Source organism: Runella limosa DSM 17973 (assembly GCF_000482465.1).
Taxonomy (GTDB): domain Bacteria; phylum Bacteroidota; class Bacteroidia; order Cytophagales; family Spirosomataceae; genus Runella; species Runella limosa.
On record NZ_KI519420.1, the window covers coordinates 1 to 115343 of the forward strand.

A 115343-nucleotide genomic window follows, 5' to 3' on the forward strand; every position below is an offset into this window, starting at 1 on the left:
CGTTGATAGGCTGCAAGTGTAAAGGTGGTGACATCAAAGCTGAGCAGTACTAATTGCCCAATAGCTTCTTTGTAAATACAGTTTTTATGAATAATTCTCTGCCAATGTCAATTGCTTATTGGAAAGACGAAAATAGCTAAAGATATTGATGAAGGTTACAGGTTGGGTTCGGAGTCGCGAACGACTTCACCTCTTGTAAATCCGAATCAGAAAGCCTTGATGGTGGTTACAGGGTGGGTGTTCACCTCTTCCCATTCCGAACAGAGAAGTTAAGCCCCACTCCGCCGATGATACTGCAATAAAATGTGGGAAAGTAGGTAGCCGCCACAATATTAATCCGAGAGGAGCTCAGAAACGAGCTCCTCTTTTTTTGTGCTATATTTTACTCACCACCAGTGCCGCGAGTGCCGTTTGGAACGGCTACAGGTGGCACACTCAATGAAGAACCATTGTTGTACTGGTCAGCGCCAATATCTATTTTAGCACCCCGCGCTTTGCCATCATAATCTTTTTCTACCAAACTTTGCAGTATTTTACCCACCCCAATGCACGGGCTACCGTCGGCTAAATGATAGGAATTGTCAAGTTTCGGATTGGTAAGAAAACTGTTACTATCAAATTTACTTTTATTCTTCCAGTTATCGAATCCTACAAACTCTTCGTATTCGTCGTCATTTTTATCTATGCGATACGAAACTTGGCTGGGTTTGTAATAAACATTGTAGCCTAATTCATTTACTCCTTCGGGTAAACCTCGTAAACGCGCCATGTGTCCTTGAGCCGAAGCGGCTTGCACAAAAATATTATTAGCGACTTTGATGTCCTTAGACTTTGGAAATCTATCACCTTTTGGAGTGCCGTATATCTCACCCCGTGCAATCAGTAACGCTGCACTGGCATTTTGTGCTACGTTGATGAATGTGTTATTATATACCTGCGCATTTTGGGCAGCATAAAGCCCCACTCCTTCCCATTTTGTATTCACAACAATGTTATTTCGGATGATTATATTGATACTTTCGTAATAATTAGGGTTACTATCGGTGTCAAACCATTCGGCATCAGTGTCGAGATAACCTGCGATTAAACCTCCTTCGCCGCAATTCATGAGTAAATTTTGCTCAAAAACACAATCTTTGGCGCCTCCTTTGGCATAAAGACCGTTGGTGGCAATATCATGGATGTAGCAATTACGGACGGTCATATTAGAGCCATTAACGTTATCTATTCCTTCTGCATTTTGAGCCGAAATATTGGCGATACCAATTCCCGAGCGATAGATTTCGCAATTAAGAACTTGAATGTATTGGCAGCCTGGCGCAATTTTAATGCAGTCCCGACCTGTGTCGTGGATTTTACAATTCAAGATTTTTACATTTCGTACGCCTCTTCGTTTGGTGAAAGGTACGCTACGGTCGTCGTCCCAATTGCTTTCAAACTTTACCCCATAAAGATAACCACCAACTATTTCGAGATTTTCGATGGTGATATTTTCAGTGGTCGGTTCGCGAAACCACAAACAGCTTGTGATGTCTTCAACGGTCGTGGATGCTTTAATAACGGCCCATTCGCCAGGATAGGAGTGAAGATGAATGTTGGAGGTGCGAAATTTAATTTCTTTGCTTTCGTGCGTTCCACCTCTCAGAACGATTTCTAAGGCTTTGGAAGGATCAGCTTCGTCTGCGGCTTTTTGAATGGTTTTAAACGGCTTATTTTCGCTTCCGTCGTTGGAGTCGTTGCCCGATGGGGAAACGTAAACAATGCCACTAAGTGCGCCACTGCCACCATCACAATTGGGCGGAGCCTGAGAACATCCGCAGGCTGTAGGATCGGTGTCGCATTCATCGGTTTCGATGTTTTCTTTGCTGCATCCAAAAATACCCAGCAACAAAAAAATGGTGATGTAAAAAGAGGGACGATTCATAGAGGTATGAATTAAAATGAGTGTCGATGTATGAAAAATAAAGGCAAAAGCGATCCTAACGAAGCCAAAAACAGCTTCGTAATGGATAAAAAATGTCTTGAAAAAGTGATTACTTGGAAATTCGACTCAGGGTAGTAGTTACTTTTTTAGAATGGCGAGGATCGGAGCTTTTCCAAGTGCTGGAACCGTCGGCGTTATGATACGTAAAAGAAAGCGTTAGGGTCATTTTGTCGTCTTGCCAATGACCTGTTTTAGCCTCTAGCAAGGTAAAATTGGGAAGAACGCGTTTTTTCTCATCTTCGGGACGGAAATTAAAGTGAAGATGATGGAAATCGTCTTTTTCGACGGCGCCATAAATCTCGTATGTTTCGGTACCTAATCGGCTTTTAGCAATGGCCTTGCCGTCAAAAGCACGTTTGTTGTCCCTTCTTCGGCTACTACGTTTACGAGCTGCGTTACGTTCGCGTTCTTCTTCCGTCACGGGTTCATCCACTTCTATTTCGAGCGTTTTTGTTACATTGTTAGGGTCAATAAAGCTCCCTTGCCATTTTCCTACCAACAATTTTGCATTGGCATCGGTACTATAAGCCCAAGGGCGGCTGGAAGTATCGAGCCAGTAACTTGTGTAGTACTTACATTCGTAAACAAGCCAACTCAATAAAACCAAAATTCCAATTACTAACACTCCTTTCTTCATAGTTTAGAGCCTTGCATAGGTATAGACTAATATGTTTTTCTTATAAGGCCCTTGACTGGTAGCATCTACTTTTAGATGCATGATATTGCCAGATGTTTCGATGCTATACGTCAAATCTCCACTTTGTCCCAAGCTTTGAGCGAGCTGTTTTTCTTCATCGCCAATGATTTTTAGCTCTCCCACGTCAATAGAGGTGCCACTGGTACGGGTTACTTTCAGCTCCCAGCGCACCTCTCGGCTTTTACCATCCATGGTAGCAACAAGGCGACCGTCTTTGAAAAACTCCCAAATAATAACAACTCCTTTTGACTTAAACTCAGGCCCCGTACTTAGTTCGGTTCCGTCTTGTTTCGTAATTTCGTAGCGAGCACGTATGGCTTCCCATTTACCGAGGAGCGATGTGAAATTATCGGGTTGGGGGTCTTCGGTTTGTGAGCCACAGCCTGCGGCAGTGTTGATCAGTAAAATAAAACCGAATGAGATATAAATGAGTGATTTTTTCATGATTTTGATTGGTTTTATGGTTTTTTGCTGAATATGTAGGTAAGACCCGAGTAACCTCCCGTTAAAACGGTGCTATAAACCTCACCACTGTTTCGGTAGATATATATGGCACCAGAGCTCAATGCCACTGTTTCTATCTTTTTGATGGCTTGCCTACCTGCATTATTTTCTATGTAACTACCATTGATAGCATCCGTTTTGAAAATGATAAAAATCGTTGAATTTTGGAGGTGCCATTTGACGTTTTCCATTTGGTCAGCCTTATCAAGATTCGATTTTTCAAGGCTTAGGGCTGTCCATTCAGCTGGTGGCCCCGTGATAGATTTGAAAGTGAGGTTTGCGGTAGTGGCATTGTACTCAAATTGAATAACATTTTTGTTGGTTTGGGTTATGGTCAAAATGTTATCATCGCTCAACGTCCAACTTCCGCCCGATTCGCCCAATGCCTCATAAAATTTGAATACACCATTTGGCAAAAATGACATTGCAAAGCACTGACCAAGAGTCTGTTGGGGTATTTGATTGTGTTTGACTGGGCTGTACCTAAAAATCCCTGTCCACATCGTATTGGTCAGCGACGCGGTGGGGGCTATTTCATTTTTTTTGCAACTCGTAGCGATTCCTACAATGAGCAATAATATGAGTAGTGGTTTCATGTACTTATGATTTTATAGTTTTTGATAAACTACTTTCAATGACTTTATCCCTTTGGGTACATACTTGTCTTGTGGACTATACGCGTGCGTAGTGGTCATGGTGTTGCCAGAGATGCTCACTTGGTCAGTATTTGTAAGGTCTTTCATGCTGGTCGTGAGGGTGGAGCCGTTGAGCTTCCAAGTAGAAAGTACAGCGGGGATGGGGCAGCCTTTCGGGACGCGCATACTCAAATTTCCGTTGGCTTCAAAAACATATACAATATCGGCCGTGCAAGGCATTGCTTTGGTAAGTGCTGCCATATCGTCTGTGGTTTTACCGTCCGAGTAGGTGGTGATGATGGCGGTACGTTTCCATGTTCCCACGATACTTTGGGCTGATAGTGAGTGATTTATGGCTAGTATGGCCAGCAGTGTAATTAAACCTTGAGCGAGTAATTTTTTCATGTGTAGGTAGCTTTACTGTTTAACAAGTTGGTAAGTAATTCCTGTAGTAGGGCCTGTGGCAGTGGTATTGTACATTTCGTCGTTGTTTCGATAAATAAACACCCTGCCCGACTGCATAATCACGGTTTGAAACCGCTGTATGGCTTGTTTACCCGTTACAGTTTCAAAATAGCTGTCATTAAAGTTGTCTTTTTTAATGATGATATAACTACCTGCATAGGAGTAACTCCACTTGACATTTTCCATTTTACTGGCTTTAGATACATCCGATTGCTCCATGTTTGATGCCGTCCATTCGTCGGGAGCACCCGTTAGACTTTTAAATGTAAGTGCTTGGTTGGCAGGGTTGTAGTTAAATTTAAGTATGTTTTTGTTGGTTTGAGTAATCGTAATTACGTTGTCTTCGCCCAAAACCCAAGTACCTCCCGATTCGCCCAACGCTTCATAAAACTTAAAAACACCATTGGGCAAAAACGAGACGGCAAAACACTGCGAGAGTACGAACTGCCTGTTGTCGTTTTCTCGAACGGGTTTGTATTTGAAAAAGCCCGTCCAAATACTGTTAGTGAGTTGTTCGGCAGGGGCTATTTCCGCTTTTTTGCAACCCGTCACCGATAAGATGATTATTCCAAAAATGAGTAACTTTTTCATGTTGTTTGGCGGAGATACTTTTTAACCAACGTTTTTTTTCGACGCGACACTTCTACTTGCTGTCCATTATGTAAAACAAGCGACAGGTATTTTCGGGTGTCGGATTTATGAACCGATACCTCGCTGATTCGGATTAAAAAAGAACGATTTACCCTTACAAAAACCTCATTGGGGAGTTCGCGAGCAAAAAGTGCTAGGGTTTTAGAGGTGAGAATACTCTTCCCGTTCCGAAAATGAATGGTGGTGTAATTGCCCACGCCTTCCAGCCACGCAATTTCTTCAATGTAAAAAGGCTGTTTCAATTGTAATTTTGGACAGAGTTCAATGGTTTCTTTCATGGTGTTTTGCGATAAAAGCTCTTTATTTATTTCCGCAGCCATCTAAAAAGGCGCTAAAAACACCCCCTTTTTGCACTTCAAAACCTGCTTTAAGTAGCACATACGTACCAGCATCATACGTGGCTTTTCCCGTAGGAAGTACTTTGTTGGTAGCCGTAATAGCCCCGTTGGTTTCGAAGCGTTGGTTAGTGGCAATAGTAGAGGGTAAATCGGTAGGTGAAATGCTGGATACACAGGGGAGAATGCGTAACCCCGTCCCGATAATTCCTACAGGTGGAGGAACGGTAAGCGAATTTCCACCCCATTCATCCGCTCCTATATCAAGTGGAAACGTACGGTTGGTGCCATCATAATCTAAGTTTACGCTTTGTAGCGACTTCCCTGCATTGATACATACGCTATTGGAGCTGAGGTGGTATTGGGGAGTAAGAGTAGGATTTCCTTCGCTGCTATGGGCATCAAACCCCGAGGTAGTACGCCATTGGGTAAAGGTGAGATTGGATGCTTGAAGATAGGTGTAAGTGGGGGAGGTGGTATTTCGAAAATACCGATTGTAATCTATCTCGTTGTTTGTCCCCGAAATGCCACTCGCTTGGTAATCTTGGTGGAAACGAATGCGCACCATCGGCAAAGTGCTGGCTTCGTTTTCAACAAAAATATTGTTGATGACTTTTACATCAACACAAGGCGATGCAATGGTCGTGGTTTCACTGACCCATACTTCGTTGGGGCCAATGTACAAGGGCGCTAAAGCCTCGCTACCTACGTTGGCAAAAGTATTGTTAAGTACCTGAGGGCGAACCGCTGCGATAAGCCCGACGCCGCCATGTTTGGTATTAGCAACGATGTTGTTGCGAATAATTCCATCGAAGTTTTCGTAATAAAAGGTTTGATTATCGGGGTCAAAAAGGTCGTTGTCGGTGCCTCCTACGCCCAACATGACCCCAAATTCACCACAATTGACAATAAGGTTATTCTCAATAACTGTATTTTTGGCTCCTCCTTTCGCGTAAAGCCCCGTCGTTGCAATGTCGTGAATGCAGCATCCTCGAACGAGCATCTGGTCGCCATTGACGTTGTCAATTCCTTCGGCGTTTTGGGCAGAGACATTGGCAATACCGACACCCGAATGGTGGATTTCACAATTGAGAATAGCTATGTTGTCGCAGTAAGGAACGAGCTTAATACAATCGCGGCCTGTGTGATGAATTTTGCAGTTTCTGACGGTAATGTTGCTCGTGCCGTGTACAATTGGCTCGTCCCAGCCTAAATTATTTTCAAATTTAAGGCCATAATAATAACCACCAATAATTTCTAGGTTTTCTATCATTCCCCCCATAACGCAGGGTTCGCTGTACCAAATCGTACTGCTAATGTCTTCGATATGCGTAGGGGCTTGGACAATGGCCCATTCGCTGGCATACGACCGCAGGGTGAGGTTTGAGGTTCTGATTCTGAGTTCATTGTTAAGGATATACGTACCTCCTCGCAATTCAATTGTATCATTGGGGCGGGCGGTATCAATGGCTTTTTGGATATTTCGAAAAGGCTGTAAAACAGTGCCTGCGTTGGCATCGCTACCATTGGTGGCCACGTACCAAGTCGTAGGAGTTGCGCTAGGCGTTTTATCACATTGCGCCTTGAGCAACGTGGGAAAAACCAATAACAAAAGCCATGTTCTCATACCCTGTGAAAGTTTATTTTCCTGTACCTGTAGGCAAATTTAAAGCTGCTTCAATGGCACTAAGACGGGCTTCCAATTGCTCATTTTTTAGTTTGAGCGACTGCGTAGTACTTGATTGTGCTTCGTTTTTCTCTTGAAGTTCTTTGATAGCTTCCAACAAATGGGGAATCAGACCCGTGTAATTGACGCTCAAAAAGCCTTCTTGGTCGGTTTCGACTAATTCAGGAAAAATTTTCTGGACTTCTTGGGCAATGAACCCCGTTTGGAGTGATGTCTCTGGGTGCTTTTTCCAATGATAGTTAACGCCGTTTAGTGCTTGAATTCTAGTAAGAGAACCTTGAATGGGCGAAATGTCGGTTTTGAGGCGTATATCTGAGCAGTTGGTGATGGTAGAATAGGAGCAAATACTACCGATATTGACGTTAAAGCGCATGAGCCATTGCGCCATACCTTGGCTATAAATACCAAACTCATTGTCGTCACGCATTCCGATAAACGCACGTAGTTGGTTGTTGAGGTTGTTATTGAACCATACTCCTGCGCTGGTTTCGTTGCTTCCACCGCTCCGAAGGCGAGCCCGCCCGCCGACGTCCAGCGTGAAATCTGGAATATTTCCACTGATTCCTATTCCAAGGCGCTCAGAAATAGAGACGTTTCCCAAAAAGGAGCCAGCGAGCCCAACCCCGTAACTAATCCCTTGTACTCCGACCCCGCCCGTATTCGATATGCCAAGTACCCCCGTATGCCCGTCACCATAGACGCCAAAACCGAAAGATTCGCTGGATTTTCCAAAAAGCCCATGTTTGCCAGAACCAAATACGCCAACGTTGTATGCGCCATTTCCACCAAGGGAAGGAGCATTTTTTCCTAGTCCGACCACCCCTATAAATTGATTTTTGGGGTTGCTTGCGTCAGGCGTAATTTCTCCGTGCAGCCCTTCTTGGGAATAAATCCCCGTACCAGATGCCTGTGAAAAAATGGGAATATAAGGAGAGGTGGCATAAAGTGCGTGAAGTGAGGCTTTTGAGGTAATGGCGGTACTGCCCGAAGTGCGTATCTCTACGACGGGGTTTTGGGCGTGCAACATTCCGTAGCCGATTGAACAAAATATTAAAAATAGCTTTTTCATCTGAAAGAAATTGTAGGGTTTATCGTCCTGCGTTGTAAATGCTCATTAACAGCGCCTTGCTGATGCGTTGGCCTGCTTTTTTGCCAATATGCCCTTGGCCATCAGACGTATCCACCCCGTTGACGTCGCTGGGGTCGGCGGACGAGTTGCGGTTGTCGGGGCAAATGCGCCATACGTTGCTTTGTTGGCAGCTACCGTCGTTGGCTTCTAGCGCTTGTAAATCAAAAATGACATCAGTGCCTTTGAATGTATCTTTCATCCATTGACCTACCTTCATTTTGGCGGCATTGCCCTCGTACGAAGAAGTAGAATACACCAATGGCGGGGTTACGTGGACAAAACGTAGCGAAGGAGACTGAGCACGAAGGGCATCAATCATGACTTTGTACTCCGTTTGTACTTTTTCGTAGTTATCGTCCATGATGTCGGCGTAGCCAAACTTAAAAATCATGATTTGGAGTACATCCTTGTTGCGAGTCGCATTTTCGCGAAAGACCCTGATTTTTTCGGAAGGGTTTCCGTTTGGAATACCACCCACATCTACAAAAATTCCGCCTTTGAGTCCTTTACCTGAGGCCGCTCCGTCGGTTTTGTCGCCCTTGCCGTAATAATCAAAAGGATAGCCGTTGGCTTTGCAGCCTTCTTCCAAATCTTGCCCGACAGATTGGTGTAAAAACAGGGCGTTCCAGCCCATGATGCGGCCTTTTTCGGAAGACGAAAGTTTGTCCCAGTCGGCCACGCCTGAGGTACCAACAACGCCAGGCTGTCCTTTGCCCATAGCTCCGTTGGTGACAGGGTTCGTAGTGTCAGGGTCGTTGGGTGTGGGCGAATCTTCCGTGGGTGAGCACCCAATCCACAGAAGGGTTCCTATGAGAAAAAAAGCGAGTCGTTTCATGATTTTGAGAATAGTGTTGTCGAACTACAAAAGTCGAAGTTCGATATGTGTGTTTAATGGTAAAAAACGGACATTCTAATGCCTAAAGTAGGATTTCGTCTTGCCCCTTTGATGAAACCAAAGTTAGAGTAGATGTGAAGAGGCTTCAAGTGCTACTCGACCAACAACAGTTTTAATAGACGGAAGACAAAAAATAGCGGTTTATGAGCGTGCCGAAAAGTAAATAAATCCTGATAGACGCACACTTCTATCCCAAAAGCATCTATCTTTAACTGGTCAAGTGCTACTATTACATGAACCTGGATACTACTTATACCTGTGTTATCATTGACGATAATGAAATCGATCGTCTGACGGCACTGATGTATGCCAAAAAATACCCAATGCTGCGTGTGGTTGGGGTTTTTGAATCGCCCCAAGCGGCTATTCCCGTGTTGCAACAAGGACAAATAGACGTGTTAATCAGTGATATTGACATGCCCGAAACTTCTGGGTTGGAGCTTCGAGCGCAGTTTAGGGCGATTCCTGTGTGCATTTTTATCACGTCCTATCCCGATTATGCCGCCGAGAGTTTTGATGTCGATGCCTTTGATTTTTTGGTAAAACCACTGAAAGCCGACCGTTTTGACCATAGCATGATGCGTTTGCAGAGTTACCTGTCGCTCAAGCGAAAAGCCGAACTTTTTGAATATAGTTTGGGAGGAAATACGGTCTTTATCAAAGATGGTCACCAGCAAGTCAAGTTGAACTTGCACGAGATTTTGTATTTGGAAGCCCTCAAAGACTATACGCGGATTGTGACACCGACCAAAAAATACAGCGTGTTGGCGTCGATTGGGCTGCTACTGCAAGAACAAGCCTTCCAGTCGTTTGTCAGGATTCACCGTAGTTATGCCGTTCAAAAACACTACATTGAGCGGGTATCGGCGCAGCAGGTGCAGGTTCGAGAATATGCGTTGCCCGTGGGGAGAAGTTACAAAGAGGCTTTACTGAACTTAAAATGAAGACGTTAAAAAAGGGGTGCGGGATTATTTTGTTTCTGTTGGGACTAATCAACGCCACAAACGCCCAAAAACAAGGACAGGCCTTGGTTGATTCGTTGGTGAGGGTGTTGCCTACCATTAAAAACGATACCCTAAAAGCCCGAACGTATAAACGTATTGCGGAAGAATACTTCTTTATTAACTCAGATAAAGCCCTTTATTATAGTCAATTGGGATTGAAACACGCGCAAAAAATGCCGTGGAAGCGGGGAATTGGCGTGTTTACGGGTGCAATAGGGCGGGCTTACAGTGATAAAGGGATGTACGATTCTTGCCAATTGTACTTTCAACGGGCCCTGGCGGTGTACCGCGAAATTGATGATAAATGGAACATGACCTCAATTTTGAATAATCTGGGGGCGGCGGAACAAAACATTGCGTCCAATTATCCCAAAGCCATCGACTATTACTTAAAAGCATTAAAAATCTCCGAGGAGCTGGGAGATGCTTACCTGAAAACGGTGGCGTTGGGTAATGTTTCCGCCACATTTTTATCCCAAAAAAACTACGAAAAAGCACTAGCCTATGCGCTTAAAGGGCTACAGGAAGCAAAAAAACAAACCAAGGAGTCGGAAGGCGAAGCCCAACGGGAAGTAGGGCAGTCGATGATGAAGGTGATTGCGGTATATATCGCCAAAGAAGACTATACAAATGCCAAAAAATACCTCTTTCAGGCCATTTCTATCTTTGAAAAAACGGGAAATTTGGAAGGGTTAGCAAATGCGTACGGTAGCTTAGGTACGATTTCGGACAAGGACATAGATAGTAAAATTCACTATAACCTCAAGGCATTTGAGGCGTGGTCGAAAATGAATTCTATGCACTCGGATGCGATTATAAATGTAGGAAATTTAGGAAAAGCCTATATGGAAAAAGCTGAAAAACGGCCAGACGAACAAAAAGAGTTGTTGCAACAAGCCGAAAAATACCTCCAAATAGCCATTAGCCGAAGTAAACAGAAGGGGGAGGTGAGTAATCAATCGTACTGGACGGGAGTTTTGGCAGAATTACAGGCGGAACGAGGAGATTATAAAAACGCATACCTCAATTTCAGGGAGTTTCAGTCGGGGCAAGACTCCATTTACTCCCAAGAAAATAAAAACAAAATAGCCGAAGTAGAAGGCAAACGTGAAATAGAATTGCGCGACAAACAACTTGAAATCAATCGGTTGGAGTTGGAAAATCAGAAGAAACAGCGAGTAGGTTTTGTGATTGGGCTGGTGCTGTTGGGAGTGATTGGGGCGTTGTTATATTGGCAAAACCAGACGAGGAAGCGTACCAATACGACGCTGTTGCACCTCAACAACGAATTGGACGAAGCCAACAAAGTAAAAGCTAAGTTTTTTGCCATTTTGAGCCATGACTTACGAAGCCCTGTGTCGAACCTTATCAGTTTTTTGAACCTCCAAAAAGAAGCCCCCGATTTGCTTTCGCCCGAATTGGCCGCCGCGCACCAGCAACGCATCACGACTGCTGCCGAAGGATTACTCGATACGATGGAGTCGATGCTGTTGTGGAGCAAAAGCCAAATGGAAAACTTTCGGCCACAAGTAAAGGAAGTGGCTGTAAATGAGCTGTTTGAGTATTTGCAAAAATTCTTCTCGGGAAATACGGGAGTAGTGTTTCAGTTTGAAAACCCCAATCATCTAAACGTAGTAACGGACGAAGATTACCTCAAAGTAATCATGCAAAACCTGACGGGCAATGCCTTAAAAGCGCTCAAAAATGTCCCTAATGGCAACATTCGTTGGGAAGCGCGCCAAGAAAAAGGCCAAGTAATTCTTGCCATTACGGACAATGCAGGCGGGGTGTCGGAACAACAACTGGGGGCACTTTATTCGGAAACAGCCCATTTGGGTGGAAAATCGGGTCTTGGCTTGCACCTAATTCGCGACTTAGCCAAAGCGATTTCCTGCAAAATCACAGTGAACCCCACGCCTAACGTTGGGACTGAGTTTCGGTTGGCTTTTGGGTAAGTGAGTGCGACCGATGCGCCCCCAACAACTTCCCTTCCACGGCTTCCCACGTGTAACGATGGCTTATATTTTGGTCAAAAACAAAGGTTTTCTTTCGTGAAATCAACGCTTCTAGCAGCTTTTGAGTATCCGTGACGTAGTATGAATCTGTGACATAGCCCAAATTTTCTTTTTCGACAAACGAAGCGACTTTGATTTCGGCATTGATAATGACGGGCGTTTGTGCCTGAACCGCATCGTAGATTTTGTTGGGACTGGCGTTGAGGTTGTTGTCGTTGATGGGTTCATAGACCGACAAAATATAGTCACATGCTGAGGCTAATCGCATGGTTTCTTGCTGCGTCTTAACCCCCAAAAACGTCACTTGAGGATGTTGACAAAGTTGACGCGTAGGCTCGTCATATACCCAACCAATGGCCCAAACGCGTACTTTGGGAGAAAGCGTCACCAAGTCATTCAGCAGTTGGGTTCCGCGCGTTACGCCCAACGAACCGCTGTACAAAATCAGTAATTCGTCGTCGCTGGCGGCTTTGGGCTGGACGTCAGTAAAGGCATAAGGATAATTTTCTACGACGACTGTTTTCTTTCGAAAGCCCTCGGGTACTAGCTGTAAACGATTATCGTCGGTAACAATGATGGCCGAAGGAAGGCGGTACACCCACGATTGTAACGACCGCACCAAGGCACTACTGGAGCGCAAAAAGATAGAATCAAAAATATCGGCCACCAAGCGGCGGCGACTCCACCACAACAACGGATAAAAAATCACCAAAAGCTGTTCGTTGATGACGTGGATGCTGTCGTATGATTGGGTAAAGTATAATTTCAGAAACGTTCCCACGTACCGAATCAACGTTCCGATGGACTTATGATGGCCTCTGACCAAATGAAACTCGTGGCAAAGTGGTTTCACAAACGATTGAGATTCATCACGACCAATGCCTAGATAAATAATATCAAAGTGTTTCGATAACGTTTTGATTTCTTTGTTGATTCTAGTATCCGAGCCGTCGTTGATACAGAGATAAAGCAAGTAGGGCATTGGTCTGTTTTATAAAAGTGTTTTCATTGCAAACTAAATTCACGTTGCCCTAAATTGCTACTATGTAACAGTTCGTTAATTGATAATTGTCAACGGTTGTTTGTAGTTGATTGATTTGCAGTTGTTTAGGTGTTCTTGTTGAGTCAAAATAATTGAACCTAATGTTAATCAAACACGTGAGACTCTCTAAGTTTTTGAATGGCATTGTTACTTCATCAACGGACAAACCCTGTACGATTTCGGACACTGATTTTTGAAAATAGCCCCAACAAGGGTGGTTTTGGTTGTGGCACGATTATTTCATCTAAAAAATTGTATCTAATCAATGCCCGACCATTTTATGAGAAAAACGATACTGGGAGAACTCGAAGAGCTGGTGCTACTGGTGGTTGCCGCTTGCAATGAAGACGTATATGGAATACCCGTTATGGAGGAGCTTCAGCAACAAACGGGCCGCGACTTTACCATCAGCGCGGTACACACTACGCTGTATCGTTTGGAGGAAAAAGGCTTTTTGTCGTCCTCAGTGGGAGGAGCAACGGCCGAACGAGGGGGGAGGCGCAAGCGATTATTTGCGCTGACTGCCGCAGGTGGGGAAGTATTGCTGGAAATCCAACAAACCCGCACCCGACTTTGGCAGTCGATTCCGCAAGCTAAACTTGAACTCATGGGTTTATCTGCCAATCCGTTTTAAATGCCCGTATGAAAAAGTCAACCAACCCTTTGCCAGACCAACCTCCCCGCTGGGCCGATCAGCTTTTGGAATGGTTTGTTGCACCGCATTTACTGGAATATATTCAGGGTGACCTGCACGAAAACTTTCATAAGCGAGTAGCAAAAGTCGGCATCGCTCGCGCCCGCCGCGAGTACCTGTGGGCTGTATTCCATTGCCTTACTCCATTTTTTACCAAACGACAAACCGTCAAATCCAGTTATTCCAATCAACCCTCTACAGTCATGTTATCCAATTATTTAACCATCGCTTTCCGCAATTTGTGGCGGCAGAAGGCATTTACAGCCATCAACATCGTCGGTTTATCGGTAGGACTCGCTTCTTGCCTGTTGATTGTACTCTATGTTTTGCACGAATTGAGCTACGACAGCTACCATGCGCACGCAGACCGCATCTATCGAATGACCATGCACGCTCGAATGGACAACAAAGACATTAATTTAGCTTACTCAAGTGGCCCTGCGGGGCAGGCGCTCTTGCGCGATTCGCCAGGCGTAGAGGCCGTTACGCGACTGCGGAAAGAAGGGGCTTTTTTGGTCAAACATGGTCAGGACATCATAAAAGAAGAAAAAATTGCCTTTGTTGACTCCAACTTTTTTTCTGTTTTCACCATTCCAATCGTCAAAGGAAATCCCAAAACGGCACTTGTTGAACCCAATACGCTGATCCTTACGAAAACAATTGCTCATAAATATTTTGGTACACAAGATCCGATTGGTCAATCGCTTTCGTTAGGCAATTTAGGGCTTTTTCGAGTAACGGGGGTTTGTGAAGATGTTCCCTCCAACACCCATTTTCACTACGATATGTTTGGTTCGTTTGAATCGGTCAAAACGGGGAATAAATGGCTGGCGAGTGGCGCTTATACGTACGTACGACTTCGGGAAGGACATTCCCTCGCACAGGTGGAAACCATCAGTCGGGGGTTTGTTAGTAAGTACATTGCACCCGAAATCAAAGAGTTTTTTGGCATGGAATTTACCGAATTTCAGAAAAAAGGCAACCGTTTTGGCTTTCAATTTCAACCGATTACGGATATTCATTTACATTCTGATTTGGACGATGAATTAGAAGCCAACAGCGATGCCAAATACGTTTATATCTTTTCGGCCATTGCGTTTTTTATTCTGTTACTGGCCTGCATCAATTTTACCAATTTATCGACGGCAGGTTCGGCCAGTCGCTCCAAAGAAGTCGGAATACGCAAGGTATTGGGCTCGGTACGGACGCAATTGGTTAGTCAGTTTCTGACCGAATCGGTCTTGCTTACTTTTTTTGCTTTGGTGCTGGCACTGGTTTTGGTTTTTTTGCTTTTACCCAGTTTCAATGTGTTATCGGGCAAACAGTTTACCGTTAGCGACTTGGTCAATGGACGCCTTCTGATGGGAGCGGTAGTGTGTTCATTGGTGATTGGTTTGTTGGCGGGAAGTTATCCCGCGTTTGTACTGGCCTCTTTCAAACCCATTACGGTGTTAAAAGGCAAGCTACAAATTGGTGGGCGGAGTGGTTGGTTGCGCAATGCCTTAGTAACCACGCAGTTTGTGGTCTCCATTGGGATGATTGTTGCGACCATCGTGGCCAATCGTCAAATACAATTTATGCAAAACAAAAAAGTGGGATTTGACCGAGAGCAAGTACTGGTGCTGCACGATACGCACGTGTTAGGTACTAAAGCTGAGGCATTTAAAGTCGAACTGGCGAAATTGTCATCGGTTGTGAAAGTGGCATCTGCTGGTTTCTTGCCAGCGGGGCATACCAGCCAAAGCGTGGATGGAATTCAGTTTCGAGACGGAACACGCACAGGAAACCATCGCACAAAAGGTTACTACATCGACGAAGATTACCTACTTACCTTGGGGATTGACTTGGCGCAGGGGCGTAATTTTTCCAAAGCTTTTTCCACCGAAAACTCTTCAGTTTTGCTCAACGAAGCCGCCGTTCGGACTTATGGTTTCAAAAATCCGATTGGTCAGCAAATTTCTACCGTAGGCGACGGCTCAGAGGGCAGTAAACATACCTACACGGTGGTAGGCGTGGTTAAAGATTTTCATTTTGAATCCATGCACCAGCACATCGCTCCCTTGGTTATTTTCTACGGGAAAGACAACGATCAGCTTGCATTACGGATTCAGACCAACGACATTCCGAGGCTTCTCCAAAAGATAGAACAACAATGGAAAGCCACTACCGATAATCCGTTTGCGTATTCGTTCTTAAACGAACGTTTTAGCAAAATGTACCAGTCAGAGCAGCATATCAGCCAGTTATTTGCCGTTTTTGCAGGATTAGCCGTGCTGATTGCCTGTTTGGGATTATTCGGATTGGCGGCCTTCACCACCCACCAACGCACCAAAGAAATTGGGGTTCGCAAAGTACTGGGTTCTTCCGTGACGGGAATTGTGACCTTGTTATTGACCGATTACCTCAAATTAATTCTTGTCGCCACCCTCATTGCATCGCCGATTGCGGGTTATACCATGAGTCAATGGCTACGCGACTTTGCCTACCGAATCGACCTGCCGTGGTGGGCTTTTGCGCTGGCGGGGGTGCTGGCTACGGTCGTAGCAGCCCTGACAGTCAGTTATTTGGCTATTAAGGCGGCTTTGGTAAATCCCGTGAAGAGTTTAAAGGCGGAGTAATAAGGCGATAGACCTTCCAAGTTTCAAAAACTTGGAAGGTCTTTTTTCATCGACGGATAGGCTTTCCAAGTTTGGATGAACTTGGAAAGTCTTTTTTATAGACGGATAGACTTTCCAAGTTTCAAAAACGATAACATCCAAACTTGGAAAGTCTTTGGTCACCAACGGACAATTTCTGTACGATTTCGGACACTGATTTTTGAAAACAGCTCTTTTTGGGGCTGTTTTTTTCATGGCATGGTTATTTGTTTAGCAAATAATAATAAAATACTAAAACACGCTAACATACCCATGGGGCGCTCTTACTTAGGTGAATTTGAAGAATTGGTTTTACTCACAGTTGCGGTGCTGGAAGGAACGGCTTACGGCGTCACGATTGCGGCGGAGTTGAAACAACGCATGAACAACCGCCTCATTAGTTTGAGTGGGGTACACATTGCGTTGTATCGCTTGGAGGAAAAAGGCTTTGTTGTATCTGAGCTGGGGGGAGCTACTTCCGAGCGTGGCGGGCGTCGAAAGCGCTTTTTCCGCATCACGGCCTTGGGTAAACGTACCTTGGCCGAAATGCGACAAGTGCGCAACGAGCTGTGGGACGCTATTCCAAACCCTTCATTTTCTTGAGTGATGGAAAAACAACCCAATCCACCCCGCTGGGCCGACCGATTTTTGGGTTGGCTCCTCCCTGCGGAGCTTTACGAAGAACTGTTGGGGGATTTGCACGAGCAGTTTGCCTTTCAAGCCGAGGTGCTTGGCCTGCAAAAAGCCCGTTGGATGTATTTCTTTGAAGTGTTACGCTTTTGTCGCCCCTATTTTTTGAAACGTCGTTTTCGCGCCGATTCTAAATATTCAACCTCTTACACCTACAGCCCCACTATGATACGCAATTATTTCAAAATCGCTTTTCGTAACCTGTTGAAATACAAAGGTTACTCGTTTATCAATATCTTCGGTTTGGCGACGGGCATGGCCGTGGCGATGCTGATTGGACTTTGGGTGTGGGATGAGTTGTCCTACAACAAATACCATAAAAACTACGACCGCATTGCGAAAGTGATGCAAAGCGGTACATATAACGGTGAGTTCGGCGCAGGAGGCCACATGCCTATTCCGTTGGAAAATGAACTACGCACTGTGTATGGCACTGATTTTACCCACATAATTATGTCCTCTTGGACAAGAGAGCATATCTTGGCGTATGGTGAAAAGAAATTTACCAAATTGGGCAACTACCTAAGCCCCGAAGCGCCCGATATGTTTAGCTTAAAAATGACCAAAGGCGCTCGAAACGGCTTAAAAGACCCCAATTCTATTTTATTGTCTGAATCGGTAGCAGCGGCGCTTTTCGGTGATAACGACCCCCTGGAGAAAATTGTAAAAATCGACAACAGATTAGACGTCAAAGTAACGGGTGTGTATGAAGATTTGCCCTATAATACCGAGTTTAGAGACATGACCTTCATTGCCCCCTGGGATCTCTATGCTTCGACAGAAGGTTGGGTGAAGCGTGCAAAAGACAATGCCGAATGGAATAATAATTCGTGGCAAATGCTGGCTCAGATTGCACCTAATACTGATTTTAAGATGATTACGGAAAAAATCAAAGGCGTGAAAATAAAGCATGTTCCAGAAGTCGCCGTCTTTAAAAATGAAATATTTCTCCATCCCATGAGCCAATGGCATTTATATACGGGTTGGAAAAAAACGGGTGAACCAGACGGGCGCATTCAGTACGTTTGGCTGTTTGGTATCATTGGCGTTTTTGTGCTGTTGTTGGCTTGCATCAACTTTATGAATTTGAGTACGGCTCGTTCTGAAAAGCGGGCCAAAGAAGTGGGGATTCGCAAAGCGGTCGGTTCGGTTCGTTCGCAGTTAATCAGCCAATTTTTCAGTGAGTCGCTGTTGGTAGTGGCCTGTGCTTTTGGTGTCTCTTTGGTATTGGTGCTTTTGCTACTCCCGATTTTTAACGAAGTGGCCGACAAAAAGCTAACGCTTTTATGGACTAATCCTATTTTTTGGTTGTTGGGCATTGGCTTTAGCATCCTGACAGGCTTGATTGCTGGCAGTTATCCTTCATTATATTTGTCTTCTTTCCAACCAGTAAAAGTGCTAAAAGGCACATTCAGAGCAGGGCGTTTTGCTGCCGTACCTCGTAAAGTGTTGGTAGTAATGCAGTTTACGGTGTCGGTGACACTCATTGTTGGGACGACGATTGTACTTCGCCAAATTCAACATGCCAAAAATCGCCCGATTGGATACGACCGCAATGGCCTGATTACGGTGACAATGAATACGCCTGAGTTATACCAAAACTACAATACTCTCCGAGACGCGCTTATAAAAAGTGGTGGAGCGGTCGAAATGTCCACCTCGTCTGCCCCTGCTACGGATTTAAACTCACAAAACGGCGGCTTTGAGTGGGAAGGCAAAGACCCCAACTTTAAGGATAGCTTTGGAACCATTGCGGTAACGCACGATTTTGGAAAAACAGTCGGGTGGCAATTTGTGCAGGGCAGGGATTTTTCTCGAAAATTCTCGACTGATTCGTCGGGTATGGTACTCAACGAAACCGCCGTGCGCTACATGGGACTAAAGAACCCAGTAGGTAAAATTATGAAGTGGAATGGAAAGCCTTTTCAAATTGTGGGCGTTGTGAAGGATATGGTCATGGGTTCTCCTTTTGAACCCGTTTATCAGACTGTTTTTATGATGGACTATAATTGGGCGGGGATTATCAATATCAAGTTAAATCCAGCACTAAGTGCCACCGAATCACTCAAAAGAATAGAAGCTGTATTTCAAAAACTTAATCCAGCTAGTCCATTCGACTATAAATTCTCTGACCAAGAATACGAGCGAAAATTTGCGACCGAAACGCGCATTGGTCAGTTAGCGGGGATTTTTGCGGCATTGGCTATTTTTATTTCCTGTTTGGGGCTATTTGGATTGGCATCGTTTGTGGCCGAGCAACGCACCAAAGAAATCGGTATCCGAAAAGTACTTGGAGCTACTGTTCCCAATCTTTGGGGCTTATTGTCTAAGGATTTTGTCGTGTTGGTGATTATCTCCTGCCTTATTTCTACGCCGATTGCGTGGTATTTCCTCAACGGTTGGCTGCACAAATACGAATATCGCACCGAGATTTCGTGGTGGATTTTTGCGTTGGCCGCAGTTGGTGCTTTGATAATCACCCTACTAACCGTCAGCTTTCAAGCCATCAAAGCGGCGTTGATGAATCCTGTAAAAAGTTTAAAATCAGAATAAACAAGCCAATGCAAGACACCCCACCCGCTTGGCTTGACGCTCTGGTCAAACGATTTCTTCCTGCAGAGCTCTACGAAGAGCTGTTGGGGGATTTGCACGAGCAGTTTGCCTTTCAGGCCGAGGAGTTTGGAGCGAAAAAAGCCCGTTGGATGTATTTCTTTGAAGTGTTACGCTTTTGTCGCCCTTATTTTCTGAAACGCCGTTTTCGCGCCGATTCTAAATATTCAACCTCTTACACCTACAGCCCCACTATGATACGCAATTATTTCAAAATCGCTTTTCGTAACCTGTTGAAATACAAAGGTTATTCGTTTATCAACATCTTCGGTTTAGCGACGGGTATGGCCGTGGCGATGCTGATTGGACTTTGGGTGTGGGATGAATTGAGTTTTGAAAAATATCACCAACATTACGACCGTATTGTACAGGTAATGGAACATACCAATATTGGGGAGGGTATCTCTACAGAATCGGCGCTACCTATACCATTATCGGCTGAACTTCGGAATAAGTTTGGCAATGACTTTGAGAAAGTTGCTTCTACCCTAACCTATGAGCAGGTTATTTCGTTTGATGAGAATGCTTTTACAAAATTAGGTTGCTATGCAGAGTCTCAATTTACCGACATTATCAGCCTCGACATGAAGAAAGGTTCAAAATCAGCCCTAAACCCTAATGAGCTATTAATCAGCGAGTCGCTGGCAAAAGCAATTTTTGGGGATAATGACCCTATTCATAAAATTATAAAATTGAATAACGCTTACAACGTGCAAGTGGCTGGTGTCTATAAGGATTTGCCTAAAAATACACGGTTTTATGACCTGCATTTTATTGCTCCTATTGATTTACTTTTTGGTAACAACAAGGCCAATATCAATAACTGGTATAGTAGCTCTTTTCAAATTTATGCGCTTCTTCCACCCAATAGTAGTACCGAGTTTATTTCCTCTAAAATTAAGACTGTCCTATACGAGCATAATCAAGATGCTGCCAAACCCGTGCTCTTTCTGTATCCAATGGAGAAATGGCATTTGTATCAATTTAAAAATGGAGTAAATGTAGGCGGCAGGCTTGAATTTGTGTGGTTATTCGGGATTATTGGCATTTTTGTCTTGCTGTTGGCTTGTATTAATTTTATGAATCTAAACACAGCTCGCTCTGAAAAACGAGCCAAAGAAGTGGGTATTCGTAAGACAGTCGGTTCGGAAAGGAGGCAATTAATCGGGCAGTTTTTCAGCGAATCTATGTTAGTGGTGACCTTTGCTTTTGGATTGTCTCTACTTTTTGTGCAACTCATCTTGCCGACCTTCAACGAAGTGGCCGCGAAAGAAATGTTTCTTTTGTGGTCCACCCCTCTCTTTTGGTTGTTTAGTCTTGGTTTTACTTTACTTACTGGTCTGATTGCTGGCAGCTACCCAGCACTTTATTTGTCTTCTTTTCAGCCAATTAAAGTGTTGAAAGGGGGTAGCTTTCGAGTGGGGCGCTTAGCATCTTTTCCTCGCAAAGCTTTGGTGGTAGTTCAATTCACGGTATCTATCACCTTGATTATCGGAACCCTAGTTGTATTTCAACAAATCCAATATGCTAAAAATCGCCCGATTGGTTACAATCGTAATGGTATTCTATCCATTCCTTTCAACTCCTCTGAAATCACCAATTACAATGTGTTTCGAGATGAAATTATGCGTACCAACGCTGTAGTTCAGATGACGGCGTCCTCGAACCCAACAACTGGAATTTGGTCTTCTGCCGATAATTTAGATTGGAAGGGTAAAGACCCCAATCGGCAAGAAATATTTGGAACGGTGTTGATTGATCCAAATTTCGGTAATGTAGTGGAATGGAAACTCAAAGAAGGGCGTAGTTTTTCCAATCAATTCTCAACCGATTCGCTGAGTTTTGTCTTCAATGAAGCGGCTATTAAACAAATGGGACTAAAAGAGCCGATTGGTGAAATCGTAAAATGGCATGGTAAAAACTGGAAAATCATCGGTGTTGTAAAAGATATGGTGATGAAATCGCCGTTTGAACCCGCTGTTCCTACAGTATTTATGATGAACGACAAAGAACGGTCATTTAATGTCATCAACTTTAAACTGTCTGCTGCAACTTCCGTTGTTACAGCCATCAAAAAAATAGAAGCGGTCTTTAAAAAATTTGCTCCTAATTCGGCTTTCAACTACCGATTTGCAGACGAAGAATACGCCAAAAAATTTGCAGAAGAAGAGCGTATTGGCAAATTGGCTACCTTCTTTGCTCTTCTCGCTATTTTTATTTCCTGCTTAGGCTTATTTGGTTTGGCGTCGTTTGTGGCGGAACAACGTACCAAAGAAATTGGCGTACGTAAAGTAATGGGAGCAACTGTCATCAATTTGTGGGGATTACTGTCCAAAGACTTCGTTCAGTTAGTCTTTGTCTCTCTTTTTATAGCTTCGCCCATTGCTTATTATTTGATGGAAAATTGGATTCAGAAATACAGCTATCGGACAACTATTTCATGGTGGATTTTTGCGGCAACGGGTGTAGCAACATTGATAATCACCCTGCTAACCGTCAGTTTTCAAGCCATCAAAGCGGCGTTGATGAATCCTGTAAAGAGCTTAAAATCAGAATAAAAACAGCCCCCAAACCCCCGATGGGGGCTTAAAACCAAAGTTCGGAGGTATTTTTTATAACGTTTAAATTCCCCCTTTGGGGGACAGGGGGCTTATGCTACGCAATTATTTCAAAATCGCTTTTCGTAACCTGTTGAAATACAAAGGTTATTCATTTATCAACATCTTCGGTTTGGCGACGGGCATGGCCGTGGCGATGCTCATTGGACTTTGGGTCTGGGATGAGTTGTCCTACAACAAATACCATAAAAACTACGACCGCATTGCTTTGTTGCAGAAAAATCGAAGCTTCAATAACAATATTATTACCGAACAGTCCATGTCACTTCCGCTGGCTGCTAAATTAAGAGAATCGTATGGTAATTATTTTGACGAAGTAGTGGCTTCAAGTTATGGGGGAGAAAAGAGCTTGACATTTGAGGATAAAACCATCATAAAAAGAGGGCTTTTTATGGAACCAGGAGGTGAAGAAATTTTGGATTTAGAGATACTGGGAGGCTCCCCAAAGTTTCCCTTAGCACCATTTGAAATATTGATTTCTGACAAAACAGAAGACGCTTTATTTGGCGACAAAAGCGCGGTAAATAAAACCATTTATTTAGATAAAAATGCACCATTCAAAATCGTAGGGATATTCAAATCTTTGCCGCAAAATGCTACTTACCGTAGTACTTCATTTTATGCATCCATGGACTCTTATTTACAAAAAGAAGATTGGGTCAATGCCAAAACTCTTTGGGACGAAAACTCCTTTCCAATCTATGTGAAATTGGCCAAAAATGTTTCGGCAGAACAGGCTTCTGCATTGATAAAAGATGAAATCTATAAGGTCACCAAAGACCCTTCAAAGCCTTCTTTGTTTTTATACCCGATGGCGACCTGGCACTTATATCCCGAATATAAAGATGGTCTTCCAGTTGCTACAGGGAAAGATACTATTTTAATTTTGGGCTTCATTGGCTTGTTGACTATCGTATTAGCAGCCATTAATTTCATGAATCTAAGTACTGCTCGGTCCGAAAAACGCTCGAAAGAAATCGGGGTTCGTAAAGCAATAGGCTCAAACAGAGGTCAAATTATCGCTCAGTTTTACGCCGAAACGTTTTTAACAATCGTATTAAGTACTTCGTTGGCATTGATTTTAGCTCAACTTGCCTTGCCTTTTTTTAACCAATTGGCCGAAAAACAAATTGAATTTCCTTGGGAAAATCTACTTTTTTGGTTATCGATTGCTTTATTTTCTGGGGCAGCGATAGTTGTTGCAGGAAGCTACCCAGCATTGTATCTCTCTTCTTTTCATCCAGTTAAAGTACTGAAAGGTAAATTGCAAAGCAGCACCTTTGAGTTATTTTCAAGAAAAGGATTAGTGGTTTTTCAGTTTAGTATTTCTATTGCATTGATTATTTCGACAACAATTATCTATAAACAAATCTGGTTTACTAAAAACCGTCCATTGGGTTATGATACCAAAGGATTGGTACAAATACGCAAAAATAATGACGCATTAAGGGGTAATTTTTATGCCATGCGCCAAGATTTACTCAACTCTGGGGCGGTGGTAGAAATGGCTGAAATCAACAGTCCAATCTCTGAGTCTTGGCATTATTCAAGTCATTATAGCTGGCCAGAAAAAAGCGCCAATGCCGAAGATTTAGTTTCGTTACATGTTACCCCTGAATTTGGGAAAACCATTGATTGGAAAATTACAGCAGGGCGAGATTTTTCAAGAAACTTTAGCGACGATTCGACTGCCGTAATTTTGAACGAAGCAGCGGTAAAACTAATGGGTTTGAAAAACCCTGTTAACCAATTGATAAGAAAAGATGGAAAGCCGCTAATGGTTGTAGGTGTAGTGCAAAACATTGTGATGGATTCACCTTTTGAGCCAGTTCGTCCCACGGTTTTTGAAATGATCAAAGCGAATGCACCTTTCATAACCATAAAGTTAAAGCCTGAACTAAGTGCATCAGAATCAGTAGCCAGAATGGAAAAAGTGTTAAAGACATATGACCCGGGAGGCGACTTCAACTACCTTTTTGCCGATAGAGATTTTAATAAAAAGTTTTTTAGAGAGCAAAGAATGTCAAGTTTGATAAGTCTTTTTACCCTCCTTGCCATTTTTATTTCCTGTTTAGGGCTTTTTGGATTAGCCTCTTTTGTAGCGGAACAACGTACCAAAGAAATCGGAATTCGAAAAGTGTTGGGTGCCACAGTCACCAATCTTTGGCAACTGCTCTCCAAAGATTTCGTGGCATTAGTCATTATATCCTGCGTCATTGCCGCGCCGATTGCCTACTATTTTATGAACGAATGGTTGCAAAAATACACCTACCGCACCGAGATTTCGTGGTGGATTTTTGTAGCTGCAAGTGCGGGAGCATTAATAATTACCTTATTAACGGTTAGCTTTCAAGCCATCAAAGCCGCTTTGATGAACCCTGTAAAGAGCTTAAAATCAGAATAAACAAGCCAATGCAAAACACCCCACCCGCTTGGCTTGACGCTCTGGTCAAACGATTTCTCCCTTCAGAACTTTACGAAGAACTGTTGGGGGATTTGTACGAGCAGTTTGCGTTTCAGGTCGAAGAGCTTGGAGCGCAAAAAGCCCGTTGGATGTATTTCTTTGAAGTCATCCGTTTTTGTCGTCCTTATTTTCTGAAACGTCGTTTTCTCGCCGATTCTAAGTATTCAACTTCTTACACCTACAGCCCCGCTATGATACGCAATTATTTCAAAATCGCTTTTCGTAACCTGTTGAAATACAAAGGTTACTCGTTTATCAATATCTTCGGTTTGGCGACGGGTATGGCCGTGGCAATGCTCATTGGGCTTTGGGTGTGGGATGAACTGAGTTTTAATAAAAACTTCAAAAACCACGACCGTATTGGCCGAATAATGGTGCATAATGGCGAAGGGACGTATATGACGAACCCGATTCCGTTGGCCGCCGAGCTGCGCGCTTCGTATGGTTCTGATTTTAAATATATTGCCATGACTACCTCTACGCAGAAGTATGCGATACTCTCGGGAGACAAAAAATTCTTTCAATCAGGCAGTTTTATGCAGCCCGATGCGCCCGAACTGTTTGGGTTGGATATGGTGTATGGAACTCGCGCGGGGCTCAAAGACCCTCATTCGATTTTACTTTCTGAATCGCTCGCTAAAAAGCTTTTTGGTGATGAAAATCCGTTGGATAAAATTGTAAAGATAAAAAATCGGATGGAGGCAAAAGTGGCGGGTGTATATAAGGATTTGCCCAAAAATTCGGAATTTCAAGACCTGACCTTTATCGGGCCGTGGGATTTACTGGCTTCTTTTATGACTTTTATGAAAGAGCAAGAAAACGATTGGAACGATAACTCCTACAAGATTTATGTTCAGCTTGCTCCTAACGTTGATTTTGCGGGTGTTTCGGCCAAAATTAAAGACATAAAACGGAAGCATTTGGATGCAAAACGCGTCGCGTACAATCCCGAATTGTTTGTGCACCCGATGTGCCAATGGCACTTGTATTCCAAGTTTGCCAACCGAAAAAGCGTGATGAGCGACCAACTTGAATTTATTTGGTTGTATGGCATCATTGGGGTGTTTGTGCTGTTGTTGGCTTGCATCAATTTTACGAACCTGAGTACAGCACGTTCCGAAAAGCGCGCCAAAGAAGTCGGGATTCGGAAGTCGATGGGATCGCTTCGCCAACAATTGATTGCACAGTTTTTCGGCGAATCGTTCTTGGTTGTTTTTATTGCATTGGGTTTTGCGTTGCTTTTGGTGCAACTTGCTTTGCCTTTTTTCAATGAGTTGGCCGACAAAGAGATAACGATTTTGTGGTTAAACCCTGTTTTTTGGCTGTCGGTACTGGGCTTTAGCGTATTTACTGGCTTATTGGCAGGGAGTTATCCTGCGTTTTACTTATCTTCTTTTCAGCCAATAAAAGTGCTCAAAGGAATCGGTTTTCCATCGTCGCGTTGGCGGAGAGGAGCCTTTGCACCGACGCCACGAAAAATTTTGGTAGTGATACAGTTTACGGTTTCCATTGTGCTAATCATTGGTACGAGTGTTGTTTATCTCCAAATCCAGCACGCAAAAAACCGAAACGTGGGTTACGATAAAGAAGGGCTAATGGCCGTCTATATGATTACGCCCGACCTTTACCAAAACTACGAAGTGATTAAAAATGAGCTGCTTCAATCGGGCGCAGTAACTAATTTGGCAATCTCTTCTTCTCCCATTACGGATGTGTGGGAAAACCAAAGTGGGTTTGAATGGAAAGGTAAAGCCCCAGGTTTTGAAGATAATTTTGCGACTTTCCGAGTGACGCACGATTACAGTAAAATCGTAGGGTGGCGGTTTCGGGAAGGACGCGATTTTTCCAAAAAGTTTTCAACAGACTCTTCGGCCATTGTCATCAATGAGACGGCCGTAAAGTACATGGGCTTGAAAAACCCCATTAATGAAACGGTAAAGTGGAACGGAAAAAGCTACGAGGTGATTGGTGTCATCAAAGACATTGTGATGGGTTCGCCCTTTGAGCCGATATTACCTACGGTGTTTTTGTTGGATTACAACAACCAATACACGATTAACATCAAACTAAACCAAACAATGGCCACTTCTACCGCCGTTGGCAAAATAGCCGAGGTATTTCAAAAGTACAATCCTGCGGTGCCGTTTGATTACAAATTTGTGGATGAAGAATACGCCAAAAAATTTGCGAATGAAGAACGTTTGGGCAAAATAGCCTCCATTTTTGCCATTTTAGCGATATTCATCAGTTGTTTGGGCTTGTTTGGGTTGGCGTCATTTGTGGCCGAGCAACGTACCAAAGAAATGGGAGTACGCAAGGTACTTGGGGCAACGACTGCCAATTTGTGGGGATTATTGTCGAAAGATTTTGTGGTGTTGGTGGTTCTTTCGTTGTTTATTGCGTCGCCTATTGCGTATTATTTTATGGGTCAATGGCTACAGAAATACACCTATCACACCGAAATTTCGTGGTGGGTTTTTGCCTTGACGGGCGCAGGGGCTTTGCTAATTACCCTTTTGACCGTCAGTTTTCAGACCATCAAAGCGGCGCTGATGAACCCTGTGAAGAGTTTAAAATCAGAGTGATTTTAAAAGCCAGACGTTCCAAGTCTCAACAACTTGGAACGTCTGGCTACTTTGCCTTTTTACTGCGAGGCTTTCACCCGCGTATAAATTTCGCGGAAGTTTTTCGCACTTTCGGCGATTTCGGGGCCGTTGTTTTCCCAGTGGTACTCGTATTCGGCCGAAATCGGGCCTTTGAATTTTTGGCGTTTTAATTCACCAAGTACCGCTTCCACTTTACAATCTCCCGTTCCCCAAATCACGTCGTGGTACTTGCCGTCGGGCGTATCTTTTTTCACATCTTTGAAGTGCATACCAATCACGTGTCCGTTCAATTTTTTCAAACACTCGACGGGGTCAAGTCCTGAACGTACCCAGTGGCCAATATCGGCGCAAGCTCCTACGTATTTACTACCTGCAATGGCCGCAATCACCGTGTCGGGATGCCAGTAGCGTGAAGGTTTTGGGTGGTTGTGCAACGCTACGTTGATTTTGTATTCTTCCGCCAACTTCCGAATCATGGGCATTTGGGCTGCCGAGGGCTCCGAGTTGATATTGAGCACGCCCATGTCTTTGGCAAACTCAAACAAAGTTCTCCATTCTTCTTCTGTTTTGGCACCCACTACCCCGTAGGCCACAATGGTAATGCCCTTGTCTTTGATGAGTTTTTTTACTTGTTGACGCTTGGCCGCATCCATCGTAAAATCCATTTTTCCCTCAATACCGCCCCCAATGGTCTGCCCTGGAAACGCCTCGACGTATTTCAGGCCGCAGCTGTCGATTTTGCGCAGTGCGTCGGCAAAGGAAAACAAACGAAACGAGTACGATTGAGCGCCTAAACGCCAGCCTGCTTTGTCCTCAGGATTTTTTTGTGCTTGAACAGAAAATGCGCCTAGCGAAAGCAACAGTCCGCACAAGAAGTATTTGGCAGTATGTTTCATAAAATCAATGATTTGTTTTTGGACAAAAGTAAGGAGGCAGCCCTCTTTACCCTTTGGGAAGGGGTTTTATCCGTGTTTCCAAAGGAATCTGGGGCATCTGTGTTCCTTCTTGAAGAGTAACAAAGTCAAACATCACTGTCCTAACGCGTACAAACGTGTCCGATTATGGACAAACAAAATAAACTTGTATGTTATTTATATTGTTGAAAATCAAATGATTGTCTCATTTTTTGTTGCTGGCAAGGTATTTTATCAGCAAAAATAGAAATAATCAACATCGAATGAAACGGACGTACTTAGGAGAATTTGAAGAAATCGTTTTACTCGCCGTGGCTGTACTCAACGGCCAAGCCTACGGGGTATTGCTGATGCACGAAATCATTGAACAAACCGACCGCAGCGTTCGCTTGAATCAAGTGCATTCGGCCTTGCAACGGCTCGAAGAAAAAGGAATGGTTCGTTCGGAAATGGGAGAGCCTACCAACGAGCGCGGCGGACGCCGTAAGCGCTTGTTTTCGGTGACGGCCTTCGGTCAGCGAACGCTGCATGAAATCCAAGAGGTAAGAGCGAGTTTTTGGCAGCGTCTAACGCCCACGCTCAAATTTTCTGTGTAAACTTTCAATGCCCCCTATCGTCGCCATGACAAAAGACTAAACTCCATGCAGCACCAACCACCTGGCCTTGCCGACCGCTTTTTGCAGTTTTTCTGCGCACCTCATTTATTAGAAGAAGTGCAGGGAGATTTGCACGAAGAGTTTGAGTACCAAGTTGAGCGCGTAGGGATACGGCGTGCGCGATGGCGCTATTGGCGCGATGTGCTGGGCTTTTTACAGCCACGGTATATCAAACGTAAACCTTCTCAATACCCTCAAACCTATTTATTCAGCCTCAATATGATACGCAACTATTTCAAAATCGCCTACCGAAATCTCCAACGCAACAAAGCTTACGCTTTTATTAATGTGTTAGGCTTGGCTTTGAGCATGACATGTGGAATCCTCATTTTTACGTTGGTCAACTATCATCTGAGTTTTGACAATTTTCACAAAAACTCAGATAGAATATACCGTATTGTCACTGAAATGCACATGGAGAATGTTTCCTATGATCGAGGTGTACCAGCTCCTTTGGGACAGGTTGTTAGAAATGAGCACTCTTTTGGTGAGAAAACAGCCCGAATAGCTACTGTTACCGACCGTCTCATTATTTTAAAAAAAGGGAGTGAACTAATAAAGTTAAAAGAGCCAGAAGGAATTGCTTTTACCGAGCCAAGTTTCTTTGATATTTTCAATTATCCTTTGCTTCAGGGAAACAAAAACACCGTATTAGTTGAACCCAATACCGCTATTTTGACCCAAAAAATGGCCAAAAAGTATTTTGGAGACGAGAATCCGATTGGTAAGGAGTTTTGGTTGGAAAATAGAATCGTGTTTACCGTAACTGGAATTCTAAAAGATTTACCCCCCAACACGGATAGAAAAACCGAGATCTATGTTTCTTATCCTACCCTAAAATCATACAATTCGTGGTTGGCAAGTGATGATTCATGGGGAGGGGTGGATGATGCGATGCAGTGTTTTACGCTACTTCGCCCTAATGTTTCGGCAACACAAGCAGAAAATGCGATGGCTCCTTATCCCAAAAAGTACCGTCCCAGTAGCAAAAATGTCCACCATTATAAATTACAGCCTTTATCTGACATCCATTTCAGCACACTTTATGATGGGCCAATGGATAAACAAAATCTCTGGATACTATCCATCATCGGCTTTTTTTTAATCATAACCGCCTGTGTAAATTTTATCAATTTAGCCACCGCCCAAGCACTTAAAAGGTCAAAAGAAGTAGGAGTACGGAAAGTATTGGGAGGATTTAAAGGGCAGCTTTTCGGGCAATTTATTACAGAAACCGCCATTATTTCAGCGATTAGCGTTGTCATTGCAATTTTGCTTTCGTTTTTAATCTTGCCTTATGCTAATGATTTTTTTGACGCTCAAATGTCACTCAACTTGTTCTCGGACAGCCAATTATCCCTTTTTATTGTAGCTTTGGGAGTGATTGTTACCTTTTTTGCGGGTTCTTATCCCGGGCTTATTCTGGCGGGTTTCCAACCAGTTATTGCCTTAAAAGGGAAATTGTCTCATCAAACCATTGGCGGTTTCAACACACGACGTGCATTGATCGTTACCCAATTTGCTATTTCACAGGTACTGATTATTGGTATGGTGGTAGTTATCAGGCAGATGCAATATGCCAAGCAATCAGATTTGGGGTTTGATAAAGACGCCATTGTTATGGTTCAGGTAGGAGCCGACTCAACGGATATAAAAATGAAGTCATTGAAACATGACCTTTCAACCATTGCTGGTGTAGAAAAAATATCACTTTGTCGGGCGGCACCTTCTTCTGGTAATATCTGGACAAATACTATCCGATTTGATAATCAGACCGAACAGGTAAATTTCGGAACAAATATGAAAGCGGGCGATGAGGCTTATCTGTCCACTTTTGACTTGGAATTGGTTGCTGGCAGAAATCTTTTTCCATCTGATTCAGTAAAGGAATTTTTGGTCAATGAGACTTTTACTCGAAAACTCAACTTCAGTTCTCCTCAAGAAGCTATTGGGAAAGTGATTGCAGCTAATGGAGGCTCAATGAGGGGTCCTATTGTCGGTATTATCAAAGACTTCCACGATCTGTCTTTTCACGCAGAAATCAATGCGGTAGCCCTCACCACTAACAAAGACGATTATTCAAACTATGCCATTAAATTAACTATGGCAACAGCTAAAACCACCTTAAACGCTATCGAAAAAGCATGGACAGCAAAATTTCCCGACCAGATTTTTGAGTATGAGTTTTTAGATGAAAGCATCGCTCAATTTTATGAAACAGAAGAACGGTTTTTGAAATTGATGACTCTGTTTTCGATCATCGCCATCTTTATTGGCTGTTTGGGGCTTTATGGATTAGTGAGTTTCATGGCAACGCAGAAAACCAAGGAAATTGGGATTCGGAAAGTATTGGGCAGTAGCCTCGCACAGATTTTATGGATTTTTGGAAAAGAGTTTGCCCGTTTGATTGTCGTGGCCTTTCTGGTTGCGGCGCCCATTGCGTGGTGGTTTATGAATCAATGGCTGCAAGATTTTAAGTTTCACATCACGATTCAGCCTTGGATATTCGTAGTAGCCATTGCCATCACGCTGTTTGTCGCTACCCTGACAGTAATTTACGAAGCGACCAAGGCCGCCTTGGTGAATCCTGTGAAATCGTTGAAATCGGAATAAATACCACGCGTAGGGACGTTGCATGCAACGTCCTACCAACCATCCCTATGCAGCACCAACCACCTCGCCTCGCCGACCGTTTTTTGCAGTTTTTCTGTGCACCTCATTTATTAGAAGAAGTACAGGGAGATTTGCACGAAGAATTTGAGTACCAAGTTGAGCGCGTGGGTGCGCGGCGCGCTCGTTGGCGCTACTGGCGCGACGTGCTGGGCTTTTTACAGCCACGGTATATCAAACGAAAACCCTCTCAATACCCTCAAACCTATTTATTCAGCCTCAATATGCTACGCAACTATTTCAAAATCGCGGTTCGGAACTTGTTAAAAAACAAGGGTTATTCTTTTATCAATATCGGTGGCTTGGCTGTAGGTATGGCCGTGGCTATCCTCAGCGGGCTTTGGGTTTGGGATGAATTGAGTTTCAACCAATATCACCAAAATTATGCGCGGATTGCCCAAGTGATGATAAAAGAAACGGATGAAGGAAAAGTAGGTTACTCTACTTCTGTGCAGTATCCGTTGGCAACAGAATTAAAAACAAACTATCAAAACAAGTTTAAACACATCGTAACATCTTCAAATGCAGGAGATTATATTCTGACGGCAGGTGAGAATAAATTCATAAGGAAAGGCCAATTTATGGAAGCAAAAGCACCCGAAATGCTTTCCCTAAAAATGATTTATGGCAATTGGTCGGGCCTTAATGACCCTCATTCTATTTTGATTTCGGCTTCAACGGCACAAGCATTATTTGGCAATACCGACCCACTTAATCAGGTGATGAAAATCAATAATAAATTGGATGTCACCGTTACGGGCGTGTACGAAGATTTACCACTTAATTCAGTATTTAATGACATCAACTTTTTGGCACCGTTTGACTTATGGGTATCGGACAATGAGTGGGTGAGGGAATCTGCTAACAATTGGCACAACCATTTTTTGAAAGTGTACGTAGAGATTCAACCAACGACGGATTTTGAGCGCATTTCCAAAACAATCAAAGATGCTGAACTGAAAAATATTGGTGACTTAAAAGACAAGGTCGCTGAAAATCCACAGGTATTTTTACATCCGATGCGCAATTGGCATTTGTATCCGTTTAAGAACGGAGCCGTAAATCCCGAACCTACCCAGATGGTTTGGTTAATTGGTATTATTGGTGCATTTGTGTTGCTATTGGCTTGCATTAATTTTGTTAATTTAAGTACAGCTCGCTCCGAAAAACGTGCCAAAGAAGTGGGCATTCGCAAGGCGATTGGGTCGGTTCAGGGGCAATTAATCAGCCAGTTTTTTAGCGAGTCTTTTTTAGTGGTTCTGCTATCCTTTTTTCTCGCTTTTTTTCTGCTGCTATTTACGCTCAATTGGTTCAATGATTTGTCTGCCAAAGCGATAATTATACCTTGGACTAATACTTATTTTTGGTTGTTTTGTCTGCTTTTTATTTTTGTAACTGGGCTATTAGCAGGTAGTTATCCTTCTTTTTATCTGTCTTCTTTCCAGCCTATCAAAGTTTTGAAAGGGATAAACGTCGTCAATCGCTTTGCATTCGCGCCCCGAAAAGTCTTGGTTGTTTTTCAGTTTACCATTTCAGTTACCCTCATTATCAGTACGATTGTGGTGTATCGTCAAGTTCAATTTGCTAAAAACCGCCCCGTGGGCTATACCCGCGAAGGTTTATTGATGTTGGCAATGAAATCTGATGCTTTTTCGGGGAAACATGAGATACTTAGAACTGAACTGAAAAACACAGGTGTCGTGTCCGAAATATCGGCATCAATGGGACGAATGACGCAGGTGTCTTCCAACAATGATGGTCTGGAGTGGAAAGGGAAGAAGCCCGAACAAGACAAAAGTTTCAGCACCTTAACCGTTACCCACGAACACGGAAAAACCGTAGGCTGGCAGTTTGTAAAAGGTCGAGATTTTTCGAGGAATTATGCCACGGATTCTTCGGGTATCGTCATTAATGAAGCTGCCATGAAATACATGGGATTACAAAACCCTCTTGGCGAAACAATCAGTTGGAAGTTTCGCGAAAACACTGCCTACTTTCAAGTGATAGGTGTCATAAGAGATATGGTAATGGAGTCTCCTTACGAACCTGTCAAACCAGCTGTTTTTTACATAAAATCCGTTAATGGAAAGCCTAACTGGTTGAATATCAAAATTAATCCATCGGTAAGTTTCCGCCAAGCATTGCCCAAAATTGAGGCTGTTTTTAAGAAAATTGTCCCCACCGTTCCTTTTGATTACCAATTTGTAGATGAAGAATACAACGCCAAATTTAAAGCCGAAGAACGCATCGGAAAACTGGCTACTTTCTTTGCTGTTCTCGCTATTTTTATTTCCTGCCTGGGTTTATTCGGACTGGCATCGTTTGTGGCCGAGCAGCGCACGAAGGAAATAGGCATTCGTAAAGTACTGGGTGCTTCGGTCGCTGGTATTTGGCAATTGTTATCCAAGGATTTTGTAGTATTAGTAATTATATCATGCCTGATTTCGGTGCCTATTTCTTACTATTTCATGGATGGGTGGTTACAAAAATATAATTACCGAACCGAGGTTTCGTGGTGGATTTTTGGGGTGACCAGTATAGGTGCTTTGGGTATTACATTGCTTACTGTCAGCTTCCAAGCCATCAAAGCCGCCTTGGTGAATCCCGTGAAATCGTTGAAATCGGAATAAATACCACGCGTAGGGACGTTGCATGCAACGTCCCTACCAATCATCCCCATGCAGAATCACCCCCCCCACCTCGCTGACCGCTTTTTGCAGTTTTTCTGTGCACCTCACTTGCTGGAAGAAGTGCAAGGAGACTTGCACGAAGAATTTGAGTACCAAGTCAAACGCGTAGGTGTGCGGCGCGCTCGTTGGCGTTACTGGCGCGACGTGCTGGGCTTTTTACAGCCACGGTATATCAAACGAAAACCCTCTCAGTATCCTCAAACCTATTTATTTAGCCTCAATATGCTACGCAACTATTTCAAAATCGCCGTTAGGAATCTGTTGAAGCACCCTACTTTTTCGCTCATTAATATCGCAGGCTTGGCCATGGGGCTGGTTTGTTGTATGGCCATCGGCTTATATGTATGGGACGAATACCAATACGACCGTGCCGTACCGCAGTTTGAGCACACCTACCGCCTCACTGAAAGGCAAAAACAAGCCACAGGACTTTACAATGTTGCCGTAACGCCTGGGCCGCTGGCTCCTGCGCTCAAAAATGATTTTCCAGAAATTACCGAAACCGCCCGCGTCGGAGCGTGGTCGGGGCTACTTCAGTACGAGCAAAAGACGGTCGAGCCCGAAGCGATGCGGGTAGTCGATGCCTCTTTTTTGTCCTTTTTCGGTTTTAAACTTTTGAAAGGAAACCCACAAACCGTTTTATCATCGCCCGATGAAGTCGTCATCAGCGAAGCCGTTGCCGAACGTTTTTTTGGAAAAAACTGGGCCTCTGAGCCTATTTTGGGGAAAACGATTCAGTACAATCAAGAGCGGCCACTTCGTTTGACGGGCATCGTTGAAAATGCACCAGCCCGTTCGCATCTTCAATACGATGTGTTGTTACCTTTTATCTATTTTCAATTGAACGACAAATGGAGCTACAATTGGAACAGTAATAACTACCATACCTACCTCAAAATCAGACCCAATGCCAATGCCGCTGTTTTTGCTCAAAAATTGGCAGGACAGCTAAAAAAATACAAAGAAGACAACGAAACGCTCCTTTTGCTGCAACCTTTACAAGACATTCATTTGTATTCTGACTTCGATTTTGGAACGGATTGGGGCAAACGTGGCAACATCCGTTACGTCCAGATCTTCATTGCGGTAGGGCTGATTGTGTTGTTTATTGCCTTGTTTAATTTTATCAATTTATCTACCGCCCGAGCTACCCAACGAGCGCGTGAAGTGGGGGTGCGCAAAAGCGTAGGTGCGTTGCGTTCCAGCCTTGTCGCTCAATTTTGGGGAGAATCGCTGCTCATGACCAGTTTGGCACTGGGAGTTGGGTTGGCCCTATTGAATTTGCTGCTGCCTTTTTTTAGTGAATTGTCGGGTAAACCTATGACATTGCCGTTCCACGAGCCTTTATTTTGGGCTTCGATGGCGGTTGTTTTGGTACTTATCAGCTTTTTGACGGGGCTTTATCCTGCGTTTTACCTTTCTTCTTTCCGTCCAGTCAACGTTTTGAAAGGAATTTTTGATAAAAAATCAGGCACAAGTTTTCGGAAAACGCTGGTGGTGACGCAGTTTGTGATGTCGGTTGTTTTAATCATCGGTACCATTGGGTTGTATCAGCAATTGCAATTTATTCAAAACAAAAAATTGGGTTTTGATCAAGAACAGTTACTCTATGTACGTCTGAAGGGCGACCTGCGCGAAAAATCATTGACAATGAAGGAGTTATTGGTTAAACAAGGCAGTATTGCTTCGGTCTCGGCCACGACCAATACGTTGGTAGATGTTCAAAACACTTCTTATATCGAATGGCCTGGAAAAAGTCCCAAAGATGAAGTGCTTATTACGCAAATCAACGTAGATGCCGATTTTCTGAAAACTACGGGTATGAAATTAGCCGCTGGACGCAACTTTTCTTCTGCCATCGCAAGCGATACGAGTAATAAATTTGGAACGTACCTCATCAACGAAACTGCCGCCAAACGCTTGGGCTGGACGACTCAGCAGGCATTGGGGAAAAAAGTAAACTTCTGGGGTTTGGAAGGCGAAATTGTAGGAGTATTGCGCGATTTTCACTTCCGACCAATGAGTGTCAAAATTGAGCCTTTCATCGTTCGCTTTCGACCTAAAGAATCTTATTTCAGCTTGTTGGTCAAAACACAGCCTGGTAAAACCGAGCAAGCCTTGGCCGATATGGCCCGTATTTATAAACAGTTCGAACCCAACCATCCTTTCAGCTATGGGTTTGTCAATCAGGACTTAGACCGACAATACGCCATAGAACAGCGCACTGGACAATTGCTGTTGAGCTTCTCTATTCTTGCCATTTTGATTGCCTGTTTAGGGTTATTTGGATTGGCTACATTCACCACCGAGCAACGCATCAAAGAAATTGGCATTCGCAAAGTACTGGGAGCTTCCATTGCCAATATCACGGGGCTGTTGTCCAAAGATTTTATCAAGTTGGTAGTGATTGCCAACGTCATTGCGTTTCCATTGGCCCACTACGGACTCAGCCAATGGCTCCAAAATTTTGAGTATCGTATCGGTATCGAATGGTGGATATTTGTGGTTACGGCAGTGTTAGCCATCGGCACCACGTTGGCAACGGTCAGTTTTCAAGCCATCAGGGCGGCGTTGGTCAATCCTGTAAAATCATTGAAATCGGAGTAGCGACGTTGCATGCAACGTCTCCACCGCATGCAACGTCTCTACAGCTGTCCGATAATACACGGAATACTGTCCAAAAGCGGACAATTGTTTTGGTTGAAAAACCTGAAAAAAGCCCTCAAAAGGGGCTTTTTTATTTTTGGCACACTATTTTATCGACATTATCGGAAGAAATACAAAAATCCAATGAAACGAACTTTTTTGGGGGAATTTGAAGAAATCGTTCTACTGACGGTCGCCATTTTGGGCGAAGAAGCCTACGGCGTTACTATCACACAAGAACTGGAACAGAAAACGGGACGTTCGGTGGGGTTTAGCACGGTGCATACCACCCTCCAACGGCTGGAAGAGAAAGGTTTTCTAACCTCTCAAATGGGCGGCGCAACGGCCGAGCGAGGTGGACGTCGCAAGCGATTTTTTACGGTGACAGCGACGGGTAGAAAAGCGTTGGTGGAAGTCAAACAAGTGCGAGAAGAGCTTTGGGGAGCTTTACCCCCTCAAACCTTGCAATTAATGGGCGGCTAACATGAGACATCATCCTCCCCGCTGGGCCACGACCTTACTACGTTGGTGGGCCGACCCCAACACTTCGGAAGAAGTGGAAGGTGATTTATTGGAATTATATAACCATTGGGTACAAACCGTTGGCGAGCGAAGCGCCAATTGGAAATACGCCTTGAATGCCATCAAACTTTTACGCCCTTTTGCCAAAGACAAGCGCACCCATTATCCCACAACCTATTTATACAGTCCAACGATGATACGTAACTATTTCAAAATCGCTTTTCGTAACCTCCTCAAACACAAGGGGTATTCGTTCATAAATGTCGCAGGTTTGGCCATTGGTATGGCTGTCGCTATGCTGATAGGACTTTGGATTTATGATGAATTGAGTTTTAACCAGTATCATCGAAATTATGAGAGAATTGGGCAAATACGTTCTATTTCGACCGAACCCAGCACTGGCGTAAGCGAAGGTAGCCCACACATGCCTATCCCGATGGGGGGAGCATTGAAAGAAAATTATAAGCATTTGTTTTCTAAGGTGCTGGTTTCTTGGGCAGTAAGCGACTATACATTAAAGCTTAATGAGAAAAATCTGACGGGGAAAGGCCATTTTGTGGAATCTGGTATATTGGAAATGCTTTCGTTGAAGATGCTCAAAGGAAGTTATGGAAGCCTGAAAGACCCTCATTCCATCGTATTGTCAAAATCAATGGCGGAAGCTATTTTTGGGAGCACTGACCCAATCAATCAATCCCTTAAAATTGATAATGCCATCGATGTAAAAGTAACTGGGATTTATGAAGATATGCCTAAAAATTCACGTTTCAGCGAAGTGCAATTCTTTACGCCATGGGATTTATTCGTTTCTTCAAACGCATGGGTAAAAGGAAATGTAACGAATTGGGATAACACCTCGTTTGGTATCTATGTTGAGCTTCAACCCAATGTCAGTTTAGAAACCGCACAGGCTGGACTTAAAGGCTTTTATGCCAAAAATGTCCCAACTGATTATATGAAGCTTTTGGAAAGCTACAAGCCAGAAATATTTGTCTATCCGATGAAACAATGGCATTTATATTCGGATTTTACCGACGGCAGACCTACGGGCGGGCGCGTTACTTTTGTTTGGCTCTTTGGTATTATCGGTGTTTCTGTGCTGTTGTTAGCCTCTATCAATTTCATGAATCTAAGTACAGCTCGGTCTGAAAAACGGGCAAAAGAAGTCGGTATTCGCAAGGCCGTTGGCTCGCTACGTACGCAGTTGATAGGACAGTTTTTTAGTGAATCATTCTTGGTTGTGCTACTCTCATTTGTTATTTCCTGCGGGTTAATAATCCTCGCTTTGCGTTGGTTCAACGAATTGGCCGACAAAGCCATTTCTTTACCATTCACTAATGGGTATTTCTGGGCTGGAAGCATTGCTTTTATTTTGCTAACAGGGCTTCTGACGGGCATTTACCCCGCATTATATTTGTCTTCTTTTCAACCCCTCAAAGTGCTGAAGGGCACATTCAAAGTAGGTCGTTTTGCAGCGGTTCCACGCAAAGTATTGGTGGTGATTCAATTTACGGTTTCGGTAGTCATTATTATTGGAACCATGGTGGTTTACCAGCAAATTCAGCACGCGAAAAACCGCCCAGTTGGCTATAATCAAGAAAGCTTGATTACGATTGGCCTGAATGACCCTAATTATAAAGACAAATATGATGTCTTCAAGCGGGAATTACTGGCTACGGGCGTAGTCTCCAACGTGGCACTTTCCAATAGTCCGTTGACGTCCATCTGGAACAGGTCGAGTGGATTTGTTTGGAGGGGCAAAGCCCCCGAAACTCCGTCTGGTTTTAATAAAATCAGAGTAACTTCTGATTTTGGGAAGACGATTGACTGGAAAATAATTGCTGGACGCGATTTTTCGGACGAATATAAGTCAGATTCGGCAGGGGTGATTCTGAATGAAGCGGCTGCCAAACACATTGGATTGAAAAATCCGATAGGCGAATACATTAAAACAGAAGATGGAAAGTTTGTTTGGCAAATTGTGGGAGTTGCCAAAGACATGGTCATTCAGTCTCCCTATGAGCCTATCAACGGTACATTTTACTTTTTAGATTCTCGTAAGGTGTCGACCCAAATGACCATCAGAATCAAATCGACAGCTGGCACAAACGACGCGCTGGCAAAAATTGAAACCGTATTTAAAAAGCTAGTACCCTCAGCCTCCTTTGATTATAAATTTGTAGATGATGTTTATAATCAGAAATTTAGCCAAGAGCAGCGCATTGGTCAGTTATCAACGCTCTTTGCCGTTTTGGCTATTTTTATTTCCTGTTTGGGCTTGTTTGGGTTGGCTTCATTCGTGGCCGAACAACGCACCAAAGAAATCGGAATTCGTAAAGTGTTGGGCGCTTCTGTTACTAATTTATGGCAAATGCTTTCCAAGGATTTCGTGATTTTGGTGATTATTTCGTGCGTGATTGCCGTTCCTATAGCCTACTATTTTATGAGCGGATGGCTGGAAAAATACACTTATCGCACCGAAATTTCGTGGTGGGTATTTGTGATGGCAGGCGCGGGAGCGCTGATGATTACCCTGTTGACAGTTAGTTTTCAAGCCATCAAAGCCGCGATGGTCAACCCCGTAAAATCCCTAAAATCGGAGTAGAGACGTTGCATGCAACGTCTCCACTGCATGCAACGTCTCTACCACACGCAACGTCTCTACCATCTACCTGTATTTATGCAACATACCCCTCCCCGCTGGGCCACGACCTTACTACGTTGGTGGGCCGACCCCAACACTTCCGAAGAGGTGGAGGGCGATTTGCTAGAATTATACAACTATTGGGTAACAACCGTTGGCGAGCAAAAAGCCAATTGGAAATACGCCTTGAATGCGTTGAAACTATTACGCCCCTTTGCCAAAGACAAACGGGCTCATTATCCCAAAACCTATTTATACAGTCCGACTATGTTACGTAACTATTTCAAAATCGCTTTTCGCAATCTCCTCAAATACAGGGGTTACTCCTTTATTAATGTCACAGGATTGGCTACGGGGATGGCTGTTGCCATACTTATCGGTTTGTGGCTATACGATGAGTTATCATACAACAAACAGTTTGAGAACTACAATCGCATCGTGCAGGTGATGCAACACCAAACGTTTGACGGCCAGGTCAATACCCAAACCGCGAATCCTTATCTGATGGGGGAAGAAATTCAAAATAAGTACCCCAATGATTTTAAATACATCGTGATGTCGTCGTGGACAAACGGTCATATTTTGGCCTACGGCGATAAAAAACTAACCAAAACGGGCAATTATTTTGAGCCAGGCATTACCGAAATGTTGAGTCTCCAAATGCTGAAGGGCTCTCGGGCAGGCTTGAACGACGTCAATTCGATTCTTTTGTCTGAATCGGCGGCAAAAGCTTATTTCGGCAACGAAGACCCGATGGGTAAAGTGATGAAGATAGATAACAAAAACGACGTTAAAGTAACGGGTGTTTACAAAGATTTGCCGTACAACTCCGACTTCAAAGATTTGACATTCCTCTTGCCTTGGTCGTTGTACCTTAGCAGTAAGCCTTGGATCAAAGAAATGACCAACCCGTGGCGCAGCAATTTTACCCAGACCTACGCTATGTTGGCCGACCACGCTGATATTGCCCAAGTTTCGGCCAAAATCAAAGATGTGAAACTCCACAAAGTACGTGCCGAAGAACGTGCGTTCAAGCCCGTCGTGTTTTTGCAGCCTATGAGTAAATGGCATTTGTATGCGGAGTTCAAAGACGGTATCAACATTGGTGGTCGCATCCAATTTGTGTGGTTGTTCGGCATTATTGGCGGATTTGTGTTGCTGTTAGCTTGCATCAATTTTATGAACCTCAGCACGGCCCGTTCCGAAAAGCGAGCCAAAGAAGTGGGTGTGCGAAAAGCAGTTGGTTCAGTACGCGGACAGTTAATCAACCAGTTTTTGAGTGAGTCGCTGTTAGTAACGCTCATTTCCTTTGGGTTAGCTATTTTGTTAGTACAGCTTGCTTTGCCCATGTTTAACGAAGTGGCTGATAAAAAAATAACGGTATTGTGGCAAGAACCCTTGTTTTGGCTCTCGGGAATCGGTTTTACAGTCCTTACAGGTATCATTGCGGGAAGTTATCCCGCCTTTTACTTATCATCGTTTCGGCCCGTGCAGGTTTTAAAAGGCACATTTCGAGTAGGGCGTTTTGCCTCTGTACCGCGCAAAGTACTGGTAACCATTCAGTTTACGGTGTCAGTGGCGTTGATTATTGGAACGATGGTGGTTTTTCAACAAATAGATTTTGCCAAAAAACGTCCCGCTGGCTATGCTGTTGATAAACTGCTCTATGTGCCTATTTCAACCCCCGATTTGGCCAATAAATACGAAGTAGTGCGCAATGATTTACTAAAAACGGGTGCTATTGCCGAGGTATCCGAATCTTCGAGTCCAATCACAAGCGTTTGGGCAATTAATAATGGTTATAGTTGGAAAGGAAAAGATCCAGGCATTCAAGGCAATTTTGCGGCGGTGTCGGCAACGCACGAATTCGGGAAAACCATTGGGTGGGAGTTGAAAGAAGGCCGCGATTTTTCACGGGACTTCCCCACCGATTCTACCGCAATGATTCTCAACGAAACTGCCGTAAAGTTTATGGGGTTGAAGAAGCCCGTGGGTGAAATTGTGAAAATCGATGACAAAGTGTTTCACGTCATCGGCGTAGTCAAAGACTTGGTGATGCAGTCGCCGTACCAACCCGTTTTCCGTACCAGTTTTGTGTTGGATTACAACGATGCCAGTGTCATTAATATCAAAATCAACGCGACGACCAATACCAGCGATGCCTTACCTAAAATCGAAGCGGTTTTCCGAAAGCACAATCCCGCCGCACCATTTGAGTATCAGTTTATCGATGAAGAATACGCCAAAAAATTCACCGATGAAGTTCGCATCGGCAAGTTAGCCACGTTCTTCGCCATTTTGGCCATATTCATTTCTTGCTTGGGGTTGTTTGGGTTAGCGAGCTTTGTGGCCGAGCAGCGCACAAAGGAGATTGGTATTCGGAAAGTACTGGGTGCTTCGGTATCCAACTTATGGGGACTTTTGTCGAAAGAATTTGTGGTTTTGGTCGTGGTGGCCTGTGGTATTGCTGGGCCAATAACGTGGTATGGGATGAACAACTGGATACAAAAATTTGACTACCATATCGAAATTTCATGGTGGGTATTTGTGGCTACGGCTATCTTGGCCGTTGGCATTGCCCTCCTAACTGTCAGCTATCAAGCCATCAAAGCCGCCATCGTCAATCCCGTAAAATCATTGAAATCGGAGTAGAGACGTTTCATGCAACGTCTCCACCATCTACCTGTATTTATGCAACATACCCCTCCCCGCTGGGCCACGACCTTACTACGTTGGTGGGCCGACCCCAATACTTCCGAAGAGGTGGAGGGCGATTTGCTAGAATTATACAACCATTGGGTACAAACCGTTGGCGAGCGCAAGGCCGATTGGAAATACGCCTTGAATGCTCTGAAACTTTTACGTCCGTTTGCCAAAGACAAACGGGCTCATTATCCCACAACCTATTTATACAGTCCGACTATGTTACGTAATTATTTTAAAATCGCTTTTCGCAATCTTCTCAAACAGAAGGTTTATAGTTCTTTCAATCTTATTGGCTTGGCTCTTGGGCTATCCTGCGGTTTGTTACTAACATTACATATCAAAGAAGAATTGAGCTACGAAAAAGATTTCCCAAAACACGAGCGTATCTTCCGAATGGCTACTACTGAGTGGTCAAAATCGCAACCTCCGTTGGCGAGCGAAATGATGAATTTCTTTCCTGAGATTCAAGATGCCGTTCGTTTTTCCAGTAGAGGGCCACAAATCACCAATAACGGCCCCGACAAACAGGCCGAAACGTCGGGCTATTATGCAGATTCTTCCGTAGTGACTGTTTTTGATTTAAAACCCATCAGTGGCAATCCTTTTAAAGCATTACAAGAGCCCGAGGCGGTGGTGATTACGAAGAAAATGGCGGAAAAATTCTTTGGAAAACAAAATCCAGTTGGTCAAAAATTGACTTTTGATAGTAATGAAGACTTGTGGGTACGGGCTGTTGTGGATAATCTACCCAGTAATAGCCATCTCAAGTTTGATTACTTGGTTTCGATGCCTACGTTTTATAAACAAGTTTCCCCAGACCTGGCCAACAATCGAGGTTGGATGTTTGGGTGGACGTATATTTTACTCAAAGACGCCAAAGATGCCCACAAAATAGAAGAACGACTGAACGACTTTTACGTTAAATTTTACCAACCTAACGGCGAGGAAGAGACGAAAAAAGTAGCCGAGTTTGCCAGTACAGCTCGCCTTCAGCCACTGACCGATATTCACCTCACTTCCAATTTGATTCAGGAAATGGGGCCAAACAGCAGTATTTTGTATGTCTATATTTTCATAGCCGTCGAAATTCTGATCCTACTTATTGCTTGTGTTAATTTCATTAATCTTTTTACCACGCGAGCACTCAAACGCGCCAAAGAAGTAGGGATGCGGAAGGCATTGGGTGCCAAAAAAACGCAAGTTGTGACGCAGTTTTTGGGCGAAGCTTTTCTGTTAACCATCCTTTCAGGACTGATTGCGATTTGTCTCTATCGCCTTGCCATTCCGTTTTATAATTCAATGGCAGGCAAACAACTTTCGGGCTGGGAGATTCTTCAGCCTACTAATTTGTTGATAATGACTACGATGATTTTATTGGTTGGGTTGTTATCAGGCCTGTTTCCAGCCTTGTTTATTTCAAAATTTGACCCAATTACCTCTCTAAAATCAGAAAAACTTCCTAAATCATCCGCAACGGTGTTACGCAAAAGCCTCATCGTGTTGCAATTTGTCGTTTCTGGATTTTTAATCAGCTCTACGATTTTGATTTACCAGCAAATGAACTTGTTCAAAAACAAAGAGTTAGGCTTTGACAAAGAACAAGTAATTGCGATAAAATTGTACGGAAACTTAAAAGAAAAAGTATTGGCAAATGCAGCGGTTTTCAAAAATGAAATCACTCGCAATCCCAACGTGGTAGCCGTAGGTCAATCTTCCAATTTGATTGGGGATGATTTAAGTGTAGAGGGAATTACGCCGCTGAACCCTCCTGCTGGGAAGCAGTACCCGTCTTTTAAAGTTAGTCGCATTGATGAAGATTTTTTAACGGTATTGAATATTCCATTAAAAGAAGGACGCAATTTTTCTCGCCAATTCAACGACTCCGCAACATTCATTATCAATGAAAAAGCCGCCAAAATATTGGAATTAAAAAAGCCAGTAGGGTCTATCATCGTTAACCACTCAATGGGAATACAAGGGAAAGTAGTTGGAGTAGTCAAGGACTATAATTTTGCTTCTCTTCACAGCCAAGTAGAGCCACTGGTGTTGGAATACAAACCCGCCTGGACGGGCAATATGTTGGTTAAAATTGCCGCAGGTAATATTCCAGAAACCATTCATTTTTTGAAAACTACGGTAGAAAAAGTAGCGCCTAATACGATGTTTAGTTATACCTTTTTGGATGAACGAATGGCTACGCTTTACAAAAAGGAAGACACGATGAGCCAAATTCTGAATGCGTTCTCGGGCTTGGCCATTATTATTTCTTGTTTGGGGTTATTTGGGGTAGTAGCGCACGAGTCGAAATTACGCACCAAAGAAATCGGCATACGGAAAGTACTGGGAGCGTCTGTACCCAACTTGGTGGTTTTACTGTCTGGCAGTTTTCTCAAACTCGTATTTATCGGCATTGTCATCGCCACACCGCTTGCTTGGTATGCCATGAATCAGTGGCTTCAAGATTTTGAATATCGGATTGAATTGCATTGGTGGGTATTTGCCACTGCGGGTCTATTGGTAGTTGGAATCGCCCTGCTGACGGTTTTGTTTCAAGCCATCAAGGCCGCCATCGTAAATCCCGTCAAATCATTGAAATCGGAGTAATACCCCGCGTAGAGACGTTGCATGCAACGTCTCTACAGCATGCAACGTCTCTACCTGTCCTTTGGCGTACAATCGTGTACGAAAACGGACAATTATGCTTCATAAATTCAACCATAAAGCCCTGATAAACAAACCATTGTTTCTGTTCAAAATCTCTGGCAAGCTATTTGACGTTTTTTTAGAAAGTATTCTATACTAACGTTGCTATACACCTATGCTAAAGAACTATTTCAAAATTGCGTGGAGAAATCTCTCAAAAAATAGCGTCTATTCGGTCATTAATGTGGCGGGATTGGCGATTGGTGTGGCGGCAGTTGTGCTCCTCTTTTCCTTAATTCATTTTGAACTGAGCTACGATACATTTCACGAAAAACACGAACGTATTTACCGCATTGTTCGGACAAATACCTACGCTGATGGCAATGTAGAACACACCTCGGGAGCGCCCTTGGCCATGGTGGATGCCTTGCCGCAAGACATCCCGCAGTTTGAAAAAGTAGTGCCTTTGTGCGGAACGATTGAACCGCAGATTACGGTGCTCGGCAACGACCCCAAAAGCACCAATACCTCCGTGAAGTTCAACGAGGATAAGCAAGGGATTTGTGCAGGCCCTGAGTTTTTCGACGTGTTTGATTATCAATGGCTTATCGGAACGCCTCAGGTACTGAAAGAGCCCAACGTGGTGGTGTTGACCAAAAAATACGCCAATAAGTACTTTGGAAATTATACGGATGCTGTAGGAAAATACGTAAAGGTCAACAACGTAGTAACGATGCGCGTGGCAGGTATCCTGGAGGACATTCCCCTCAATACCGACTTCCCCGTAAACATCCTTTTCTCGTACGAGTCAAAGCGGAAAAACCCTGCCACCTTTGGTTTCGGTACGTTTGACAATTGGGGCTCGACCAGCAGCATGGATAATATTTATGTGTTGTTGCCCAAAGGGTTTTCGGCCGAAAACGCCAATAAATTGCTCAAAACCTTTGGATTAAAGCACTACACCGACGATACCAACGATAAAAAACAACATTCGGTGGTGGCGTTATCAACGGTGCATTACGACGACCGTTATGGCAATTTCAGCGACCGTGTTGTTTCCAAAAACAAGCTTATCGGGGTGGCACTTGTGGGCGTACTGATTATTTTGATGGCCTGCATCAATTTTATCAACATCTCTACGGCCATTGCCAGCAAGCGCGCCAAAGAAGTAGGCGTCCGCAAAACCCTCGGTAGTGCCAATCGTCAGTTGGTAAGTCAATTTATGATTGAAACCGTGGTAGTGGTCGGCATTGCAATAGGGTTGGGGCTGGCCTTGGCGTCGATGGCGTTGCCCTTGCTTACCCAATTGTTCGATTTCCCGAGCGAAGCCAGACCTTTTTCAGAACCCATTCTTTGGGTGTTTGTGGGGGCGTTGTTTTTGGTGATTAATATTTTGTCAGGCATTTATCCTGCGTCCATTCTTTCGTCATTTTCACCGTTGGATGCGTTTCGGCAAAAAGCCAAAACCAATTGGACAGGGCGGGTTTCGTTGCGTCAGGGGCTGATTGTTTTCCAATTTACGATTGCCTTGGTGATGATTTTTGGCACCATTGTCAACTTTCAGCAAATGGAGTTTATCAGTAAAATGGATTTGGGCTTCAAAAAAACGGGCGTATATACCTTGGCGATGGATGTGGAGTACCGAAACCGTTATGACCTGTTCCGCAACCGCCTCAAGCAGCTTTCGGAAGTAGAAGCCGTGTCGTTTTCGAGCGATGAACCTTCGTCGGAAAACAATTGGCAGACTAATTTTTCGTACGATAATTCGCCCAAAGATGCCCCTTTTAATTCCGATTTGAAGCTTGCCGATGGCGACTATGCCGCTACCTACGGTTTAAAAATCATTGCAGGTAGCCCGTATTTGGTGAGCGATACTTTGCGTAAAATCATTGTGAATGAGACGATTTTGAAAAAATTGAACGTCAAAAATCCTGAATTAGCCATTGGTAAAATGATAAGAATAGGAGGGTGGGATCCCGCGCCGATTGTCGCAGTTGTTAAAGACTTTCAGGTGGGAACAGCCCGCGATGCCATACGCCCCGTGATGATTGCCAAATTAGAAAAATACCATTGGAGAAGTGGAATCAAGATAACGTCGGCTAACCTCACCGAAACTGTTGCCAAAATCGAAAAGATTTACAGCGAGGTCTTTCCAGAAGTAGTATTTAACGGAAATTTCTACGAAGATAAACTGGAGAAATACTACAAAACCGAGCAGCAACTGGGTTTGTTATACCGCATTGCTTCGATGCTCTCTGTTTTCATTGCCTGTTTGGGGGTATTTGGATTGGTGACATTTGTGGCCGAACAGCGCGTCAAGGAAATCGGGATTCGGAAAGTGCTGGGAGCCACCGTGAGCCACATCACCCTGATGATTTCCAAAGATTTTATCAAACTGGTGGTGGTGTCGATGTTCATTGCTTTTCCCGTCGCTTATTACTTGATGAAACAATGGCTCGATGATTTTGTGTATCGAACGACCATCGAATGGTGGTATTTTATCGCCACGGGTATCATTGCCCTCGTCATTACGTTTGCGTCGGTAAGTTACCAGTCGATTCGGGCGGCGTTGACCAATCCTGTCAAGAGTTTGAAATCGGAGTAAGTACATTGTAACTCCATCTATCATCTACCTGTTACCGAGGAAAGAAAGATTCTTCGGTAATTTTTTTTGAATCATGCAACGAATGCACTCCGAAATACATCTATACTCCAACAGCCATTTTTTAAGATTCTTTAACAGCCCCCTCAATAAAGTTTGAAGTAGCTTTGTGTACTTAATTTTTACAGCCTATCTCGTTACCTAAACAGTCGATGAAAAAGACATTTATTCTTTGTTGGGTGTTTGCATTGATGCAAACCTCGCTCCTCATGGGTCAAGTAATTTCAAAAAAACTTCCCGCCCAACGCACTACCCTGCCCGTATTGATTGATGGAAAACTAAACGATCCTGCGTGGAAGGAAGCCGCCAAAGCCGACGATTACACCGAATTTCGCCCCGTGATTGGGCGCAAAGAAGAGCAAGGCAACCATACCGAAACCTTCTTGATGTACAACGATGAAGGTATTTATTTTGGAGGAACCTGTTACGAACGTAGCCTCGACAGCATTTCAAAAGAACTGAAAGGGCGAGACGGATTTGGGATGAACGATTACATCGGCATCATCTTCGACACCTACAACGACAAACTCAATGGGTTTGAGTACTTTGTCACTCCGCTGGGCGAGCAATGGGACGCCAAAATGACGTCTAACACCAACAGCGATAACGGTGGAGAAGACTTTAGCTGGAATGCGGTATGGCAAAGTGCCGTGGTGATGCACGACAAAGGTTGGTCTTTTGAGGTATTTTTACCCTACTCAGCCATTCGTTTTAGCAAAGACAAAATTCAAGATTGGGGTTTGAACATCACCCGCCGCCGCCGAAAAACCGAACAACAATATACTTGGAATGCTATCAACCCCAACGTAAATGGCTTCTTGACGCAAGAAGGACTTTGGACGGGTATTACGGACATTAAACCGCCGTTGCGTTTGCAGTTTTCGCCTTATTTTTCGGTGTATGCCAACCATTTTCCCGCCAATAAAGCAGACCAAAAAAACTGGACGAATCAAGTATCAGGAGGAATGGACGTAAAACTAGGTCTTAACCAAGCTTTTACCTTAGACGCTACGCTCATTCCTGATTTTGGGCAAGTTCAAAGCGATAATCAAGTGTTGAACTTGAGTCCGTTTGAGGTAAAATTCAACGAAAACCGTACCTTTTTTACCGAAGGAACGGAGTTGTTCAACAAAGGAAATTTGTTTTATTCGCGCCGAATTGGCGGAACACCGATTCATTTGGGAAAAGCGTACGACGATTTGGAAGCGGGAGAGCGGGTGACGAAAAACCCCACAGAGTCAAAGCTACTCAATGCCACCAAAATTTCGGGACGTACCAAAAGTGGGCTGGGAATTGGGATTCTAAACGCGATTACTCGCCCCCAATACGCCGTGATTGAAAATACTGAAAAGGGAGAAACCCGCCGCTTCGAAACCGACCCAACCACCAATTACAACATTGCGGTGTTAGACCAGACTTTCAAACATAACTCAAGCGTGAGTTTTGTCAACACGAGCGTGATTCGAGGAAATAGCAACTACAACGCCAACGTGAGTGCGGGTTTGTTTAGTTTTTTTGACAAAACCAATACCTACAACTTGGCGGGAAGCGCCGCCATCAGTCGCTTAAATTTTAAAAGTGCGGCCGACAACAGTACGGGTTACAGCCACACCATTTCGTTTGCTAAAACCAGTGGCCGTTTTACGTTTAATGCAGCTCAAGAGTTGACGGATACCAAGTTCACGAGCAATGACTTAGGGTATTTTACCAACAACAACTTCATCAACCACCGCATGTATGTCGGATACCGCTACACGGAGCCCAAAGGGTGGTACAACCGCATTTTTTTAAATCTTAATGCCAACATAAGTTCGTTGTATTCGCCCATCGGCGACATCAAGTCGAAGTACCAGCAATCGCGGGTGCAGTTTAATTTTAATGCCCAAACAAAAAAACTGATTTGGTTTGGCCTGATGCTTAATTTCCGCCCGAAAGAGAACGATTTCTACGAGCCACGCAAAACAGGCTACATGTACGCCCGTGGCAATAGCGTGACCGTTGGGGGCTGGATAGAAAGTAACCCTGCCAAAAAATACTCCTATTCGGTGGAGGCATTTGAGCGTGCTTTCGTCAATTTCTATCAATTAAACGGCTTGGATTTGTACATCAACCAAACCTACCGATTCAACAGTAAATTGTCGTTAAGTCACCTACTTGGCTTAGAACCTCGGCCGCGCAGCATTGGTTTTACCACGATTTTGGACGATAACAGCATCGTGATGGCGCTGCGTAAAGTCAATACCATCAACAACGTTGTGAACCTCAAATATAGCTTTACCAACAAAATGTGGTTGACGTTTCGGGCGCGGCATTATTCGAGTGTGGTCAACAACAAAGAGTTTTTTACGTTGCAGAAAGACGGTTCGCTGGAGTCGCGCGCCAAATTGAGTGACCCGCTCAACCGAAATGTTAATTTTTTCAACGTGGACATGGTTTATACGTGGCAATTTGCGCCTGGTAGTTTCTTCAATGCCGTTTGGAAAAACGCTACTTTCCATAGCTCTAACCTCGTGGACGAACGCTATTTTGACAACCTACAAAACACCCTTCAAGCCGATCAAAACAACAATATTTCGGTAAAAGTGATTTACTTTTTGGATTATTTGCAGTTGAAGAAGAAACGATAAAAGCTTTGGTAACCAGCCACGCGAGCTTATTTTTTGTGAAATTCCAGTAGATTTATAAGAGCTATCTCTTATTTGTATATATAATTTATTTTTATATTTTATCTACTGGAATCGCACCATGGTCATCTCCCCAAATAAGCCTTTTAAAATAATGCCTGTGCTTATATTCGTACTTGCATTGAGCATTTCTTATGGTTTTGCGAAAGAAGCCACCGAAGTCAAAAAGGGCAAAGTCATCATCAATGGACATGTACAATTGCCCAAAAGCTCTTCCAAGGTTATTTCCTTGATTTATTCACAATTGTCAGCTTCTCCAACCCGATTAAGCGCCATTCTTGATTCGACGGGATACTTTCAATTTGAGTTTGAAATTCTACATCCGCATGATATTACGTTAAGGTATGAAAAAGGAACTGCACTGCTGTACGTCAGGCCGTTAGATAGCTTGCATGTTCAATTAAATTCGGAGAATTTTCAACAAAATCAATACCCAGATTTTGTTGTTTCAGGAAAAAATGCCCAAACATCGAAGGACATTCTGTGCTATCGTTTATTTAACAAACTCAAGCGTTTTGAACCTGCTCCTGCTCACAAGACCACCGAAGAATACGTAGCAGGTATTGGACGCCGAATTGCTACCGAAGATTCCCTCCTTGCCCTTTTTAACCTAAAATTTCAACCGACAGCAGCATTCAAAGTTTGGGCAAAAAAGGATATTATCTACCGCAATGCCAATTACCTCGTTGATTTTGAATACCATCATTCGATGCAAAAAACGACCTTTGAAGGCATACTTTATGACACCAATGTGTTTCCTGTCAGTGACACAGACGCCCTTGTTTCTTCTTGGTACCAGTACCATCTGTGGCAGTATGCTACCAGTAAATATATCCAACGCGATTCGGTGATTCAGGGGCTTTTAAAAGAGCAAAAAAAGGGAGAAGCGTATCGTGCTGTTCTAAAAAAAATCACGGCAACAGAAAAACTTGGCATCGGCAGAGATATTGTTTGCTACCAAATTTTGTACATGCTTTCCGAAGAAGCAAATGACGTTTTTCGGGAGCTAATGAAAAATAGTAAGATGTACGTATCGACCAAAGAACTGACGTCGATTCTAAATGAAAAGATGACAAAGGACGATAATCACGCCAAGTATCACATCTCATTTTTTAAGTCAGATTCTAAAGAAGAAAAAGAAATTGTCGGCGATTTTATGAATGGCCTTATCTCAAAACACAAAGGGAAAATCATCTATCTCGATTTTTGGGCTACTTGGTGTGGCCCCTGTAGAAGTGAAGTTCCGTACGCCATTGATTTGCACAATCAATACAAAAATCAGCCCATCGTGTTTGTAAACTTGTGTCTATTATCTGATCGAGAAGCGTGGAAAAACGCGATTGCAAAACAAAAAATAGCTGGAGAAAACTATTTCTTTGACAAAGATCAATCAGAATTACTAAAGAGCAGGCTGAAATTGGAGGGGTTTCCTACGTATATGATTATCAGCAAAGAAGGCCAAATTATTAATAGGCAAGCACCGCGTCCTTCCTCTGGAAATACCATTAAAACAGTATTGACCAAGTTACTAGAATAGACCTTTCTGGATTCCGTGGGCCTTTTGTTATCTCTCTAAGGGCAATGGCGCTCCAATTGGGTTCAACCACTCATAATCAAACATTTACCAATGGTAACATTCTGGACAAGTGTTTAATCCTAAGTTTTTTAAGGTATCCGCAGAAAAAGATGAGAAATCACATGGTCGTTAATAGATGAGTTTTGTGAAATCATCGACTAAAACAAACCGTTAGCAGATTGGAAGGATTGAGGGATTAAACTATGGGGGGCATTGTTGTTCTAAGAATCGTAAACCAATTAATTACGACATATTTTAAAACAACAGCAACCATGAAAAAGACCATCTTAGCCATCGCCACTTTCGCCATTTTGGGCATCGCCAACGTAAACGCTCAACGCGATTATCGTCCAGCTCCAGCAGCTCCTCAGGCAGCCAATCCTCGTGTTGATAACGCCTTAGAAGAATTGAATATCAACAGGCTTGATAACGTGGTGAAACTATCACGTAAGCAAGAAAATGAAATCAAACGCATCGAAGACCGTTATGACCGTTTGTTCAGAAATCGTCGGTTGAGCCAGTTTGAGTACCAACGTTTGCAACGCGAAAAGCAGCAAGACATTTGGTCGGTGTTGACCCCTGCCCAACGCGACCGCTGGACGGCCTACCACCACTCACAGCGTTTTGACAACCGTCCTTACCGTAGAGGATAGTCGGTCTTGAAAAAACGATGAAGTTATAAACACAAAAGCCACCCCGTACGAGGTGGCTTTTGTGTTTATAAAGCGATTAACTGATAACAATTAACGGCCAATGCGCTTGCTAGTTATTTTGCAGGCTTCTTAAAAATAGACTCATCCACGGGAGGATTAATCGTTACTTTCGTTGTGATGAAGGTCAAAGCACCCATTTGGCTCGTCATTTCCATCGTATTGGCAAACTTAATGCCGTCCACTGCTTTGTAATCAGAGAAAGCAATTTCGCTGTCTTGACCACCTGCCGATACTTTGATTTTGACAATCATGTACGAGTTAGCATCGATGTATTCATCCACAATTTGGCCATCTTTGGTGGTAAGTTTAAGGTGATAAGCATCTTTTTTATCCACTTTCTCTGAGCCAATCAATTCTACTTTATTGCCTTTTTCTTTGTAATTCACCAATCCACCAAACGGATCTAGCTGACCGCCTTGTTGTTTTACCATTTCGGCAGGCATGTCTTCGGGCTCGCCTGTTCCGCCCATCATCGTCGGACGAATCATCCAACCCGAGGTAGCATCAAATACCTGAACCATGGTGTTTCCCATGACGGTAGATTCCGAACGGGCTGCTTTGCCCACCACCAAAATAGTTTTGTTGGGAATTTCCATCCCTTGTACGGCAAGTGAGCGCTCAATAACGAGGCTGTTGACGCTCTTTAATTTATCGGCGCCACCCAAAGCAGCAACGTGTTTATCGACAATTTCATCTACATTTTGGGCATAAGCACCTACTGATACAAAGGCAACGAAGGCTGCGACAAGGAATTTGTTAGTTTTCATTTTAGTTATGGTTGTTTGTGTATAGACGAAAGTTTTGTTAAAAAGTGACTATCGGTTGCGTTGTTGGGTTCCTCCAGGAGCAGCTCCGCCCGTTTGTCCACCATCCGACTTCACGTCGTCATTGTTGACCGAGCGTGCTTTTTTCTTCGGAGCGTCGGTGGTCATTTTTCCGAGTTTGTACGTGAAGGTCAAACGTACCCCACGGTTGTAAAGATACACGTTGCTCACTTGATTAAACACAGGTGATTTGAGCTCCGAGTGAATATTGAAGCGGTTGCTGAAGAAGTTTTCCCCCGCTAACCCAAGGCTTCCTTTTTTGTTCTTGAAATCTTTCTTAACCCCAAACGTATAGAACGCGAACCCACCTTGGTAGCCTTGAAGCTGCACTTGGCGGCCTTGCATAAATCCAAAAGCTTGTACACCCCAACCATTTTTGAATTGAGCTTGTGAAAACAAACCACCACTTACGTTGATGCCATCGTTGGTGAAGTCTTGGGTAACTCCATTCAAACCAAGGGCTTGTCCTGTCATTTTGGTGTAAAAAATGTTGGAGAACAATCCTATGTTAAACTTCGAGGTAAAAGCAATGTTGGCAAATAGGTTGGTTCCATACGCTTGCTGACGACCGATGTTCTCGAAAGTGGTGATGATAGCACCCGACAAGGTATCGGAAGGACGACGTACTTGCGTGATGGCGTTGTCGGTATAACGTCCAAAAAACGACGCATTGATGAACACTTTCTTGATGGTTTTACTCAATCCTAACTCAATATTATCGGTCAACTCTGGGCGTAGTTCGGGATTTCCAACGCTGATGTTTTGGGGGTTAGCAGAGTTGAAGTTAGGGTTCAATTGTTGCAAACCTGGGCGTTGGATACGACGGTTGTAACCTAATTTTAGGGTAGTTCCTTTGATGGTTTTTGAGGCGTTCAAACTAGGGACTAATATGCCATAATCTGCGACCCCAATCGGCCCACCCTCGCGAGTAGAGGCGTCGATAAACGTATGCTCATAACGCAAACCTCCTTTGAAAGTGTAGCGCTTTTTGGTGGTATAAGTATAAGATGTATATCCTGCGGCAATGTTTTGGTGGTAAAGCAACTCACCCGCAGGCTGACCTGTTTGGGTCGTAAAATCTCCAGTTGAGCCAGCGGCCAAAAAGCGGTAATCGCTGTTTACTTGACGGAAGATGCCTTTTCCCCCAAATTCAATCATTTGGTTTTTCTTGATGGGCGTTTGGTAATCCGTTTGGAGGGTAAACTCTTGGTTCAAGTTTGAGTTTAAGTTGCGCTGACGGCTCAACAAATTGCCTTCTCCACCCAAAATGTTAGCGTCGAAGTTGTTGGTCAAATCGTTGCGGCTATACAGCGTCGATACGCTCCATTCTTGCTGTGGTTTTTTATACGTATGAAGGTAATCCAAGTTGACATCGACCGTTCCCGACAAGTTTTTAACATCCACGTCGCGGCGAGAACCTGTGCCTGCTACGCCATTGTTGTAAAGTTCAGTAATCAAATCTTGTTGGCTTTTCATGTTACGAGCGCCGTAACGAACCCCCGCCGTTAGGCTTTGGTTTTTGGCCAAATCGTAGTCAAATCCTAAGTTGTATTGGCCAAACAAAAACTCGCTGTATCCATCTCCTTTTTGGCGAATGAGCGTTGAAACTCCGTTTGAAATGCTCGTTTGGTCCATGCTGGTTTTGGTGATGGTGTTGTAGTTGGCACGGCCAAAACCTCCCAACGTAAGTCCAGCTTTTCCTTTGCGGTAGTTGCCATTGAGTGACAGCGACGAACCACGGTTACCGACACCCGCATCCACATTGAGGTTTAAACCTTGCAAGCTGTTCTTTTTGGTAATAATATTGATAATTCCGCCCGAACCTTCCGCGTCGTATTTGGCCGATGGGCTGGTGATGACCTCTACGGTCTTAATTTGGTCGGCAGGAATTTGCTTCAACGCGTCCGAAATGCTGCTGGCGATGATGGTACTTGGCTTGTTGTTAATCAAGACGCGAATATTTGAACTACCACGAAGTGATACGTTTCCGTCTAAATCGACCGTTAACAAAGGTACTTTACGCAACACGTCGGTGGCGTCACCGCCTTTGGCTGCGATGTCTTTATCGGCGTTATAGACCAAGCGGTCCACTTTCTCTTCGATGATGGCGGCCTGTCCTGTTACAACTACCTCGCTGAGTGTCTGCACACTAGGCGAAAGTTTGATAACGCCCAAGTCAAGGTCTTGTCCTTTGGCCAAAGTGATGTTGTCGATGGTTTTGTTTTTAAAACCAAGGAAAGAAATCAAAATTTGATAATTTCCATCGGCCAATTTATTAAGGACAAATTTCCCTTTTTCGTCGGCAATGGTACCGTCAACGGCCTTACCAGTCGTTTTGTTGTAGAGGGCAATGCTCGCAAATTCAACGGCTTTGGTCACTGAAGAATCAACAACGAAGCCTGTGATTTTGGCGCTGCCTTTAGGTGTTTGGTCACCTGCTGTGCCAGGGAGTGCTTTGACAGGAGCAGCTCCACCCATTGGAAATTGGGCGTGTACTGAACCCGAAAAAGCAGAAATACAAAGTGTAATGGCGAGAAGTAAAGATATTTGTTTCATGGCCGTTTGGTTTTAACGTTACAAAGTTGGAACACAAAAAGGCATCTGGGAAACAAAAAAGGATAAAGCCTGAAATCGAAAGGATAAAATGCCGTTATGGACTGATGAAAAGTTTTTTGGGGCGGATAAACACGCAGGAAAATGGATGAATGGGGCTAGTATTTAGTTTTGTAAATTATTATTTAGTATTTGTTAACTATCTTTGATTTTTTAGACGCAGTTTTTGGAACCATATAAGAATTATAAGCTCATATAGGGCAACCATTTCCATGAAAAGAAGAAATTTTGTCAAGAACTTCCCTTTAGCCATGACCGCCGCTACGGGGGTTAATTCGTCGATTAATCCTTCTACGGCGTCCGCGCTTAAACCTGCCCTAACGATTGCTCACATTACCGACGTTCATATTCGCCCCGAAAATGGCATTCCTGCGCGGTTTAGAAAATGTTTGGAGGAGGTGAAAAGGAAAAAAGTGGACTTCTTTCTCAATACGGGCGATTCAATACATGCCGCTGACTACAAGGATATTACCCGTGAGCGGGTGCTGGAACAATGGGCTGCTTGGGACAAATGTAAGTCGAGTTTTGATGGCTATGAACTTTACACCTGTATCGGAAATCATGACCCTTGGTGGGCTGCTCCTTCCAAAGAAGATGAAATGTATGGCATCAACTATGTCGTAAAAAGAGCTGGGATGCCACACCGCTATTATAGTTTCAGCAAAAAGAATTGGCACTTTATGGTGTTGGATGGCAATAACCCAGGCATTTCGCTGGACGACGAGCAGATGGTTTGGCTGCGAAAAGAACTATCAGCCGTTCCCAAAGGTCATTTTGTTTTGCTCATGTCGCATTATCCCATCCTCACCGTCACGGCCTCGTGGGAAGGCGGACAGCATAAAGATCATAAAGAACTCAAAGCGTTATTTTATGAGCATAAAGACAAAGTACGCGTGTGCTTGAGTGGCCACCAGCATTTGCTTGACGCTGCCGTGTACAACAACGTTCATTATTACTGCAACGGCGCGATGAGCGGTTTTTGGTGGGATAAAGGCGATGCAAAATCAGCTCAACCAGGCTATTACCAAGAAACGCCACCAGGCTACGCGATTTTGAAATTATACGAAGATGGCAGCGTAGAAAACACCTATTATGAGCATCATTTTTAAGTACTACATAAAAAAGGAGGCTGTCTCAAAAGTAGCAGGTTACAAAATATTCTTTGGGTTCAACCTCATCCCAACCCTTCTCCTTTCTGGAGAAGGGCTCTAAAAGTCCCCCTCTACTGAAAGGAGAGGGGGATTTAGGGGGTGAGGTTGAACAGAGGCCGAAGATAATTTGGTGATACTAGACTTTTGAGACGGCCTCTTGGGATGAGGTTACTTACGTCACGTTCCTTAATTTGCTTCTCTCAGCAATCCACGACGGCGAAGGAGCGGTTTGATATCAGGTTCGGCTCCACGGAAATTACGGTAGAGCTTCATCGGTTCGTCGGTTCCGCCGCGTTCTAGGACGTTTTTGCGGAACGATTGAGCTGATTTTTGATCAAATAAGCCTTTTTGTTTAAACACTTCAAAGGCATCGGCATCCAACACCGCCGACCAAATGTAGCTGTAATAACCCGCAGAATATCCGCCCGCAAAAATGTGCTGGAAGTAAGTAGTGCGGTAACGAGGAGGAATTTGCGAAATCAATCCAATTTTATCCATGGCCGCTTTTTCAAACGCCAATACGTCGGTAGGAGCTTGGTCAGCTTTGAGGGTATGATAGCTCATGTCCAACAACGATGCCGCCAAGTATTCGCTCGTGGCAAACCCTTGGTTGAACAAGCTGCTTTTTTCCATTTTGTCGATAAGTACATCAGGAATGACGGCACCTGTTTTGTAGTGTTTGGCGTATAACTTCAACATTTCAGGCTCAGTCGCCCAGTTTTCCATGATTTGAGAAGGCAATTCTACAAAATCGCGAGGAACGGAAGTACCTGACAAACTACCGTACGTCACGTTGGAAAGCAATCCGTGAAGTGCGTGTCCAAATTCGTGAAAAAACGTACGCGTTTCGTCCAAACTCAACAAAGCAGGAGCATCTCCCGCAGGACGAGAAAAATTACAAACGATAGAAACCACGGGGGCAGAGCGTTTGCTGTTTTCAGTTTCTTGCTTGCGGTAGCTGGTCATCCAAGCGCCACCGCGTTTGCTAGCTCGTGGGTGAAAATCCATGTAAATCACCCCAACGTGTTGTCCATTGGCTTCTTTTACTTCAAAAGCTTCTGCTTCTTCGTGGTAAACAGGGATGTCAGTACGGCGTTCAAACGTTAGACCGTATAGTTTTTTGCACAACGTAAAAATACCTTGACGCACACCTTCCAACGGAAAATACGGGCGAAGTTCTTCTTCGTCAAGGTCGTATTTCTGCTTGCGAAGCTTTTCGGCGTAGTAACGCCAGTCCCAGCTTTCCAATTTTTCGTTTTTACCTTCTTTGTCCATCAATGTCTGCAATTCTGAGGCTTCTTGCTGAGTGACTGGGACGGTAGCGGTCCAAAGTTGGTTTAAAAACTCACTTACTTTGGCGGGTGTTTTCGACATGCTTTCCTCTAGCACGTAAGCCGCATGGTTTTCATAACCCAACAGCGCTGCTTTTTCGGCCCGTAGTGCTACGATTTTAGACATAATGGCCTTGTTGTCGGAGGCATCGTTGTGGTTACAACGTTCCAAATACGCCTTGAAGATTTGTTCGCGAAGGGCGCGGTTGTCGGCGTACTGCAAAAACGGCATGATGCTCGGGTTTTGCAGCGTAAATACCCATTTTCCTTCGAGTTTACGCTTTTTGGCGTCTTCAACTGCCGCCGAGACCAGCGATGAAGGCAAACCACTCAAGTCCTCTTTTTTGTCAATAACCAGTTTATAACCATTGGTTTCGGACAAAATGTTTTGTCCAAACTTGAGGGTCAGCAACGACGATTCTTCGTTGATTTTACGCAGACGAGCTTGCTTGTCAGCGGGCAAGGCAGCCCCGCTTCGGACAAACCCTTTGTAGGTTTTTTCGAGCAAAGTGAGTTGTTCAGTGGTCAGTTTTAGCTGATTCCGTTGGTCATAAACGGCTTTAACGCGTTTGAACAGCTCGGCGTTGAGCTGAATATCGTCGCGGTGCTTCGAGAGTTGGGGCGAAAGCGTTTGAGCGATTTTCTGGAGGGCGTCGCTGGTATTGGCGCTGTTGTAGTTGTAAAATACCGCACCCACTCGGTCGAGCAAATCCCCGCTATTTTCCAGCGCCAAAATGGTGTTGGAGAAGGTAGGAGCTGCTTTTTGATTGGTAATAGCGGCGATTTCGGCCGTTTGTTGTTTGATTCCTTCCACAAACGCAGGTTCAAAATGTTCGTTTTTGATGAGGTGGAAAGGAGGCACGCCAAAAGGCGTTTTGTAGGTGTCAAAAAACGGGTTTTGGGCCATGATGTTGGTGGCAAAACAAGTGCTAAACAGGCCAATGAGAATGGATTTGCCTAGGGATTTTTGCATAGAAAAAGTGTTAATGAAGATTTGGATAATAAAGGCAAAGGTAATCCCTTAGAAGCAAAAAATGGCATTAAAACACCGCCAATGTATCACAAAAGCGGTGTATGCACTACCATTCTATTTATTTATAAACATCCAAAGGTACGTCTCAAGGCGGATGCTGGCAACAAAAACCAGTTAGAAGGGCAGTATTTATGGACAGAAACGCAAATTTTTCTCGTAAACCCCGTCTTTTTACAAACCCATCAGTTCCTGAAAGGTATCTTTGTATAAATCTCCAACTGGAAGGGATATATTTCCAATCTGGACGGTATTGCGACTTAATGAGTCGATTTTGGGAATGGCTACAACGAAAGAACGGTGAATGCGCAAAAATTTGGAAGGAGGAAGTTTGTCTTCGATAAGTTTCAGGCGATTGAGCGTAACGACGGGGGCTAGGGGGGGCGTAAGGTGAATCTTAACGTAATCTTTGATGGACTCAAGGTAAAGAATTGAGTCAAAATCAATTCGCACCATTTTGTAGTCTGACTTCACAAACATGCAGCCGTGGCTGTTGTTTTCCGACGATTGTTCAACGTAGTTTTTGGCTTTGGTCGCGGCCCTTAAAAACTCTTCGTATCCAAACGGTTTCATCAAATAATCGAGCGCATCGACTTTGTAACCTTCCACGGCAAATTGGTTATAAGCCGTCGTGAAGATGATTTTGGTTTGTCCCAAAGAAGAAGTTTGACTAATGATGCGGGCCAGTTCCATGCCGTTCAAGTTGGGCATTTGGATGTCTAAAAAAATAAGATGAACAGGCTGGTTATGAATGGCTTGCAGGGCTTCGACACCGTTTGCGTATTGACCAACAAGGTTTAAAAATGGCGTTTGCTGAACAAACGCGCTGATAAGCCCAAGGGCAAGCGGCTCGTCGTCGGCGGTGATGCAATTTAATTTCATGGCTGGAACGCGTAAGTATTATAGCTGTATTTTCAAATCAACGGTAAAAGTCCGAAGGTTGGTGTCTTCGTGAATGATCAGTTCGTGCCGCTCGGGATACACCAAATTAAGGCGGCGCTGGGTGTTTACCAACCCAATACCCCCTCCTGCGTTGGGAATCGCATCGGTATTGGCATGAATTTGGTTCCAAACGTGTAAATCCAAAACACCATTTTGTGCCTTGATCACAATCAAAATTTCGGTTTTGTGAAGCGAGCTCGTGCCGTGCTTGAACGCATTTTCAATAAAAGGCAACAAAAGCATGGGTGCTACCGAATAATCATGGTCGGGTTTGGGCACTTCGATGGTTACTTTCGTAAACGAATGCAGCCGTAACTTCATCAGCTCGATGTAATCGTTCATAAAAGATATTTCTTGGCTCAACAACACTCGGTCAAGGACGGTATCGTAGAGGACATACCGCATCATTCGTGATAGTTTCAGAATGGCCTCGCGCGACAAAGGCACGTCGGAGTAAGTTAGGGCATAAATGTTATTGAGGGTATTGAAAAAAAAGTGGGGGTTGATTTGGGCTTTTAGTAACGCCAATTCGGAAGTTATGTGCTGTTTTTCAACGAGTTCGTGCATTTTTACCGCCGTCTGCCACCGCTGAATCATGGCAAACCCAATGCTGATGGCTGTTACCATCGTTACGACCATAAACAAATGAACATCGAGGCTATAAATACTTTTGGTGTGTTTCCATCCCCTGGCAGCAGCCAATTGTTCGGGTACGTGCAAAATGGGTACCTCAATGATGCGGGCAATGACCAAATAAAGAATAACTAAGGAAACGGCCGAAAGGGAAAAAAGGAGCTTTCGTTCTTTTACTAAATAGTTGGGAACCAGGTAGTAGGCAGAAAAATAAAAAACAGACACCATCATGATGAAATTGGCCAATTGTTTGAGCCAAAATCCTAGTGGCACCTTAATGTCCCAAGTGAGGGGAGGGTAGAATAAAACGATGAAGCCAAGCAGCGACCAAACGGTTATGTGTAAAACCACCGTGAGTGTGCTAGTTGGTTTGGTTAGTTCCATGCGCGTACAAGTAAAGCTACTAAGTTGGGGAGATGCGCGTGGAATCCCAAACATATTCGACGGAAAGGGGGTTTTTCTCGCTATATCGTAGAACTTTCCTTGTGATTTTTACCTCATCCCTAGCCCCTCTCCTTGTTGGAGAGGGGGACTGCTATAAGGGTTGGTGTGGAGGTTAGGTCGGGATTAGTCTTTTTTCCGAACATATACGTTATTACTAATCGACTCCAAGCGGATGTCAGGACCACCGCCATTGACGGAGCCTTCTAACAAGTAACCTACTATCGGATTTTTTTGGCGTTTGGACTTGAAGTCAATGTCTAAGTCGGTATAAACTTCGCCCGTAATGGTTTTCATGGCCAAATTAGCTCCTTTTGATTTAGGCAAACTATAATCAATGTAGCCGCTGATGCTCTTGGCAAAAACGGGAGCCGCTGCCCCTTGAATGTCCACGTTGCCGTTGATGGTTTCGAGTTTTAATTTGGCATTGCGGGGCAAAAACACCTGATAATGAATCGTGCTACAAACGTACATGTCCTGGCCGTCGCGCTGGGTACGCCAGCTGTGTTTTGAGTCGGGACAGTCTTCGGCTTTGCCTTTTTTTAGAATTTCGTTGTCAAAATTGGTTTTTAGGCTAATCTCTTGGGCAGTTGTGGTGTTTTCTACGGTCAACCCGTCGTTAAGTCGGCCGCCGTTGATAAGAACCGAAATCCGAACCGACACTTCGGCCTTGTCCCAATACCGTACCCGAATACTATCCGCAAACTTGAGGTTAAGGTTGACGGTTTGGTCGGCGGCGTACGGAAATTGTTTTGTAATAATTTTTTGAGCAAAAATTGCGTTTGTTAACAAACTAAGTACAACAAATATGATTGGTTTCATGGCTGTATGAATTGGGTAAGGTTAGTTTTGTTTACGAATAAATAGATTACTGACGGTGGATTCGAGATATACTTCAGCACCACCTCCGTTGACGGTTCCTTCCAGAGCGTAGCCTGTATATGGGTCCCTTGTCACTTTGGTTTTAAAATCAATGTCTAAGTCGGTATAAACTTCGCCCCGTATTGTTTTTATGGCCAGATTTGCTCCTTGGGTTTCCAGCCAACTGAAATCTACAAAACCGATCACCGCTTTGGCAAAAACAGTCGTCTCCGCTCCTCGCATAATAATGTTACCAGTGACAGTCTCAATTTTCAGTTTGGCCTGCCGTGGGAGATACACTTGGTAGTTGATGATTCCGCAGGCATAATACTTCTGTCCATTACCAGTATATGATAAATGTGTTCTCGGCCCTGGACAATCTTCTTCTTTACTTTGTATAAAAAGGGCTTTATCAAAGTCGGTTGTCACAGAAATTTCTTTGTCGTTAGACACCGTTTCTACTACCAACAAATCATTTAATTTCCCTTGATTAATCACTGCTTCTATCCGTACGGATACTTCCGCTTTGTCCCAATAGTGCACCTGAATCGTATCGGCATATTTAAAATTGAGATTGACGGCTTGGTTAGAGGAAAATACGAGCTGTTTTTCGATGATTTTCTGGGCAAAAGCCGAAGAAATCGACAAGATATACAGCAGCAGGAGGACGGCTGGTTTCATAATGGGCTACAGATTTTGTTTCCGTAAATAAATATTGCTGCTGATGCTGCTAAGTTTAATCGCTACGCCACCGCCGTTGGTGGTTGCGTTGATGCTGTGGCCACCGCCCACACGTGACATACCTTCTTTAGCATTTTTCAAGTCAAGGTCTAAATCGGTGTAAATTTCACCACTGATCGACTTCATGCTAAGGCTTGATTTGGCATTGGCGGGCAGGCTCACGTCAATAGCGCTGCTGATGGACGAAATGGCGCTGGGTTTTTCTTGGTTGAGGCTGGAATACACCACTTTGATGTCGCCATTGGTACTATTGGCTACGACGGGTCCCGTAACATTGAGGAGGTCAATCTTGCCATTGTTGGTTTTTATTTCCAAATCACCATCTACGTTGCTGATAGAAATGTTGCCTCCGTTCCAGTTGACCTGCTCGTACAAAATCGCTACTTTCTTGGGAACCTTGAGTATATACGATGTCGATTTGCGCGATGCTTTTTCGATTTTTAAGCCATTGCCTTGGTTGGTGACGGCCAGTCCGATGCCTGTATTATCGACCGCCGAGTTGTACAACGACCGCAGTCCTTTGGCTTGTTCGGGCGGGTCCTGAAAACCGTTCCCCTTGATAATGAGCTCGTCGCCGTCGTAGCCCTCAATTTTTAAGTGGCTCGCATCCATTTCGATACTGATTTTACGGTCTTTGCTGTTGGCTAGCTTCGTTTTAAATTCTTGGGCAAAAAGTCCCACGCTGCACCCCATCCACAGGGCGCATACTAACACGGTTGATTTCATGGTTTTTGAGTGCTTACGCACCGTTAATTGTTAGGTATTATTCGTTTGTTTTTCTTGTTTTAGGTGGAAAACCCCTTCTTCGGCTTTGAGGCGTACAATTTCCAGTACTTTTTGATTTTGCGCCAAACGGAGCATTTCGGAGGCCGCTCGTTTTTCTTTCATCAGTACCAATGCCTCGATGAGCGCCAATTGGATACTCGGGTCGGTTTGAATTTTTAATGATTGAATCAGCCCTTCGCGCACCATCGGCTCATTTTCAAAGCGTTGCAGCGCTTGGCAAGCCGCGAGACGGACGTTGACGTTTTCGTCAAAATTCATGGTATTGAGCAAAATCTGCGTAATTTCTTCGTCGCCTTGCGCCAATTCGTAACTCTGATTGACGGCCAAAATGCGTTCACTCGCCGACGTTTGCTCAGGAGCTTGTAAGGTTTTTTTCATTTCAGCCACTTGGCTATTTTCTTCCAAAAGCCCTCCTTGGCGGTGCGTGTACCAAATCCCCGCCCCAAAACCTACCACCAACAAAGTCAGACTGGCGGCGATTCGTAAGCCCCACGAGTTCAACGAGCGCACCTTGCTTCGTTTGCTAAGTTGTGTCACCGCGCGATAACTCACTCCCGCCGAAGGCTGTTCTTTGCGCGTTTGGGCAAAATACCGAAACTGCTTGGCCTCGTTTTCTAGGTGAGCAGGAACATTTTCGCTCAAAAAGAAAGCGCGTAATTGTTGCTCTTCTTCCAAGGTTGTTTCGCCTTCGTAATATTTTTCTATCAATTGTTCAATGTCCAGATTCATACGCCTGAATTTTTAAAAACTTATCCCGTACCTCTTTCCGCGCTCGCGACAACACTACCCGAATGTGGTTGACGTTCATCCCCGTTACTTGCTCTATTTCCTCAAAAGAGTACTCCTCTACGTCGCGCAAATGCAGAATCAGCTTGGCCGTTTCGGGTAATTCGTCTATCAGTTTGCGCATCAGCGCCGCGCTGTCTGATAGCTCCACCTGCTGGTAGGGCGATACTTTCTGCTCTTCTACGTCTTCCCAATTGGCTTCCCCTGCGCGACTTTGCCATTCTTTTGATTTGAGCTTGTCGAGGCAGAGGTTGCGGGTCATTTGTACGGCAAACGCTTCTACGTTTTGGTACGATTCTAACTGTTGACGATGGGACCAAAGCTTCATCAATACTTCTTGCAACGTATCCTCGGCTTCTTCGCGGTTGTGAAGAAACAACTTGGCCAACCTAAAAAGGCGGCCTTGCGTCGGGAGGATGAGTTGGGTAAACGCTTTGAGTTCCATTTCAAAAGCATAGACGAGCGAGCCGAAAAAACATTACAAGTGATTGGTAACTTTTTTTGAATTTATCTGCAAAATGTTGTGGGTGACTACATAGCTATGTTTTCTATGTGTCTATTCTAGTGTGCTCTATGTGTTTTAAATGCGTTTAACCTGAAACTCAAAGAAGTTGAGGTGGATCTGTAACCTTCTTCGGTAACAGAAGTTTCCACATACAAATTTTCCAAAACCATTCTCTATTATTTTGTATGAAAAAGAAAATCATTTTCATTATCCGTCAGGTTTTATTGCTTTTGATTACTGTTCGCTTCGGCTTTGCTCAGAATGAAACTCTTATGAGTAAAAAAGTAGCCCGCATAGATTCTTTTATAACATCACTGGCCACGCATCATTTATTCAATGGCAGTGTTTTGGTAGCCGAAGAGGGAAAAGTTATTTATAAAAAATCAGTAGGATATGCTGATTTTGGGCGTGGCATTCCCAATACCGATACTACTCATTTTAACTTGGCTTCTTTAGCCAAACCTTTTACGGCCATTGCTGTGCTACAATTAGTACAAAAAGGAAAGCTAAGACTAGAAGATACTTTTGTTACCTATTTTCCCACTTTTTTATACTCAGGTATTACAATTCGCCACTTATTAACTCAAACCTCGGGCATTCCTGTGGTAGAACAGTACGAAGATGAATATATTAAAGCACATCCAAATGAGATTATTAGTAATCAGAAAGCATACGAACATCTACTCACCTTGAAAAAACCGTTGAACTTTACTGAGGGAAGTCGCTGGCAATATAATAATGCTAATTATTTCTTGTTGGCTATGTTGGTGGAGAAGATAAGTCAAACCTCTTTTGCTGCCTATATGAAAAAGAATGTTTTCACGCCCGCTGGGATGAACAAAACGTATGTTCGAGAAGCTGGCATGGTGAATACATTGCGTTATTCTTTGCCCAATTTTTATAGCCCGACGTACCACAACGTTGATTCGCTGAATCCTGTGAAACACTATACATACTATCATTTAGGCAGCTTGATAGGCCCTAACAATATAGTAAGTACTTTAGAAGATTTATGGAGTTTTGATAAAGCTTTTGCCGTGGGTAAGCTTATCCCTTTGGCATTGATGGATGCTGCCTTTACGCCCGTTACCTTGAATGATGGAAAGCCGTTTCGCATGGGCAGCAGCACGCGTTCCTATGGCTTCGGTTGGAATGTATATACAAGCAAGACACAACCCGTGGATACATCTATTTTTCACGATGGGCGTATTGTTGGTCTCACTACTTTTCTGCATCGAAACCTCACTAAAAAACAGACTATTATCTTTTATGACAACACTGACAATAATCCGATACAAGTCATGGTTTCTATTTCCAACATGTTGAACGGAAGTCCACCTTTACCCGTTCGGCTCACTCAATCATTGGCAAAGCGCTATGGGGAGGTGTTGGTCACAAAAGGCATTGACGCCGCCGCCGCTATGTTTAATCAATTAAAGAATGATAGTGCAAATTATCACGTGGATGAGCTGGAAATGAATCGCTTAGGTTATGATTTGCTCAAAGCTCCCTTCCCCAATCATCATGAATTGTCATTGGAAGTATTTAAAATTAATACGTTGCTTTATCCAAAAAGCGGTAATACTTACGACAGTTACGCGCAGGCGTTGGCCCAAAGCGGCAAGAAAGAAGCGGCCATTGCCATGTATCAAAAGTCCATCGTATTATCACCCAAGAATGAGGATGGAAAACGGGCATTGAAGAGATTATTGGAACAAAAGGAATGACTTCGCAGAAGTCTAACCTTTTTAGAAAAAAAATAAAATTTTCCTGTAACCTTCTTTCACTTCAGGAGTTTCCACGTACAAATCACCTACAAACAGCCATCATCGCTTGAATACACTATCGGATAACGCACTCATGCTTAAAGTAAAAGCGGGAGATTTGGACAAGATGGGACTGCTCTTTGAGCGCTACCATCGGCCGTTATTCGCTTTTTTATACCACATGACGGGGCAAGCCCACGCTTGCGAAGATTTGGTACAAAATGTATTTTACCGAATGCTCAAGTACCGACATACGTTTAACGGCGACGGAGAGTTCAGAACGTGGATGTATCATTTGGCGCGGAATATTTTGAATGATTCGTTTCGTCAACAAGAACGCTGGGGCGGACGCGCCTACGATATTGCCGACTTGTCGGATCGCCTTGGAGGAGGAATCGCCGCCGATGAACAACTGGAAAAAGAACAAGAATTGGATGCCTTGCAACAAGCCATGGCGCGGCTTAGTCCCGATCACCGCGAAGTGTTGGTTTTGAGCCGATACCAAGAATTAAAATACGAAGAAATTGCGCGTATTCTGAACATTACCGAAGGCGCAGTGAAAGTACGGGTACACCGAGCGCTGGGAGAATTGAAAAAGAATTTTTTGACATCAGAAAAAGGAAGCAAAGCTCATGAACTGTGAACAAGCAAAAGAACGGCTAACGGGCTGGCTGACCAACGAACTAACGGAGTCCGAACAAACAGCCATACATATTCATTTGAAAGAGTGCGCCGAGTGCAAAGCCGCGTTTGAAGCCGACCGCCAACTGTGGCAGCTCATGGGAAAAGTCCCCGCACCCAAAGCCAACACCGAGCAAATGCGCGAAGGGTTTTATGCCATGCTTGAAACCTATAAACAAACCGAAGCCCCATCGAGTCGGAGTCAGTGGAAGGAGGTTTTTGAGAAAATACAACAACTCTGGACGCCTCGTTTGGCCTTGCGGGTGGCTTATAGTGTGTGTTTGATGAGTGTGGGCGTGCTGGGCGGGTATTTTCTGATGCGTCCCAAAGAAGTAGCGTATCAAGAAAAAATGGACACCCTCACCAAAGAAGTGCAAGAAATGCGTCAGATGATGATGCTTTCGCTGATTGACAATCCATCGGCCAGCGAGCGCCTGAAAGCGGTGAGTTATACCAAAGAAATTACGGATGTGGACGACAAAGTAGTACAAGCGCTCTTCACAACGCTCAACAACGACCCGAACGTAAACGTGCGCCTCGTAACGCTGGAGGCATTGGCCGAACTGGCCCATGACCCCGACGTTCGGCAAGGGTTGGTGCTGTCGTTGACAAAACAAGAATCACCTTTGGTACAAGTGGCGCTGGCCGACGTGATGGTAAAACTCCAAGAAAAACGCTCTATTAAAGCCTTCAAACAAATGCTTCGCCGCGATGACTTAAACGATTTGGTGAAAAGCAAACTTCAACAAACCATCAAAGACTTATCATAATTTAACCATCCAATCTGTATAGCCATGAAACAAATCATTCTCCCCTTGTTAGTGGGAGTGGTGCTCTCTTGTGCCCATTCTTCCGCTCAAAATCAAGAATTTAAAGAACACACAACCAAAGAGTTTACTTTGCCACAAAATGCGGCCAGTAGCACCTTGACCATTTACAACATCAGCGGTTCCATCAAAGTTGAAGGGTATTCTGGTGATAAGGTAATCATCGACGTGGACAAAACCATTTCGGGCAAAACCAGCGAAATTTTGGAGCAAGGAAAAGCAGAATTTAAGTTTGTATTGGAACAAAAAGCGGATACTGTGATGGCCTACATCATCGAACCGTTTGATTCGCGCCCTAACCGTAGCTGGAACGACCGCAACAACAATCGGCACATCGAATACCGCTACAATTTGGATTTTAAGGTGAAAGTGCCTTATTCGATGAACCTGCACGTATCGACCGTCAACGGTGGGGACGTACTGGTGAGCGACGTGACAGGGATGCTGGAGGTTGGAAACGTAAATGGTGCCATTACGTTGAAAAATGTCAAAGGCGCGACTAAGTTACGAACCGTCAACGGCAACGTGGACGCCAACTACACGGCTATTCCGCCAGGCCAGTCTTCGTACAAAACCCTCAACGGCGATATCCGTATCAGTTACCCCGCTGCATTGTCGGCCGACTGCGAGTTTAAAAGCTTCCGAGGTGAATTTTACACCGACTTTGACAATGTAGAAACCTTACCCGTGAAAGTGGTAAAAAATCAGGAACAACGAGGCGATAAAACCACGGTCTATAAGCTTAATACCGAAACATCGGTTCGGATTGGAAACGGCGGAAAGCTGTTCCGCTTTGAAACATTTAACGGAAATATTTATATCAAGAAACAATCATAATTGTATGAAAACCAGTATCAAAACCATTTTTGCGGTGGTTGCACTTGCAGCCATGAACCTCGCAACACCGACCTTCGCCCAAGGAGAAATCAAGGAACAATTGGTCGTTCCACTTTCAGACCCTTCTAAGCCAGGTAGTTTGCAGCTAAAAATTATCAGCGGTTCCATCAAAATTACGGGACATTCGGGCAAAGACGTCATCATCGACGCCACAGTTGAAGCCTACAACGGCAAGAAAACCGAAGGCAAAAACGATGAACTGGCTACGGGCATGAAAAAATTGACAAGCCGTGGGGGGATTGAACTCACCGCCGAAGAACGCAATAACCACGTAAAGGTGACCTCCAATTTGATGAAGCGCCCAGTGGAGCTATCCATCAAGGTTCCTCAGCAGTTTTCGCTGCAAGTAGGCACCATCAATCAAGGGGATATTGTGGTTGAAAATGTAACGGGGACGTTGGAGGTGAACAACGTGAACGGCGCCATTACCCTCACCAACGTGTCGGGTTCGGCGGTAGCTACGACGGTCAATGGCGAAGTGAAAGCCAATTTCAAAAGCGTGACCTCCGATACTCCGATGGCTTTTACCTCGCTCAACGGTCGCATCGACGTGACGTTCCCACCTTCGGCGAAGTTTAACGTAAAACTCAAATCTGACCGTGGCGAGATTTACAGCGATTTTGACGTGGATGCCGACAAAAGCGAGCCAAAATCCAACAAAGTCACCAAAGACGGCATGTACAAAGTAAGCATCGACGACTGGATTCAAGGCAAGGTCAACGGTGGCGGTAGCGAAGTGATGATGAAAAACATGCACGGTAATATTTATATCCGCAAAGCGAAGTAGTTTTTTGAACCATATAAGACATATAAGAGCATATAAGTTGCTGAGAGCCTAGCTAGCTTATAATCTCTTATGTGTCTTATATGGTCGCAGAAATACGATTAACAAAAAAAACTCCTGTCCGTAAGTGAACGAAAAATCGTCCATTTACGGACATTTTTGCGTTCATACATTTACATAACTTTTTGATTTTTAGCAAAATAGAATCGTGGCATAAGTATTGCCCCGTGCTGTAGATTAAGACATGAAACAGTATTTCCCCTATGGCACATATCGCTATACCGATTCCGTCGAACCTTGAACGACAAGACATTGATGTACAGGTCAGCATCAATGGGCAACGGCAGGCTTTGCACTATCGGGTCGAGTCGTTTTATTGGGATGAATACGGGGTGCCTCCCGCCAACCGTGCCGATTGCTTGAACCACATTATTTCAACGTATGACCAAAATTGGTCGCTGTATTACATCGGATTACCTACCGACAAGTCGATACAAGTGACTTTTGTCAGGAAAAAAGAACTGATTCTACTTTCACCTTTTTTGTATTCACTTCTAAATCCTTAACGACATGGCACACATTGCAATTCCGATTCCGACCCAGCTAGGGAAGCAAGACATTGAAATTGAGGTAACTATCAATGGTCAAAAGCAAGCCCTGCATTACCGTGTAGAATTGTTTTATTGGGATGAATGCGGCCTGCCCAGCGTTGACCGTGCCGACTGCCTGCGGCATATTCTTTCATCGTATGACCACGATTGGTCATTGTATTACATAGGAGCTCCTACGGACGAATTTGTGCCTATTACCTTTGTCAAAAAAGAAGATTTAGAAAGGCAACACGCGTTGTTTCTCCAAAAATAGTGACGTAAAAAAACACATATCTCAGTAAGCCATGCTTAAAAATTACCTAAAAATTGCCCTTAGAAACTTGTGGAAGAACAAAACCTATTTGTTCATCAACCTCATTGGAATGTCAGTAGCGTTTGGCGTTAGTAGTTTGTTGTTTTTGACTACCTACGACATGCTCACCTACGATATGTTTCATGAAAAAAAGGGAGATATTTATCGGGTTTATGACAAAATCAACAATGCCGAAGAAACCAAATACGGCAATACCATGCCGCTACCGATGCGGACTGCCCTCAAATCCGATTACCCACAGGTAAAAGCTGCCACACGCATCGTGACAAGTCCAGGTCAAGTGTTAAAAGATGACAAACTTATTAACAAAGGCATGGCGTTCACGGATGAAGATTATCTCAAAATGTTTGGGTATCAATTGCTCCAAGGAGATCCCAATAAGGCATTGAGCGAGTTGAGCAACGTGGTGTTGCGGGAGGATGTGGCCAAAAGTATTTTTGGGGAACAACCCGCCTTGGGAAAAACCGTTACCTTGATTTATGACAATCTACCTCATGCGTTTGTGGTAAGTGGTATCCTTGAAAAAGGCCCAGAGAATACCAGTATTTCCAACGAAATGTTGGTGCGGATGGAGAACCTAGGCGAGTATAACAACAACAAAGATCGCTGGGATGCAAGCCAAAATGCGTTGTACATCCAATTGGCAGAAGGAACCAATCCAGATACATTTGAGAAAGGGTTAAAGGCTTTTACGGCCAAATATTACAAAGGCAGCATCGAGCAGCTTAAAAAAGAAGGTGCAAAAATAGACGAACGCGGCGAGGTAATGAGTAACCGAATTATGAAGTTGTCGGATACGCATTTTGACACCAAAGTAGGAGGACGAGGCCGCGCCATCAACAAGTTCTTCCCGTATGTGTTGTTGATTGTGGGCATCGTGATTTTACTAATTGCGGCCATCAATTTTGTCAATTTGTCCATCGCAAAATCGTTCGGGCGGGCCAAAGAAGTAGGAATGCGCAAAGCCCTTGGAGCGCTTAAAACCCAAATTGTAGGTCAATTTTGGGGTGAAGCATTTATCATTTGTGTGTTTGCCTTTGGGCTTGGTATCGCGATTGCGTATTTGCTGAATACCCAATATAACGCGATTTTTAAAACCAGCATCACGCTCAAAACCATGACCGAGCCCATCTTGCTGGTAGCCATGTTGGGTTGTTTTGCCTTTATTACGCTCATTGCGGGCGGCTATCCTGCGTGGGCCGTTACCCGCTTTAATACGATTGAAGTACTGAAAGGTAAAATCAAACTCAGTAGCCGTTCGGGGGGAATTCGTAATTCGCTCATCGTGTTTCAGTTTGCTATGGCCGTGTTGCTCATTGCGTGTACGATGATTGTGTGGACTCAAATTAAATTTTTGCGCGACAAACCACTGGGTTTCAGTACGTCCGAAGTATATAGCATTCCGATTGGGAATGAGGTGTCTGGCAAGCGCTTGTTGCAGCATTTTCGGAACCGTTTGGCGGGGCAGCCGCGCATTTATAGCATGACGGGCTGTGATGTCAATTTGGGACGCGGGTTAGACGGGTCTTTTTCTAAATCAATGTTAGGGTTTGAACAAAATGGCCGTACCATTCAGACCAACATGCGTACTGCCGACTACGACTACGTGAAAACGTTGGGCTTAAAATTGATAGATGGCCGCGATTTCTCGGAAGCATATCCTACCGATACCGTCAACTCGGTGGTTATCAACGAAACGATGGCCAAACAATTGGGCGTCAAAAATCCACTAGGCGTTATCCTCAATACGGAGAGTAAGGAAAAAGTCATAGGAGTGGTCAAAGACTTTCATTTTGAATCACTTCACCGCGAAATAGAACCCGTTACATTCTTCATGAATGGCTTTGGGTTGAATTATTTGTTCATAAAAATTGCCCCTGACCATACCGAAGAAACCATCGCTTTGTTGAAGAAAACCTACCACGAAATCGCCCCAAAATCGGAATTTCAAGGGTCGTTTTTGGATGAAAATGCTGAAAACCAATACAAAAGCGAATCCCGCATGGCACAAATGTTTTTTAGTGCGGCTACGTTGGCGATTTTGCTTTCGTGCATGGGGTTATTTGCCATTGCCATTATGGTGATTTCGCAACGTACCAAAGAAGTGGGTATCCGCAAAGTGTTGGGAGCGTCGGTGGGTAGTATTACGCTGTTATTGTCGATTGACTTCCTCAAAATGGTGACCATTGCCATCGTCATTGCGTCGCCGTTGGCGTGGTGGGCTATGGATGCTTGGCTTGCTGATTTTGCCTACCGAACTCCAATTTACTGGTGGATTTTTGTCGTAACTGGTCTCATTGCGGTGGGTATCGCCTTTGCGACGGTGAGTATTCAAGCCATTGGAGCGGCCCTTTCTAACCCCGTCAAAAGTTTAAAAACGGAATAATCTTATGATAACCAACTATTTAAAGCTGGCTTTTAGAAACGCGGTTCGACAGCCGTTTTATACGCTGGTCAATGTCGTTGGATTGACCATTGGGATGGTAGCGTGTTGGCTTTTGGCGACCTACTATTTTCACGAAAAACAATACGACACTTTTTTGCCACCTGCCAACCGCATTGCAGCGGCGGCGTTGGACTTGAAAATGGGCGATACCGAAGGCGTAACCACCAACACGCCACCGCCATTGGGAATGCGTTTGGCCGAATACCCAGAAGTCGAAATGACGGCACGGACGTTTGCGCTAGGCGATGTCCTAATTCGTCAAAGCGAAGGGGCGGAAAGCATCGTTTTTAGTGAATCCAATGCGTTGGCCGTTGATTCTACCTTTTTGTCGTTGTTTGAATTTTCGATGGTACAAGGCGATAAAAATGCACTCAATGCGCCGTTAAGCCTTGTTTTGACCGAAAAAATGGCACAAAAGTACTTCGGAACAACGCAGGCCATGGGGAAATCGCTTTCGCTTAACGATCGCTTGTTTAAGGTAACGGGAGTCGTCAAAGATCTGCCCACAAACGCTTCGCTTAACTTTGGTTTTTTGGCTCCCATCAAAGATTTTCGGGTGGTTGAAAACTTTATGTGGAGCTGGATATGGCTACAGGTGGATACGTGGGTGAAATTTCGTCAACCGTTGACCGAAACCAACATTACCGCCCTTGAAACCAAGCTACCTGCCATGGTGCGCAAACACGCGCCTTCGGCTTTTCAGCGGGTAGGGCAGAATTTTGAAGAACAACTCAAACGCGGCGACCGATACGATATTCGGTTGTTGCCGTTGACAAAACTTCACTTGGGTTATCCGCAGTTATCAAGTCGCCTCACTACGATAGGTGACGGAAACCAAGTTCGGATGCTTGCCCTTGGTGGGCTTATCATTTTGTTGTTGGCCTGTGTCAACTTTATCAATCTATCGACGGCGCGGTCTATGAAACGTGTCAAAGAAGTCGGGGTTCGTAAAGCCTTGGGTTCTTCAAAAGGCAGCTTGGTAGGACAATTTTTGGTTGAGTCTTCGCTGCTGAGTGGTGTGGCATTTTTATTGGCAGCGGTAGCCACATGGAGTGTATTGCCCTTGTTTAACCAATTGACCCAAATTGCCTTTACGCCCGATGCGCTCTTTTCTATGGAGGTGATGCGCATTATCGTGGCGTTGCCAATCATAACAGGTTTGGTCGCAGGTTTGTACCCTGCGTTGTACCTGTCGCGTTTCAAAACCACCGATAGCATGAAGAAATCGACGGGTAGTGCCAACGGCGGTTTTAGCTTGGTGCGGAGCGGCTTGGTGGTGCTTCAGTTTTCGGTGGCGATTGTGCTCATGTTGGGCGTGACGGCCATGTACCGTCAGCTTTATTTTGGCCAACATTCCAAACTCGGAATGGAAAAAGAAAATGTGTTGATTATCAAAAACGGGCGACATTTTGCCAATCTGTCGGAGCGGGAGGTGTTTCGTCAACAACTCAAACAGCTCCCCGAAGTCACCGAAGCTACTCATTCTACCTTTTTGCCTTCGTTGGGGAGTTTTGGTGATTTTTACGAACCCGAACAGGGCGAACAAGCCAATGCCGTGGTTCAAAACTTACCCATAAGTTCGTTTATGACCGACGAGCATTTTGTGCCTACCTTAAAACTAGAAATCATTGCAGGACGCAACTTTCGCCCCAATAGCCCTGCCGACTCGGCGTCGGTGATTCTGAACGAAACGGCGGTGAAAGCCATTGGTTGGAAAAACCCCATTGGAAAATGGATGCGGTACCCAGGCAATGCAAACCAGCGTTTTCAGGTGATAGGCGTCATGCGAGATTTTCATTTGGGGTCGGTGCGGACGGTGATAGACCCGACGGCGCTTTTTCACGAGTCATCAAAAACGTACCGAACGTGGGGTTCTTACCTCGCCGTTCGCCTACAGCTAGGAACCGAAAAGGCTACGATTCAGAAAGCCACTGACATGTGGAAACGGGCGATTCCTAACGTGCCTTTTGAGTACGATTTCTTGGATGCGTCGTTTGCCAATTTATACCGTTCCGAACAACACACGGCTTCTATTATCATGGTTTTTACGGGGTTGGCTTTGTTTATTGGTTGTTTGGGATTGTTTGCCTTGGCTTTGTTTATGTCGGAGCAGCGCACCAAAGAAATCGGTATTCGGAAAGCGTTGGGCGCTTCGGTTTTTTCGGTAACGGCTCTTTTATCCAAAGATTTTTTGAAACTTGTGGCGATAGCGCTCCTGATTGCTTCGCCCATTGGGTATTATTTGATAGACAGATGGTTAGCCGATTTTGCGTATCGGATTGACATTGGTTGGGGCATGTTTGTGGCAACGGGGGCAGCGGCCTTATTGATTGCGCTTTTGACCGTAGGGTACCAGTCGTTTAAAACGGCTTTAACAAATCCCGTAAAAGCATTGAAATCTGAATAGCTCCTTACCCCAATAGGGAGTTATTCGTCGATGTGTTTTATCTCCAAATCGGTTTTGAGTAACGAACACGTCGCGGTTGTGAGCAACCGCTCTCACGGTGCAAGCGGTTGCTCACAACCGCGATACGACGGCTAGTGCGCGATTTAAAAATCATTGTGACAAGAATAGCTAAACAACCTTAATATGTTACAGAACTACCTCAAAATAGCTTTTCGGAATCTCTGGAAAAACAAACTTTTTTCGTTCATCAACATCATGGGGCTGGGGCTTGCCATTCCGTTTGCCCTTTTGGCCTTGATACACCTTCAAAGCACGTTTGAGTTTGATAATTTTCACCCTCATTCCGACCGCATTTACCGAATCTTAACCAACGAAGTCACCCGAGACGGAACCGTTACGAAGTATGCGTCATCGCCTTATTTGTTGTCGGATGAATTAAAAAACAACTACACCCACATCGAAAAAGCGACCAAAGTGGTACGAGATTTTGGTTGGGAACTCAACACGCCTTTTAAATCGCTGCAGGTCAACACGTTGTACGTTGAGCCTACTTTCTTTGAGGTATTTGGTTTTACGTTGGCCAAAGGAAGTGTGCCCGTTGCGCCCAATACTTTGATATTGAGCGAAGAGGGTGCTAAAAAGTTTTTTGACAAGGCCAATCCCATCGGGCAAACATTGGTGCACGCTACCTACGGCGCCATGACCGTGACGGGCGTATTAAAACCCTTCAAAAAGCAAACCCAGTTCCGAAGTGATGTGATGGTATCGATGGCGACATTTGACAAAAAACGCCCTGACGCCAAACAAACCGCTTCGTGGGGCACCTACGAAACCCATACGTTTGTGCGGCTCCAGCCCAATGCAGCGCCCAACGCTTTGGAGGTGGCACTGGGGGCGGTGGCCAAAAAGACCAACATTAATCTTGTGGCAGCCAAAAAGAGCAATGTATTTCGTAAACAAGCATTGGCCGATATATCGCCAAGCGTAGAGGAATTGCGCTATAACCCGTACGTAGATTCCATGCAGGATATTTACTTCAATTTTGGGATTCCGTTGATGATTTTGCTGTTGGCAGGGTTCAATTACACCAACCTGACGTTGGCGCGGTCATTGAGCCGTTCCAAAGAAGTGGGGGTTCGTAAAGTAATGGGTGCTATTCGGTTGCAGTTGGTGTTTCAGTTTATTTGCGAAGCCGTCATCATCGCATTTTTTGCCTTTGGGGTTGGGTTGGTGTTGCTGTATTTGATGAAACAATACGTATATGTGCAATGGCTGACTTGGGAGGTCGAAAACAGCACCTTGATTGGTGGCGTTTTTGTGGCCTTTACGTTGCTAGTGGGCATTTTGGCAGGGGCATTGCCTGCCCTGATTTTATCAAAATTTCAGCCAGCGCTGGTGCTAAAAGGCGTTTTAGGCCCCGTTTCTTTTGGGAAAGTCAATTTTCGTAAAACCCTGATTGTAATTCAGTTTGTGGCAACGCTGGGCTTTATGTTTATGATTGGCCACATGTACAACCAGTTCAGCTACATGGCGACTGAAAACGATAACTTCAACCGAAAAGGAATTTTTAACCTATCGCTGGCCGATCAGAATTACCGATTGTTGAAGGACGAAATCAGCAAACACAAAGACGTGGAGAAAGTAGGTCTTGTGTCGATGCCTTTTGGAAGTGTACCGTCGCAGCAAGTCATCAAGGTGCACGAAAAAGATGCAAATGTGCCGACGTATTATTACTCGGTGGACAAAAATTTTATTGAAAATATGAAGCTAACGCTGGTAGCGGGACAAAATTTGCCCGTTGCCCTAAACGATTCGGCGGGGCATTTTGTGCTGCTCAACGAAACGGGGGTGCGGCGTTTGCGGCTCGGTACGCCACGAGAAGCCATTGGACAACAGGTGTTTATCAATGGAACAACTCCCTTGCAAGTGGTGGGGGTAGTCAAAGATTTTTGCCATTTTCATTACCAATACCAGAAAGAGACGTTGGTATTTCATTACAATCCTGCGCAGTTTTCGATGGTGTCGGTAAAAATAAACCCACAAGCCAACCAAGAAGCGTTTTTGGCCGACATGAAAGCCCTTTGGAAAAAATACAGCCCTTATAAAGAATTGGGGTATTCGTGGTACGAAAAAGAACTGTACGACCGCTATTATCCCGCCGAAGACATGAAAATGATGGGCTTGGCGTCGGTCATTATCTTTGTGATTGCGTTGCTAGGCTTGTTGGGTATGGTGACTTACAGCACCGAAAAACGCTACAAAGAAATTGGCGTTCGTAAAGTGATGGGCGCGAGTGTGTGGGAAATCGTTCGGATTTTGTCGTGGAGCTTTTTGAAACTGTTATTTATCGCGGCGGTGGTTGCCTTGCCGATTGGGTTGGTCGAAAATATGTTTATGAATAAGATGTTCACCTTCTATGCAGGACTAAATATTGGTTTGATGGGCTTATTCTTTGGCATTGTACTGGTGGTGGCCATTGGGGCAATCGCTTACTACGCTACCAGAGCGGCGTTGGTCAATCCCGTCGAATCTCTCCGAACCGAATAGTGATGATTTGTTCCAACCTTTTTGTGCCGAAAAGCGTCATAACTCCAAATAAACAGTCATACCGATGAAAAAATCAATATTTGTGGCGCTGGTGCTTGCAGGATTGGTAGGGTGCCAAAAAGAAGAAATAGCAAGTGAGTGTGTCGAAAAGCCAAATAACGGCATGATTTGTACGATGCAGTACGACCCCGTCTGTGGATGCAACGGCAAGACCTACGGCAACGCCTGTGCGGCGGCGAGCGTCGGTATTACCAATTATACCAAAGGTGAATGCGGTAAAAAAGATTAACTATCTCATTGTCCACTCCCGTACGAAAAGTGTCCACATTCGGACACTTTTTTGTTTTTATGGACTTGTAATTGATTGTTATTTAATTGGTTATGTGGCTGGCATAGCTTTGGAAGAACAAATAACAACATTCATACAGCCTTTCATTCATTTTAAGTACAGTAAAGAAAATAGGACAGAAAAGTGTCGCAACAACGGCACTTTTCTGCATTTTCTATCAACCACCCTTTCTTCCCTGTCTAACGTATGATTTTCAATTTCTTCAAAATTGCCCTTCGTAGCCTCAGACGTCATGCACTGTACGGAAGCATTAACATCGTTGGGCTGTCGATAGGACTAGCCGCTTGTGCTTTGATGGCAATTTATGTTCGTCATGAGTTAAGCTACGACGTTTTTCACCAAAAAGCCCAGCGGATTGTGCGGGTTACGTCTCATTTAAAGACCCCCGAAGCCCCGATGGAGCTGGCCAATACGCCTAATATCTTGGCTCCTTTTTTGAACCGAAACTATCCTGAAATAGAAAAAGCCGTTCGGTTTCAGTCGATGGCTGCTACGTTTAGCCAAGGCACTAAATTATACAACGAGTCAGACGTGTATTATGCCGATGCCTCGGTTTTTGACGTGTTTACCTTTCCGTTGGTAGCAGGAGATGCCCGTCAAGCCCTGACCCAGCCCCAAACCGTTGTACTTACGGAGACATTGGCCAAAAAATACTTTGGTACTACCGATGTTTTGGGAAAAACCGTACAAATCAACAAGCAGCCTTATCAAATTACGGGTGTGATGGCGGAGTTACCGACCAATACCGATTTAAAAATCAAAGCACTTCTTTCTCACGATTTTGACAAGGGAAGCTCTTGGCTCAACGACCTTTCTGCTTACACGTTTGTTTTATTCCGTGGAATGCCCGATAACGCCGCTTTTGAGAAAAAAATGGCCAACATCAGTCGGCGTTACATTCAGCCAGAATTGACGAAAATGGATTCGGAAGACTATTCGCTGGAGTTTCGAGCGGAGGCGCTGACCGACGTCCATTACAGCCAAGGCAAGTTGGAAGACACCCCCAAAGGCAACAAACAATACGGGTATTTATTTTCTTTTTTGGCCGTGTTTGTTTTAGTCATTGCCTTACTCAATTACATCAGCCTTCTGACGGCTCGAGCGACCGAACGCGCCAAAGAAGTGGGCGTCAGGAAAGCCAACGGGGCTTTGCGTTCTCAATTGATTTGGCAGTTTTTGTTTGAATCACTGCTGATTAGTAGTTTCTCGGTCGTGATTGGCCTGGTGCTTTTGCAGATTGCGATTCCTTTGATGAACGATTTGCTCCAAACTCAATTTCAAATTACGGGTATTGAACTGGGGATATGGGCGGCCGTTGGGCTGGTTATCACCACCTTGCTCGGAGGGTTGTACCCTGCTTTTGTGCTCTCGGCTTTTCGTCCTGCGGAGGCGCTGCGCGGAGGGGTTCATCAAACGAGTGGCGGTTTTCAACTGCGGCAAACAATCACCGTTTTTCAGTTTATGCTGGCCGTTGGGATGATTGCGGGCGTGTTGGTGATGTACAAACAAATGGATTTCTTGCAAAACCATTCGTTGGGTTTTAACAAAAATAAGGTATTGACGATACAACTCCCCGCCGATTCGCTGTCTCAGATGAAAGGGTACGCGCTGGCGGCTAGTTTGAAAAAATATCCCACTATTTCCAACATCACGGCGGGTTCTGGGTTTGAACCTGCGTCGTTGGCTTCGACCGATTTTACTGTCAATGGCAAAGCAAGAGAGGTGATGACCCTGTTCCTTTTTGTTGATGATCATTATCTTCCCACGCTTGAACTTACATTAGCACAAGGCCGCAATTTTTCGTCTGCCCATCCTTCGGACAAACGAAGCGGTTTTATTGTCAATGAGGCTTTTGTAAAAATGAGCGGTTGGAAACAGCCGATTGGGCAACCAATAGAAGGAGTAAATAAAAAAGGAACGGTGATTGGGGTGGTCAAAAACTTCCATTTTAAATCGTTGCACAATTTGGTAGAGCCCTTAGCGATGGTTTGGAACGATAACCCACCCAATACGCTGATGCTCAAAACCAGCCCCGAACAACTGCCTTTGCTCCGAGCCGTTTGGCAAAAGCACTATCCTTTTGAGCCGTTTGAGTATTCATTTTTGGATAATACCCTCGAAAAAGAATACCAGAAAGACCGCCTGACGATGACGTTGTTCAATGCCTTTGCGTTCCTCACGATTTTTGTGTCGTGCTTGGGGTTGTTTAGTTTGGTCACTTTTTCGACCGAACTACGCACCAAAGAAATTGGCATCCGAAAAGTGTTGGGGGCATCTGTGGTGGGTATTTTAACGCTTTTGTCCAAAGACTTTTTAAAATTGGTGGCCTTGGCCATTGTGATTGCCTCACCGTTGGCTTACTATGCCTTAAATCGCTGGTTGGAGTCGTTTGCTTATCACATTACCATCAGTGGGTGGACGTTTGTGTGGGTAAGCCTGATTGCCATCGTCATTGCGTTGGTCACCATTAGCTTTCAATCGGTCAAAGCCGCCTTGGTAAATCCTGTAAAATCGTTAAAATCCGAATAATTTATGGTACGAAATTACCTCAAAATTGCTTGGCGTAGCCTGAAAGCCAACAAACTATTCTCGGCACTCAACATCCTTGGGTTGGCACTCGGAATTGTATGTTTTCTGACGTTGTCGTTGTTTGTTCTTGACGAATTAAACTATGATACGTTTCATACAAATGCCAATCGACTGTATCGCGTGTACGTTCATTCGGATATAAACGGACAGGAAACCAACAATGCCAAGTCGGCACCGCCGTTGGGAGCAGCTTTGCTCAAAGACATTCCCGAAGTAGTATCTTATACCCGCATTGGGTATTTTGGACAACACGTGCTGAGGTATAACGATAAAACCTTCCGCGAGGGGGCAATCTATACCGCCGATTCGACTTATTTTTCCCTGTTTTCTTTCCCGTTCGTTTATGGAGATGCTAAAACGGCATTGAGTGGCCCCAACCAAGTAGTTTTGACAGAAACCGCAGCGGCCAAGTATTTTGGGACGGAAAATCCCGTTGGGAAAACGCTACAGGTGGACGGTAACTCTTCGTATTTGGTGACGGGAGTTATGAAAGATTTTCCTAAAAAATCGCATTTCCGCTGTGATTTTTTGCTCTCGATGGCCACCTATTCCAAAGAAATAAACAACGATTATTGGCTTGGGCTTGATTATACTACCTATGTTTTGTTGAAAGAAGGAGTCAGTGCGCCACAGTTTGAGGCTAAGTTAAAGCAGCTTGTTTCTAGTTACGTAAAACCGCAAGCCGAAAAGCTTTTGGGGATTCCGTTTGCTCACTTTTTGGCGCGTGGAAATGCCTATGAATTTAAAGCCCAACCGCTGACTTCTATTTATTTGTACTCCAAAACAGACTACGGCATCGACAGCAATACGGAATGGGGGGCAGTGGAGATTGGAGATAGTACGTATGTCTATATTTTTGGAGTGGTGGCGTTGTTCATCTTGCTGATTGCAGTTATCAATTTTATGAATCTTTCGACGGCACGGTCGGAAAAACGAGCCAAAGAAGTAGGTATCAAAAAGACGCTTGGCTCCAATCGCAGCGCTATTATGCAGCAATTTTTTGCCGAGTCGATACTGATTGCTTTTTTTGCGGTAGGTTTGGCGTTGGTCTTTCTGCAACTGGCTTTGCCTCAGTTCAATCAATTAACAAATCGACAATTATCATTGGGCTTGGCAGACAACGTCTATATCATTCCTGGGCTGGTTCTTTTCACGTTGATTGTAGGAGGATTGGCGGGAAGTTATCCTGCATTTTTCTTGTCATCGTTTAAACCGATTGATATATTTCTAAAAACAACCCTAAAGCGTAAAATCGGATTTCGGAGTGCGTTGGTAGTAGTTCAATTTTCGATTTCGGCGGCGTTGATTATTGGGATGATTGTGGTTAAAAGCCAACTTAACCATATTCAAGAACAAAATTTAGGTTTTGCTAAAGAACATTTATTGTCGATTGATAATGCCAATGCGCTTGGCAAGCAAATACCCGCGTTTAAACAAGAACTCCTAAAGAATCCGCACATCGAAGCTGTGGCCAATAGTTCCCTGATGTTTTCGTCTGGAATTCCTGGGCAAGGTTTCCTATTTGATAAAAAAGCGACAACCGACCCTGTCCTATTTCAAGTATTGGATATTGACACCGATTTTTTCACCACTTTCGGATTACAATTAAAAGAGGGTCGGTTTTTCTCTGACGATTTTCCTACCGATAGTTCGGCGATTATCATTAATGAGTCAGCTCTCAGGGAGTTACCTACGCGTTCGGTGCTCAATAAAACATTGACGGTCATCAATGACAAAAATGAAAGAGAGACATTTACCATTGTGGGGGTGGTCAAGGATTTTAACTACGAATCGCTGCACCGCGAAATTCGTCCGTTGGCGTTTCATTTGAGTGCTGTTCGGCAGGCGAGTAGTCTTCTGACACTGCGACTTCGCGGGGGAAATCCTGCGGCGGCTTTGGCTCATTTGGAAAAAACATGGAAGCGATTTGCCAAAGGAGAAACCTGTCGTTATGGTTTTGTGGATGAAAATCTGGAACGCCTTTACGAAACCGAACGAAAAGTGAACATCATCGCGACCTTGTTTTCGGCATTGGCGATTTTTATTGCTTGTTTGGGCCTATTTGGTTTAGCCGTGCTCATCGCGGAACAAAAAACGAAAGAAATTGGGATTCGTAAGGTGTTAGGCGCGTCGTTGACGGAGCTTCTTTTTACTGTTTCAAAACCTTTTCTTGGATGGATTTTCTTGGCCAACCTCATTGCTTGTCCGATTACTTATTTTGTCATGAACAACTGGTTACAACACTTTGCGTACCGCATCGAAGTAAGTTGGTGGATGTTTGTGGTGGCAGGATTGGCCACGCTCTGTATTGCATTGGTGACGGTTGGTTCGCAAAGTATCAAAGCCGCCTTGGTAAATCCTGTAAAATCGTTGAAATCGGAATAAATCGACGTCGTGTAGAGACGTTGCATGCAACGTCTCTACCATTGCAATACCGCATCTAATACCGCACCATCGTTGCATTGCAACGATGCTACAGCCCTGTCCATAAACGAACTGATTTTGTCCGTTTATGGACATTTTTGTTTCCTTTAATTTGGTGTAAAAAATTGATTTACAGTGAATTGTGTTTCTGGTATGGCATTTGGGAATAAGAGGGTAAACCTGAACATCCCATGCTACAGAACTACCTCAAAATCGCTTTTCGGAACCTAGCCCGAAACAAAGTGTATAGTTTTATCAACATCACTGGCTTGGCGATGGGTATCGCGGCTTTTGTGTTGATTTTGCAGTACGTAAGTCACGAAAAGAGTTTTAACCAGTTTCATGTCAATGCACCTTCCATGTATCGTTTGCTCAACGAAGATGTAAAAGGTGGCATGTGGGGTGAGGTAGAACCAGGCTGGGCTACGCGCGCCAAACAACGCTTCCCCGAAATCAAGAATTATTGTCGTTTTGCGGATGGAATGGCGCAAGGCATCGTGCGGCGTGAAGGTGCTAAAACCGAAGCATTTCGCGAAACCAACATCAGCTACGCCGAAGGTAATTTTTTCTCGTTTTTCAATTTTCCACTTACCGCAGGTGCTCCCAAAGCATTGGAAAAGTCAAACGTAGTGTTTTTGTCGGCCTCTTATGCCAAAAAATATTTCGGTACCGAAAATCCTTTGGGAAAAGTGTTGATGCTTTCCAATCAATTTGACACCAACCCTTTTACCGTAGAGGGAGTCTATGCCGATATGCCTACCAACTCAGACATTCGGTATGACATGGTGTTTTCGTTGGAAACCTTGCGTAACCCCGCCAACTTGCACGGGAACGATTGGGCTAATTTAGAAAATATTGATAACCAGTATATTAATACATTCTTTCAACTCAACGGAAAGGCGAATCCTGTAACGTTTGAGAAAAAACTAACAGCCCTAAGAAACGAACTCAGTAAAGAAAACGACGGCGTAAAGTTTCGTCTTGTACCTCTCAAAAACGTGCATTTGGCGGCTTCATTGAACGATACTTACCTTACTCAAGGTAATTTAAAATACGTTTATATGTTGGGCGGAATTGCGTTTTTGATTTTGGTCATTGGTTGGTTCAACTACGTCAATCTCTCCACGGCTCAGTCGCTCAAACGTGCCAACGAAGTAGGTGTTCGGAAAGTGGTAGGCGCAACGCAAAGCCATTTGGTGCGGCAGTTTTTGGGCGAATCGCTGTTGGTGAATCTCCTAAGTTTTGGATTGGCTTTGCTAATCGTAGTCTTACTTCAGCCATTTTTTAATGAACTTATCGGGACGCCGTTGTCTTTTGCCTCTTTAAGCGCTACGTCGGTGTCGGCATGGGGGCTGGGTATTTTGCTCTTTGGCTCCTTACTTTCGGGAGGTTATACGGCTTTTTTGCTCTCCAGTTATAACCCTATCAAAACCCTGAAAGGGCAGTTGGCTAAAACGTCGGGTGGAGGACTACTTCGAAAATCGCTGGTGGTGTTTCAATTTGCTATTTCGGTGTGTTTGGTTGTTACAACGCTGGTTATTTATCGTCAGCTACACCACATGCAAACGCAGAGTTTGGGACTAAATCCGCAGCAATTGCTGGTGGTTCGTGGGCCAGAAGTGGGCAAAGACGCCACCTACAAAGTACGCCAAACCACGTTTCAGAATGAACTTACGCAACAAACGTTTGTGAAAGACTACGCCACTTCAGGAAGCGTGCCGAGCGGTTGGTACAATTTTGCGACCTCAGGCTTTACCCAACCCAAATCTAAGCCAGGCGACGAACTCATTTCGTATTCGTTTGCCATCATTGGCGACCGTTTTCTGAAAACTTACCAAATCGACCTCAAAGCGGGGCGAAGCTTTACGCCTGCCGAATGTGATGTGGATTGGAACCAAAACAGCAAGGTTTTGCTCAATGAACGAGCGGTAGAGTTATTGGGATTTGCGAACGCAGAAGAAGCCCTCCGCACCAAAATCAAGTGGGATGAGCGTTATTTGGACGTAATCGGAGTGGTGAAAAACTACCATCATACAGGATTGAAAAGGTCTATTGATCCTATCATTTTTTATCCCCAAAACAACAGCACCTATTTCACCATTCGGTTGACCGCCGACCGTATGCCCGAAAAAATCGCGGCTTTGGATAAATTGTATAAAACCTATTTCCCAGGCAATCCGTTTGACTACTCTTTTGTCGATGATAATTACAACAAACTTTATGTTTCTGAACAACAGTACAGCCGTATTTTCACAACGGCGTCGTTGTGGGCGATTTTTATCGCTTGTTTAGGCTTGTTTGGCTTGGCTACGTTCACCGTCGAATCGCGCACCAAAGAAATCGGTATTCGCAAAGTACTAGGAGCTTCGGTGTTTGGAATCATGGCGTTATTGTCCAAAGACTTCCTCAAGTTGGTGCTTATTGCGATTCTGATTGCATCGCCGATTGCGTGGTATTTGACTGAACAATGGCTGAAAGATTTTGCCTCTCGCATTACCGTTTCGTGGTGGTTGTTTGCGGCGGCGGGTATGTTGGCCATCGGAATTGCGTGCTTGACGGTAGGTTTTCAGTCGGTAAAAGCGGCGCTGATGAATCCTGTGAAATCATTAAAAACAGAATAATCTATACCTCACCTGAAATAAAAAAACAATGCTCATAAGTTATTTTAAAACAGCCATTCGTGCTTTAAAACGTAATTGGAGTTACTCTGTCATCAATGTCTTAGGTCTGACCTTGGGTTTGGCTTGTTGCGTGGTCTTGTTTGTGGCAGTTCGGTATGAACTAAGTTTCGATCGTCACCATCGTCATGCTGACCGTATTTATCGAATGCTTGGTGTTTCTAAAAGTTCTCCCGAAACGCCAAACACTGGAATTACCTTCCCTGCATTGGCAGCACTACGAAACGATTTTCCCGAATTGAAACATCAATTGACGATGGTAAGCCGTGTGAGAAGAGCGGTTGTATCGGTAGGAGGCACTTCTGCTATGGAGAAAAAACGATTTCAGGAGCCTGATGGAGTAATTACATTTGCCGAACCCGAATACTTCAATCTCTTTGATTATGAATGGAAAAAAGGTAGCCCGCAGTCGCTCACTAACCCGAATACGGTGGTGCTCTCGGAGCGAATGGCGCGTAAGTATTTTGGGGATACTGACCCAATGGGCAAAACAATTCGGGTAGATAACCAGATGGATTTTGTGGTGACGGGTATTGTGCAAGCGCCACCTGCTACCAGTAGTTTTCCCTTCGATGTCTTTCTGACCCATGCTTCTGTGGTAGCGTTTGGAAACACTTCTCCCATCGAAGACTGGAAATCAAGCTATGGTGGGGCGCAGATTTACTTGTTGTTGCCTCCATCGCTTACTTTGGCTCGAATGGAAAGCCAATTGGTTAGTTTCGTGAAAAAATACCATTCTCCAGAGGATGTCAAGAAGTTTAAGTATGCTTTACAACCACTGACCGATATTCACTTCGCAACCAATACCACTAATTTTGCTCGACGTAGTGTGAGCATCGAAATGATTTGGGCGATGGCCCTGATTGGCATTTTTATTTTGGTGACGGCTTGTATCAATTTCGTCAACTTGGCGACCGCCCAGGCAATTCGTCGGGCGCGGGAAGTAGGCGTACGAAAAGTGCTAGGGAGCACTCGCAGTCAGCTGTTACGACAGTTTTTGGGCGAAACGAGCGTGTTGACAACCATTGCCGTGGTGTTGGCTCTTTTAGTGGCAGAGCTTGCATGGCCTTACGTGGGTGATTTATTAAATATCCCAACAGGGGCTGTAAGCTTATTTAGCCCTGTCATATTGGTCTTTTTGGCAGGACTTGGCGTGCTCACCACCGTGCTGGCGGGGTTTTATCCTGCGCTGATTCTGTCGGGTTATCAGCCTATTTTGGCCCTAAAAGGAAAAATGAAAACAACTCGCTCGGCGCATTATTTTACGTTGCGTCGGGGGCTGATTATAGGGCAGTTTGCTGTGTCTCAATTTTTGCTCATTGGTACCATCATTGCCTATTACCAAATGGATTATTTCCGTTCGGCCGATTTGGGCTTTAGTCGCGATGCTATTTTAACCGTAAGGCTTCCTGAAAATGAACTAGGTCAGTTGGAAAATTTACGGGCTAAACTTTCGGGTTTGCCCAGTGTCCAATCGCTTAGTTTTTCGATGACGACGCCTTCTTCGGCGTTCAATTGGAGTACAGGTTTTCGGTTTGAAAACCAAGAGAAAGAACCAGATTATGGTGTCGTAATGCGTCCCGCAGATACTTCTTACATTCGGACGTATGGGTTAAAATTATTGGCAGGACGTAATTACCTTCCCGCTGATACAATTCGAGAACTGATTGTCAACGAAACATTTGTAAAACGCTTAGGCTTTCAGAATCCCGAACAAATCATCGGGAAAAAAATGAAAGTGGCGGGAGAAGATATTGAAAAACAAATTGTAGGGGTAGTAAAAGACTTTAACGTGTTTTCGCTCCGTGATCAGGTAGAACCAAGCGTATTGACGACCCAACGAGGCAATTATACTACCTTAGGAATGAAACTGGCAGGCCAAGAAGGAGGAGTCAAAGGTATTAGTCAATTACTGAAAGAGGTAGAAACCGTGTGGCAAAGTACCTTTCCTGAGTTTGTCTTTTCGTACGAATTTCTGGACGAAGCCCTTGCCAATTTTTACCAAGGTGAAGAACGTAGCTATGCACTTTTTCGCCTTTTGGCAGTGATTGCCCTCTTTATCGGCTGTTTGGGATTATACGGTGTCGTCTCGTTTATGGCCGAATCACGCACCAAGGAAATTGGGATTCGTAAATCATTAGGTGCGACTACGGCGCATATTTTTGGGCTTTTCTCTATTGATTTTGTCAAGCTTGTTGGGATAGCGATGGTCATTAGCTCACCTTTGGGATGGTACGTAATGAAGCAATGGCTGTCCAAATTTGCCTATCGCATTGACATTGAATGGTGGATGTTTGTGCTATCAGGTGTCATCGCTATCGGAATTGCGATACTGACAGTCAGTTACCAAAGCATTCGTGCCGCCCTGGTCAATCCTGTAAAATCATTGAAAACGGAGTAGAGACGTTGCATGCAACGTCTCTACGGAATATATACCAATAACCCTATACACCCATGATACGGAATTACCTCAAAGTTGCCTGGCGCAACCTCACTAAAAACAAAATGTACAGTTTCATCAATATTGGTGGACTGGCTGTGGGCATGGCCGTAGCCATGATGATTGGGCTTTGGGTCAACGACGAATTATCGTTTGATACCTACCACCAAAATTATAAGCGTATCGCGCAGGTCATGCAACACGCCACTTTCAACGGCAAGGTGGGAACCCAAACCTCTAACCCTGCTCAGATGGCGCCTGAGATTCGGGCAAAATACGGGAGTAGTTTCAAACACGTGGTGCAAGCCTCGTGGGAAGGCTCGTACGTGCTGTCATTGGGTGATAATCACGTCACAAAAGAAGGAATTTACTTTGAAGAAGGCGCGCCTGAGATGCTTGGCCTCAAAATGCGGTATGGCACTTACGCAGGGCTAAAAGACCCGTATTCGATTATGCTTTCCGAATCGGTTGCTCAATCGCTCTTTGGCAACCAAAACCCATTGGATAAAACGCTGAAAATCAATCGTACTTACGATGTAAAAGTGACAGGGGTATATGAAGATTTGCCTTACAATACCTCTTTTCGTAACCTAAAAGTGATTATGCCGTGGTCGCTTTGGTTGATAGATAATCCTTGGGTAAAAAAAATGGAAGACCCTTGGGATAGTAATTTTAGTCAAACGTTTGTTCAAGTGGCAGACAACGTATCAATGGAAGCGGCTTCCAAACGCATTAAAAATGTCAAAGCCAACAACCTGGGTAAGGAAGAATTAAAGTATAAATGGGAGGCATTTCTGCACCCAATGAGTAAATGGGCGTTGGAAAGTGAATTTAAAAACGGCGTCAATACGGGGGGAAATATCCGTTACGTTTGGATGTTTGGCATCATTGGAGTGTTTGTGTTGATATTGGCGTGTATCAACTTTATGAACCTAGCCACTGCCCGCAGCGAAAAACGCGCCAAAGAAGTGGGTATTCGTAAAGCGGTCGGTTCGGTTCGGGCACAATTGGTCAATCAGTTCTTCTCGGAGTCATACATGGTGGTGGTATTTGCCTTTGTGTTGGCTCTTTTACTTGTCACGCTGTGTCTTCCCTTTTTCAACGAAGTAGCCGATAAAAAAATAGAACTTCCGTGGGCAAACCCTGTCTTTTGGCTGGTTAGCCTATCGTTTATTTCACTTACGGGCTTATTGGCGGGCAGTTATCCTGCGTTATATTTATCTTCTTTTCAACCATTAAAAGTACTCAAAGGAACGTTTCGAGTGGGTAAATGGGCAGCGATTCCGCGCAAGGCGCTCGTGATGATTCAGTTTACGGTTTCGGTGATTTTGATCATTGGCACCATCATCGTTTACCAACAAATTCAGTATGCCAAAGACCGCCCCATCGGATATGAGCGAAAAGGCTTGATAAGCATGGGAATGGACAAAGAAATACAAGAACATTTTGAAGCATTCAGAGCCGAACTCAAATCGGCAGGAGCCATTGAAGAACTCACGGCGTCCAACAGTCCGCTTACGGGAGTTTGGAACACCAACGGTGGTTTTGACTGGGAAGGCAAAGATCCGAACTTAGGCGTAGATTTTCCCAATAGTCGCGTCACCAAAGAATGGGGCAAAACCGTGGGTTGGAAAATCAAACAAGGCCGCGATTTTTCGAGGGACTTTGCCACCGATTCCGCCGCCTTTATCATCAACGAGTCTGCGGCGAAGTTTTTAGGGTTCAAAGACCCGATTGGCAAAATCTTAAAATGGGGTGGCAAGCCTTACACCATTATTGGGGTAGTGAGCGATATTATGGCCGAGTCGCCGTTTTACCCCGTACGCCCTTCGTTGTACCATACCCGCGACAAGGATTTGTATAACTTAACCATTAAACTCAATCCGACTCAAAGTTCGAGTAAATCCATTGCCACTCTTGAGCGCATCTGGAAAAAATACGTTCAAAACGTGCCTTTCTCGTACGAGTTTATTGACCAACAGTACGGTAATAAGTTCAAAGCCGAAGAGCGTATCGGTACTTTGTCGCTTTATTTTGCGGTGTTAGCCATTTTGATTTCGTGTTTGGGCTTGTTCGGAATGGCGAGCTTCGTGGCCGAACAGCGTACCAAAGAAATCGGCATTCGGAAGGTGTTGGGCGCAAGTGTGCCTAATCTTTGGCAGATGCTTTCGCGCGATTTTGTGGGTTTGGTATTGCTTTCTAGCCTAATTGCCAGCCCGATTGCCTACTACTACCTCAACGATTGGCTCAAAGGGTACGACTACCACGTCGAAATTTCTTGGTGGGTATTTGCCGCCGCAGCGGTGGGGGCGCTGGTTATTACGTTGTTGACCGTCAGCTACCAAACCCTTCGTGCCGCCTTGACCAATCCTGTTAAATCATTGAAATCGGAATAATTATGCTACGAAACTACCTCAAAATCGCCTGGAGAAACCTCCTTAAAAACAAACTATACAGCGTCATCAACGTACTCGGATTGGCCATTGGCCTGTGTTGTTTTTTGTTGATTTCACTGTATGTTGTCGATGAGCTTAGTTATGACCGCTACCTCAAAGACGCTAACCGTATCTACCGTGTTCACTCAGACATCAAATTTGGGGGAACGGAAATGAAAATGGCGCTGAGTTCCGACCCTTTTGGCCCTACGTTGAAAAAAGACTACCCTGAAGTGGAACAATACGTGCGTCTGTTCGCTGAAAACAGTCGTCGATTTATCAGAAAAGGCAACGCATTTTTGGTAGAAAATAACTGCTTCAATGCCGATTCTACTTTTTTTGAAGTGTTTCCATTTAAAATCATCGAGGGCGACGCCAAAACGGCCCTCAACGCCCCTAATACGGTTGTATTAAGTAAGTCAGCGGCGGAGAAGTTTTTTGGTGCGGGTTCTGCGGTGGGAAAAATCCTTACGACAGGGGTCAACAATCCCCAAGAATATAAAGTAACGGCGGTATATGAAGATATTCCCCAAAACTCTCACTTTAGAACGAACGTCATTTTTTCGTTTAAAAACGTGGATTACAGCTTCGGTAACTTCCTAAGCCATAATTTCTACACCTACATCAAACTCAAAGAAGGCGCTGATTACAAACAACTTGAGGGAAAGTTTGACGGTTTGATTAACAAATACATCCTCCCCCAAGCCAAAGCTTTTGTCGATATCAAAAGCATGGATGAGTTCAAAAAAGCGGGAAATTACATTCAGTATTCCCTCATTCCGCTCTTAGATATTCACTTAAAATCGAACAAATTATACGAGTTTGGGGTCAACGGAAACATCGAGTACGTCTATATTTTTTCGATTGTAGCGGTGTTCTTGTTACTCATTGCCTGTATCAACTTTATGAACTTGAGTACGGCTCGTTCGGCCAATCGAGCCAAAGAAGTTGGGATTCGCAAAGTACTAGGCACGGAGCGCAACAGCTTGATTCGTCAGTTTATGGCCGAATCAATCCTGACGAGCTACTTGGCCTTCGGAATCGCGCTGGTGTTGACCACCATATTCCTTCCCTACTTCAATCAAATTGCGGGCAAAGAGTTTACGCCCGCTACCATGTACCAGCCTACCTACTTGCCTTTTTTACTGACATTGCCTCTCGGCGTTGGGGTTTTGGCGGGGTATTACCCTTCCTTTTTCTTGTCGTCGTTTAAGCCAATTGAAGTACTCAAAAGCAAGTTGAATGCTAATTTTAAGCGTTCCAATTTTCGGAATGTTTTGGTGACCTTCCAGTTTGCCACCTCGTTGGTATTGGTTATTTCTACCTTTATTATTTATCGTCAACTCAACTATATACAGCACAAAAACCTCGGTTTTTCGAAAGATCAAGTACTGGTAGTTACGGGAACATCATCATTAGGCGAAAACAACCGCGTCTTTAAGGAAGAAATCAAAAAAATGGCGGGGGTAAAAGCAGGGGCATTTGCGGGGTATTTGCCCGTTGCTAACTCCTCGCGCAGTGATAATACCTACTCTAAAACGGCGATTATCGACGTAAAAAACGGATTTAACATGCAAAACTGGGTCATTGATGAAGAATACATCCCGACGTTGGGTATGGAAATCATCAAGGGGCGCAATTTCTCCAAGGAATTTGGTGCTGATTCTAGTTCCATTATTATTAATGAAGAAACGGCGAAAATGTTAGGATACGATGACCCCGTGGGCAAAAACCTCTACTCGGGTACGGGCAATGCCTCCGAAACAAGTACGCTCACGATTATTGGGGTGGTCAAAAACTTCCACTATTCGTCAATGCGGGAAAATGTGGGTGCGTTGGGTTTCCGATACGGGCGTAGCGGCTGGGATATGGCGTTTAAAGTCAATACCTCAGACCCACAAAAACTCATCAAGCAGATAGAAAGTAAATGGAAGCAGCTATCGACTGGCATGCCTTTCAATTACCATTTCCTTGACGAATCGTTTAACGACATGTATCGCGCCGAGCAGCGGGTCGGCACCATTGCGCTCATTTTTGCCATTTTAACCATTTTCATTGCCTGTTTAGGATTGTTTGGACTGATTACGTACATCGCCGAACAACGCACGAAGGAAATTGGCGTACGTAAAGTGCTTGGAGCGAGCCTTTTGAGTATTGTTGGGTTATTGTCTAAAGACTTTTTAAAGTTGGTAGCGATTGCCTTCTGCATTGCGGCACCGTTGGCGTATTATGCCATGTACGCTTGGTTAGAAGACTTTGCGTTTCGGGCCGAAATCCCGTTGTGGATTTTTGGCGCAGCAGGGGCAGCCACGATGCTGTTAGCCTTCTTGACCGTCAGTTTTCAGTCCATCAAAGCCGCCTTGATGAATCCTGTCAAATCGTTGAAATCGGAGTAATTCCCCGTAGCGACGTTGCATTGCAACGCCGCCACAGTATGCAACGCCGCCACATTCATAACAATTATACCACCATGCTACGCAACTACCTCAAAATCGCTTTTCGGAACCTGTTAAACGACAAAGTGTATAGCAGTATCAACATCCTAGGCTTGGCAATAGGATTTTCGGCATCGGCGTTGATTTTACTTTGGGTCAATGACGAAATGAACTTTGAAAACACCCACGAGCATAAGCACCGAATTTATCAAGCGTGGAATCAGGTCACCGAAAAAGGCAAGACAAGTAGTTGGAACGTCACTCCGCAATCCATGGGGCTTGCGTTGCAAAAAGATTACCCCGAAGTTGAAAAAATGGTACGGGTAGATTGGCCTGATAAGTATTTATTCCAATCAAAAGAAACCAAAATCAAAGGAACTGTCCAGATTGTTGATTCTACCTTTTTGGACATTTTTACCTTCCCATTACTCAAAGGTGATGCCAAAACCTGCCTCAACGCTGTCAACAGTACGGTCATTACGCAGGATTTTGCCAAAAAACTATTTGGAAATACCGACCCAATGGGGCAAATCATTAAACTCAACAACGAAAGCGATTTTGTGGTAACAGGCGTGTTGAAAGACCTTCCTCTTAACACTGATTTTGCCTTCGAATGCCTCGTACCGTGGCGATTTAAGGTAGCCAACAACATGGAAAGTTTGTACTGGGGAAACAACTCAACTACTACCTATGTGTTGCTAAAAACGAATACCGACGCTCAGGCATTTAACCAGAAAATCAAGCATTTACGCAAACGATACGATAAAGAAACGGCCAATTGGGAAACATTCGTTTACCCCTTTGAACGGTTGCGCCTCTACGGAAACTTCAAAAATGGGGTAGAAGAAGGTGGTAAAATCGAACAAGTGCGCAACTTTTCGGTCATTGCCCTCTTGATATTGCTGATTGCGTGTATCAACTTCATGAATTTGAGCACTTCTCGTAGCGAAAAACGCGCCAAGGAAGTAGGGGTCAGAAAGGCATCTGGTGCGAGCCGCTTCTCTCTGATTAAACTGTTTTATTCCGAGTCTATTTTCACCTCATTATTGGCGGGCGTGTTAGCAATCGGCATCATCATGGTCAGCCTTCCCGCTTTCAATCAACTCATTGAATCAAAAATTGTCATTGATTGGCTGGCGCCTCAGTGGATTGCCTGCTCGTCGGCATTCGTCATCGTTACGGGATTGGTAGCAGGTTCATATCCTGCGTTATTCCTTTCGAGTTTTAATCCTTTGCAAGTATTGAAAGGAAGTTATTTCAACATTTCATCCCCAATTACCCCGCGAAAAATACTTGTCGTTTGTCAGTTTGTGTTTTCTGTTTTGCTCATTTCCTGTACCATGATCATCAAGCAACAATTAGATTATGCCCAAAACAGAAAATCAGGTTATGACAAAGCCAACCTAGTATATCATCCCGTAGAGGGCGATATTTCTAAAAATTTTGACCTTATTAAAGCCGACTTGTTGAAAAACGACGTGGCGGTTTCGGTCGTAAAAACATTTTCACCCATCACCGAAACCTGGAGCAACACAGGCGGAATGCAATGGCGCGGCAAAGCCACCGACGACCACAGGAACATTGACCGTTTTGGCGCAGACGACCAAATTGTAAAAACGCTCGGACTGGAGATTGTAGAAGGACGTGACTTCGACTTAAAAGCCTATCCCACCGACTCTTCTGGGGTCATTATTAACGAAACTGCCAAAAAAATGATGGGCTTCAAAAACCCTATTGGTGAAAAAATCACCGACGGGGGTTGGGAGTTTCAGGTGATTGGGGTCGTGAAGGATTTTGTGATGCAATCGCCTTTTCGAGAAATCAATGCGGTCACAATCGCAGGCCCTAAGATGAATTTCTTCAACGCAGTACACGTCAAGTACAATGCGGCCAAACCGATGCGCGAAAATCTAGAAAAAGCAAGGGCTGTTTTCAAGAAATACAACCCCAATTACCCGTTTGAATATCATTTTGTGGATGAAGCCTACAACAAAAAATTTGCGAGTGTAGAACGGTTATCATTCATGGCACAAGGGTTTGCTTTCTTGACCATTTTTATCACTTGCTTAGGCTTGCTTGGTTTGGCCACGTCACTGGCGCAGCAAAAAACCAAGGAAATTGGCATTCGCAAAGTGCTAGGCGCAGGCATAGGCCAAATTGTGCTGTTGATGTCAAAAGGATTTGTTACGCCAGTGCTATTGGCCTTTCTGATTGCGAGTCCGCTGTCGTACTGGATAATGAATAAATGGTTGGAAGAATACACCTACAAAATCACCATCAATCCTTTGGTTTTTGTGTTAGCGGGGCTTGTAACCGTCGTTATTGCCTTGTTTACGGTGAGCTACCAGTCCATCAAAGCCGCCTTGATGAATCCTGTCAAATCGTTGAAATCCGAGTAATTCCCCGTAGCGACGTTGCAATGCAGCGCCGCCACATTCATAACAATTATACCACCATGCTACGCAACTACCTCAAAATCGCCCTTCGGAACCTTTGGCAAAACAAGGTGTACTCGTTTGTCAATATTTCGGGCTTGATGTTGGGCCTAACGGTCGTAATGCTCATCATGCTGTACGTCAAAGACGATTTATCGTTTGACCGTATTCACGAAAAAGGCCCTCACATTTTTCGATTGATACAGGACCGAAAAGACTTGCAGGGAAATCAGAGCAAAATGGGAAATACTGGCGTACCGCAAGGTCCCGCATTTGTGCGTGAACTTGGTGATTTTGAGGCGTATTGTCGCTTTAAAAACGGTTGGAATACCCTCGTCAAAAAAGGCAACGAAGGGATTAAAGAGAATCTGATGTACACCGACAACTCCGCGTTGACGATGTTTTCGTTTGAGGTATTGGCTGGCAATAAACGCACCGCGCTCAAAGACCTGAAAAACGTGGTCATCACGGAGCGTATGGCCAAAAAATACTTTGGCGACCAAGACCCCGTAGGAAAAGCATTGCAAATTGGAGATGAGGGAGCTGGTTTTAAACCGTTTGTTGTTTCTGCCGTTGTAAAACATCCGCCGACCAACTCTTCCATTCAGTTTGATTTATTGCTCTCTATCGACCACCTCATTTCACCTGACCCTCAGCAGCGTGCCAACGATGAAAACTGGTTCAATGCGAGTTTGAATACGTTCTTATTGGTCAATCCGAAAGCGAATGTGGCACAGTTGGATAAGAAAATGGAGGCGGTGACGGCTAAGTACACCGCTGATTTTTTGACGGAAGTTCGTAAACAAAACAAAGAGGGTAAAACCTACGAAATGAAGTTTAAACTACAACCGCTGTTTGACATGCACCTCAACCCCGACTATTACGCGTCGAACGGGCTAGAGTACTGGTCCAACGAGCGGTACCCCAAAATTCTGTCGGGCTTGGCGTTGTTGGTGTTGATCATAGCGTGTATCAATTTTGTGAACCTTACGCTGGCTCGCTCACTCAAACGAGCCAAAGAAATCGGTATCCGAAAAGCAACGGGCGGCACGCGAAATCATATCTTATCGCAGTTTTTAGGAGAGTCGTTTTTGCTGACGGCATTGGCTTTTATTCCCTCGTTGCTATTGGCGTATGTACTACTCCCGACGTTTAGTGAACTGACCGACAAACACTTAGAAAGCACTTACCTTTTCCAGCCTTCGACTTTAGCCCTGTTTGGCGGTTTACTGTTCTTGGTAGCTCTCTTGGCGGGATTTTACCCTGCGTTGGTGCTTTCAGGTTTTCGCCCCATGGAGACGTTGCGTGGACAAATTAAGCTATCAGGACGGCAAACGTTCGGAAAAGCATTGGTGGTGTTTCAGTTTGTGTTGGCAGGGATATTAATTATCGGGACGGTGATTGCTGCGCGTCAATTTGACTACATCACCCATGCCGAACTTGGGTATAAAACGGACAATATTCTGCGTTTTTGGCTGCCTTGGGACCAAATAGAGAAAGTAGCCACTCCGCTCAAACACGAGTTAGCGCAGTTGCCTTACGTCGAAAAAGTTTCCAGCAAATCAGGGGATTGGAACAGTACGATTTATCAAATCAATGGCAAAAGCACCGACTATACCTACTACGAGCACATCGACGAAAATCATTTGCAATTGATGGGGATTCCGTTGGTGCAAGGACGGTATTTTTCATCCAAATATGCCTTGGATACGGTTTCAAATATCATCGTCAACGAGGCTTTTGTACGGGAGTTTGTTCCCAAAGGTCAAGACCCTTTCACGCTTTCCATTCGTCAACACGACAAAGCACTGAACATCGTAGGGGTTGTAAAAGACTTTCATTATGCTTCGTTTAAGGAGAAAATCAAGCCCATCGTGTGGGCGCGTGATACCCGTCGGCAAGCGGGCTGTGTTCATATAGAACTAGCGGCTAACTACCCCAAAGAAGCCCTTGAGCAGATAAAGAGAGCATATAAAAAATACGTTCCGTACCTTCCCATGGAATACTATTTCTTGGAAGATTTTCGGATGGAACGCTACGCCGACGACTTGCGCTGGAAACAGATTTTGACCTATACCTCTTTGGTTGCCATTTTGATTGCTTGCTTAGGATTATTTGGACTGGCCACGTTTGTAACCGAACAGCGTACCAAAGAAATTGGCATTCGTAAGGTACTCGGGGCGGGCGTAACGAGCATTGTGGCGCTTTTATCAAAAGACTTTTTGAAACTCGTTTTTATCGGTATTGCCATTGCGTGTCCAGTGGCTTATTATTTTGGCAATCAATGGCTTCAAGATTTTGCGTACCGAATCGAAATCAATGCGTGGATATTTGTCATCGCAGGAAGTTTGTCGATGTTCGTGGCGTTAGGTACTGTTGCGTATCAAGCCTTCAAAACCGCCCTTTCTAATCCCGTCAAAACGTTAAAAATGGAATGATTTAATACCATCTACTACCATGCTACTACATTACATCAAAATTCTGTTTCGGAAGCAGCCCATATTTACCGCCATCAACTTTGCGGGGCTTGTGTTAGGGATGGCAGCTAGTTTGTTGTTGTTTCGGTACGTGAGGTATGAACAAACATACGATTTACAAAGCCCACACGCAGAAAATATTTGGCGCGTGTATAATCAAACCATCAACGGCAAAAGTGTCGTCAACCAAGACGCCAACACGCACAGTGCCGTAGGGCCTACCCTCAAAGCAACCGTACCAAGCGTGGTCGATTACGCCCGTTTGTACTGCGGTAATACGCCCGAAGCTACGGTCGTAGTCGGCAATCAGCCTTTTGATATTAGTCGATACTATGCCACCGACCAAGGGTTTTTGCGCATGTTTCCCCAAAAAATCGTGGAAGGAAACGCCCAAAACTGCTTGACTGCGCCGCATACGGTCATTTTGACCAGCACAACGGCAAAGCGTCTGTTTGGGAACGGACAGGTAGTGGGCAAAGGGCTGCGTCTCAAGGATGGTCGCCTAGCAGGAACCTACACCGTGACGGCAGTGGTGGCAGACCCTCCCAAAAATACCCACCTCAAGTTTGATATGTTGGTGTCGTACGCCTCACGTTATGCGCGGGGGCATGAAGACAATTTTGAGTCGTATTGGGACTATAATTATTTCCAATTAGCGCCCGATGCTTCGACCGACGGAGTGACCAAAAAATTAGCCGAAATTAACCAGACTTTCCTCAAAAAAGAGGGAATCCAGCTCGTGATTCAGCCTTTTAAAGACATTCACTTGTATTCCAACCTTACCTACGAACTCGAACCGAACGGCAGTGCGCGTACCGTGCAGTTTTTGGGTATCATTGCTTTGGTGATATTGGTGATTGCTTTTGTGAATTACATCAACTTAACAACGGCCCTTGCCAACGAACGCGGCAAAGAAGTGGGCGTACGAAAAGTGCTGGGCGCAAGCCGTGGCACGCTCACCCAGCAGTTTTTGTGGGAAAGTTTTGTCATAAGCAGCGTGGCGTTTGGGACGGCAGTGGTGGGAGTACAGCTCTCAACCGACTGGTTTGGGGGCATCGTTGGCCGCGATTTATCGATGAGCAACACCGTCGATGGGGTATATTGGGGCGTAAGTATCGGGTTTATTGTCCTGATATGGTTTGTGGCGGGGCTATATCCTGCCTTGCAGCTTTCGGGTTTTCGACCCGTGGAAGTGTTGCGGGGGAGATTTGTGGCGGGCAACACCGAAACGCTTCGCAAAAGCTTGGTGGTGGTTCAGTTTGCCTGCTCGGCGGGACTGATTTTTGGGGTTTTGGTGATTGAAAAACAATTACATTTCCTAAATAACCACGAACTTGGCGTACAACTCGACCAGTTGGTGTCGGTCAAAGTCCCTGCGTCTGAAGATACCAGAGACAGCACGATTTTTAGAAAACTAGCGCTTTTGAAGTCGGAATGTGCAAAGATTGCGGGGATTGAAGGCACGTCTTCGTCCAACATCGTTCCAGGTTTGGGCATCAATACCATTGCGGGAAGCAACCGCCCACTTCATTGGGTGAAAAAACCTGATTTTGCCAAAATTACTTCCTATTTTGTGGAAACCGACCAAGACTTTTTTCCTTTGTTTGGGGTTCAATTGTTGGCAGGAAAACACCAGTTCTTCCCCGACCGCGTAGCGCGATTCAACACCATTACCATCAACGAAACCATGCGAAAAGCCCTCGGTTTCCCGTCGCCCGAAGCGGCTATTGGTCAACAAATTGCCTACGAAAATAGCGAAAATAATGCCTCCATGACGGTAGGGGCAGTGGTAGAAGATTTTCACATCGAATCGCTGAAAAGTACGCCCAAACCTACTTTTTACTACTGTTTTGCGCCGCAAGAGTTGGGGTATTTGACCCTAAAAATGAATGCCCGCCAATTGGAAGCGTCCCTTGGTGCGATGCAACTCGCGTGGAAACAAATCTATCCTGAAGAGCCGTTCCGCTATTGGTTTTTGGACGAAAACTTTGCCCACCAATACCAAAATGAGCGCCAATTTAATCGAGTGTTTGGCATTTTCGCCGTGTTTGCCATTGCGATTTCGTGCTTGGGTATTTTGGGACTGACGGCTTACAATGTACAGCGCCGCCGCAAAGAGATTGGTATTCGTAAAGTGTTGGGGGCGTCGGTACTCAGTATTACGGTGATGCTCTCTACCAATTTTCTCAAGCTGATTGCTTTCGCGGTCGTGTTGGCCACACCCGTTGCTTATTACCTCATGCGCCAGTGGTTGCAGGAGTTTGCCTACCAAACCGAAATCAGCTGGTGGGTCATAGCCGCTACGGCCGTTGGGGTATTGGCGGTAGCGCTGCTGACGGTCAGCGTTCAGTCGGTCAAAGCGGCGTTGATGAATCCTGTAAAATCGTTGAAATCGGAATGATTTCCCGTGGCGACGTTGCATTTGTAGCGACGTTGCAATGCAACGTCGCCACCGCAATGCAACAACAATTAAGGTTTTTTAACAGACCGTCAATGCGTTTTGTACGTACCTTGCTGCGCCATTTTAAACGGACAAAACCATGCTTCAGAATTACTTCAAAATCGGCTGGCGCAGCCTGAAAAAGAATAAGTTATACGCCATTATCAACGTCTTTGGACTTTCAGTAGGCATTACCTTTGCGATGCTAATGGGAAGCTACGTTTGGGGAGAATGGCGGGTGAACGCCGAACTAAAAGACCTAGACCGCCAATACATTCTCAAGTCAAAATGGAAACAGCCCAACATGGGCATCGAAATCACGACCATTGCGCCGTTGGCCAAAGCGTTGAAAGAAAATTTTCCTTCGTTGGTAGAAGACTATTATCATTTTGACGCCGTCACATCGGTAGTATCAAAAGGCGATAAAAATTTCCGAGAAGATCTTCAGCTAGGCGATTCTACCCTGTTGTCGATGTACGGATTTCCGTTGTTGGAAGGGGATCCCAAAACAGCCCTGAGTCAGCCCAATTCGGTGGTGATTTCTCAAAAAACGGCGCTGAAATATTTTGGAAAAACCAACGTCGTAGGCCAAACGCTCCAAATCGAATCGTTTTCGGGCGAGCGCCGCGATTTTATGGTGTCAGGCGTTTTGGCCAATATCCCCTACAATTCCGTGACGCAGTTTGTGTCGAGCGAAATCCCTATCTTGCTTCCACTGAGGAGTTTAGCATTCTTTGGCCGCGATGGCGCCATGACCTCTTGGGACAACGTGTATGTGGTCAATTACCTAAAACTCCGAACGGGGGCAAACCTTCCCGCGTTGAAACGAGCCATTGCGCAGCTGATTGCCACCCATTCGTCTAAAGTCATTCAAGAAAACATCGAAGTTATTCCTACGCCCCTTTCCACCCTCTACCGTGAAGAAAACAACGGCCTAGTTAATAAAACCATCGCCACACTGAGCTTGGTTGCGTTTTTTATTTTGCTCATGGCCGTGGTCAACTTCGTCAATCTCTCGATGGGTGGCTCGGCGGCACGCCTCAAAGAAATTGGCGTTCGGAAGTCGCTTGGGAGTACCAAAACCCAATTAATGCGGCAGTTTTTGGCTGAATCAACCCTTTTAGCCTTGTTCAGCACGGTTGTTTCGTGGGGTTTGTACGAGCTTTTACGCCCATCGTTTAGTGAATTTTTGGGAAAAGACCTCCTGCCTTTTACGAGCGCCCCGTTGGCCTTTTTATCGCTAGGAATCGGTTTGGGAATGCTTGTGGGTGGCTTGGCGGGAGCATATCCTGCGTTTGTGCTTTCGTCGTTGCCCTCGGTGGAGTCTATCAAAGGCAAGCTCAAAAACGTGAAAGAAAACCGTCTTTTTAAATATTCGCTCATGGTGGGGCAGTTTTCGGTGGCTTTGTTTGTGTTTGGGGCGGCAGTTATCATCACAAATCAGGTCAATTATTTTTTTGAAAAAGAACTGGGATACTCTAAAGAGGCAATTGTGTGGGCATCTGTCCCCCGCGACTGGTCGGCGAAGGGGGTGGCCAAAATGGAAACCATTCGCAATGAAATGGCGCGTTTGCCGCAGGTAAGCGAAGTATCGTTGTCGTACGAAATCCCCGACGGGCGTACGGGGTTTCAGTCGGGCGTTTTTAAGCTGGGGCAAGATTCTACCCAAGCGACGTTTATGCCTGTGTTGCAGACCGACGAACACTATGCCCAAACCTACCAGATTCCGATGGCGAGCGGGATTTATTTTGGTCAAAATCCAGCGGTGGGTGCTCAAGTACCACTCGTCATCAACCAATCGGCGGCCAAAAAACTCGGTTTTACACCCGAAAGCGCACTTGGACAGCAAGTACGTTTGGTTGGTTTTGGACAACTTTTCCACATTGTGGGCGTCACCAAAGATTTTCATTTTCAATCCATGCGCGACCAAGTAGGGGCATTGGCTTTTGTGCACCTCAAAACCCTGAATAACTATCGCTACTTTTCGTTCAAATTGCGCCCTTCTACCGTGGCAGAGGGTGTTGCGGCGGTAGAACACAAATGGCGTGAATTACTCCCTGGTGCTCCTTTTGAGTATAAGTTTTTGGACGACATGCTTCAAAAGCTCTATCAAACCGAAATTCGCCTCAAAAAAGCTGCTCATACGGCTACGCTGTTGGCCATCATCATTGTGTTATTGGGGGTAATCGGAATGGTGTCGCTAAGTGTGACACGTCGCACCAAAGAACTCGGTATTCGTAAGGTCTTGGGCGCTTCGCCTGCGAGTTTGGTGGGCTTGTTTTTGAAGGAGTTTTTGGTGGTAGCAGCCTTGGCAACGGCAGTTGCGTTTCCGTTGGTGTTTGTAAGTATGAAAAATTGGCTTCAAAGCTACGCCTATCGGGTCGAAATGAGCTGGACAGCGTTTGCGTTTGTGGCAGGAAGTTTCGGAATTGTTATCATTCTTCTGGTAAGTGTGCAAACCATAAAGGCTTCATTATCAAACCCTACGCATTCGATAAAAGTCGAATAACAAACTTTTACATTTCGTTTACATTCTTTTACGGGAAAAATTCTGTGGTTTTTGTAGGTTAAGATACTTTTGCTCACATCAAAAAGTAAACACCTAAAAACAACCACTTAAAATGAAAACACTACAACGAATGATGAGCGTGGCCTGCCTCGTGGGAGCAGCGTTGGTGGGGCACGCTCAATCAAAATTTTCCAATTGTTCGGCTGTTTTTATTGATAATAGACCAGTCGTGAATGACTACTCGCCTACGGGAAAATGTTCCTTGACGCAAGATGCGCAGGGGACGCTTTCGGTGGCTGAAGCGACCTACGAAAATAACCAGTGGCACCAAACCTCAGCGATTGACTTCATGGTGGCGATTCGGGACAAAAACAGCAAAACGTTGACGATGTTCTCGAAGGAGGTGTACCAAAAAGTGGACATCAAAAACGTGCTTTCAAAATGCAATAAAGGAGACGCAATCGTGCTATTGACGTTAAAAGACTCCTACGCACTCCCTCACAACGAAATCGTAATTCACTAACTAACAAACTTTTTTACAATCATGAAAACGCTATCATTTATTGGACTTGCTGTGCTCGGTATTCTTGTTTTCGTAGCGGCAACTACCGCTGTTCCAACCGCTAATTCGACCAACGACGCTAAAATGGCCGTGGCATTGCTCTTAGACGGCCAACCACTGAACCAAACGGAGCTATCGACCGTCAGCAGTGGCGTTTTGACCGTAAATTCTTTAGAGTCAGATTCAAAAATGCCTTTTCGTATTTATCTAAAACGCGGTGACCAAAAACTGAGTTTTGGAGGACAAACCAACGGAAAAGAGCAATACGAAGCTGAAATTGGTTTTTTGGTGTCGCGGGCACGTTTTGGTGACGCGTTGGTGGTAGAAACCGTGGGAAATGCGGCCGAAAATCAAAAACCTAAAGTGGTATTTACCAAATACCTTTTCCCCCTTAATTTTAAGAAAGTGACGGCTCAAAATGGCGACGGCTGTTAAGTAATGAAGATGCACTGCTTACCTGCTTCCGTGTATCTCCTGCTGTCAGTTTCCCTATTTTTTGTCTCTTGTAACGGACAAAATAACAACTCCCGTAATATAAGGGAGGGCACAGTCGCGCAGCCACCTGTCTCAAAATCAGTAACCAACAACGCCGTTCTGGGCGGAAATATGGCTGCTGAGATAGACGATAACATACGCAGTATTTTTCAGGATAAAACGGGTGTCTATTGGTTTGGCACGAATGCCGCAGGAGTGTATCGGTACGATCCGAAACAGGCCATTGGAAAAAGACTGATTCAATTTACCGAGAAAGATGGGTTAGCCAATAATCAAGTTCAATCCATTCAGGAAGATAACGCTGGAAATATTTGGTTTGGCACGGGCGGGTTCGGAGTAAGTCGTTATGAGCCTGGGCGGGCAGTTGGGCAGACTTTCACCACGTTTACAACTGAAAAAAGTGCGCAATTAAGCAGCAATTCAGCCGAAGAGTGGAAAAGCGATCCAAACGATTTGTGGTTTTATGCAGGAGGAGGCGTGTATCGCTACGATGGCAACAAGCTGGCTTATTTGCCCTTCCCAAAGCCTGATTTTGATTCCAAGTATTCACCCAATCCGCCTGACCGCTTGAGCCGTTATGCCGTTTACAGTATTTTAAAAGATAAAAAAGGCTGTCTGTGGTTTGGGACACAAGCAACGGGCGTATGTCGCTTCGATCCCAAACCGACAGCTGGAAAAACGTTTACATGGTTTACGGAAAAAGGATTGGCGGGGCCAGCTGTTCTTGGCCTGTTTGAAGATAAAAATGGCCACATTTGGTTTGGTAACAATGGCGCAGGTTTATTTCGCTACGATGGACAATCCCTCACCAACTTTACCGAAGAAAAAGGGCTGGGCAACAAAGAATTCAGGGCATCGGGTAAGTCGAATCCTGGGAGTTTAGCCCGTATTTATGCCATAAATGAAGACAATAAAGGTGTGCTTTGGATAGGCACGGTGGACGCTGGTGTTTGGCGATATGATGGAAACAACTTAACGAATTATACCAAAAACGTCGGGCTGACAGATAATGCTGTCAACACTGTGTATAAAGACCAAAAAGGAGAGCTCTGGTTTGGTACAGACGGAAATGGCGTGTGTAAATTCAATGGCTTTTCCTTTACCAAGTTTGTTGACAAACAGTAAGTTGCGGCGTTTTGCCAAAAGAAACATAGCGAGAATCCGAAGTATTAATAACACATTATATGATAAAACAGCGCATTCTTACGCTACTTGTTACCTTGTTTTTTACTCTGGCAGGCATTGCCCAATCCACTGGCACTTTTACCGACTCACGCGATGGGCAAACGTATAAAACGTTCAGCTTTAAAAATGCTTTGACTGACACCACGGTTACTTGGATGGCCCAAAACCTGAACTACAAAGTGCAGGGGAGCTACGCTTATGATGACAAAGAGAGCAATCGAAAAGAGCTTGGCTTGCTTTACATCTGGGAAGCAGCGAAAAAAGCCTGCCCCAGCGGTTGGCATTTAGCAACGGATAGCGAATGGTCTATGCTCGTGACTAAATTTGGCGGAACCGACAAGGCTGGCGAAGCCCTGAAAAGCGTTAGTGGCTGGGCTGAAGACGGCAACGGTACTAACAGCAGTGGGTTTAATGGGCTTCCTGGAGGTATTCGCAGAAATAATCTTTATGAGGTGATGAGTGTGATGGGTTTCTGGTGGACGTCCACACCCACGGATGAGGAGGGTAAAGCCTGGGGATGGAACTTCAGCTATGGTGGCCCTGGGGAAAAACCACTTAAAACAAAAGCGTTCCGCTTCCCTAGCTCTGTTTCTTACGCAGAATCTGTACGTTGTGTCCGGGATTGATTTATCTATTGAATGCAGCGGGTCAGAAATAATATGAATCGTTGAGTTTAAAATCATTTGTCAATTATCATTAATCAGTATTATTTCTATTGTGCGTCCTACTAAAAGACACCTTTACAATGAAAGTAAAATCAGATAGACAAAACCTGTTTGTTCTTGGCTGGACAGTTTTGATTATAGTAATAAACTCTTGCAATAGTCAAAGTCAATCAACTAAGGAAAATCAGATTGTTCATTCTCAAATTGACACCACACGGTTGAAATACACGAAAGGAGTTCGTTCAATTTTAGAAGACAGCAAAGGAAATATTTGGTTTGGCAGTCATAACGAAGGTGTGTGTATGCTCAAGAATGGTCGTTTGCACTATTTTACAACCCAAAACGGATTGAGTGACAATCAGGTGAGAAGCATTTATGAAGATAAAAATGGTATCATCTGGTTTGAGTGTGGAATTGGGTTAAGTAGATATGATGGGCAAAAAATGACCGTTTACAATGAAAGAAAGTATGATTCAAAAAACGGGTGGAAATTAACGGATAATGACCTTTGGTTTAAAGGGGATGAAACTGCCGGTTACAATAAACTTGAAGGTGGGCCAGGCGTGTATCAATATGATGGAAAAAATCTCTATTACCGCACCTTCCCCATAAAACCAAAATTAGGAGAGGAAAACGCCTATTCAGTTTCAACCCCTTTTGTCAGAAGTAAAAATGGAACGGTTTGGTTTGGAACCTATAATGCCTTGATTGGGCATGATGGTAAGCAATTTAAAATATATACCGATGACTCATTAGGATTGAATGGCCCCCCAACCGAATCTCTGCATATTCGGTGCATAATGGAAGACAGCAAAGGTAATTTATGGATTGGAAACAATAGCGGTGGCAGTCCAATTGGGGGCATCGGGGTATTAAAATATGATGGCAAAAAATTTATCCATTTTACCAAACAACATCAATTACGAAAAGAAGATACCAAAGGTAATTCCCTGGATAGGGTTTTTTCGATAGGTGAGGACAGTTTGGGTAACATTTGGTTTGGAACAGTAGCGTCAGGTGTGTGGCGGTATGACGGGCATACCATGAAAAATTTTACCCAAAAAGATGGCCTCGATGGTGACTTTACTTGGATTATTTACAAAAGCAAAGCGGGTGAATTGTGGTTTGGTGGAGGCCCCAATGGTGTGTATCGTTTCAATGGCAAGGCTTTTGAACGAAAATATTAACTAAAAGCCAAAAATATATATTGCTAGGCAGCTTTCTTTAACTATTACCCGCTGATTAATGACCATACAAAGCCCTTTTCAGCGAGAATCAGCGTTTGTAATTCTGCGGCTTTCTGCGGGTAAAAAATAAAATTAGAAAAAAATAGTGCCCATTTTAACATCACTGCTCCTTATCCTTTAAGAAAAGGTCAAAAAAATGATGAAATACCTGTCTATTTATGCACTGGTCCTTGTGGTTATTTTTTGTACATCTTGCAGCGGACAAGAAAAAACAAACACATCCAAAGGCTCCAATACGCCCAAACCAAGCCCGAAAGTCATAAAAAACTTTAAGTCTGTTGGGTTGGCACCCGATTTTGACACGACGCTAGTCAGTCAATACATCCGAAGTATTTTTCAGGATTCGAAAGGAAATTTGTGGTTTGGTACCATAGGCGAAGGGGTCGTTCGGTACGATGAAAAAACCTTGACCTATTTTTCCTATTCTGACGGTTTCTATAACCAAACTGTTTATGCCATCAATGAAGATAAAGAGGGTAACATGTGGTTTGGCACAGATCAAGGCGTGTATATGTATGATCCCAGACGGGCAGTCGGAAAAAGGTTTAAAAATTATAACCAAAAAGATGGTCTGGCCTATGTTGATATAACTCGTAAAGGTATTCTTGTTGACAAATCGGGTACTGTTTGGGTAGGAACACGCGGCGGCGTTTACCGCTACGACCCTGTGGCAGATAGCGAAGGCCGAAAAAGTTTTTCCCTATTTAAAGAACTTGGCACGGTCAATATTGCGGGCATTATGGAAGATAAAAATGGAAACATCTGGTTTGCGTCTTCTAATCAAGGGGTCTTTCGCTATGATCCTGAACAGAAAGGTGATAATGCCATGAGCCATTTGGCAGAAAAAGAATTATTGGGAGAGAACTACGCGGGTGGGATTGCCCAAGACAAAGCAGGCAATATGTGGTTTACCATGAAAAACGGCATTTGCAAGTTTGAGCCCAGACAGGCAGTTGGCCAAGCCTTTACCGAATATACACCCCAAGACGGCTTAGGCGGAACGGATTTTTGGGGAATACTCATAGAAAAATCGGGGATTATCTGGATTACCGCCCGAGGCGCTACTACGCGATTTGACCCCTCTATCCCCTTACCAAACCCAAAAGCATTTACCGTGTTTACCCCCGCTGACGGTTTAAATTGTTGCGTACAAAGTATGTTTCAGGATAAAGCAGGAAATGTATGGTGGGGTACGGGGCAAGGGCTCTATCGCTTTGATGGCCAACGGTTTTATCAGGTAAAACAAAAAGGGCCTTGGTAATATCGTATCAACAAAATTAGACAACACATTAAAAAATGAAGCGAATACTATATGTATTTATGCTATGGCAAGGATTGATTTTTTCTGGCTACGGGCAAGTGAAACCAAACTTACCCTCAGGTCAATTGAATCTAATTCATCCAAAAGGAAAAAACCTCGGTGACAATGTTCATTGCAGTTTGCAAGACAGGAAGGGAAACCTCTGGTTTGCCACTACGGCCGATGGCGTTTATCGCTACGATAGTAAGGCTTTCGCCCATTTCACAACCAAAGATGGACTGAACAGTAATGTGGTTGTTGCGCTATACGAAGACAAAAAAGGGAACATTTGGTTCGGAACTGATAAGGGCGTATCTCGTTTTGACGGAAAATCCTTTACCTATATTCCAATAGCAACGGTCAATACTGGTTATATAGACCATTTTACCAATAAACCGGCCACTGCTGTTTTTGTAAACAGCATTTTGGAAGATAAAAATGGAAAATTTTGGTTCGGGGCAGAAAATGGCGTTTATCAGTATAATGGCAAAACATTTACTCGTTTTTCAGACGACCCAACAATAACCAATCCCAACAAACTTGACCCTAAATTGGTACTGTGCATGATTGAGGATAAAAAAGGGAATATTTGGTTTACGACCAGGGCTGAAGGTATTTATCGTTTTGATGGCAAAACATTATTCAATTATAGACCCAATAACGAAGACTGGTTTCGTGGACTTTTAGAAGATAAAGACGGGAACATTTGGGTGGGCAGAAGATACAGGGGAGTTTGCCGTTATGATGGAAAAGCGTTTACGAATGTATTACAAAACGGCCTGTTTGATTCATGTACGGTGATTGCAATGACGTTGGACAAATCAGGAAATATTTGGTTTGCTACCGAAGCAGGCGAGGTGTCAAAACGAGAAACTGACGGAGGCGTTTGGCGTTTTGATCCCAAACGAGAAGTTGGAAAAAATTTTGAGAACATATCCAGGAAAGATGATTTGAGAAATCACGCTACTTGGTGTGTTTTAGAGGATACATCAGGCAATTTTTGGATAGGTACGAGAAACACTGACTTGTACCGATATAACCCCAGACAGGCAGTTGGTCAACGTTTTACCCGTTTTTCAGAATAAATGAAAAAACTATTAATTATAGCCTTATTCTTCCATTTTTCTGCCTATTCGCAGGGAAAAGCAGAATTATCCCTCAAAGAAAGTACGATTTTTTGGAGAGGAACACATGCCATTGGGAATAGTGGACACGAAGGAACATTACGGTTTTCGTCAGGAATGTTGACCCAATCTGCCGATGGAAAAATAACAGGCGGCAGTTTTGTCATCGACATGAATTCCATAAAAAACACCGATGAAGAAGATGAAAAAGGACGAAAAAATATAGAAGAGCACCTGAAATCGAATGATTTTTTTGATGTCAAGAAATTCCCTACAGCCACTTTTACCATTGTTAAAATTGCCCCCACGATGCTTCCCAATAAATATGCCGTAACGGGTGATTTATTGATGAAAGGGATAAGTAATCGAATTGTTTTTACAGCCCTCATCAACCAAAATAAAGAGGCAATTTCCGTAAAAGCTGACCATACACTTATTCGTACCCTGTGGGGGATTACCTACAAATCTCAGAGCGCGTTTGATTTTGGCAATCTCAAAAATGATTTGATTGCGAATGCCGTTCCCATTAAAATGGAGTTGTTGTTCCGAAAGAAATGATACGCTAGTAACAGAACTATTAAGCTATTTCTACTAAATTTGATACAGAACTTATGGAAATCATGACGGGGAAATTGGCAATTGGAGCTTCATTGTTGGTCATCAGCCTGCTGTTTGGTCAGTTGGCATGGATAAGCCCTGCCCCCGAGGAAACCAACCAACAACGCTTTGAAGAAAAAACCAATCTCGCGCTTCGCCGCACGGGACATCGTCTGCTGTTGGCAAGTGGCGATTCTACATCTCGTATTCCTGCGGTCAAAAAATTAGGGGCTAATTCGTATGTTATTCAGTTAAACAGACCGTTTGATTACGACAAATTACCTCCTTTGTTACAAGAATCGCTTGATATTCACGGTATTAAAAGCAATTATGATGTAGCAGTCGTGGACTGCAAAACCAATGAATTGCATTTGGGGTACAATTTTATGGATTACTCCAAAAGCAAGGAAGTCGCCTGTATTGGTCGTGAGCAACTGATGGGTTGTTATAATTTAAAAATAACATTTGCATCTTCTGCCAATCCTCCTAGCTCAACGAACCCCGTTTGGTGGACGCTAGGGCTGGGCTTGGTTTTAGTCGGTGTTTCGTACAGCGTATGGTCGCGAAAAAAAACAACGCTGCCGCCAACCACTGAAACACTTCACGAACAGCCTATTGACAAGCCTGCCCGATTGGCTTTTGGAGCGTCGAGTATGGATTTAGAAAATCAACTGCTCTACACGGCCAACTCGCAGCATAACCTTACCTATCGGGAGGCAAAATTGCTTCACTTGTTTATCAAAAACCAGAATCAACTTCTTGAACGCGAGTTTATTCTAAAATCGGTGTGGGAAGACGAGGGCATTATTGTGGGGCGTAGTATCGATGTCTTTGTTTCGCGCCTGCGTAAATTGCTTCAGGAAGATACCTCCCTAAAAATTGTCGCTGTTCACGGTGTTGGCTATCGACTCGAAGTCAAAGCAAATGAAGACCTTTGATTGTTTCAATCTTCTTTTTTCTACCATCAATTTTCTAAAAACACCCTTACAGCCAACAGTTAATCAATAACCGTTTCCTACCACCTATGCTACGTAATTACTTCAAAATCGCACTGCGCCATTTGTGGCAAAATCGGCTGTATTCAGGAATCAATGTCGTGGGTTTGGCTTTTGGGCTGACCTGCGTGTTGTTGGCGATTTTATACATTCGAGACGAACATAGTTTTGATAATTTTCATCAAAAAAGCCCTCATTTATACCGAATTACGACCACACTGATTGCCAACAAGGGCGAAAATTTTCAAACGTCGGGCGGAACAGGGCAAGTACAAGGCCCTGCTTTCAAGGCGGTTGTCCCCGAAATAGAAGATTACGTCAGGGTAATGGGTGGCGCCATTTTTAATGACTTTCGGGCCAATCAAAAAGCACTAAAATTACAACTGTTGTTTGTGGACAGCCATTTTTTTGACGTTTTCAGTTTCAAATTAATTCAAGGAAATCCCAAAACTGTCCTGAACGACATTGGTTCAGTAGTGATTACGGAAAAAACCGCCCTTAAATATTTTAACTCTACCAATGTTGTCGGCAAAATCTTACAGATGGAAGCCGACCCATCAGCCGATCGCCTGGGCAAGCCGTTGGTGATTTCGGGGGTTGTCGAAAACCCGCCTAAAAACTCATCCATTCAATTTGATATTCTGCACCCGTTCAGCTTTTTGCAGCTTAGTTTTGATGATACCTATTGGTTAAATACGTATCTCGGTACGTTTGTGGTCTTGAATCCCAAAGCCGATAAATCGTTGGTTTATAGGAAATTCAACCAAGTTCACGCCCAACACGCCCAGGAGCAAATCAAGGAAAACGGTTACGACCCCAAAACGAGCTATGGATTACAGCCTATCACCGATATTCACCTAAATCCCTTACATACGGGCGGAGAAGGCGGAGCCGTTAATTACAGCAACCCGATGTACTCGTATATATTTCTGGGCATAGCCCTGTTTATTTTGTTGATGGCCAGCATCAATTTTGTCAATATCAGCATTGCAAGCTCGCTCAAAAGGGCCAAAGAAGTGGGTATTCGGAAAGTAACGGGCAGCCGTCAGGGGCAAATTATTATTCAATTTCTGGGTGAATCGACGATTTTATGCGTAGCAGCCTTTGTTTTGGCTTTCGTATTCGTCTTACTAGTACTGCCTGTCTTCAATGAGTTAGCCAACAAACAAATTTCCATTTCTGAGATTTTTGAGTGGAAACTTTTCTTTGCGTTTTCGGCGGTGTTACTCATTAATATTTTACTGTCAGGCTTATACCCCGCCTATATCCTTTCCAATTTCAAACCTACTGAGGTCTTATACAGTAAGCAAAAGCTGTCGGGAGGTGGCTTTTTTGGACAAAGTTTGGTCGTGTTTCAATTTGCACTGGCGGCTATTTTGCTGATTGCGTCCATTGTGTTTTACCAACAGATGAACTACGTCCGCACCAAAGATTTGGGCTATAATCCGTATCAGGTCATTAGGTCGTACATCAGCGGCAACCGAGAAACCAAGCCCATTGCAGCATTCATCAGAAATGAGGTGGCGAAAGAACCGTCTATTGAGCAGGTTTCGTTTGGCGATGAACGAGGCGGCAACTACAAAACCGTTGTTAACCAACGCACCGTAAAAAGCGTTTATCTGACAGTTGACCCCAACTACTTTTCTGTGATGGACATTCGGTTTAAAGAGGGAAATAACTTTTTGGGCACTGACAAACCGCACGTTATTGTCAATGAGTCGTTTGTTAGAGCGGCGGGTTTAACAAACCCCATCGGTGCATCTCTGCAAACGGAAGAGTTTTTTATGAAACCACCCGCTCAAATTGTGGGAGTTATCAAAGATTTTCATTTTGGACCGTTGCGTGAGCAAATTCCGCCGATGGTTGTGGCGGCCAATGAGGCCCATTACAGTGGTATTTGGCTAAAAATTGACAATAATAAGAGACAAGAAGCCCTCAAAGCCTTTGAGCGAATTTATCGCAAAGCCATTCCTAACGCCATTTATGAGTACAGTTTTATGGATGAACTCAACAACCGCAATTACCTTCAGGAACAACGCTGGCAGCAAATTGTGGGCTTTGCCACGCTGCTTTCCATGCTCCTGTGCGCAATGGGCTTGTTTGGATTGACGCATTTGGCCGTTCAGCAACGTACCAAAGAAATCGGGGTGCGTAAAGTACTCGGTGCGTCGGTTACGAGTATCGTGGCCTTATTATCGAAAAATTTTATAAAACTGTCTTTTATTGCCGTCCTCATTGCGTCGCCGATTGCCTATTATTTTATGGACAAATGGTTGCAGGATTTTGCCTACCGAATACAGGTTTCTTGGCGTATTTTTGGTTACACGGCCTTGGTTATGCTCTTCATTTCTTTGCTGACCATCAGCTACCAAGCCATCAAAGCGGCGCTGAGAAATCCCGTAGATTCGCTTCGGTCAGAGTAATACAGCGCCTTTAGCCGCAACAACCCACTTTATAAAGTCATAAATTTCCCTAAAAACCCCTAATTTTGCGATACAAATAAAGCCCCTCACCCCAAAGGGGGATTTGTACGTACCATAAAAAAGCTCCCCATTGGGGCAGGGGGCTGGGTTATCTATGAAAATTTCCTACAATTGGCTTAAACAACTCATTGATATTCAGGAGTCTCCCGAAGAAGTTGGTAAATTATTGACGGCAACGGGCTTGGAAGTAGAAGGAATCGACCCCGTCGAACGTGTCAAAGGCGGATTGGAAGGAATCGTGGTGGGAGAAGTCCTCACCTGCGAGCCGTTTACTATCAAAGAAAAAACATTACACCTCACCACCGTTGATACAGGCGCAGGCGAACCCAGTTCGATTGTGTGCGGTGCGGCCAACGTCGCCGCAGGGCAGAAAGTGATTGTGGCTACCGTAGGGGCAACCATTTACCCCACCGAAGGCGAGCCGTTTACGATTGGCAAACGCAAAGTGTATGGTCAGCCGTCGGAAGGG

Annotated in this window: 76 protein-coding genes and 1 rRNA gene (1 of these 77 running past the window's edge); 55 read left to right on the forward strand and 22 right to left on the reverse strand. The window is 44.4% G+C overall.

The features are described 5' to 3' along the window. Nucleotides 1-218 precede the first annotated feature (218 nt). Nucleotides 219-330, forward strand: a 5S ribosomal RNA gene (gene rrf / locus K339_RS0110000). 52 nt (nt 331-382) lie between these two features. Here rrf and K339_RS0110005 read toward each other — a convergent pair. From K339_RS0110005 to K339_RS0110050, 10 genes are all read right to left on the reverse strand, one after another. Further along, the gene (locus K339_RS0110005; RefSeq protein WP_028523443.1) at nt 383-1924 is read right to left on the reverse strand and encodes a right-handed parallel beta-helix repeat-containing protein; all 1542 of its coding nucleotides are present in this window, start codon (nt 1922-1924) and stop codon (nt 383-385) included. Nucleotides 1925-2033: 109 nt separating this feature from the next. After that, nucleotides 2034-2621, reverse strand: coding sequence for a hypothetical protein (locus tag K339_RS0110010; protein WP_028523444.1), 588 nt, complete (start codon nt 2619-2621; stop codon nt 2034-2036). A gap of 3 nt (nt 2622-2624) precedes the next feature. Beyond that, nucleotides 2625-3125 carry a hypothetical protein gene (locus K339_RS0110015; protein ID WP_028523445.1) on the reverse strand — a complete coding sequence of 167 codons (501 nt, stop codon included), beginning with the start codon at nt 3123-3125 and terminating at the stop codon, nt 2625-2627. A 14-nt stretch (nt 3126-3139) separates the two neighbouring features. Next, the gene (locus K339_RS0110020) at nt 3140-3781 is read right to left on the reverse strand and encodes a hypothetical protein (RefSeq protein ID WP_028523446.1); all 642 of its coding nucleotides are present in this window, start codon (nt 3779-3781) and stop codon (nt 3140-3142) included. 12 nt (nt 3782-3793) lie between these two features. After that, on the reverse strand, nt 3794-4225 hold the full coding sequence (locus tag K339_RS0110025) for a lipocalin-like domain-containing protein (RefSeq protein WP_028523447.1): 432 nt from the start codon (nt 4223-4225) through the stop codon (nt 3794-3796). A 12-nt stretch (nt 4226-4237) separates the two neighbouring features. Further along, nucleotides 4238-4876, reverse strand: coding sequence for a hypothetical protein (locus tag K339_RS0110030; protein ID WP_028523448.1), 639 nt, complete (start codon nt 4874-4876; stop codon nt 4238-4240). Then, nucleotides 4873-5214: a LytR/AlgR family response regulator transcription factor gene (locus K339_RS0110035; RefSeq protein WP_169731843.1), complete on the reverse strand. Its 342-nt coding sequence runs from the start codon at nt 5212-5214 to the stop codon at nt 4873-4875. The genes K339_RS0110030 and K339_RS0110035 overlap by 4 nt, the downstream gene beginning before the upstream one ends. Nucleotides 5215-5236: 22 nt before the next feature. Beyond that, a complete protein-coding gene (locus K339_RS0110040; protein ID WP_028523450.1) occupies nt 5237-6898 on the reverse strand; it encodes a right-handed parallel beta-helix repeat-containing protein in 1662 nt (553 codons plus the stop codon). A gap of 13 nt (nt 6899-6911) precedes the next feature. Next, nucleotides 6912-8027 (reverse strand): tail fiber domain-containing protein, encoded by a 1116-nt coding sequence (locus K339_RS0110045; protein WP_084332173.1) that lies wholly within the window; start codon nt 8025-8027, stop codon nt 6912-6914. 19 nt (nt 8028-8046) lie between these two features. Next, nucleotides 8047-8922 (reverse strand): hypothetical protein, encoded by an 876-nt coding sequence (locus K339_RS0110050; protein ID WP_028523452.1) that lies wholly within the window; start codon nt 8920-8922, stop codon nt 8047-8049. A gap of 293 nt (nt 8923-9215) precedes the next feature. On the opposite strand from K339_RS0110050, the gene K339_RS0110055 reads away from it, so the two are divergent. Beyond that, complete coding sequence (locus K339_RS0110055; RefSeq protein ID WP_028523453.1) at nt 9216-9926, forward strand: LytR/AlgR family response regulator transcription factor; 711 nt, start codon at nt 9216-9218, stop codon at nt 9924-9926. Beyond that, nucleotides 9923-11941 carry a tetratricopeptide repeat protein gene (locus tag K339_RS0110060; protein WP_028523454.1) on the forward strand — a complete coding sequence of 673 codons (2019 nt, stop codon included), beginning with the start codon at nt 9923-9925 and terminating at the stop codon, nt 11939-11941. Before K339_RS0110055 ends, K339_RS0110060 begins: the two co-directional genes overlap by 4 nt. On the opposite strand, the gene K339_RS0110065 is transcribed toward K339_RS0110060, so the two are convergent. After that, entirely contained in the window at nt 11904-12983 is a 1080-nt protein-coding gene (locus tag K339_RS0110065) for a glycosyltransferase family protein (RefSeq protein ID WP_028523455.1), read from the reverse strand. The two genes, K339_RS0110060 and K339_RS0110065, sit on opposite strands and share 38 nt — an antisense overlap. A gap of 340 nt (nt 12984-13323) precedes the next feature. Between K339_RS0110065 and K339_RS0110070 the strand changes: the two genes are divergently transcribed. From K339_RS0110070 to K339_RS0110100, 7 genes are all read left to right on the forward strand, one after another. Beyond that, a complete protein-coding gene (locus K339_RS0110070; RefSeq protein ID WP_028523456.1) occupies nt 13324-13677 on the forward strand; it encodes a PadR family transcriptional regulator in 354 nt (117 codons plus the stop codon). Between the two features lie 8 nt (nt 13678-13685). After that, entirely contained in the window at nt 13686-16355 is a 2670-nt protein-coding gene (locus K339_RS0110075; RefSeq protein WP_084332174.1) for an ABC transporter permease, read from the forward strand. 291 nt (nt 16356-16646) lie between these two features. Next, a complete protein-coding gene (locus K339_RS0110080; protein ID WP_028523458.1) occupies nt 16647-16976 on the forward strand; it encodes a helix-turn-helix transcriptional regulator in 330 nt (109 codons plus the stop codon). A 3-nt stretch (nt 16977-16979) separates the two neighbouring features. Then, nucleotides 16980-19616, forward strand: a complete 2637-nt coding sequence (locus K339_RS0110085) for an ABC transporter permease (protein ID WP_169731844.1) — start codon at nt 16980-16982, stop codon at nt 19614-19616. Nucleotides 19617-19624: 8 nt separating this feature from the next. Further along, nucleotides 19625-22231: an ABC transporter permease gene (locus tag K339_RS0110090; RefSeq protein WP_084332175.1), complete on the forward strand. Its 2607-nt coding sequence runs from the start codon at nt 19625-19627 to the stop codon at nt 22229-22231. A 94-nt stretch (nt 22232-22325) separates the two neighbouring features. Continuing rightward, entirely contained in the window at nt 22326-24695 is a 2370-nt protein-coding gene (locus K339_RS0110095) for an ABC transporter permease (RefSeq protein ID WP_028523461.1), read from the forward strand. An 8-nt stretch (nt 24696-24703) separates the two neighbouring features. Continuing rightward, entirely contained in the window at nt 24704-27340 is a 2637-nt protein-coding gene (locus K339_RS0110100; protein WP_084332176.1) for an ABC transporter permease, read from the forward strand. Between the two features lie 59 nt (nt 27341-27399). Here K339_RS0110100 and K339_RS0110105 read toward each other — a convergent pair whose 3' ends face one another. After that, the gene (locus K339_RS0110105) at nt 27400-28257 is read right to left on the reverse strand and encodes a sugar phosphate isomerase/epimerase family protein (protein WP_028523463.1); all 858 of its coding nucleotides are present in this window, start codon (nt 28255-28257) and stop codon (nt 27400-27402) included. Between the two features lie 281 nt (nt 28258-28538). On the opposite strand from K339_RS0110105, the gene K339_RS0110110 reads away from it, so the two are divergent. From K339_RS0110110 to K339_RS0110165, 12 genes are all read left to right on the forward strand, one after another. Beyond that, nucleotides 28539-28871, forward strand: a complete 333-nt coding sequence (locus K339_RS0110110; protein ID WP_028523464.1) for a PadR family transcriptional regulator — start codon at nt 28539-28541, stop codon at nt 28869-28871. Nucleotides 28872-28916: 45 nt separating this feature from the next. Next, entirely contained in the window at nt 28917-31544 is a 2628-nt protein-coding gene (locus K339_RS0110115) for a permease prefix domain 2-containing transporter (RefSeq protein ID WP_051397923.1), read from the forward strand. Nucleotides 31545-31591: 47 nt separating this feature from the next. Further along, nucleotides 31592-34231, forward strand: a complete 2640-nt coding sequence (locus tag K339_RS0110120; RefSeq protein WP_028523466.1) for a permease prefix domain 2-containing transporter — start codon at nt 31592-31594, stop codon at nt 34229-34231. Nucleotides 34232-34279: 48 nt separating this feature from the next. Beyond that, nucleotides 34280-36898, forward strand: coding sequence for an ABC transporter permease (locus tag K339_RS0110125; protein WP_084332177.1), 2619 nt, complete (start codon nt 34280-34282; stop codon nt 36896-36898). Between the two features lie 183 nt (nt 36899-37081). After that, the gene (locus tag K339_RS0110130) at nt 37082-37420 is read left to right on the forward strand and encodes a PadR family transcriptional regulator (RefSeq protein WP_028523468.1); all 339 of its coding nucleotides are present in this window, start codon (nt 37082-37084) and stop codon (nt 37418-37420) included. Nucleotide 37421: 1 nt separating this feature from the next. Then, entirely contained in the window at nt 37422-40064 is a 2643-nt protein-coding gene (locus K339_RS0110135) for an ABC transporter permease (protein ID WP_028523469.1), read from the forward strand. A 27-nt stretch (nt 40065-40091) separates the two neighbouring features. Next, nucleotides 40092-42755, forward strand: a complete 2664-nt coding sequence (locus tag K339_RS0110140; protein ID WP_229598722.1) for an ABC transporter permease — start codon at nt 40092-40094, stop codon at nt 42753-42755. Between the two features lie 39 nt (nt 42756-42794). Then, nucleotides 42795-45413, forward strand: coding sequence for an FtsX-like permease family protein (locus K339_RS0110145; protein WP_051397924.1), 2619 nt, complete (start codon nt 42795-42797; stop codon nt 45411-45413). A 214-nt stretch (nt 45414-45627) separates the two neighbouring features. Continuing rightward, complete coding sequence (locus K339_RS0110150; protein ID WP_028523472.1) at nt 45628-48057, forward strand: ABC transporter permease; 2430 nt, start codon at nt 45628-45630, stop codon at nt 48055-48057. Between the two features lie 209 nt (nt 48058-48266). Continuing rightward, nucleotides 48267-50741, forward strand: a complete 2475-nt coding sequence (locus tag K339_RS0110155) for a DUF5916 domain-containing protein (RefSeq protein ID WP_028523473.1) — start codon at nt 48267-48269, stop codon at nt 50739-50741. 151 nt (nt 50742-50892) lie between these two features. Continuing rightward, nucleotides 50893-52335, forward strand: a complete 1443-nt coding sequence (locus tag K339_RS0110160) for a TlpA family protein disulfide reductase (RefSeq protein ID WP_028523474.1) — start codon at nt 50893-50895, stop codon at nt 52333-52335. A gap of 311 nt (nt 52336-52646) precedes the next feature. Beyond that, complete coding sequence (locus K339_RS0110165) at nt 52647-53027, forward strand: hypothetical protein (protein ID WP_028523475.1); 381 nt, start codon at nt 52647-52649, stop codon at nt 53025-53027. Between the two features lie 113 nt (nt 53028-53140). On the opposite strand, the gene K339_RS0110170 is transcribed toward K339_RS0110165, so the two are convergent. Both K339_RS0110170 and K339_RS0110175 read right to left on the reverse strand, forming a co-directional pair. Further along, the gene (locus tag K339_RS0110170) at nt 53141-53854 is read right to left on the reverse strand and encodes an outer membrane lipoprotein-sorting protein (RefSeq protein WP_028523476.1); all 714 of its coding nucleotides are present in this window, start codon (nt 53852-53854) and stop codon (nt 53141-53143) included. A gap of 48 nt (nt 53855-53902) precedes the next feature. After that, nucleotides 53903-56467: a TonB-dependent receptor gene (locus K339_RS0110175; RefSeq protein ID WP_028523477.1), complete on the reverse strand. Its 2565-nt coding sequence runs from the start codon at nt 56465-56467 to the stop codon at nt 53903-53905. 269 nt (nt 56468-56736) lie between these two features. Here K339_RS0110175 and K339_RS0110180 point away from each other — a divergent pair, with 269 nt between their 5' ends. Next, nucleotides 56737-57633: a metallophosphoesterase family protein gene (locus K339_RS0110180; protein WP_028523478.1), complete on the forward strand. Its 897-nt coding sequence runs from the start codon at nt 56737-56739 to the stop codon at nt 57631-57633. A 228-nt stretch (nt 57634-57861) separates the two neighbouring features. On the opposite strand, the gene K339_RS0110185 is transcribed toward K339_RS0110180, so the two are convergent. The 8 genes from K339_RS0110185 to K339_RS0110225 all read right to left on the reverse strand — a co-directional run bounded on the left by K339_RS0110185 (nt 57862) and on the right by K339_RS0110225 (nt 65671). Beyond that, on the reverse strand, nt 57862-59913 hold the full coding sequence (locus K339_RS0110185; RefSeq protein WP_229598743.1) for a M3 family metallopeptidase: 2052 nt from the start codon (nt 59911-59913) through the stop codon (nt 57862-57864). Nucleotides 59914-60210: 297 nt separating this feature from the next. Beyond that, on the reverse strand, nt 60211-60918 hold the full coding sequence (locus tag K339_RS0110195; protein ID WP_028523481.1) for a LytR/AlgR family response regulator transcription factor: 708 nt from the start codon (nt 60916-60918) through the stop codon (nt 60211-60213). An 18-nt stretch (nt 60919-60936) separates the two neighbouring features. Further along, nucleotides 60937-62049: a sensor histidine kinase gene (locus tag K339_RS0110200; protein ID WP_229598723.1), complete on the reverse strand. Its 1113-nt coding sequence runs from the start codon at nt 62047-62049 to the stop codon at nt 60937-60939. Nucleotides 62050-62178: 129 nt separating this feature from the next. Further along, nucleotides 62179-62874: a DUF4097 family beta strand repeat-containing protein gene (locus K339_RS0110205; protein ID WP_028523483.1), complete on the reverse strand. Its 696-nt coding sequence runs from the start codon at nt 62872-62874 to the stop codon at nt 62179-62181. Between the two features lie 21 nt (nt 62875-62895). Continuing rightward, the gene (locus tag K339_RS0110210) at nt 62896-63594 is read right to left on the reverse strand and encodes a DUF4097 family beta strand repeat-containing protein (protein WP_028523484.1); all 699 of its coding nucleotides are present in this window, start codon (nt 63592-63594) and stop codon (nt 62896-62898) included. A 6-nt stretch (nt 63595-63600) separates the two neighbouring features. After that, on the reverse strand, nt 63601-64380 hold the full coding sequence (locus K339_RS0110215) for a DUF4097 family beta strand repeat-containing protein (RefSeq protein ID WP_028523485.1): 780 nt from the start codon (nt 64378-64380) through the stop codon (nt 63601-63603). Between the two features lie 30 nt (nt 64381-64410). Then, on the reverse strand, nt 64411-65169 hold the full coding sequence (locus K339_RS0110220; RefSeq protein WP_028523486.1) for a HEAT repeat domain-containing protein: 759 nt from the start codon (nt 65167-65169) through the stop codon (nt 64411-64413). Then, a complete protein-coding gene (locus tag K339_RS0110225) occupies nt 65153-65671 on the reverse strand; it encodes a GFO_1088 family ECF-type sigma factor (RefSeq protein ID WP_028523487.1) in 519 nt (172 codons plus the stop codon). The genes K339_RS0110220 and K339_RS0110225 overlap by 17 nt, the downstream gene beginning before the upstream one ends. Nucleotides 65672-65916: 245 nt before the next feature. Here K339_RS0110225 and K339_RS0110230 point away from each other — a divergent pair, with 245 nt between their 5' ends. The 32 genes from K339_RS0110230 to pheT all read left to right on the forward strand — a co-directional run. Then, nucleotides 65917-67458, forward strand: coding sequence for a serine hydrolase domain-containing protein (locus K339_RS0110230; protein ID WP_028523488.1), 1542 nt, complete (start codon nt 65917-65919; stop codon nt 67456-67458). A 133-nt stretch (nt 67459-67591) separates the two neighbouring features. Next, on the forward strand, nt 67592-68140 hold the full coding sequence (locus tag K339_RS0110235; RefSeq protein ID WP_037300114.1) for an RNA polymerase sigma factor: 549 nt from the start codon (nt 67592-67594) through the stop codon (nt 68138-68140). Next, a complete protein-coding gene (locus tag K339_RS0110240) occupies nt 68130-68948 on the forward strand; it encodes a HEAT repeat domain-containing protein (RefSeq protein WP_028523490.1) in 819 nt (272 codons plus the stop codon). The genes K339_RS0110235 and K339_RS0110240 overlap by 11 nt, the downstream gene beginning before the upstream one ends. Before the next feature lie 24 nt (nt 68949-68972). Further along, complete coding sequence (locus tag K339_RS0110245) at nt 68973-69842, forward strand: DUF4097 family beta strand repeat-containing protein (RefSeq protein ID WP_028523491.1); 870 nt, start codon at nt 68973-68975, stop codon at nt 69840-69842. A 4-nt stretch (nt 69843-69846) separates the two neighbouring features. Further along, on the forward strand, nt 69847-70689 hold the full coding sequence (locus K339_RS0110250; RefSeq protein ID WP_028523492.1) for a DUF4097 family beta strand repeat-containing protein: 843 nt from the start codon (nt 69847-69849) through the stop codon (nt 70687-70689). A gap of 260 nt (nt 70690-70949) precedes the next feature. Continuing rightward, entirely contained in the window at nt 70950-71252 is a 303-nt protein-coding gene (locus K339_RS0110255) for a hypothetical protein (RefSeq protein ID WP_028523493.1), read from the forward strand. Between the two features lie 4 nt (nt 71253-71256). Beyond that, nucleotides 71257-71550, forward strand: coding sequence for a hypothetical protein (locus K339_RS0110260; RefSeq protein ID WP_028523494.1), 294 nt, complete (start codon nt 71257-71259; stop codon nt 71548-71550). Between the two features lie 31 nt (nt 71551-71581). Further along, the gene (locus tag K339_RS0110265; RefSeq protein WP_028523495.1) at nt 71582-73996 is read left to right on the forward strand and encodes an ABC transporter permease; all 2415 of its coding nucleotides are present in this window, start codon (nt 71582-71584) and stop codon (nt 73994-73996) included. Between the two features lie 4 nt (nt 73997-74000). Next, the gene (locus tag K339_RS0110270; RefSeq protein WP_028523496.1) at nt 74001-76463 is read left to right on the forward strand and encodes an ABC transporter permease; all 2463 of its coding nucleotides are present in this window, start codon (nt 74001-74003) and stop codon (nt 76461-76463) included. A gap of 183 nt (nt 76464-76646) precedes the next feature. Next, entirely contained in the window at nt 76647-79010 is a 2364-nt protein-coding gene (locus K339_RS0110275; RefSeq protein WP_028523497.1) for an ABC transporter permease, read from the forward strand. A gap of 64 nt (nt 79011-79074) precedes the next feature. Next, entirely contained in the window at nt 79075-79299 is a 225-nt protein-coding gene (locus tag K339_RS0110280) for a Kazal-type serine protease inhibitor family protein (RefSeq protein ID WP_028523498.1), read from the forward strand. Nucleotides 79300-79545: 246 nt separating this feature from the next. Further along, nucleotides 79546-81888 carry an ABC transporter permease gene (locus K339_RS0110285; protein WP_028523499.1) on the forward strand — a complete coding sequence of 781 codons (2343 nt, stop codon included), beginning with the start codon at nt 79546-79548 and terminating at the stop codon, nt 81886-81888. A gap of 3 nt (nt 81889-81891) precedes the next feature. Continuing rightward, entirely contained in the window at nt 81892-84333 is a 2442-nt protein-coding gene (locus K339_RS0110290) for an ABC transporter permease (protein WP_028523500.1), read from the forward strand. A gap of 230 nt (nt 84334-84563) precedes the next feature. Next, entirely contained in the window at nt 84564-86993 is a 2430-nt protein-coding gene (locus K339_RS0110295) for an ABC transporter permease (RefSeq protein WP_028523501.1), read from the forward strand. 28 nt (nt 86994-87021) lie between these two features. Further along, nucleotides 87022-89451 (forward strand): ABC transporter permease, encoded by a 2430-nt coding sequence (locus K339_RS0110300; RefSeq protein ID WP_028523502.1) that lies wholly within the window; start codon nt 87022-87024, stop codon nt 89449-89451. 53 nt (nt 89452-89504) lie between these two features. Beyond that, nucleotides 89505-91886, forward strand: a complete 2382-nt coding sequence (locus tag K339_RS0110305; RefSeq protein ID WP_028523503.1) for an ABC transporter permease — start codon at nt 89505-89507, stop codon at nt 91884-91886. Nucleotides 91887-91888: 2 nt separating this feature from the next. Beyond that, nucleotides 91889-94321, forward strand: a complete 2433-nt coding sequence (locus tag K339_RS0110310) for an ABC transporter permease (protein ID WP_028523504.1) — start codon at nt 91889-91891, stop codon at nt 94319-94321. A gap of 38 nt (nt 94322-94359) precedes the next feature. Continuing rightward, the gene (locus K339_RS0110315) at nt 94360-96759 is read left to right on the forward strand and encodes an ABC transporter permease (RefSeq protein WP_229598724.1); all 2400 of its coding nucleotides are present in this window, start codon (nt 94360-94362) and stop codon (nt 96757-96759) included. A 56-nt stretch (nt 96760-96815) separates the two neighbouring features. Beyond that, nucleotides 96816-99233 (forward strand): ABC transporter permease, encoded by a 2418-nt coding sequence (locus tag K339_RS0110320; RefSeq protein WP_028523506.1) that lies wholly within the window; start codon nt 96816-96818, stop codon nt 99231-99233. Between the two features lie 19 nt (nt 99234-99252). Continuing rightward, nucleotides 99253-101673, forward strand: coding sequence for an FtsX-like permease family protein (locus tag K339_RS0110325; RefSeq protein WP_028523507.1), 2421 nt, complete (start codon nt 99253-99255; stop codon nt 101671-101673). A gap of 139 nt (nt 101674-101812) precedes the next feature. Further along, a complete protein-coding gene (locus tag K339_RS0110330; RefSeq protein WP_028523508.1) occupies nt 101813-104221 on the forward strand; it encodes an ABC transporter permease in 2409 nt (802 codons plus the stop codon). Between the two features lie 112 nt (nt 104222-104333). Beyond that, nucleotides 104334-104744: a hypothetical protein gene (locus tag K339_RS0110335; protein WP_028523509.1), complete on the forward strand. Its 411-nt coding sequence runs from the start codon at nt 104334-104336 to the stop codon at nt 104742-104744. Between the two features lie 21 nt (nt 104745-104765). After that, nucleotides 104766-105218: a hypothetical protein gene (locus K339_RS0110340; protein ID WP_028523510.1), complete on the forward strand. Its 453-nt coding sequence runs from the start codon at nt 104766-104768 to the stop codon at nt 105216-105218. 171 nt (nt 105219-105389) lie between these two features. Continuing rightward, nucleotides 105390-106403, forward strand: coding sequence for a ligand-binding sensor domain-containing protein (locus K339_RS0110345; protein ID WP_028523511.1), 1014 nt, complete (start codon nt 105390-105392; stop codon nt 106401-106403). Nucleotides 106404-106498: 95 nt separating this feature from the next. Then, entirely contained in the window at nt 106499-107089 is a 591-nt protein-coding gene (locus K339_RS33300) for an FISUMP domain-containing protein (protein WP_211243793.1), read from the forward strand. Nucleotides 107090-107208: 119 nt separating this feature from the next. Further along, nucleotides 107209-108315, forward strand: coding sequence for a ligand-binding sensor domain-containing protein (locus tag K339_RS33305; RefSeq protein ID WP_051397928.1), 1107 nt, complete (start codon nt 107209-107211; stop codon nt 108313-108315). Between the two features lie 196 nt (nt 108316-108511). Then, complete coding sequence (locus K339_RS0110365) at nt 108512-109636, forward strand: ligand-binding sensor domain-containing protein (protein ID WP_229598725.1); 1125 nt, start codon at nt 108512-108514, stop codon at nt 109634-109636. Between the two features lie 35 nt (nt 109637-109671). Then, nucleotides 109672-110760 (forward strand): ligand-binding sensor domain-containing protein, encoded by a 1089-nt coding sequence (locus K339_RS35895; protein ID WP_084332181.1) that lies wholly within the window; start codon nt 109672-109674, stop codon nt 110758-110760. After that, nucleotides 110761-111357, forward strand: a complete 597-nt coding sequence (locus tag K339_RS33315) for a YceI family protein (RefSeq protein ID WP_051397929.1) — start codon at nt 110761-110763, stop codon at nt 111355-111357. It abuts the gene before it with no gap. A 53-nt stretch (nt 111358-111410) separates the two neighbouring features. Next, nucleotides 111411-112334: a winged helix-turn-helix domain-containing protein gene (locus K339_RS0110380; protein ID WP_028523514.1), complete on the forward strand. Its 924-nt coding sequence runs from the start codon at nt 111411-111413 to the stop codon at nt 112332-112334. 86 nt (nt 112335-112420) lie between these two features. After that, nucleotides 112421-114814, forward strand: a complete 2394-nt coding sequence (locus tag K339_RS0110385; protein WP_028523515.1) for an ABC transporter permease — start codon at nt 112421-112423, stop codon at nt 114812-114814. A gap of 154 nt (nt 114815-114968) precedes the next feature. Further along, nucleotides 114969-115343: the beginning of a phenylalanine--tRNA ligase subunit beta gene (gene pheT, locus K339_RS0110390; RefSeq protein ID WP_028523516.1), read on the forward strand. It continues 2055 nt past the right edge of the window; only the first 375 of its 2430 coding nucleotides appear in the window; the start codon lies at nt 114969-114971; its stop codon lies beyond the right edge, outside the window.

What these genes read in the sequence shown, in the direction of transcription:
- K339_RS0110130 (WP_028523468.1), top strand. Translation starts at nt 37,082, where the DNA reads ATGAAACGAACTTTTTTGGGGGAATTTGAAGAAATCGTTCTACTGACG.
- K339_RS0110365 (WP_229598725.1), top strand. Translation starts at nt 108,512, where the DNA reads ATGATGAAATACCTGTCTATTTATGCACTGGTCCTTGTGGTTATTTTT.
- K339_RS0110265 (WP_028523495.1), top strand. Translation starts at nt 71,582, where the DNA reads ATGCTTAAAAATTACCTAAAAATTGCCCTTAGAAACTTGTGGAAGAAC.
- K339_RS0110250 (WP_028523492.1), top strand. Translation starts at nt 69,847, where the DNA reads ATGAAAACCAGTATCAAAACCATTTTTGCGGTGGTTGCACTTGCAGCC.
- K339_RS0110060 (WP_028523454.1), top strand. Translation starts at nt 9,923, where the DNA reads ATGAAGACGTTAAAAAAGGGGTGCGGGATTATTTTGTTTCTGTTGGGA.
- K339_RS0110345 (WP_028523511.1), top strand. Translation starts at nt 105,390, where the DNA reads ATGGCTGCTGAGATAGACGATAACATACGCAGTATTTTTCAGGATAAA.
- K339_RS0110340 (WP_028523510.1), top strand. Translation starts at nt 104,766, where the DNA reads ATGAAAACGCTATCATTTATTGGACTTGCTGTGCTCGGTATTCTTGTT.
- K339_RS0110330 (WP_028523508.1), top strand. Translation starts at nt 101,813, where the DNA reads ATGCTTCAGAATTACTTCAAAATCGGCTGGCGCAGCCTGAAAAAGAAT.
- K339_RS0110160 (WP_028523474.1), top strand. Translation starts at nt 50,893, where the DNA reads ATGCCTGTGCTTATATTCGTACTTGCATTGAGCATTTCTTATGGTTTT.
- K339_RS33305 (WP_051397928.1), top strand. Translation starts at nt 107,209, where the DNA reads ATGAAAGTAAAATCAGATAGACAAAACCTGTTTGTTCTTGGCTGGACA.
- K339_RS0110225 (WP_028523487.1), bottom strand. Translation starts at nt 65,671, where the DNA reads ATGGAACTCAAAGCGTTTACCCAACTCATCCTCCCGACGCAAGGCCGC.
- K339_RS0110195 (WP_028523481.1), bottom strand. Translation starts at nt 60,918, where the DNA reads ATGAAATTAAATTGCATCACCGCCGACGACGAGCCGCTTGCCCTTGGG.
- K339_RS0110200 (WP_229598723.1), bottom strand. Translation starts at nt 62,049, where the DNA reads ATGTTTGGGATTCCACGCGCATCTCCCCAACTTAGTAGCTTTACTTGT.
- K339_RS0110035 (WP_169731843.1), bottom strand. Translation starts at nt 5,214, where the DNA reads ATGAAAGAAACCATTGAACTCTGTCCAAAATTACAATTGAAACAGCCT.
- K339_RS0110245 (WP_028523491.1), top strand. Translation starts at nt 68,973, where the DNA reads ATGAAACAAATCATTCTCCCCTTGTTAGTGGGAGTGGTGCTCTCTTGT.
- K339_RS0110155 (WP_028523473.1), top strand. Translation starts at nt 48,267, where the DNA reads ATGAAAAAGACATTTATTCTTTGTTGGGTGTTTGCATTGATGCAAACC.
- K339_RS0110185 (WP_229598743.1), bottom strand. Translation starts at nt 59,913, where the DNA reads ATGGCCCAAAACCCGTTTTTTGACACCTACAAAACGCCTTTTGGCGTG.
- K339_RS0110010 (WP_028523444.1), bottom strand. Translation starts at nt 2,621, where the DNA reads ATGAAGAAAGGAGTGTTAGTAATTGGAATTTTGGTTTTATTGAGTTGG.
- K339_RS0110280 (WP_028523498.1), top strand. Translation starts at nt 79,075, where the DNA reads ATGAAAAAATCAATATTTGTGGCGCTGGTGCTTGCAGGATTGGTAGGG.
- K339_RS0110240 (WP_028523490.1), top strand. Translation starts at nt 68,130, where the DNA reads ATGAACTGTGAACAAGCAAAAGAACGGCTAACGGGCTGGCTGACCAAC.
- K339_RS0110180 (WP_028523478.1), top strand. Translation starts at nt 56,737, where the DNA reads ATGAAAAGAAGAAATTTTGTCAAGAACTTCCCTTTAGCCATGACCGCC.
- K339_RS0110320 (WP_028523506.1), top strand. Translation starts at nt 96,816, where the DNA reads ATGCTACGCAACTACCTCAAAATCGCCCTTCGGAACCTTTGGCAAAAC.
- K339_RS0110115 (WP_051397923.1), top strand. Translation starts at nt 28,917, where the DNA reads ATGCAGCACCAACCACCTGGCCTTGCCGACCGCTTTTTGCAGTTTTTC.
- K339_RS0110380 (WP_028523514.1), top strand. Translation starts at nt 111,411, where the DNA reads ATGGAAATCATGACGGGGAAATTGGCAATTGGAGCTTCATTGTTGGTC.
- K339_RS0110215 (WP_028523485.1), bottom strand. Translation starts at nt 64,380, where the DNA reads ATGAAATCAACCGTGTTAGTATGCGCCCTGTGGATGGGGTGCAGCGTG.
- K339_RS0110335 (WP_028523509.1), top strand. Translation starts at nt 104,334, where the DNA reads ATGAAAACACTACAACGAATGATGAGCGTGGCCTGCCTCGTGGGAGCA.
- K339_RS0110045 (WP_084332173.1), bottom strand. Translation starts at nt 8,027, where the DNA reads ATGAAAAAGCTATTTTTAATATTTTGTTCAATCGGCTACGGAATGTTG.
- K339_RS0110070 (WP_028523456.1), top strand. Translation starts at nt 13,324, where the DNA reads ATGAGAAAAACGATACTGGGAGAACTCGAAGAGCTGGTGCTACTGGTG.
- K339_RS0110315 (WP_229598724.1), top strand. Translation starts at nt 94,360, where the DNA reads ATGCAACGCCGCCACATTCATAACAATTATACCACCATGCTACGCAAC.
- K339_RS0110050 (WP_028523452.1), bottom strand. Translation starts at nt 8,922, where the DNA reads ATGAAACGACTCGCTTTTTTTCTCATAGGAACCCTTCTGTGGATTGGG.
- K339_RS0110065 (WP_028523455.1), bottom strand. Translation starts at nt 12,983, where the DNA reads ATGCCCTACTTGCTTTATCTCTGTATCAACGACGGCTCGGATACTAGA.
- K339_RS0110080 (WP_028523458.1), top strand. Translation starts at nt 16,647, where the DNA reads ATGGGGCGCTCTTACTTAGGTGAATTTGAAGAATTGGTTTTACTCACA.
- K339_RS0110110 (WP_028523464.1), top strand. Translation starts at nt 28,539, where the DNA reads ATGAAACGGACGTACTTAGGAGAATTTGAAGAAATCGTTTTACTCGCC.
- K339_RS0110300 (WP_028523502.1), top strand. Translation starts at nt 87,022, where the DNA reads ATGCTCATAAGTTATTTTAAAACAGCCATTCGTGCTTTAAAACGTAAT.
- K339_RS0110235 (WP_037300114.1), top strand. Translation starts at nt 67,592, where the DNA reads ATGCTTAAAGTAAAAGCGGGAGATTTGGACAAGATGGGACTGCTCTTT.
- K339_RS0110150 (WP_028523472.1), top strand. Translation starts at nt 45,628, where the DNA reads ATGCTAAAGAACTATTTCAAAATTGCGTGGAGAAATCTCTCAAAAAAT.
- K339_RS0110135 (WP_028523469.1), top strand. Translation starts at nt 37,422, where the DNA reads ATGAGACATCATCCTCCCCGCTGGGCCACGACCTTACTACGTTGGTGG.
- K339_RS0110095 (WP_028523461.1), top strand. Translation starts at nt 22,326, where the DNA reads ATGCTACGCAATTATTTCAAAATCGCTTTTCGTAACCTGTTGAAATAC.
- K339_RS0110005 (WP_028523443.1), bottom strand. Translation starts at nt 1,924, where the DNA reads ATGAATCGTCCCTCTTTTTACATCACCATTTTTTTGTTGCTGGGTATT.
- K339_RS0110040 (WP_028523450.1), bottom strand. Translation starts at nt 6,898, where the DNA reads ATGAGAACATGGCTTTTGTTATTGGTTTTTCCCACGTTGCTCAAGGCG.
- K339_RS0110305 (WP_028523503.1), top strand. Translation starts at nt 89,505, where the DNA reads ATGATACGGAATTACCTCAAAGTTGCCTGGCGCAACCTCACTAAAAAC.
- K339_RS0110100 (WP_084332176.1), top strand. Translation starts at nt 24,704, where the DNA reads ATGCAAAACACCCCACCCGCTTGGCTTGACGCTCTGGTCAAACGATTT.
- K339_RS0110020 (WP_028523446.1), bottom strand. Translation starts at nt 3,781, where the DNA reads ATGAAACCACTACTCATATTATTGCTCATTGTAGGAATCGCTACGAGT.
- K339_RS0110290 (WP_028523500.1), top strand. Translation starts at nt 81,892, where the DNA reads ATGGTACGAAATTACCTCAAAATTGCTTGGCGTAGCCTGAAAGCCAAC.
- K339_RS0110145 (WP_051397924.1), top strand. Translation starts at nt 42,795, where the DNA reads ATGCAACATACCCCTCCCCGCTGGGCCACGACCTTACTACGTTGGTGG.
- K339_RS0110210 (WP_028523484.1), bottom strand. Translation starts at nt 63,594, where the DNA reads ATGAAACCAGCCGTCCTCCTGCTGCTGTATATCTTGTCGATTTCTTCG.
- K339_RS0110030 (WP_028523448.1), bottom strand. Translation starts at nt 4,876, where the DNA reads ATGAAAAAGTTACTCATTTTTGGAATAATCATCTTATCGGTGACGGGT.
- K339_RS0110285 (WP_028523499.1), top strand. Translation starts at nt 79,546, where the DNA reads ATGATTTTCAATTTCTTCAAAATTGCCCTTCGTAGCCTCAGACGTCAT.
- K339_RS0110120 (WP_028523466.1), top strand. Translation starts at nt 31,592, where the DNA reads ATGCAGCACCAACCACCTCGCCTCGCCGACCGTTTTTTGCAGTTTTTC.
- K339_RS0110270 (WP_028523496.1), top strand. Translation starts at nt 74,001, where the DNA reads ATGATAACCAACTATTTAAAGCTGGCTTTTAGAAACGCGGTTCGACAG.
- K339_RS0110260 (WP_028523494.1), top strand. Translation starts at nt 71,257, where the DNA reads ATGGCACACATTGCAATTCCGATTCCGACCCAGCTAGGGAAGCAAGAC.
- K339_RS0110090 (WP_084332175.1), top strand. Translation starts at nt 19,625, where the DNA reads ATGCAAGACACCCCACCCGCTTGGCTTGACGCTCTGGTCAAACGATTT.
- K339_RS0110205 (WP_028523483.1), bottom strand. Translation starts at nt 62,874, where the DNA reads ATGAAACCAATCATATTTGTTGTACTTAGTTTGTTAACAAACGCAATT.
- K339_RS0110255 (WP_028523493.1), top strand. Translation starts at nt 70,950, where the DNA reads ATGGCACATATCGCTATACCGATTCCGTCGAACCTTGAACGACAAGAC.
- K339_RS0110125 (WP_084332177.1), top strand. Translation starts at nt 34,280, where the DNA reads ATGCAGAATCACCCCCCCCACCTCGCTGACCGCTTTTTGCAGTTTTTC.
- K339_RS0110310 (WP_028523504.1), top strand. Translation starts at nt 91,889, where the DNA reads ATGCTACGAAACTACCTCAAAATCGCCTGGAGAAACCTCCTTAAAAAC.
- K339_RS0110275 (WP_028523497.1), top strand. Translation starts at nt 76,647, where the DNA reads ATGTTACAGAACTACCTCAAAATAGCTTTTCGGAATCTCTGGAAAAAC.
- K339_RS0110325 (WP_028523507.1), top strand. Translation starts at nt 99,253, where the DNA reads ATGCTACTACATTACATCAAAATTCTGTTTCGGAAGCAGCCCATATTT.
- K339_RS0110295 (WP_028523501.1), top strand. Translation starts at nt 84,564, where the DNA reads ATGCTACAGAACTACCTCAAAATCGCTTTTCGGAACCTAGCCCGAAAC.
- K339_RS0110170 (WP_028523476.1), bottom strand. Translation starts at nt 53,854, where the DNA reads ATGAAAACTAACAAATTCCTTGTCGCAGCCTTCGTTGCCTTTGTATCA.
- K339_RS0110140 (WP_229598722.1), top strand. Translation starts at nt 40,092, where the DNA reads ATGCAACGTCTCTACCACACGCAACGTCTCTACCATCTACCTGTATTT.
- K339_RS0110165 (WP_028523475.1), top strand. Translation starts at nt 52,647, where the DNA reads ATGAAAAAGACCATCTTAGCCATCGCCACTTTCGCCATTTTGGGCATC.
- K339_RS0110385 (WP_028523515.1), top strand. Translation starts at nt 112,421, where the DNA reads ATGCTACGTAATTACTTCAAAATCGCACTGCGCCATTTGTGGCAAAAT.
- K339_RS0110055 (WP_028523453.1), top strand. Translation starts at nt 9,216, where the DNA reads ATGAACCTGGATACTACTTATACCTGTGTTATCATTGACGATAATGAA.
- K339_RS0110085 (WP_169731844.1), top strand. Translation starts at nt 16,980, where the DNA reads ATGGAAAAACAACCCAATCCACCCCGCTGGGCCGACCGATTTTTGGGT.
- K339_RS0110230 (WP_028523488.1), top strand. Translation starts at nt 65,917, where the DNA reads ATGAAAAAGAAAATCATTTTCATTATCCGTCAGGTTTTATTGCTTTTG.
- K339_RS0110025 (WP_028523447.1), bottom strand. Translation starts at nt 4,225, where the DNA reads ATGAAAAAATTACTCGCTCAAGGTTTAATTACACTGCTGGCCATACTA.
- K339_RS35895 (WP_084332181.1), top strand. Translation starts at nt 109,672, where the DNA reads ATGAAGCGAATACTATATGTATTTATGCTATGGCAAGGATTGATTTTT.
- K339_RS0110175 (WP_028523477.1), bottom strand. Translation starts at nt 56,467, where the DNA reads ATGAAACAAATATCTTTACTTCTCGCCATTACACTTTGTATTTCTGCT.
- K339_RS0110220 (WP_028523486.1), bottom strand. Translation starts at nt 65,169, where the DNA reads ATGAATCTGGACATTGAACAATTGATAGAAAAATATTACGAAGGCGAA.
- K339_RS0110105 (WP_028523463.1), bottom strand. Translation starts at nt 28,257, where the DNA reads ATGAAACATACTGCCAAATACTTCTTGTGCGGACTGTTGCTTTCGCTA.
- K339_RS33315 (WP_051397929.1), top strand. Translation starts at nt 110,761, where the DNA reads ATGAAAAAACTATTAATTATAGCCTTATTCTTCCATTTTTCTGCCTAT.
- K339_RS0110015 (WP_028523445.1), bottom strand. Translation starts at nt 3,125, where the DNA reads ATGAAAAAATCACTCATTTATATCTCATTCGGTTTTATTTTACTGATC.
- K339_RS0110075 (WP_084332174.1), top strand. Translation starts at nt 13,686, where the DNA reads ATGAAAAAGTCAACCAACCCTTTGCCAGACCAACCTCCCCGCTGGGCC.